108 protein-coding genes and 1 pseudogene (1 of these 109 running past the window's edge) are annotated in these 111,231 nt (G+C 71.6%); 56 read left to right on the top strand and 53 right to left on the bottom strand.

Annotated elements, in window-relative coordinates; all coding sequences use genetic code 11:
• Together JO379_RS33415 and JO379_RS23335 are read right to left on the bottom strand one after the other, a co-directional pair.
• Nucleotides 1–364 carry the 5' portion of a roadblock/LC7 domain-containing protein gene (locus JO379_RS33415; RefSeq protein ID WP_242626247.1) on the bottom strand. It extends 149 nt beyond the left edge of the window, so only the first 364 of its 513 coding nucleotides appear in the window; the start codon lies at nt 362–364; its stop codon lies off the left edge, out of view.
• Entirely contained in the window at nt 361–2,982 is a 2,622-nt protein-coding gene (locus JO379_RS23335; protein ID WP_209516824.1) for a sensor histidine kinase, read from the bottom strand. Before JO379_RS23335 ends, JO379_RS33415 begins: the two co-directional genes overlap by 4 nt.
• Nucleotides 2,983–3,206: 224 nt before the next feature.
• Here JO379_RS23335 and JO379_RS23330 point away from each other — a divergent pair, with 224 nt between their 5' ends.
• Nucleotides 3,207–3,980, top strand: coding sequence for a protein phosphatase 2C domain-containing protein (locus JO379_RS23330; RefSeq protein WP_209516821.1), 774 nt, complete (start codon nt 3,207–3,209; stop codon nt 3,978–3,980).
• 194 nt (nt 3,981–4,174) lie between these two features.
• On the opposite strand, the gene JO379_RS23325 is transcribed toward JO379_RS23330, so the two are convergent.
• The gene (locus JO379_RS23325; protein ID WP_184732606.1) at nt 4,175–4,669 is read right to left on the bottom strand and encodes a MarR family winged helix-turn-helix transcriptional regulator; all 495 of its coding nucleotides are present in this window, start codon (nt 4,667–4,669) and stop codon (nt 4,175–4,177) included.
• Between the two features lie 220 nt (nt 4,670–4,889).
• On the opposite strand from JO379_RS23325, the gene JO379_RS23320 reads away from it, so the two are divergent.
• On the top strand, nt 4,890–5,090 hold the full coding sequence (locus JO379_RS23320) for a hypothetical protein (RefSeq protein ID WP_130879909.1): 201 nt from the start codon (nt 4,890–4,892) through the stop codon (nt 5,088–5,090).
• A 114-nt stretch (nt 5,091–5,204) separates the two neighbouring features.
• Here JO379_RS23320 and JO379_RS23315 read toward each other — a convergent pair whose 3' ends face one another.
• Nucleotides 5,205–8,036 carry a M4 family metallopeptidase gene (locus JO379_RS23315; RefSeq protein WP_245381529.1) on the bottom strand — a complete coding sequence of 944 codons (2,832 nt, stop codon included), beginning with the start codon at nt 8,034–8,036 and terminating at the stop codon, nt 5,205–5,207.
• Between the two features lie 151 nt (nt 8,037–8,187).
• Between JO379_RS23315 and JO379_RS23310 the strand changes: the two genes are divergently transcribed.
• A complete protein-coding gene (locus JO379_RS23310; protein WP_130879907.1) occupies nt 8,188–9,201 on the top strand; it encodes a TrmB family transcriptional regulator in 1,014 nt (337 codons plus the stop codon).
• Between the two features lie 14 nt (nt 9,202–9,215).
• Here JO379_RS23310 and JO379_RS23305 read toward each other — a convergent pair whose 3' ends face one another.
• The 3 genes and pseudogenes from JO379_RS23305 to JO379_RS23295 all read right to left on the bottom strand — a co-directional run bounded on the left by JO379_RS23305 (nt 9,216) and on the right by JO379_RS23295 (nt 12,631).
• Nucleotides 9,216–9,674 carry a (2Fe-2S)-binding protein gene (locus JO379_RS23305; protein ID WP_130879906.1) on the bottom strand — a complete coding sequence of 153 codons (459 nt, stop codon included), beginning with the start codon at nt 9,672–9,674 and terminating at the stop codon, nt 9,216–9,218.
• A gap of 310 nt (nt 9,675–9,984) precedes the next feature.
• Nucleotides 9,985–11,766: pseudogene (locus JO379_RS23300) on the bottom strand (xanthine dehydrogenase family protein molybdopterin-binding subunit); the annotation flags it as partial.
• 295 nt (nt 11,767–12,061) lie between these two features.
• Nucleotides 12,062–12,631 carry a PadR family transcriptional regulator gene (locus JO379_RS23295; protein ID WP_130879904.1) on the bottom strand — a complete coding sequence of 190 codons (570 nt, stop codon included), beginning with the start codon at nt 12,629–12,631 and terminating at the stop codon, nt 12,062–12,064.
• 114 nt (nt 12,632–12,745) lie between these two features.
• Here JO379_RS23295 and JO379_RS23290 point away from each other — a divergent pair, with 114 nt between their 5' ends.
• A complete protein-coding gene (locus JO379_RS23290) occupies nt 12,746–13,189 on the top strand; it encodes a nuclear transport factor 2 family protein (RefSeq protein ID WP_130879903.1) in 444 nt (147 codons plus the stop codon).
• 80 nt (nt 13,190–13,269) lie between these two features.
• Nucleotides 13,270–14,100, top strand: a complete 831-nt coding sequence (locus JO379_RS23285; protein ID WP_130879902.1) for a pentapeptide repeat-containing protein — start codon at nt 13,270–13,272, stop codon at nt 14,098–14,100.
• 104 nt (nt 14,101–14,204) lie between these two features.
• On the opposite strand, the gene lon is transcribed toward JO379_RS23285, so the two are convergent.
• Together lon and JO379_RS23275 are read right to left on the bottom strand one after the other, a co-directional pair.
• Nucleotides 14,205–16,625, bottom strand: coding sequence for an endopeptidase La (gene lon / locus JO379_RS23280; RefSeq protein WP_209516815.1), 2,421 nt, complete (start codon nt 16,623–16,625; stop codon nt 14,205–14,207).
• A gap of 126 nt (nt 16,626–16,751) precedes the next feature.
• Nucleotides 16,752–17,741: a GlxA family transcriptional regulator gene (locus JO379_RS23275; protein ID WP_209516812.1), complete on the bottom strand. Its 990-nt coding sequence runs from the start codon at nt 17,739–17,741 to the stop codon at nt 16,752–16,754.
• A gap of 121 nt (nt 17,742–17,862) precedes the next feature.
• Between JO379_RS23275 and JO379_RS23270 the strand changes: the two genes are divergently transcribed.
• Complete coding sequence (locus tag JO379_RS23270) at nt 17,863–18,729, top strand: NAD(P)-dependent oxidoreductase (protein ID WP_209516809.1); 867 nt, start codon at nt 17,863–17,865, stop codon at nt 18,727–18,729.
• A gap of 245 nt (nt 18,730–18,974) precedes the next feature.
• On the opposite strand, the gene JO379_RS33975 is transcribed toward JO379_RS23270, so the two are convergent.
• Nucleotides 18,975–20,069 (bottom strand): rhomboid-like protein, encoded by a 1,095-nt coding sequence (locus JO379_RS33975; protein WP_209516807.1) that lies wholly within the window; start codon nt 20,067–20,069, stop codon nt 18,975–18,977.
• Nucleotides 20,070–20,280: 211 nt separating this feature from the next.
• Between JO379_RS33975 and JO379_RS23260 the strand changes: the two genes are divergently transcribed.
• From JO379_RS23260 to JO379_RS23240, 5 genes are all read left to right on the top strand, one after another.
• Nucleotides 20,281–21,039 (top strand): spermidine synthase family protein, encoded by a 759-nt coding sequence (locus JO379_RS23260; RefSeq protein WP_209516804.1) that lies wholly within the window; start codon nt 20,281–20,283, stop codon nt 21,037–21,039.
• 76 nt (nt 21,040–21,115) lie between these two features.
• Nucleotides 21,116–21,853, top strand: a complete 738-nt coding sequence (locus tag JO379_RS23255; RefSeq protein ID WP_130879895.1) for a response regulator transcription factor — start codon at nt 21,116–21,118, stop codon at nt 21,851–21,853.
• Entirely contained in the window at nt 21,850–22,947 is a 1,098-nt protein-coding gene (locus JO379_RS23250; RefSeq protein WP_130879894.1) for a sensor histidine kinase, read from the top strand. The genes JO379_RS23255 and JO379_RS23250 overlap by 4 nt, the downstream gene beginning before the upstream one ends.
• A 251-nt stretch (nt 22,948–23,198) precedes the next feature.
• Complete coding sequence (locus JO379_RS23245) at nt 23,199–27,017, top strand: multifunctional oxoglutarate decarboxylase/oxoglutarate dehydrogenase thiamine pyrophosphate-binding subunit/dihydrolipoyllysine-residue succinyltransferase subunit (protein ID WP_209516801.1); 3,819 nt, start codon at nt 23,199–23,201, stop codon at nt 27,015–27,017.
• Nucleotides 27,018–27,207: 190 nt separating this feature from the next.
• Entirely contained in the window at nt 27,208–27,390 is a 183-nt protein-coding gene (locus JO379_RS23240; RefSeq protein ID WP_116213854.1) for a DUF6104 family protein, read from the top strand.
• A 33-nt stretch (nt 27,391–27,423) separates the two neighbouring features.
• Here the strand turns inward: JO379_RS23240 and JO379_RS23235 are convergent, their stop codons facing one another.
• Nucleotides 27,424–28,242, bottom strand: coding sequence for a hypothetical protein (locus tag JO379_RS23235; RefSeq protein ID WP_130879892.1), 819 nt, complete (start codon nt 28,240–28,242; stop codon nt 27,424–27,426).
• A 96-nt stretch (nt 28,243–28,338) separates the two neighbouring features.
• On the opposite strand from JO379_RS23235, the gene JO379_RS23230 reads away from it, so the two are divergent.
• Together JO379_RS23230 and JO379_RS23225 are read left to right on the top strand one after the other, a co-directional pair.
• Nucleotides 28,339–29,220 (top strand): DUF4097 family beta strand repeat-containing protein, encoded by an 882-nt coding sequence (locus JO379_RS23230; protein WP_209516797.1) that lies wholly within the window; start codon nt 28,339–28,341, stop codon nt 29,218–29,220.
• Nucleotides 29,220–30,212, top strand: coding sequence for a PadR family transcriptional regulator (locus JO379_RS23225; protein ID WP_130879890.1), 993 nt, complete (start codon nt 29,220–29,222; stop codon nt 30,210–30,212). The genes JO379_RS23230 and JO379_RS23225 overlap by 1 nt, the downstream gene beginning before the upstream one ends.
• Nucleotides 30,213–30,254: 42 nt before the next feature.
• Here the strand turns inward: JO379_RS23225 and JO379_RS23220 are convergent, their stop codons facing one another.
• The 3 genes from JO379_RS23220 to JO379_RS23210 form a co-directional block, all read right to left on the bottom strand.
• Complete coding sequence (locus JO379_RS23220) at nt 30,255–32,903, bottom strand: type 1 periplasmic-binding domain-containing protein (RefSeq protein ID WP_209516794.1); 2,649 nt, start codon at nt 32,901–32,903, stop codon at nt 30,255–30,257.
• A gap of 176 nt (nt 32,904–33,079) precedes the next feature.
• Entirely contained in the window at nt 33,080–34,501 is a 1,422-nt protein-coding gene (locus tag JO379_RS23215) for a cellulase family glycosylhydrolase (RefSeq protein ID WP_209516792.1), read from the bottom strand.
• A 35-nt stretch (nt 34,502–34,536) separates the two neighbouring features.
• Nucleotides 34,537–35,499 carry a zinc-binding dehydrogenase gene (locus JO379_RS23210; RefSeq protein ID WP_209516789.1) on the bottom strand — a complete coding sequence of 321 codons (963 nt, stop codon included), beginning with the start codon at nt 35,497–35,499 and terminating at the stop codon, nt 34,537–34,539.
• A 208-nt stretch (nt 35,500–35,707) separates the two neighbouring features.
• Between JO379_RS23210 and JO379_RS23205 the strand changes: the two genes are divergently transcribed.
• Together JO379_RS23205 and JO379_RS23200 are read left to right on the top strand one after the other, a co-directional pair.
• Nucleotides 35,708–37,054 (top strand): TolB family protein, encoded by a 1,347-nt coding sequence (locus JO379_RS23205; RefSeq protein WP_209516786.1) that lies wholly within the window; start codon nt 35,708–35,710, stop codon nt 37,052–37,054.
• A 32-nt stretch (nt 37,055–37,086) separates the two neighbouring features.
• Complete coding sequence (locus JO379_RS23200) at nt 37,087–38,427, top strand: TolB family protein (protein ID WP_209516783.1); 1,341 nt, start codon at nt 37,087–37,089, stop codon at nt 38,425–38,427.
• A gap of 294 nt (nt 38,428–38,721) precedes the next feature.
• Here JO379_RS23200 and JO379_RS23195 read toward each other — a convergent pair whose 3' ends face one another.
• Nucleotides 38,722–39,933 carry an NAD(P)-dependent malic enzyme gene (locus JO379_RS23195; RefSeq protein ID WP_130879884.1) on the bottom strand — a complete coding sequence of 404 codons (1,212 nt, stop codon included), beginning with the start codon at nt 39,931–39,933 and terminating at the stop codon, nt 38,722–38,724.
• Nucleotides 39,934–40,519: 586 nt separating this feature from the next.
• On the opposite strand from JO379_RS23195, the gene JO379_RS23190 reads away from it, so the two are divergent.
• From JO379_RS23190 to JO379_RS23180, 3 genes are all read left to right on the top strand, one after another.
• Nucleotides 40,520–41,485: an ABC transporter substrate-binding protein gene (locus tag JO379_RS23190; RefSeq protein ID WP_209516780.1), complete on the top strand. Its 966-nt coding sequence runs from the start codon at nt 40,520–40,522 to the stop codon at nt 41,483–41,485.
• 457 nt (nt 41,486–41,942) lie between these two features.
• Nucleotides 41,943–42,839, top strand: a complete 897-nt coding sequence (locus JO379_RS23185) for an amino acid ABC transporter permease (RefSeq protein WP_130880313.1) — start codon at nt 41,943–41,945, stop codon at nt 42,837–42,839.
• Nucleotides 42,836–43,597, top strand: coding sequence for an amino acid ABC transporter ATP-binding protein (locus tag JO379_RS23180; protein ID WP_130879882.1), 762 nt, complete (start codon nt 42,836–42,838; stop codon nt 43,595–43,597). Before JO379_RS23185 ends, JO379_RS23180 begins: the two co-directional genes overlap by 4 nt.
• Before the next feature lie 81 nt (nt 43,598–43,678).
• Here JO379_RS23180 and JO379_RS23175 read toward each other — a convergent pair whose 3' ends face one another.
• From JO379_RS23175 to JO379_RS23160, 4 genes are all read right to left on the bottom strand, one after another.
• On the bottom strand, nt 43,679–44,020 hold the full coding sequence (locus JO379_RS23175) for a hypothetical protein (RefSeq protein WP_130879881.1): 342 nt from the start codon (nt 44,018–44,020) through the stop codon (nt 43,679–43,681).
• Between the two features lie 31 nt (nt 44,021–44,051).
• Nucleotides 44,052–44,408 carry a hypothetical protein gene (locus JO379_RS23170; RefSeq protein ID WP_209516777.1) on the bottom strand — a complete coding sequence of 119 codons (357 nt, stop codon included), beginning with the start codon at nt 44,406–44,408 and terminating at the stop codon, nt 44,052–44,054.
• Between the two features lie 31 nt (nt 44,409–44,439).
• Complete coding sequence (locus tag JO379_RS23165) at nt 44,440–44,790, bottom strand: hypothetical protein (protein ID WP_130879879.1); 351 nt, start codon at nt 44,788–44,790, stop codon at nt 44,440–44,442.
• A 124-nt stretch (nt 44,791–44,914) separates the two neighbouring features.
• Nucleotides 44,915–45,673 carry a class I SAM-dependent methyltransferase gene (locus JO379_RS23160; RefSeq protein WP_130879878.1) on the bottom strand — a complete coding sequence of 253 codons (759 nt, stop codon included), beginning with the start codon at nt 45,671–45,673 and terminating at the stop codon, nt 44,915–44,917.
• A gap of 102 nt (nt 45,674–45,775) precedes the next feature.
• Here JO379_RS23160 and JO379_RS23155 point away from each other — a divergent pair, with 102 nt between their 5' ends.
• Nucleotides 45,776–46,426 (top strand): CGNR zinc finger domain-containing protein, encoded by a 651-nt coding sequence (locus JO379_RS23155; RefSeq protein WP_209516774.1) that lies wholly within the window; start codon nt 45,776–45,778, stop codon nt 46,424–46,426.
• Here JO379_RS23155 and sodX read toward each other — a convergent pair.
• Complete coding sequence (gene sodX, locus JO379_RS23150) at nt 46,309–46,782, bottom strand: nickel-type superoxide dismutase maturation protease (RefSeq protein WP_207303998.1); 474 nt, start codon at nt 46,780–46,782, stop codon at nt 46,309–46,311. The two genes, JO379_RS23155 and sodX, sit on opposite strands and share 118 nt — an antisense overlap.
• A gap of 142 nt (nt 46,783–46,924) precedes the next feature.
• On the opposite strand from sodX, the gene sodN reads away from it, so the two are divergent.
• Nucleotides 46,925–47,320, top strand: a complete 396-nt coding sequence (gene sodN, locus JO379_RS23145) for a superoxide dismutase, Ni (RefSeq protein WP_130879876.1) — start codon at nt 46,925–46,927, stop codon at nt 47,318–47,320.
• A 140-nt stretch (nt 47,321–47,460) separates the two neighbouring features.
• Nucleotides 47,461–47,934 (top strand): GNAT family N-acetyltransferase, encoded by a 474-nt coding sequence (locus JO379_RS23140; protein WP_209516772.1) that lies wholly within the window; start codon nt 47,461–47,463, stop codon nt 47,932–47,934.
• Between the two features lie 15 nt (nt 47,935–47,949).
• Here JO379_RS23140 and JO379_RS23135 read toward each other — a convergent pair whose 3' ends face one another.
• Entirely contained in the window at nt 47,950–48,747 is a 798-nt protein-coding gene (locus JO379_RS23135; protein ID WP_130879874.1) for a phosphotransferase family protein, read from the bottom strand.
• Between the two features lie 356 nt (nt 48,748–49,103).
• Here JO379_RS23135 and JO379_RS23130 point away from each other — a divergent pair, with 356 nt between their 5' ends.
• Together JO379_RS23130 and JO379_RS23125 are read left to right on the top strand one after the other, a co-directional pair.
• On the top strand, nt 49,104–50,207 hold the full coding sequence (locus tag JO379_RS23130; protein ID WP_209516770.1) for a hypothetical protein: 1,104 nt from the start codon (nt 49,104–49,106) through the stop codon (nt 50,205–50,207).
• Between the two features lie 74 nt (nt 50,208–50,281).
• Nucleotides 50,282–50,953 carry a DUF3592 domain-containing protein gene (locus JO379_RS23125; RefSeq protein ID WP_207303980.1) on the top strand — a complete coding sequence of 224 codons (672 nt, stop codon included), beginning with the start codon at nt 50,282–50,284 and terminating at the stop codon, nt 50,951–50,953.
• An 11-nt stretch (nt 50,954–50,964) separates the two neighbouring features.
• On the opposite strand, the gene JO379_RS23120 is transcribed toward JO379_RS23125, so the two are convergent.
• Nucleotides 50,965–51,861 carry a LysR family transcriptional regulator gene (locus JO379_RS23120; protein ID WP_209516767.1) on the bottom strand — a complete coding sequence of 299 codons (897 nt, stop codon included), beginning with the start codon at nt 51,859–51,861 and terminating at the stop codon, nt 50,965–50,967.
• A gap of 118 nt (nt 51,862–51,979) precedes the next feature.
• Here JO379_RS23120 and JO379_RS23115 point away from each other — a divergent pair, with 118 nt between their 5' ends.
• Both JO379_RS23115 and JO379_RS23110 read left to right on the top strand, forming a co-directional pair.
• Nucleotides 51,980–53,155, top strand: a complete 1,176-nt coding sequence (locus tag JO379_RS23115) for an MFS transporter (protein ID WP_209516764.1) — start codon at nt 51,980–51,982, stop codon at nt 53,153–53,155.
• 124 nt (nt 53,156–53,279) lie between these two features.
• Nucleotides 53,280–53,720, top strand: coding sequence for an ATP-binding protein (locus JO379_RS23110; RefSeq protein ID WP_245381526.1), 441 nt, complete (start codon nt 53,280–53,282; stop codon nt 53,718–53,720).
• Nucleotides 53,721–53,815: 95 nt separating this feature from the next.
• Here the strand turns inward: JO379_RS23110 and JO379_RS23105 are convergent, their stop codons facing one another.
• Nucleotides 53,816–54,682 carry an RNA polymerase sigma factor SigF gene (locus JO379_RS23105; protein WP_130880311.1) on the bottom strand — a complete coding sequence of 289 codons (867 nt, stop codon included), beginning with the start codon at nt 54,680–54,682 and terminating at the stop codon, nt 53,816–53,818.
• Nucleotides 54,683–54,968: 286 nt separating this feature from the next.
• Here JO379_RS23105 and JO379_RS23100 point away from each other — a divergent pair, with 286 nt between their 5' ends.
• Nucleotides 54,969–55,616, top strand: a complete 648-nt coding sequence (locus JO379_RS23100) for an HAD family acid phosphatase (protein WP_209516758.1) — start codon at nt 54,969–54,971, stop codon at nt 55,614–55,616.
• An 80-nt stretch (nt 55,617–55,696) separates the two neighbouring features.
• Here the strand turns inward: JO379_RS23100 and JO379_RS23095 are convergent, their stop codons facing one another.
• Entirely contained in the window at nt 55,697–55,960 is a 264-nt protein-coding gene (locus JO379_RS23095; RefSeq protein ID WP_130879868.1) for a GlsB/YeaQ/YmgE family stress response membrane protein, read from the bottom strand.
• Nucleotides 55,961–56,189: 229 nt separating this feature from the next.
• Between JO379_RS23095 and JO379_RS23090 the strand changes: the two genes are divergently transcribed.
• A complete protein-coding gene (locus tag JO379_RS23090; protein ID WP_242626292.1) occupies nt 56,190–56,525 on the top strand; it encodes an ArsR/SmtB family transcription factor in 336 nt (111 codons plus the stop codon).
• On the top strand, nt 56,509–59,163 hold the full coding sequence (gene mgtA / locus JO379_RS23085) for a magnesium-translocating P-type ATPase (RefSeq protein ID WP_307842112.1): 2,655 nt from the start codon (nt 56,509–56,511) through the stop codon (nt 59,161–59,163). Before JO379_RS23090 ends, mgtA begins: the two co-directional genes overlap by 17 nt.
• Nucleotides 59,164–59,366: 203 nt before the next feature.
• Here the strand turns inward: mgtA and JO379_RS23080 are convergent, their stop codons facing one another.
• Both JO379_RS23080 and JO379_RS23075 read right to left on the bottom strand, forming a co-directional pair.
• Nucleotides 59,367–60,716 (bottom strand): hypothetical protein, encoded by a 1,350-nt coding sequence (locus tag JO379_RS23080; protein ID WP_209516752.1) that lies wholly within the window; start codon nt 60,714–60,716, stop codon nt 59,367–59,369.
• A 212-nt stretch (nt 60,717–60,928) separates the two neighbouring features.
• A complete protein-coding gene (locus JO379_RS23075; RefSeq protein WP_209516749.1) occupies nt 60,929–62,410 on the bottom strand; it encodes an LCP family protein in 1,482 nt (493 codons plus the stop codon).
• 159 nt (nt 62,411–62,569) lie between these two features.
• Between JO379_RS23075 and tatA the strand changes: the two genes are divergently transcribed.
• From tatA to JO379_RS23060, 3 genes are all read left to right on the top strand, one after another.
• The gene (gene tatA / locus JO379_RS23070; protein WP_130880310.1) at nt 62,570–62,800 is read left to right on the top strand and encodes a Sec-independent protein translocase subunit TatA; all 231 of its coding nucleotides are present in this window, start codon (nt 62,570–62,572) and stop codon (nt 62,798–62,800) included.
• A gap of 96 nt (nt 62,801–62,896) precedes the next feature.
• Nucleotides 62,897–64,273: an alkaline phosphatase gene (locus JO379_RS23065; RefSeq protein ID WP_130879863.1), complete on the top strand. Its 1,377-nt coding sequence runs from the start codon at nt 62,897–62,899 to the stop codon at nt 64,271–64,273.
• Between the two features lie 185 nt (nt 64,274–64,458).
• The gene (locus JO379_RS23060) at nt 64,459–65,397 is read left to right on the top strand and encodes a beta-ketoacyl-ACP synthase III (protein WP_130879862.1); all 939 of its coding nucleotides are present in this window, start codon (nt 64,459–64,461) and stop codon (nt 65,395–65,397) included.
• A gap of 93 nt (nt 65,398–65,490) precedes the next feature.
• Here JO379_RS23060 and JO379_RS23055 read toward each other — a convergent pair whose 3' ends face one another.
• On the bottom strand, nt 65,491–65,712 hold the full coding sequence (locus tag JO379_RS23055) for a hypothetical protein (protein ID WP_209516746.1): 222 nt from the start codon (nt 65,710–65,712) through the stop codon (nt 65,491–65,493).
• A 75-nt stretch (nt 65,713–65,787) separates the two neighbouring features.
• Complete coding sequence (locus JO379_RS23050; protein WP_130879860.1) at nt 65,788–66,699, bottom strand: glutaminase; 912 nt, start codon at nt 66,697–66,699, stop codon at nt 65,788–65,790.
• A 201-nt stretch (nt 66,700–66,900) separates the two neighbouring features.
• On the opposite strand from JO379_RS23050, the gene JO379_RS23045 reads away from it, so the two are divergent.
• Nucleotides 66,901–67,491: a peptidoglycan recognition protein family protein gene (locus tag JO379_RS23045; RefSeq protein WP_130879859.1), complete on the top strand. Its 591-nt coding sequence runs from the start codon at nt 66,901–66,903 to the stop codon at nt 67,489–67,491.
• 23 nt (nt 67,492–67,514) lie between these two features.
• Nucleotides 67,515–68,444 (top strand): 1-aminocyclopropane-1-carboxylate deaminase/D-cysteine desulfhydrase, encoded by a 930-nt coding sequence (locus JO379_RS23040; protein ID WP_209516743.1) that lies wholly within the window; start codon nt 67,515–67,517, stop codon nt 68,442–68,444.
• Nucleotides 68,445–68,489: 45 nt separating this feature from the next.
• On the opposite strand, the gene JO379_RS23035 is transcribed toward JO379_RS23040, so the two are convergent.
• Entirely contained in the window at nt 68,490–70,085 is a 1,596-nt protein-coding gene (locus JO379_RS23035) for a Na+/H+ antiporter (protein ID WP_130879858.1), read from the bottom strand.
• Between the two features lie 134 nt (nt 70,086–70,219).
• Between JO379_RS23035 and JO379_RS23030 the strand changes: the two genes are divergently transcribed.
• From JO379_RS23030 to JO379_RS23015, 4 genes are all read left to right on the top strand, one after another.
• Nucleotides 70,220–70,480: a UBP-type zinc finger domain-containing protein gene (locus JO379_RS23030; RefSeq protein ID WP_130879857.1), complete on the top strand. Its 261-nt coding sequence runs from the start codon at nt 70,220–70,222 to the stop codon at nt 70,478–70,480.
• 114 nt (nt 70,481–70,594) lie between these two features.
• The gene (locus JO379_RS23025; protein ID WP_209516739.1) at nt 70,595–71,140 is read left to right on the top strand and encodes a GNAT family N-acetyltransferase; all 546 of its coding nucleotides are present in this window, start codon (nt 70,595–70,597) and stop codon (nt 71,138–71,140) included.
• 199 nt (nt 71,141–71,339) lie between these two features.
• Nucleotides 71,340–71,753, top strand: coding sequence for an ATP-binding protein (locus JO379_RS23020; protein ID WP_030366270.1), 414 nt, complete (start codon nt 71,340–71,342; stop codon nt 71,751–71,753).
• A 16-nt stretch (nt 71,754–71,769) separates the two neighbouring features.
• On the top strand, nt 71,770–72,681 hold the full coding sequence (locus tag JO379_RS23015; RefSeq protein ID WP_242626244.1) for an RNA polymerase sigma factor SigF: 912 nt from the start codon (nt 71,770–71,772) through the stop codon (nt 72,679–72,681).
• An 83-nt stretch (nt 72,682–72,764) separates the two neighbouring features.
• On the opposite strand, the gene JO379_RS23010 is transcribed toward JO379_RS23015, so the two are convergent.
• The gene (locus JO379_RS23010; protein WP_307842111.1) at nt 72,765–73,274 is read right to left on the bottom strand and encodes a hypothetical protein; all 510 of its coding nucleotides are present in this window, start codon (nt 73,272–73,274) and stop codon (nt 72,765–72,767) included.
• Nucleotides 73,275–73,402: 128 nt separating this feature from the next.
• Between JO379_RS23010 and JO379_RS23005 the strand changes: the two genes are divergently transcribed.
• Nucleotides 73,403–74,371: a diacylglycerol/lipid kinase family protein gene (locus tag JO379_RS23005; RefSeq protein ID WP_130879855.1), complete on the top strand. Its 969-nt coding sequence runs from the start codon at nt 73,403–73,405 to the stop codon at nt 74,369–74,371.
• Nucleotides 74,372–74,693: 322 nt separating this feature from the next.
• Nucleotides 74,694–74,951: a WhiB family transcriptional regulator gene (locus tag JO379_RS23000; protein ID WP_004937597.1), complete on the top strand. Its 258-nt coding sequence runs from the start codon at nt 74,694–74,696 to the stop codon at nt 74,949–74,951.
• A gap of 255 nt (nt 74,952–75,206) precedes the next feature.
• On the opposite strand, the gene JO379_RS22995 is transcribed toward JO379_RS23000, so the two are convergent.
• Nucleotides 75,207–76,673, bottom strand: coding sequence for a sensor histidine kinase (locus JO379_RS22995; protein ID WP_209516736.1), 1,467 nt, complete (start codon nt 76,671–76,673; stop codon nt 75,207–75,209).
• Nucleotides 76,674–76,959: 286 nt separating this feature from the next.
• On the opposite strand from JO379_RS22995, the gene JO379_RS22990 reads away from it, so the two are divergent.
• Nucleotides 76,960–77,208 (top strand): hypothetical protein, encoded by a 249-nt coding sequence (locus JO379_RS22990; RefSeq protein WP_207303978.1) that lies wholly within the window; start codon nt 76,960–76,962, stop codon nt 77,206–77,208.
• 114 nt (nt 77,209–77,322) lie between these two features.
• Nucleotides 77,323–78,108: a glucosamine-6-phosphate deaminase gene (gene nagB / locus JO379_RS22985; RefSeq protein WP_130879853.1), complete on the top strand. Its 786-nt coding sequence runs from the start codon at nt 77,323–77,325 to the stop codon at nt 78,106–78,108.
• A gap of 85 nt (nt 78,109–78,193) precedes the next feature.
• Here the strand turns inward: nagB and JO379_RS22980 are convergent, their stop codons facing one another.
• The 5 genes from JO379_RS22980 to JO379_RS22960 form a co-directional block, all read right to left on the bottom strand.
• A complete protein-coding gene (locus JO379_RS22980) occupies nt 78,194–79,678 on the bottom strand; it encodes a glycoside hydrolase family 3 protein (protein WP_130879852.1) in 1,485 nt (494 codons plus the stop codon).
• A gap of 10 nt (nt 79,679–79,688) precedes the next feature.
• On the bottom strand, nt 79,689–80,519 hold the full coding sequence (locus JO379_RS22975) for a carbohydrate ABC transporter permease (RefSeq protein ID WP_130879851.1): 831 nt from the start codon (nt 80,517–80,519) through the stop codon (nt 79,689–79,691).
• The gene (locus tag JO379_RS22970) at nt 80,516–81,493 is read right to left on the bottom strand and encodes a carbohydrate ABC transporter permease (RefSeq protein WP_130879850.1); all 978 of its coding nucleotides are present in this window, start codon (nt 81,491–81,493) and stop codon (nt 80,516–80,518) included. Before JO379_RS22970 ends, JO379_RS22975 begins: the two co-directional genes overlap by 4 nt.
• Before the next feature lie 127 nt (nt 81,494–81,620).
• Nucleotides 81,621–82,892, bottom strand: a complete 1,272-nt coding sequence (locus tag JO379_RS22965; protein ID WP_209516733.1) for an extracellular solute-binding protein — start codon at nt 82,890–82,892, stop codon at nt 81,621–81,623.
• 111 nt (nt 82,893–83,003) lie between these two features.
• The gene (locus JO379_RS22960; RefSeq protein WP_209519050.1) at nt 83,004–83,204 is read right to left on the bottom strand and encodes a hypothetical protein; all 201 of its coding nucleotides are present in this window, start codon (nt 83,202–83,204) and stop codon (nt 83,004–83,006) included.
• Here JO379_RS22960 and JO379_RS22955 point away from each other — a divergent pair.
• From JO379_RS22955 to JO379_RS22920, 8 genes are all read left to right on the top strand, one after another.
• Complete coding sequence (locus JO379_RS22955; RefSeq protein WP_130880306.1) at nt 83,134–83,901, top strand: GntR family transcriptional regulator; 768 nt, start codon at nt 83,134–83,136, stop codon at nt 83,899–83,901. The genes JO379_RS22960 and JO379_RS22955 overlap by 71 nt on opposite strands.
• Nucleotides 83,902–84,090: 189 nt before the next feature.
• Nucleotides 84,091–85,299, top strand: coding sequence for a radical SAM protein (locus tag JO379_RS22950; protein WP_245381525.1), 1,209 nt, complete (start codon nt 84,091–84,093; stop codon nt 85,297–85,299).
• A 97-nt stretch (nt 85,300–85,396) separates the two neighbouring features.
• Entirely contained in the window at nt 85,397–87,559 is a 2,163-nt protein-coding gene (locus JO379_RS22945) for a DegT/DnrJ/EryC1/StrS family aminotransferase (protein WP_209516730.1), read from the top strand.
• Nucleotides 87,556–88,770 carry a hypothetical protein gene (locus JO379_RS22940; RefSeq protein WP_209516727.1) on the top strand — a complete coding sequence of 405 codons (1,215 nt, stop codon included), beginning with the start codon at nt 87,556–87,558 and terminating at the stop codon, nt 88,768–88,770. Before JO379_RS22945 ends, JO379_RS22940 begins: the two co-directional genes overlap by 4 nt.
• Nucleotides 88,767–89,861, top strand: coding sequence for an acyl-CoA synthetase family protein (locus JO379_RS22935; RefSeq protein ID WP_130879845.1), 1,095 nt, complete (start codon nt 88,767–88,769; stop codon nt 89,859–89,861). The genes JO379_RS22940 and JO379_RS22935 overlap by 4 nt, the downstream gene beginning before the upstream one ends.
• Nucleotides 89,862–89,893: 32 nt before the next feature.
• Nucleotides 89,894–90,751, top strand: a complete 858-nt coding sequence (locus tag JO379_RS22930; RefSeq protein ID WP_130879844.1) for a phytanoyl-CoA dioxygenase family protein — start codon at nt 89,894–89,896, stop codon at nt 90,749–90,751.
• Between the two features lie 69 nt (nt 90,752–90,820).
• On the top strand, nt 90,821–92,005 hold the full coding sequence (locus JO379_RS33400) for a glycosyltransferase family 2 protein (RefSeq protein WP_209516725.1): 1,185 nt from the start codon (nt 90,821–90,823) through the stop codon (nt 92,003–92,005).
• Between the two features lie 10 nt (nt 92,006–92,015).
• Complete coding sequence (locus JO379_RS22920; RefSeq protein WP_130879842.1) at nt 92,016–92,783, top strand: nucleotidyltransferase domain-containing protein; 768 nt, start codon at nt 92,016–92,018, stop codon at nt 92,781–92,783.
• Here the strand turns inward: JO379_RS22920 and JO379_RS22915 are convergent.
• Nucleotides 92,770–93,300 (bottom strand): GNAT family N-acetyltransferase, encoded by a 531-nt coding sequence (locus tag JO379_RS22915; protein WP_130880305.1) that lies wholly within the window; start codon nt 93,298–93,300, stop codon nt 92,770–92,772. The genes JO379_RS22920 and JO379_RS22915 overlap by 14 nt on opposite strands.
• A gap of 258 nt (nt 93,301–93,558) precedes the next feature.
• On the opposite strand from JO379_RS22915, the gene JO379_RS22910 reads away from it, so the two are divergent.
• Together JO379_RS22910 and JO379_RS22905 are read left to right on the top strand one after the other, a co-directional pair.
• The gene (locus JO379_RS22910) at nt 93,559–93,882 is read left to right on the top strand and encodes a hypothetical protein (RefSeq protein ID WP_209516722.1); all 324 of its coding nucleotides are present in this window, start codon (nt 93,559–93,561) and stop codon (nt 93,880–93,882) included.
• Nucleotides 93,883–93,941: 59 nt separating this feature from the next.
• Nucleotides 93,942–94,253, top strand: coding sequence for a hypothetical protein (locus JO379_RS22905; protein ID WP_130879840.1), 312 nt, complete (start codon nt 93,942–93,944; stop codon nt 94,251–94,253).
• A gap of 74 nt (nt 94,254–94,327) precedes the next feature.
• Here JO379_RS22905 and JO379_RS22900 read toward each other — a convergent pair whose 3' ends face one another.
• From JO379_RS22900 to JO379_RS22865, 8 genes are all read right to left on the bottom strand, one after another.
• Entirely contained in the window at nt 94,328–94,870 is a 543-nt protein-coding gene (locus JO379_RS22900; protein WP_130879839.1) for a hypothetical protein, read from the bottom strand.
• A 182-nt stretch (nt 94,871–95,052) separates the two neighbouring features.
• On the bottom strand, nt 95,053–95,439 hold the full coding sequence (locus JO379_RS22895; protein ID WP_130879838.1) for a hypothetical protein: 387 nt from the start codon (nt 95,437–95,439) through the stop codon (nt 95,053–95,055).
• Nucleotides 95,436–95,831 carry a hypothetical protein gene (locus JO379_RS22890; protein WP_130879837.1) on the bottom strand — a complete coding sequence of 132 codons (396 nt, stop codon included), beginning with the start codon at nt 95,829–95,831 and terminating at the stop codon, nt 95,436–95,438. The genes JO379_RS22895 and JO379_RS22890 overlap by 4 nt, the downstream gene beginning before the upstream one ends.
• A complete protein-coding gene (locus JO379_RS22885) occupies nt 95,828–96,271 on the bottom strand; it encodes a hypothetical protein (protein ID WP_130879836.1) in 444 nt (147 codons plus the stop codon). The genes JO379_RS22890 and JO379_RS22885 overlap by 4 nt, the downstream gene beginning before the upstream one ends.
• Nucleotides 96,272–96,497: 226 nt before the next feature.
• Nucleotides 96,498–97,637 carry a methyltransferase domain-containing protein gene (locus JO379_RS22880; RefSeq protein ID WP_209516719.1) on the bottom strand — a complete coding sequence of 380 codons (1,140 nt, stop codon included), beginning with the start codon at nt 97,635–97,637 and terminating at the stop codon, nt 96,498–96,500.
• Nucleotides 97,634–97,831 (bottom strand): hypothetical protein, encoded by a 198-nt coding sequence (locus tag JO379_RS22875; protein ID WP_209516717.1) that lies wholly within the window; start codon nt 97,829–97,831, stop codon nt 97,634–97,636. Before JO379_RS22875 ends, JO379_RS22880 begins: the two co-directional genes overlap by 4 nt.
• Nucleotides 97,828–98,232 (bottom strand): DUF6415 family natural product biosynthesis protein, encoded by a 405-nt coding sequence (locus tag JO379_RS22870; RefSeq protein WP_130879834.1) that lies wholly within the window; start codon nt 98,230–98,232, stop codon nt 97,828–97,830. The genes JO379_RS22875 and JO379_RS22870 overlap by 4 nt, the downstream gene beginning before the upstream one ends.
• A complete protein-coding gene (locus JO379_RS22865) occupies nt 98,229–98,480 on the bottom strand; it encodes a hypothetical protein (RefSeq protein ID WP_209519047.1) in 252 nt (83 codons plus the stop codon). The genes JO379_RS22870 and JO379_RS22865 overlap by 4 nt, the downstream gene beginning before the upstream one ends.
• A gap of 581 nt (nt 98,481–99,061) precedes the next feature.
• Here JO379_RS22865 and JO379_RS22860 point away from each other — a divergent pair.
• A complete protein-coding gene (locus tag JO379_RS22860; RefSeq protein ID WP_209516711.1) occupies nt 99,062–100,387 on the top strand; it encodes an NsdA family TPR-like regulatory protein in 1,326 nt (441 codons plus the stop codon).
• Here JO379_RS22860 and JO379_RS22855 read toward each other — a convergent pair.
• Nucleotides 100,384–101,196, bottom strand: coding sequence for an alpha/beta hydrolase (locus JO379_RS22855; protein WP_130879831.1), 813 nt, complete (start codon nt 101,194–101,196; stop codon nt 100,384–100,386). The two genes, JO379_RS22860 and JO379_RS22855, sit on opposite strands and share 4 nt — an antisense overlap.
• Nucleotides 101,197–101,372: 176 nt before the next feature.
• On the bottom strand, nt 101,373–102,128 hold the full coding sequence (locus JO379_RS22850; RefSeq protein ID WP_209516708.1) for a dienelactone hydrolase family protein: 756 nt from the start codon (nt 102,126–102,128) through the stop codon (nt 101,373–101,375).
• A gap of 507 nt (nt 102,129–102,635) precedes the next feature.
• On the opposite strand from JO379_RS22850, the gene JO379_RS22845 reads away from it, so the two are divergent.
• Complete coding sequence (locus tag JO379_RS22845) at nt 102,636–103,781, top strand: serine hydrolase domain-containing protein (RefSeq protein ID WP_207303977.1); 1,146 nt, start codon at nt 102,636–102,638, stop codon at nt 103,779–103,781.
• A gap of 126 nt (nt 103,782–103,907) precedes the next feature.
• Here the strand turns inward: JO379_RS22845 and JO379_RS22840 are convergent, their stop codons facing one another.
• Together JO379_RS22840 and JO379_RS22835 are read right to left on the bottom strand one after the other, a co-directional pair.
• A complete protein-coding gene (locus JO379_RS22840) occupies nt 103,908–104,189 on the bottom strand; it encodes a hypothetical protein (protein ID WP_130879829.1) in 282 nt (93 codons plus the stop codon).
• Nucleotides 104,190–104,280: 91 nt separating this feature from the next.
• Nucleotides 104,281–104,640 carry a hypothetical protein gene (locus JO379_RS22835; protein ID WP_209516705.1) on the bottom strand — a complete coding sequence of 120 codons (360 nt, stop codon included), beginning with the start codon at nt 104,638–104,640 and terminating at the stop codon, nt 104,281–104,283.
• Nucleotides 104,641–105,142: 502 nt separating this feature from the next.
• On the opposite strand from JO379_RS22835, the gene JO379_RS22830 reads away from it, so the two are divergent.
• From JO379_RS22830 to JO379_RS22820, 3 genes are all read left to right on the top strand, one after another.
• Complete coding sequence (locus JO379_RS22830; protein ID WP_209516702.1) at nt 105,143–106,039, top strand: hypothetical protein; 897 nt, start codon at nt 105,143–105,145, stop codon at nt 106,037–106,039.
• Between the two features lie 100 nt (nt 106,040–106,139).
• A complete protein-coding gene (locus JO379_RS22825) occupies nt 106,140–107,144 on the top strand; it encodes an ATP-binding cassette domain-containing protein (protein ID WP_130879826.1) in 1,005 nt (334 codons plus the stop codon).
• Nucleotides 107,141–107,950: an ABC transporter permease gene (locus JO379_RS22820; RefSeq protein ID WP_130879825.1), complete on the top strand. Its 810-nt coding sequence runs from the start codon at nt 107,141–107,143 to the stop codon at nt 107,948–107,950. The genes JO379_RS22825 and JO379_RS22820 overlap by 4 nt, the downstream gene beginning before the upstream one ends.
• Before the next feature lie 14 nt (nt 107,951–107,964).
• On the opposite strand, the gene JO379_RS22815 is transcribed toward JO379_RS22820, so the two are convergent.
• From JO379_RS22815 to JO379_RS22800, 4 genes are read right to left on the bottom strand one after another with little or no spacing between them, the layout of a single operon-like run.
• Nucleotides 107,965–108,795, bottom strand: coding sequence for a serine hydrolase domain-containing protein (locus JO379_RS22815; protein ID WP_242626242.1), 831 nt, complete (start codon nt 108,793–108,795; stop codon nt 107,965–107,967).
• Nucleotides 108,796–108,834: 39 nt separating this feature from the next.
• Entirely contained in the window at nt 108,835–109,971 is a 1,137-nt protein-coding gene (locus JO379_RS22810; protein ID WP_307842110.1) for an HTTM domain-containing protein, read from the bottom strand.
• The gene (locus JO379_RS22805) at nt 109,968–110,579 is read right to left on the bottom strand and encodes a DUF5819 family protein (protein WP_130879824.1); all 612 of its coding nucleotides are present in this window, start codon (nt 110,577–110,579) and stop codon (nt 109,968–109,970) included. Before JO379_RS22805 ends, JO379_RS22810 begins: the two co-directional genes overlap by 4 nt.
• A 23-nt stretch (nt 110,580–110,602) precedes the next feature.
• Nucleotides 110,603–110,944 carry a hypothetical protein gene (locus tag JO379_RS22800; RefSeq protein ID WP_130879823.1) on the bottom strand — a complete coding sequence of 114 codons (342 nt, stop codon included), beginning with the start codon at nt 110,942–110,944 and terminating at the stop codon, nt 110,603–110,605.
• Between the last annotated feature and the right edge of the window lie 287 nt (nt 110,945–111,231).

Below are 111,231 nucleotides of genomic sequence, written 5' to 3'. Positions count from 1 at the left end.
CGCTGATGGTCATGACGAAGAGGCTGCCGCCGTCCATGGCGACCATCGTCTGTTTGACGAAGCCGCCGTCCATCAGGGCCGCCGCGCCCGTCGTCAGGCTGCCGAGGCCGGCCACGATGGTGGCGAGGTCGGCGGTGGATCCCCGTGGGCTCTCCGGCTGTTCGGCTCCGGCGGCGGGGGCCGGCGGGTCGGAGGCGAGCAGCATCAGACCGTCGGAGGAGACGACGGCGACGGACTCGACGCCGGGCACCTCCTCGACGAGGTCGGTCAGCAGCCAATGCAGATTGCGGGCCTCGTTGCTCAGCCCGTAGCCCGTGGGACCGGCGGGGGTAACGGGGGTCGCCCCCCGGGAAAATGCAGTCAACCGCGTGCCTCCTCGACAGTGCCACCCTCGTCCCGCGCCCCCGCTTGGTGTTGATCAGTATCCCGGTCCACCAGCTCGGCTTCCACATCGCGCCGCCCGTCGCGCGCGCCCTGTTGGAACCCGGCGAGCTTGCGCCGCAGCGCCTCCGCGTCCACGCCTTGGCGCACCCGCGGCGCGGGCGGCTTGCGCGGCACCGTCTTCGGTGTCCGCTTGGGCAGGCCCGTGCCGGTGAGGTCCGCCGCCGGTCCGGGCGCCGGGGCCACGGGCGGGGCGGGGGCGGCCGGCGGGGGTGGTGACGGGGCCGGTGGCGGGGGTGGCGGCGGGGCCGCGTGGCGGGCGTGCCGGCCGGTGGCCGTGGGCTGGCCGGGGATGGTCGGCTGGCCGGGGAGCACCGTGGGCTGCTGGCCGGGGATCGCGTTGAGCCGGATGGCCCGCTCGGCGGCCTCGATCAGCGGGTCGGACCGCCGGGGGCCGACCGTGTGCGGTGAACGGGGCGGCAGTTCGTGGGAGTTGGCCTCGGCGATGGAACCGGGGAGGTGCACCGGCGGCGGCGCCGAGGCGCCCGGCACGGGCGGCGCGGCCGCGAAGTCGGTGACGACCGGGGGGCCGTCGGGCAGGAGCGTCCTGGGCAGCACCACGACCGCCGCGACACCGCCCGGCCGCTGGTCGCGCAGCTGGACGCGCACCCCGTGCCGGGCGGCGAGCCGCGCGACCACGTACAGCCCGAGGCCCAGGGCCGGGCGGTCGTGCTGGTCGCCGCCGCCGGGCCGGGGCCCGCGCGGATCCGGGTCGGCCAGCAGGGTGTTGAGCTCTTCGAGGCGCTCGGGGGCCATGCCGATGCCCTCGTCCTGGACGGAGAGCATCAGCTCGCCGCTCTCCAGCAGCCAGCCGGATACCTGCACCGGGACGTCGGGGGGCGAGAACGCCGTGCCGTTCTCCAGGAGCTCGGCGACCAGGTGGCTCACATCGTCCGCGGCGAACCCGGCGAGCTGGGCGCCCGGTGGCAGGGAGTGGATCCGGACCCGTTCGTACCGCTCGATCTCGCTGATGGACGCCCGCAGGACGTCGAGCAGGGGTACCGGCCCGTGGTGTCCGGAGCTGTGCTCGGCGCCGGCGAGGACGAGCAGGTTCTCGCTGTGGCGGCGCATCCGGGTGGCGAGGTGGTCGAGCTTGAAGAGGACTTCCAGGCGGTCGGGGTCCGCCTCGTTGGCCTCCATGGACTCGATGACGCTCAGCTGGCGCTCGACCAGGCCGAGGGTGCGCAGCGACAGGCTGACGAACGTGCCGTGCACCCGGCCGGAGAGCCCGGCGAGCCGCTCGGTGAGGTCCTGGGCCTGGGCGCGCAGCGCGTCCCGCTCCTCGTTGAGGGAGCGGCGGGCGCCGATGAGGCGGGTGCGCTCGGCCTCCAGGGTCGCGATCCGCTCCCGGTCGCCGCCGACGGTCTCGCGGAGCGTGTCGAGGGAGCGGGCGATGTCCGCGAACTCGTCGTCGCGGCGGCGGCCGGTGACCACCGGCTCCTTGGCGGCCGGGTCGGCGGACACGCGCCGGGCGCCCTCCCGCAGCGCGGTGAGCGGCCGGGTCACCGAGCGGGCGGAGCCGAGGCCGAGGCAGAGCGCGAGCAGCAGGCACCCGGCGGCGACGCCGCCGCGCAGCTCCAGGGCCCTGAGGTCGCCGTCGCGCAACTGCCGCGCGGCCGGGATCTGGTCGGCGGCGAGGGAGGTCTCCACATCGCGCATCCGGTCGAGGCGGGCGGTCAGGGCCGTGCGGACGGCGTCCTTGGGCAGGGCCAGGTCCGCGGCGGTGAGCTGCGGGTGGGCGGCGAGCCGGGCGAGGTAGTCATCGGCGGCGGTGATCTGCGGGCCGGTGACCGTGTCGCGGAAGGTGTCGCGGACGGTGGCGGGGGCGCGGTCGGTGAAGTCGGCGCGCGCGGCCCGCTCGCGGAGCTCCGCCCGCTGGGCGGCGGCGCCGAGCGCGGGCGGTTTGCCGCCCGTGGCGAGCGCGGCGAGCAGCAGGCCGCGCGTGGCGGCGGCCTCGTCGACGGCGCGGCCCAGCGGCACCAGGGCCGCCCGGGGGGCACTTGAGGGGGCCACGACCCCGCCCGGGCCGGGCAGCCGCTCGGCGAGGGTGCCGGGGACGCCGTGCAGGGCCCGGATGGCGTCGCTGTAGGCGGTGAAGGCGGCCTTGGCGTCGCCGGGTCCGGACAGCGCCCGGCGGCGCACCTCGGGGAGCGCGTCGAGCCGGTCGCGCACGGCGGCGGGGACGGCGGCGCGGACGGCGGGGAGCTGCCGGTCGACGCGGTCGCGCAGCTCGTCGGTGAGGCCGGACCCGGTGGTGTCGGAGCGCCCGCCGGCCACATAGAGCACCATGGCGTCGCGCTCGTCCGCGAGGGAGTGCGCGAGGGCCACCACGTCGCCGCCCGCCTCCGCGAGGCCGACGAGCCGCCGGGAGTCGGTGAGGTCGCGGGTGGCGTCGACGATCCCTAAGGCACTCGCCCCGAGGACCGTGAGGGCCACGGCCGCGAGGGAGGCGACCAGCCGGTTACGTACGTGAGCGGTGCCGTCCGGCACCGCCGTGGTCTGCTGTTCGCGCTTCCCGCCCCGAAGCCGCTTCTTCCGCACCGGTGCTCACAATCTTCTCTCGCCGGTCCCACCCCTGGTACTCATTTGACCTTTTCAGCACCTCTGTAGGGCAGGTGCGCTTCGCCTGCCCGGCCACTCGAAGGAGTGAATGTCGGTGGGAAGTTGAACCTCCCGCAAGGGCGGCACGCTTGAAGAACGGCCGGACCGGCAGGGAGGATGCGCGCCCACGGCCGCTGATTTCGCCCGTCCGGCACACTGGCCGCATGCGCATCGAACTCGCCACCGAGCCGGGCGACCCCCGGCGCCCCAACGAGGACTTCGCGTCCGTCGCCCTGCCCGCCTCCGGCCGGGGCGGCGCGCTGGTGCTGCTGGACGGGGTGACACCGCCACCGGCCGGCGGGGACGGCTGCGTGCACGGCGTGCCGTGGTTCACGGCCCGCCTGGGCACCGCCCTGCTGGAACTGTCCGTCACCCGCCGGGAACTGACGCTCCGGCAGTGCCTGGCGGAGGCGGTCACCCGGACCGCCGACGCCCATCGCGGGACCTGCGACCTGGCCCACCCCCGCACCCCGCAGGCGACGGTCGTCGCGGCCCGCTGGGACGACGAGGGGGTGGAGCATCTGGTGCTGTCCGACTCGGTCCTGCTCATCGAGGACCCGGCCGGGGAGGTGACGGCCGTGCTGGACGACCGCATCGACCGGCTGTGCGTCCTGGGGCCGGTGACGGACGACCTGCGCAACGCCGAGGGCGGGTTCTTCACGGCCGCCGCCGACCCGGACATCGTCGCCCGCGCGGTCACGGGGATCACCGCGCGGGCGGACGTACGGGCGCTGGCGGCGCTCAGCGACGGCGCGACGCGCTGGGTGGAGGTCTTCCGGGAGGGCGACTGGGCCGACTGCTTCGGCATCCTGCGCAAGGAGGGGCCGCAGGGGCTGATCGACCGGGTGCGGCTGGCGGAGCGGGCCGACCCCGAGGGCGTGGCCTTCCGGCGCGGGAAGCGGCACGACGACGCGGCGGTGCTCTACGCCGAGCCGTAGCGGTCTGTCCTGCGGACTGCGGGCCGTCTGTGCCGCCTGCGGCGGCGGGCGCCTCTCGCCTGGCCGGCGGATCCTCGGCGCCGGCCCGTCTTTGCCGCCTGCGGCGGCGGGCGCCCTGCGGGCGCGTCCTCAAACGCCGGACGGGCTGGATGTGGCTGAGCTCAGCCACATCCAGCCCGTCCGGCGACACCGTGCTACGACTCCGCGCTCACATTGAGCTGGTGGAGCAGCCGTGCCAGCTCGGCGATCTCGGCGCGGTCCCAGTCGGCGAGCTTGTGCACGTACTGGGCGCGCCGGGCGTTGCGCACGCGGGTGAAGCGGGCGCGGCCCTCCTCGGTGAGCTGGACGAGGGAGGCACGGCCGTCGGCGGGGTCCGGGGCGCGGGTGACGAGGCCCAGGTCGGCGAGGGCGCGCAGCTGGCGGCTCATGGTGGCCTTGCCGACGCCGAAGTAGGCGGCGAGGTCCGTGGCGCGCTGGGTGCCGGCGTCCTCCAGGCGGACGAGCAGGCCGTAGGCCGCCGCCTCCAGGTCGGGGTGGACCGCGCGGGCCATCTCGCCGGAGGAGGCGCGGGCGCGGCGCAGGAAGACGGCCAGCTCACGCTCCAGGGCCAGATACGCCTGGTCCACACCACTGCCGCCGAGGGTGTTCGAGCCGGCGTCCTCGGGGGGTGGAGTACTGATCTGGTGCACGTCAGTGGCCCTCTCCAGCTTTTCAGCCGCTGAAATTTTCACGAATCCACGGTCATCGCCGCAGCTCCGACAGTATTTCGCAGGAATAGACCAACGGAAGCACTGCGGGGGCCTATCCGGAGCGTGGCAGCGCCCGTACTTTTGTTGATGAGTGGCCTAATGGCATGACCACACCAATGGCGCTTCTCTCTCCCCCCACTGAGCCCCACGGAGGCACGCCGTGCCCACCCCCAAGCCCCGCATACCCGGATCCGGCGGCCACCCCTCCGCCTCCTCACCGCTCTCCGCCCTGCTCTACGCCCTGTCACTGCTCTCCGCGCTCGTCCTCCTCGCCGCCTTCCCCGGCACCTCCCTCGCGTCCGCCGGCGACCACGACCGCTGCCACGGCTCGTGCGCCCGGCTCACGCTCGCGGACGGCTGACGCGGCGGCACGCGAGAACGCGGCACGGCGCCTCGCGCCACACCGCGTCCACGCACGCCGGGCCCCCGGCACATCGGCACCGGGGGCCCGGCTCGGTCGGCTATCGGCTCACCGTCAGCCGCAGGCGCCCGCCGGGCGGGTGCGGGTCACCAGGTCGGAGGTGCCGGTGGTGCCGTCGATCCACACCACCTGCTTACCGGCCACGGCCGCCGCCGAGGACTGCTCACCGCGGTTGCAGGAGACGCGGCCCTTGCCCGAGCCGTCCGCCTGGAACTGCCACAGCTTGGGCATCGTCTCGTTGCGGTAGGTCGAGTCGGGCTGCTGCGCGGTGACGGTCACCGCCTCCTGGGAGGCCGTGAGGTCGTAGGGGAAGAGCGCGTCGGCGCCCTTCTCCTTGCTGAGGTCGACGGCGCCCGTGCCGTCGAGGTTCGCGCGGCGCACCGCCATCTGTCCGGCGTCGTCGCCCACCTCGTCCGCCAGCCAGAAGACGTGGCTGCCGTTGACACCGGTCTGGCCGATGGACTCGGGGCTGCCGATCTGGGCCATCAGGGTCCGGGTGCCGCTCGCCAGGTCCAGCACCTCGGTACCGGCCTTGTACGTGTCGCCCTCGGCGTAGACCTTGGCGTAGGCGATCCGGCCGCCGGCCAGTGACGGAAGGCCCGTCGCCAGCTCGGCCCGGCCGCCGTCCACCCAGGTCGGCTCCTTGTCGCCGGCGCGCAGGTAGCCGACGTGGCGGCCCGCGAAGAACTCCATCTTCTCGAAGGCGACCACGCCGCCCTCGACCCGCACTCCGGCGAGGTCGGACTGGCTGGAGTACAGCTTCTTGATCGGGCCGCCCGCGAGCGGCCGCGACAGGATGTCCACGCCGGTGGGTCCGTACGCCGTCCAGACCACGGACTTGCCGTCCGTCGCCGGGTTCACGTGGTAGCGCCCGTCGTTGGGGCTGATCAGCTTGGCGCTGCCCTTGCCGTCGGCACGGCCCGCGTAGACCGAGTACGGCTCGGAGCCGTCGTCGTTGGACTTCGCCGCCGTCCACCAGCCGCCGCCCGCGCCCACGCCCGTGCCCGAGGTGTTGAGCTTGCCCAGCAGCCGGTCGGTGTCGACGCCGAGGGCCAGCTCCCAGTTCGGGACGACGCCGTGCGCGTTGAAGGAGCGCTTGACGACGTTCAGGTCCTTGGTGGAGACCTTGAGCGCCTTGGCGGCGGCGAGCACCGCGTTACGGCCCTCGGTGAAGCCGTCCAGCGGGGTCATGAACTCCGTCAGCGCCTTGTAGACGATCTTGTCGGCGAGGGTCCGGCCGATGTCCTCGCGGATGTCCCACAGGGCGCCCGAGAAGATGGTGGAGTTCAGGTGCACCCCGCCGTTGTCGGTACCGAAGCCGACGCCGAGGAAGTTCTTCGACGTCGTGGCGCCGTCGTTGAGGTCGCGGATGGCGCAGTCGCGCGGCGACTTCGTGCGGCACAGGTTCTCGCCGAGCAGCCCGGCGGCCGGGTCGTCCATGGCCATGCCGGAGGCGTCCACGTCGAGGGCGTTGCCGAAGTAGTCGGCGACCGCCTCGTTGAGGGCGCCGGACTGGCCCGCGTAGACGAGGTTGGCGGAGTTCTCGACGACGCCGTGCGTCATCTCGTGGCCGACGACGTCCAGGTCGGCGGAGAGCGTCCTGTATTCGTCGTCGCCGCCGCCGTACACCATCTTGGTGCCGTCCCAGAAGGCGTTGACGTATGCGTCGCCGAAGTAGGTGACGCCGACCAGCGAGTTGATGGTCATGCCGCGGCCGTCGAGGCTGTCGCGGCCGTGCACCTTCTTGTAATAGTCGTAGACCTTGCCCGCTGCCCAGTGCGCGTCGACCGCGCCGGCCTGGGTGGCCTCCTTGCCGAAGGTCGGGGTCTCGGAGCCGAACTCCTTGATGCCCGAGGGCCAGCGGCCGGACACCTCACCGACGTCCTTGCCGCGCGCGTCCCAGGTGGAGAGGGTGTTCTTGCTGCCGCCCGCCATCCGGAAGGGGTCGCGCATGATGTATTGGTTGCGCGCCTTGTCCTGGGTCAGGCCCAGCTCGACGGCGGTGCCGTCGTAGCGGATGCCGGAGCCCGTCACGCCGGGGTCGGCGGCGCCGTCGCCGGGACCGGCCTCGGCGCCGGCCGGCCGGCTCGTGGTTCCGCTGCCGGCCGCCGACTTGGGGGAGCCGAACGTCTTGATGCCGCTGTACTCCAGGACCGGGAAGCCGGCCTTGGCGTCGATGTAGACCTCGCGCAGCACCGGCTCGCCCGTGCCGGGGTGCGTGCCGCGCACGGTGATGTGGTGGGTGAGCACACCGGGGCCCCTGGGCACGACGACCAGCCCGCGCGCGGTGCCGGTCAGGGGTGCGGCCGCCGCGGCGCCCTTCTTCGGGGCGTCCTTCGTGGCCAGCTTCTTCCCGCCGAGCCTGGCGGCGGTCGCGGAGACCGCCCGCCGGACGGCCAGCTCCTCGCCGATCTCGGCCTCCGTGCCGACCTTCAGGCCGGTGAAGTACTTGCCGGAGGTGCCGGTGACGACGCGCTTGCCGTCCTTCTTCTCCATCCGCACGACGTACTGGCCGCCCAGGACGTCGACACCGCGGTGCTTCTGCTGCAGCCGTACGGTCTCCCCCGCGCCGCTGTTCAGCGTCTGTACGGGCTTGAGGTCGCGGCGCGGGTCGGCGATGCGGTAGCGGCTCTCCTTGTCGGCGAGGTGTCCGCGCGCGGCGTCCGCGGCGCTGCCCGTCGACTTCACCGCCTCCCGGATGCCGTCCACCAGTGCCGGGGTCGCGGTGTCCGTCCCCGGGATCACATCCGCCGGGCTCTGGCCGGGTGCCGCCGCGTGGGCGGGCACCGCGGTGACGACGAGCGCGGCAGCACCGAGCAGCGCCGCCGCGCCCGATATTCCGCTTTTGATGCTCGGTCTTCCTGAACGTGCTCTGGGCTTACGCAAGGATTTCCCTCCGTACGTGCCTGACCGCCGGGACATCTCCGGGCAGCGCCATGCAACTGGGTGGGGCGCGAACTCATCAATGGGGCCGGGGGGTTCAGTAGTGAACATGCACACTTGTGTGCGTTCCAGACCCGGGGTAACAATCACTCACATGATCGAGGGGGCGGAACTGCACGCCCTTGGCCTGGGGGAGGCCGAGGAGCGGGTCTATGAGGCGCTGTTGAGCGACCGGGCGCCGGACGCGGCGGCACTGGCGGATGAACTCGGCATGCCGTATGGGGAGTTGGAGGCGGCCCTGGTCCTCCTGCGGGACCACGGCTTCACCCTGCCCGGCCCGCCGCCGGGCCCGGGGGGCGCACGGCCGCTGCCCCGGCCGGTGGCGCCGGCCGCCGCCATTCGCACGCTGATCCACCGGAGGCAGGCGGAGCTGCATCTGAAATCGGCCGAACTGGAGCGATTACGCCTGTCGGCCGACCACATCGCGGGGCGGCTCGGCGCCGGCAGCACGGCCGTCGGGGGCGGCGTGGAGGCCGTCTGCGGCGCGGAGGCCATCGCCGAGCGCACCGCGTATCTGCTGGCCTCGGCCGAGCGCGAGGTCGTCGTCCTGGACCGCCCGCCCTGTCCGGGTGGCACGGCGACGGACCCGCTGTTCGAGACCCTCGTCGAGGCGCTGCCCGCCCGGGGGGTCGGGGTCCGCATGGCCGTCCGGCGCGACGGCCTCGACGCCGACCGGCTGCGGATCCTGACGGCCCTGGCCGGGCGCGGGGTGCGGGTGCGCACCGCCACCGAGGTCCCCACCCGGCTGATCGCCGTCGACGGCCGGGTGACCCTGCTGCCGCCCGCCGACACCACCGACCCGGCGGCCTCCGCCCTGGTCATCGGGGAGACCCTGCTGCGCGACGCGCTGCTCCCCCTCTTCGAGACGGTCTGGGACCGGGCGGTCCCCCTGGGCTGCACCGGCGGTGACGGCCGGGTCTCGGAGCACCGCAGGGAGCTGCTCGGGCTGCTCGCCGCGGGCCTGAAGGACGAGGCCATAGCCCGTCGGCTGGGTGTCCACGTCCACACCGCCCGGCGCCGCATCAGCGGGCTGCTGGACGCGCTGGGCGCGGACACCCGCTTCCAGGCGGGCGCGCAGGCCACCCTGCGGGGATGGCTGGAGCGCTGACCGCCCCGCGCGGGTCAGCGCATCTTCGCCGCCGCGCTGTGGATGGCCTCGCGGATGCGGAAGTACGTGCCGCAGCGGCAGACGTTGGCGATGGCGTCGATGTCGGCGTCCGTCGGGTTCTTCGTCCGCTTCAGCAGGGCGACGGCGGCCATGATCTGGCCCGGCTGGCAGTAGCCGCACTGGGCGACGTCCTGCTCCAGCCACGCCTCCTGGACGGGGTGCAGGGTGTCGCCGTCGGCGAGGCCCTCGATGGTGGTGACGTCACGGCCCGCGGCCTCGGAGACGGGTACGACGCACGGTCTGACGGCCTCGCCGTCCAGATGGCTGGTGCAGGCCTTGCAGACGTCGATCCCGCACCCGTACTTGGGCCCGCGGATGCCGAGCAGGTCGCGCAGGGCCCACAGCAGGGGCAGGTCGTCGGGGGCGTCGACGGTGACGGACCGGCCGTTGACGGTGAAGGTGTGGGAGGGCATGGAAGCTCCTGGGTTCTGGCTCCGGCCCGCGCCGGGCCCGGTGGTCGCTCGTGCCGGGGAACCGCCGGACGGGTCCTAGCGGGGGAACGGGGTGAAGTCGACGTCGAAGTTGACCGGAAAGCGCCGCGGGCGGGTGCCCGTGGCCCGGGCGTAGGCGTTGGCGATCGCGCCGACGGCGGCCGGCAACCCCGAGCTCTCCCGCGCCGCCCGGTTCCCCCGTGGCGGGCATGATGAAGATCCGGACGTCCGGTGGGGAGTCCTTCTGGCGCGCGTAGTGGAACTGCGAGTAACTGCCCTCCAGCGGCAGCCCCTCGTCGATGTGCAGCCCCGCCCGCAGCGTGGTGGAGATGGCGTCCGTCAGCCCGCCGAGCAGCTGGGCCTCCAGCCCGCGCGGATTGATCGGCCGCCCCACATCGGCCGCGATCACGGCCTTGGTGACGCGCGGCTTCCCGGGGTCGCGCGCGTCGATCTCGACCAGACAGGCCGTGCGGGACTTGTACTCCTCGTGGAAGCCGATCCCCTGCGCGTGCCCGGCCGGCATCGGCCGTCCCCACTCGCCCTCGCGTGCGACCTTGTCGAGCACGGCGCGCTGCGCCGGGTTCTTCAGGCACGCGCGGCGGAACTCGACCGGGTCCTTCCCCAGCTTCGCGGCCAGTTCGTCGACGAGGATCTCCTCGGCCCCCCGGGTGTTCGCCGAGTACACCGACCGCCAGGAGGCGGTGGGCATCTTCAGCGGCACTTCGGTCAGGTGCTGGGTGGTGACACCGAAGTGGTAGGGACATTTGACCGTGGTGTGGAAGAGGGTCTGCGCGAAGGCGGCGTTGCCGAGGCCGCCGGGCAGCTTCGTGGCGGTCGCGGTGAGGATCTCGCCGAGGCCGTGCCGGAAGTCGGTCTCGACGGCGGCCACCCGGTGGTCGAAGCTCAGCACCTTGCCGAGCGCGTAGGTGGCCCGGATCCGGTGGTGGGTGGCGGGCCGCATCCGGCCGTGCCGCATGTCGTCGACGCGGGACCACATCAGCCGCACCGGGCGTCCGCTGCGCCGGGACACCCGGGCGGCCTCCAGTGCCGCGTCGAAGAACAGCCGCCGGCCGAAGGAGCCGCCCGCCTGCACCACGTGGACGGTGACCTTGTCGACGGGCAGCCCGAGTTCCTTCGCGATGGTCTGCTGGGCGATGATCGGCCCCTTGAGCCCGGACCAGACCGTCGCCCGGTCGGCGTGGACGTCCGCGACCGCGGAGTTGGTCTCCAGTGGTGCGTGACTGGCGAACGCGAAGTCGAACTCGGCGTCGATGTGCCGGGTCAGCGGCGGCAGGTCCACCAGGGGTGCGGCCGCGGACCTCAGCCGGGCGCGGATGTCGTCGTCGGAGAGGCCGTCGACGGTGCCCGGCCCCCAGGCGACGTCGAGCTTGTTCTTCGCGTCGAGCGCCTGCCCGAAGGTCTCGGCGACGACGGCCACGCCGGTGGGAACGGTGACGACGTCGAGCACGCCGGGCATGGCCCGGACGGCGGCCTCGTTCCGCACGGACTGCACGGTGCCGCCCAGGGTGGGCGGTCTGCGCACCATGCAGGGCTTGGCGCCGGGGACGTCGAGGTCCAGGGTGTACCGCTGCTGGCCGGTGACCATGGCCCGGGCGTCGATGCGGGAGGTGGGGGTGCCGACGAGGGTGTGCGCGGACTCCGGTTTGGGTGCGGCGGTGATCGCGCCGAGGTCGCGGGCGGCGGCCTCGACCGCGAGGGAACCGTACGGGGCGCTGCGCCCGTCCGGCGCCACGACGGCGCCGTCCCGGGTGCGCAGCCCGCTCGCCGCGATCCCCCACCGCTCGGCGGCCGCCCGCACCAGCCGCGCCCGGGCCGCGGCGGCGGTGTGCCGGACCGGGCCGTACAGCGAGCGGATGGCGTTGGAGCCCCCGGTGAACTGGCCGAACAGCAACTCCGGCCGCGCGTCCTCCAGTCGGATGTCGATCCGGTCGACGGCCGTGTCCAGTTCCTCGGCCACCAGCATCGCCACGGCCGTCGTCAGCCCCTGTCCGACCTCTTCGCGGGGCAGCCGGAAGGAGACGCGGCCGTCCTCGCCGACGGTCAGCACCAGCATGTGGGCGGTGGGGGCGCCGGCGAGGATCAGGATGTCCCCGAGGTCGACGAGGTCGGCGGGCGCCGGAAGGCTGGGTACGGGCGTGCCGGCCGGGGCGGCTGCTGCCGCTCCCGCCGTGCCGAGGCCGGTGGCCACGGCGAGGGTGGGCGCCGCGACGAGGTAGGTGAGAAAGCCGCGCCTGCTGGGTTCCGCCATGAGAGCTCCGTCCCGCCCGGCCCGCCGCCGGTGCCGGACCCTCCGAAGATCATTACCGGCGGGTAGGGCGAGGACAAGGGGCGACCCGGCCAGACATCGCTCACCGCTCGGCGGCCACCGCCTGCCGCTCCCGCAGGACGCCCGCGACCCGCAGGCACCAGTCGCGGTTCTCGCGCTCGAAGGCGAGGCCGCGCAGACACGTCAGATACGGGCCGATCCGCTCGCCGCGGAGGAGGAATTCCGCCTCGTCCGCCTCGCCGCGCATCTGCCGCAGCAGCTCGCCGAAGAGCTCGGTCTTGGCCGCGGCGACGGCCGCCCGCTCCTCCAGCTGCGCGATCACCGCCGGGGTGCCGACGCGGTCGGCGGCCCGGACCTTGACGAGCAGGTCGTCGCGAATGAACGAGGGCTTCGACGCGGCGGCGGCGAACCGCTCCAGCTCGGCGGAGCCGGCGTCGGTGACCCGGAACAGCCGCTTGGTGGGCCGGGTCTCCTGGACCACCTCCCTGCCCGTGACCAGCCCTTCCTTCTCCAGCTTGGTCAGCTCGGCGTAGAGCTGCTGGGGCAGCGCGTGCCAGAAGTTCGCGACGCCGACGTCGAAGGCCTTGGCCAGCTGGTATCCGCTGTGCTCGCCGTCCAGCAGCGCCGCCAGCACGGCATGTCGCAAAGCCATCGGTTCGACCCCTTCCCCTGCGCGCTCCGGGACCGCAGGATATCTATTCAAGAAAGTGACTAGTCAGATTCTTGAGTATCCCTGAGGTATCCCTGCCTGGGAGAAGGAGCAGTCATGCGGATCGCCGAACGTTTCCGTACCGCCGTGGAGAAGCGTGATCTCGCCGGGATGGAGGGGCTGTTCACCGAGGATGTCCGCTTCTACAGCCCGGTGAAGTTCACCCCGTTCGAGGGCCGGCCCATGGTGCTGGGCCTGCTCGGCGTTCTGCTGCGCACGTTCGAGGACTTCCGCTACGTCGGCCGCTTCGAGGGCGCGGCGGAGACCAGCACGGACGGCGACGAGGCCGCGTCGGAGATCCTGCTCTTCCGGGCCACGGTGGACGGGAAGCAGATCCACGGCATCGACATGCTGCAGTTCGACGAGGAGGGCCGGATCAAGGAATTCACCGTGATGGTCCGCCCGCAGTCCGCGGTGCAGGCGCTGGGGCGGGCGGTGTTCGCGGGCCTGGTGGCGGACGGTCTGGTCCCGGCCCCGGCCGCCGCTTCGGCGGAGGGCTAGGGCCTGAGGGAGAATGGGGGCCGTACCCAGAGCGTGGCGGAAAGTCGCCGTGCTCGTGTCGCCAGTGGAGATCAGAGACCTTGCCGAAGCAGGACGCCCCCTCCCCCGCCCCGGACCGCGCCGATCTGCAGGCGGACTGCGGAAGCTGCTTCGGGCTGTGCTGCGTCGCGCTGCCCTTCGCGGCCTCGGCGGACTTCGCGGTGAACAAGGACGCGGGCAAGCCGTGCTCGAACCTCAAGAAGGACTTCACCTGCGGCATCCACACGCGGCTCCGCGAGCGGGGCTTCTCCGGCTGCACCGTCTTCGACTGCTTCGGCGCGGGCCAGAAGGTCTCCCAGGTCACCTTCCTCGGCCGGAACTGGCGGGAGGCCCCTGAATCGGCCCGGCAGATGTTCGACGTCTTCCCCGTCATGCGGCAGCTCCACGAGCTGCTGTGGTACCTGACGGAGGCCCTGTCGATGCCGGCCGCCCGCTCCCTGCACGGCGACCTCCGCCGCGCCCTGGACGACACCGACCGCCTCACGCGCGGCAGCGCGGAGGAGCTGGTGGCGGTGGACGTGGCGGAGGTCCGGCACGGCGTGAACACCCTGCTGCTGCGCACCAGCGAACTCGTACGGGCCGGCGTCCCCGGCCGTAAGAAGAACCACCGGGGGGCCGACCTCATCGGTGCCCGGCTGGGCGGCGCCAACCTCCGCGGTGCCACGCTCCGGGGCGCCTACCTCATCGCGGCCGACCTCAAGAAGGCCGACCTGCGGTCGGCGGACCTGATCGGCGCGGACTTCCGCGACGCCGACCTGTCCGGCGCGGACCTGACCGACAGCCTCTTCCTCACCCAGGCCCAGCTCAACGCGGCCAAGGGCTCCCCCACGACGAAGCTGCCGCCGGCGCTGAACCGTCCGGCGCACTGGTAGGCGCCGCCCGGTCGGATACCCGGTCGGATCAGGGAAGCTCCGGCCGCGTTTGGGGTGTGGCCCGGCTCCATCCCCCGAGGAGCCGGGCCACACCCTCACCACCCCTACGCCGCGGCCACGACCTCCGGCGTCCGGTTCAACGACGTCGCCGCCGTCGCCGGCTCGAGGGCCAGGTCCAGGACCTGGCGGACGTCCGAGACCGGGTGGACGTCGAGCTTGGCGAGGACCTCCGCCGGGACGTCGTCCAGGTCGGCCTCGTTCCGCTTCGGGATGATCACCGTGGTCACCCCCGCCCGGTGCGCGGCCAGCAGCTTCTGCTTGACGCCGCCGATGGGCAGCACGCGGCCCGTCAGTGAGACCTCGCCCGTCATGGCGACGTCCGGGCGGACCCGGCGGCCGGAGAGCAGGGAGGCCAGGGCCGTCGTCATCGTGATGCCCGCGCTCGGGCCGTCCTTGGGGACCGCGCCCGCGGGGACGTGGAGGTGGACGCCGCGCTCCTTGAAGTCACCGACGGGCAGTTCCAGTTCGGCGCCGTGGGAGCGGAGGAAGGACAGGGCGATCTGCGCGGACTCCTTCATCACGTCGCCCAGCTGACCGGTCAGGGTCAGGCCCGCCGCGCCCGTTTCCGGGTCGGCCAGGGACGCCTCCACGAACAGCACGTCGCCGCCCGCGCCGGTCACCGCGAGGCCCGTCGCCACGCCGGGTACGGACGTGCGGCGTTCGGCCGGGTCCTGGGCGGACTCGGGCGTGTGGTGCGGGCGGCCGATCAGGGCGCGCAGATCGTCCGCGCCCAGGGTCAGCGGCAGTTCCCGCTCGCCCAGTTCGTGCTGGGCCGCGACCTTGCGCAGCAGCCGGGCGACCGAGCGCTCCAGGGTGCGCACGCCCGCCTCACGGGTGTACTCGCCCGCGAGCTTGCGCAGGGCGTCGTCCGCCAGCACGACCTCGCCGGGCTCCAGGCCCGCGCGCTCCAGCTGCCGGGGCAGCAGGTGGTCACGGGCGATGGTGACCTTCTCGTCCTCGGTGTAGCCGTCCAGCCGGACCAGTTCCATGCGGTCGAGCAGCGCCTCGGGGATCGCCTCCAGGACGTTCGCCGTCGCCAGGAACACCACGTCCGACAGGTCCAGCTCGACCTCCAGGTAGTGGTCCCGGAAGGTGTGGTTCTGTGCCGGGTCCAGGACCTCCAGGAGGGCCGCCGCCGGGTCGCCGCGGTAGTCGGAGCCGACCTTGTCGATCTCGTCGAGCAGCACGACCGGGTTCATCGAACCGGCCTCCTTGACCGCCCGCACGATCCGGCCGGGCAGCGCGCCCACGTAGGTGCGGCGGTGGCCGCGGATCTCCGCCTCGTCGCGTACGCCGCCGAGGGCGACGCGCACGAACTTGCGGCCCATGGCCCGGGCGACCGATTCTCCGAGGGAGGTCTTTCCGACACCCGGCGGGCCGACGAGCGCGAGCACCGCGCCCCCGCGCCGCCCGCCGACCACGCCGAGTCCCCGGTCGGCGCGCCGCTTGCGCACCGCCAGGTATTCGGTGATCCGCTCCTTCACGTCCGCGAGGCCCGCGTGGTCGGCGTCGAGCACGGCCTTGGCGCCGGCGATGTCGTAGGCGTCTTCCGTGCGCTCGTTCCAGGGGAGTTCGAGCACCGTGTCGAGCCAGGTGCGGATCCAGCTGCCCTCGGGGCTCTGGTCGGAGGCGCGCTCCAGCTTGTCGACCTCCTTGAGGGCCGCCTCGCGGACCGTCGTAGGCAGGTCGGCGGCCTCGACGCGGTCGCGGTAGTCGTCGGACTCGTTCTCCGGGTCGCCGTTGAGCTCGGCCAGCTCCTTGCGGACGGCGTCCAGCTGGCGGCGGAGCAGGAACTCGCGCTGCTGCTTGTCGACGCCCTCCTGGACGTCCTTGGCGATGGACTCGGCGACGTCCTGCTCGGCGAGGTGGTCGCTGAGCCAGCCGACGGCGAGCTTCAGCCGGGCCACCGGGTCGGCGGTCTCCAGCAGCTCGACGCGCTGGGCGACGGTGAGGAAGGGGGAGTAGCCGGAGTTGTCGGCGAGCTGGGCGACGTCGTCGATCTGCTGGACGCGGTCCACGACCTGCCAGGCGCCGCGCTTGCGGAGCCAGCTGGTGGCCAGCGCCTTGTACTCCTTCATCAGCTCGGTGACCGCGCCGGGCAGCGGGTCGGGGGTGATCTCCTCGATCTGGGTGCCTTCGATCCACAGGGCGGCCCCGGGCCCGGTCGTGCCGGCTCCGACGCGGACGCGGCGGACACCGCGGATGAGCGCGCCGGGGTCGCCGTCGGAGAGCCGGCCGACCTGCTCGACGGTGCCGAGCGTGCCGACGCCCGCGTACGTCCCCTCGACGCGGGGCACAAGCAGCACCCGCGGCTTGTTGTCGCCGGTGGCGGCGGCCTGGGCGGCCTCCACCGCGGCCCGTACCTCGGTATCGGTCAGATCGAGCGGCACCACCATGCCGGGCAGCACCACCTCGTCGTCGAGCGGCAGCACGGGCAGGGTGAGCGGTGTGGACGTCGAAGCCATGATCTCCCCTTCGGCAGGCAAGTTGAGTTATACCGACTCAATGCTTCTGATGCCGATGGTGTTCCCCGGGCGTCCTGGGTTTCTGTTCGCTCTGAGCGATCATCTGCGGAAGCTCCCAGGAGAGGCTCACGCCGACGCCGGGAAGGCCCGCCGGTAGTCCGTCGGCGTGACGCCGAAGTGCAGGGTGAAGTGGCGGCGCAGATTGGCCCCGGTGCCCAGCCCGCTCAGCTCGCTGATCCGCTCGACCGGCAGCCCGGTCGACTCCAGCAGCGACTGGGCGCGGGCGAGCCGCTGGGTGAGCAGCCATTGCAGTGGGGTGGTGCCGGTGGCGGCCTGGAGGCGGCGGAAGAAGGTCCGGGGGCTCATCCCGGCGCGCCGGGCCAGGTCGTCGACGGTCAGCGGCCGGTCCAGGTGCGCGGTGGCCCACTGGAGCACGGCCGCGAGGCCCTCGTCGTCGGCGGCGGGGACGGAGAGGTCGACGTACTGCGCCTGGCCGCCGGGCCGGTGCGCGGGGACGACCAGACGGCGGGCCAGCTGGTTGGCGACGTGCGCGCCGAGGTCGCGGCGGACCAGGTGCAGGCACAGGTCGAGCCCGGCGGTGACCCCGGCGCTGGTGAGGACGTCGCCGTCGTCCACATAGAGAACCGAGTCGTCGACGTCGACCTTCGGGTACCGGCGCGCCAGTTCCTCGGTGTGCAGCCAGTGGGCGGTGGCGCGGCGGCCGTCGAGGATCCCGGCGGCGGCGAGCGCGAAGGCGCCGGCGCACAGGGACACCATGCGGGCGCCGCCGTCGGCGGCCCGGCGCAGCGCGGTGAGGAGTTCCGGGGGGAGCTCGCGGCCGCCGTCGACGCAGGCCTCCGGCACCGAGGGGACGATCACGGTGTCCGCGCCGGCCAGCGCGTCCAGCCCGTGCGGGGTGCGCAGCGCGAAGCCGCCCCCGCCGGTCGCGGCCTGCGCCGAGTCCCCTCCGGCCGAGCAGAGCCGCAGGTCGTACCAGGGGTCGGCCAGGTCGTGGTGCGGGATGCCGAAGACCGTGCAGACGACCCCCAGTTCGTACAGGTCCCAGAAGGGGACATCGTCGTCGATCACGGCCACGGCCACGGAACCAGCGCTCATGCCCGGCAGCGTATGGCAGGAATTTTTCGACAGCCGTCAGTTCTGCCACTGTCCGGGCCCGGCGGGCGGTGCGAGCGTGGTCTCACTTGATCGACTTCTGCGACACACGGGGAGAAACAGCATGAGTGTGACCGTTCTCGGCCTGGGTTCGATGGGCACGGCGCTGGCCGACGCCTTTCTGAAGGCCGGTCACCCGACCACCGTCTGGAACCGCTCGGCCGCCAGGGCCGACGCCCTCGTCGCACGGGGAGCCGTCCGCGCGGAGTCGGTGCGCGACGCGGTCACCGCGAGCGAGCTCGTCGTGATCTGCGTGACGACCTACGACGACGTCCACGCCGTCCTCGGCCCCGTCGCGCACGACCTCGCGGGCCGCACCCTCGTCAACCTCACCTCCGGCACGCCCGAGCAGGCCCGGGCCGGGGCCGCGTGGGCGGCGGAGCACGGTGCCGGCTACCTCGACGGGGCGATCATGACGACCCCGCCGGGCATCGGGAGCGCGGAGTTCATGCTGCTCTACAGCGGCTCGCCGACCGCGTTCGCCGCGCACCGGACGACGCTGGCGAGCCTGGGCGACCCCCTGGACCTCGGCGCGGACCCGGGCCTCGCCTCGCTCTACGACACGGCCCTGCTCGGCCTGATGTGGTCGACGCTCAGCGGCTGGCTGCACGGCACGGCGCTGACCGGCTCCGAGCAGGTGCCGGCGCGGGACTTCACGCCGGTGGCGACCCGCTGGCTGACCGCCGTCACCGGGTTCATGAGCACGTACGCGCCGCAGATCGACGCCGGTCACTACCCGGGGGACGACGCCACCTTGGACGTCCATCTCGCGTCGATGGACCACCTCGTCCACGCGAGCGAGGCGGGCGGCCTGGACGTCGGGCTGCCGCTGCTGCTCAAGGCGTTCGTCGCCCGGGCCGTCGCCGCGGGCCACGGCGGCGACAGCTTCGCGCGTCTGGTCGAGGTCGTCCGCGACGGGGGCCGGGCATGAGGGCGCCGGAGACCACCGCGGCGTGGGCCGCTCTCGTCGTCGAGGCGGCCGAGGAGTGCACCGCCGTCCTGGAGGAGGGTGCGGCGAAGGACTGGTCCGTGCCCGCCGGGGACCTGGACTGGTCCTGTCACGCGACGCTCGACCATCTGGCGCTCGGCCTCGTCGGCTACGCGGGGCTGCTCACCGCGCAGCCGGCCGACCGCTACATCGCGCTCTTCGCCTCGCTGGACCCGAAGGCCCCGGTCTCAGCGCGCCTGGAGGGCATCCGCATCGCGGCGGCGCTGCTCGCCGGCACCGTCCGGGGTGCGGGGGCGGGGGACCGCGCCTGGCACCCGTGGGGGCACTCGGACGGGCCCGGCTTCGCCGCCATGGGCGTGGTGGAGACCGTCGTCCACACCCATGACGTGGCGCGGGGCCTCGGGCTCGGCTGGAGCCCGCCCGACGGGCTCTGCGCGCCCGCCGTCCGGCGGCTCTTCCCCGGCGCCCCGGAAGGCCATGCCCCCGGCCGCACCCTCCTGTGGTGCACGGGCCGGGACGTACTGCCGGGGCAGCCACGGCGGGAACAGTGGCAGTGGGACGGCACGGTCCGCTGAGAGCGCGGCACCCCGACCGGCACCCCGACCGGCACCAGCGCTCCTCTGCCCGGCCGCGTCGCGGACCAGCGGCAGGCAGGCCAGCCCGGTCAGCAGGGCGATGGGGTGCCCCCAACTGGCGAGGGGGTCGACGAGTTCGATCAGGTCCTGGGCGCACATCGCCCCCGCCACACCGAGCAGGGGCCACTTCCACCTCGGCCGCAGCAGCCCGGACAGCGCGCCGATGCACGCCATCAGCCCGAAGCTGATGCCGTAGTCCAGGCGGTGCATCGAGGCCGCGGGCAGCCGGCCGACGGCGACGGCGCCCGCCACCGGAAGCTCGGTCGCGAGCGTGGCCAGCACATGGCCGAGCAGGAAGACCCCGGCGGCACGCGCCCCGCCGACCCGCCGCTCCAGCGCGGTGACGACGAGCAGGAAGGCCACGCCGTAGAACGAATAGATGCCGCCCGCGATCCACAGGGCGCTGGCCACGAGGACGAACAGCGGCTGTTCGACGAGGTGCGCCGCGTCGGTGCTGGACTCGCGGAGCAGCCGGTCGACCGTCGCCGGGTCACCGAAGTCCGTGTACAGGGCGGTGCTGAGCAGGATCGCGCCGTAGCCGAAGGTGAACGGCGTGCCGGCGGGGGTGGGCAGCAGCCGTGCGAGGCGGCGGAGCCGGGACGGCTGCCGGGACGGCTGGGGCGGCGCACCGCCGCTCGCGGTCCGCGCGCCGATGGCCGAATCATCGGCGGGATCCACCACGGTCACTCGGCCAAGCCCCTTTCCACCGGGCTCTCCTGGGTATGCGCGGCGGCCGTGCGGCAGGCCCCTCGGAAAAGGCCGCGCATCGGTCGCCCCAAGAACACTAAGGTGCGCCGTGGCCCGCCGGATCCCGTCCGGCAGTGACCCCTGTCACCCCTGTCAACCGCATACCCGCGCACTGCGTCCGCCGAGCATCACCGCCCTCCCGGAGGCCCGCATGACCGTCCCGTACGTCCGGTATGACCACGACACCGAGGCCGCGCCCGTCACCGTCGAGCGCCGCGAGGGACCGTACGGCGAGGTGGTGCTCAGACGGCGCGGCGGCGGGGACGGGGCGGCCGGCGCGGTCTACGAGATCATCGCCAACGGCTGCTTCCTGATGGACACCTCCGACGGCCGTTCCGAGCGGCTGCTGGTCGACGCCGCGCTCGCCGCCCTGCCCGCCGACCGCCCGGACCCCGCGGTCCTGATCGGCGGGCTCGGGGTGGGTTTCTCGCTCGCGCACGCGGCCGCCGAGCCGCGCTGGGGGCGCGTCACGGTCGTCGAGCGGGAGGGCGCGGTCATCGACTGGCACCGCACCGGCCCGTTCGCCGCGATCTCCGCCGGCGCCCTCGCCGACCCGCGTACGGAGCTCCTCCACACCGACCTCGTCACCCACCTCCGCACCACCGACGATGGGGGCACCTCCCACGCCCTTAAGGCTGTGGGGGAGTACGACGCGCTGTGCCTCGACATCGACAACGGCCCCGGCTGGACCGTCACGGAGGACAACGGCGGTCTCTACTCCCCCACCGGTCTCGCGGCCTGCCGGGCGCGGCTGACACCCGGCGGGGTGCTCGCCGTCTGGTCCGCGCAGCCCTCCGCGGAATTCGAGAAAGCCCTCCGGAATGCCGGGTTCGATCGGGTTGGAACCGAAGAGATCACCGTTGCCCGGGGCGTCCCCGACGTCGTTCACCTCGGGGTCAAGGCCGCGTAGCCGTCCGCCGTCACCTGCCCGTACCCTGCTTGCCACAGTCGCAACGAGGCACGGGAAGACGCTAGGGGCGGGGCGCATGGAGCACACACACATCGGCCCGAGCGGCACCACAGCCTCCGCCGGGGCACAGCGGCGGGTCCTGGTCGTCGAGGACGACCGGACGATCGTCGACGCGATCGCGGCCCGGCTGCGGGCCGAGGGATTTCAGGTACGGACCGCCGGCGACGGCCCGGCGGCGGTCGACGCCGCCGAGGCCTGGCAGCCGGATCTGCTGGTGCTGGACGTCATGCTGCCGGGCTTCGACGGCCTGGAGGTCTGCCGCCGGGTCCAGGCACAGCGGCCGGTGCCGGTGCTGATGCTCACGGCCCGGGACGACGAGACCGACATGCTGGTCGGGCTGGGCGTGGGCGCCGACGACTACATGACCAAGCCGTTCTCGATGCGCGAGCTGGCGGCGCGGGTGCACGTCCTGCTGCGGCGGGTGGAGCGGGCCGCGCTCGCCGCGCACACCCCGCGCAGCGGCATCCTGCGCCTGGGCGAGCTGGAGATCGACCACGCACAGCGAAGAGTGCGCGTACGGGGCACCGACGTGCACCTGACGCCCACGGAGTTCGACCTGCTGGTCTGTCTGGCCAACACCCCGCGCGCGGTCCTCTCCCGCGAGCAGCTGCTCGCCGAGGTGTGGGACTGGGCCGACGCCTCCGGCACCCGGACCGTGGACAGCCACATCAAGGCGCTGCGCCGGAAGATCGGGGCGGAGCGGATCCGCACCGTCCACGGCGTCGGGTACGCGCTGGAGACCCCGGCGGCATGACCGGCCCCCGAGTCGGCGACGGCCGTCGGCCCGGCCTGTGGAGCCGCGTCTGGGCGGCGCTGCGTCCGCTGGACCCCTACCGGTCGGTGAAGGCGGCGCTGGGCGCGCTCGTCATCGGCTCGGTGGTCATCACGACCTTCCTGGTCTTCGTCGCGATCCACTCGGCCACCGAGCTGCGGGTCATCACCATCTTCTCGATCATCGCCTCGCTGCTGATAACCCAGTTCGTGGCGCACGGGCTGACCGCGCCGCTGGACGAGATGACCGAGGTCACCCGGTCGATGGCGCACGGTGACTACACCCGGCGGGTCGGCGGCGGGCGGCGGGACGAGTTCGGGGACCTGGCCAAGGCCTTCAACCGGATGGCGGCCGACCTGGAGGCGGTCGACACCCACCGCAAGGAGCTGGTCGCCAACGTCTCGCACGAGCTGCGCACCCCGATCGCGGGGCTGCGGGCGGTGCTGGAGAACGTGGTGGACGGGGTCTCGGCCGCCGATCCGGAGACGATGCGCACCGCGCTGCGGCAGACGGAGCGGCTGGGGCGGCTGGTGGAGCAGCTGCTGGACCTGTCCCGGCTGGACAACGGCGTGGTGCCGCTGCACGCGCGGCGCTTCGAGGTCTGGCCGTATCTGGCGGGGGTGCTGAAGGAGGCCAGCATGGCGGCCGGCTCCGGTGCCTCGCCGCGCGCCCGCAAGGACGTGCATCTGCATCTGGACGTCCAGCCTCCCGAGCTGACCGCGCACGCGGACGCCGAGCGGCTGCACCAGGTGGTGGCCAATCTGGTCGACAACGCCGTCAAGCACAGCCCCCGGCACGGCCGGGTCACGGTCCGCGCCCGCCGGGGCGAGGGGCCGCAGTCGCTGGACCTGGAGGTCGTGGACGAGGGTCCGGGCATCCCCGAGTCCGAGCGGCACCGGGTCTTCGAGCGCTTCAACCGGGGCAGCTCCGGCCAGCAGGGCCCGGACAGCGACGGGGGCACGGGCCTGGGCCTGGCCATCGCCCGCTGGGCGGTCGATCTGCACGGCGGCAGCATCGGCGTGGCCGAATCACCACGCGGTTGCCGCATCCGGGTCACTCTTCCGGGCGGACCTTGAGAAGCGACTTGACGTAGGGTCGGTGGTGGAAGCACACATTCAGCGGAATGTGGGCAGGACTCGGCGAACCTGGAAGCCTGCGGGAGAAGCGGAACCCCGTCTGCTTCCCGCCATGCCATGCCCCGAAACCCGTCGATGAATGTGACTTAGGCGACGACTGGCCGGGGTGGCCTGCATAGAGTGCCCTGACAGGCGTAGCCTTTATTCCCGCTGTCCATCACCTTGTGAAGCGGAAGAGGGCGGTTGCCGCCGTGTCGCCACAGTCCCCCAACACCTCGAGCGTCTCGACCGACCAAGACGGGCAGGGCAAGAGCCCTGCCGACGTCTTCGGTCCCAATGAGTGGCTCGTCGACGAGATCTACCAGCAGTACCTCCAGGACCCGAACTCGGTCGACCGAGCCTGGTGGGACTTCTTCGCCGACTACAAGCCCGGGAAGGACACGGGGTCGGCAGCCGCCGCCCCGCCCGCCCCCCCGGGTGCCGCGCCCGCCACACCGGCTGCCCCGCAGGGCAAGCCCGCCGCCGCTGCCCCGGCAGCGCCTGCCGTGCCTGCCGCGCCTGCTCCGCAGGCCGCCAAGCCCGCCCAGGCCGCTCCGGCACCGGCTGCCCAGCCGGCTCCGGCGAAGCCCGCCGCGCAGGCCCCCGCCAAGGCGGCGCCTGCGAAGGCTCCTACGTCCGAGGCCCCCGCGGCCGAGGCTCCGCAGGGCCCCGAGTTCGTGACGCTGCGCGGTCCGTCCGCCGCGGTCGCCAAGAACATGAACGCCTCGCTGGAGCTGCCGACGGCCACGTCCGTCCGCGCCGTCCCGGTGAAGCTGCTGTTCGACAACCGCATCGTCATCAACAACCACCTCAAGCGCGCCCGGGGCGGGAAGGTCTCCTTCACCCACCTCATCGGCTTCGCGATGGTGCAGGCCCTCAAGGCCATGCCGTCGATGAACTACTCCTTCGCGGAGAAGGACGGCAAGCCGACCCTGGTCAAGCCGGCGCACGTCAACCTCGGCCTCGCCATCGACCTGGTGAAGCCGAACGGGGACCGCCAGCTGGTCGTCGCGGCCATCAAGAAGGCCGAGACGCTCAACTTCTTCGAGTTCTGGCAGGCCTACGAGGACATCGTCCGCCGGGCCCGCGTCGGCAAGCTGACGATGGACGACTTCACCGGGGTCACCGCCTCGCTGACGAACCCCGGCGGCATCGGCACCGTGCACTCCGTGCCGCGTCTGATGCCCGGCCAGGGCCTCATCCTCGGCGTCGGCGCGATGGACTACCCCGCCGAGTTCCAGGGCACCTCCCAGGACGCCCTGAACAAGCTGGGCATCTCCAAGGTCATGACCCTGACCTCGACGTACGACCACCGCGTGATCCAGGGCGCCGCCTCCGGCGAGTTCCTGCGCGTCATGAGCCAGCTGCTGCTCGGCGAGGGTGACTTCTACGACGAGATCTTCGAGGCGCTGCGGATCCCCTACGAGCCGGTCCGCTGGCTGCGCGACATCGACGTCTCCCACGACGACGACGTCACCAAGGCCGCCCGGGTCTTCGAGCTGATCCACTCCTACCGGGTCCGCGGTCACGTCATGGCCGACACCGACCCGCTGGAGTACCGCCAGCGCAAGCACCCCGACCTCGACATCACCGAGCACGGCCTCACCCTGTGGGACCTGGAGCGCGAGTTCGCGGTCGGCGGCTTCGCCGGCAAGGCGATGATGAAGCTGCGCGACATCCTCGGCGTGCTGCGCGACTCGTACTGCCGCACCACCGGCATCGAGTTCATGCACATCCAGGACCCCAAGCAGCGCAAGTGGATCCAGGATCGGGTCGAGCGCGGCCACTCCAAGCCCGAGCGCGAGGAGCAGCTGCGCATCCTGCGCCGGCTGAACGCGGCGGAGGCCTTCGAGACCTTCCTGCAGACGAAGTACGTCGGCCAGAAGCGGTTCTCGCTGGAGGGCGGCGAGTCCGTCATCCCGCTGCTCGACGCCGTGCTCGACTCGGCCGCCGAGTCGCGCCTGGACGAGGTCGTCATCGGCATGGCCCACCGCGGCCGGCTGAACGTGCTGGCCAACATCGTCGGCAAGTCGTACGCGCAGATCTTCCGCGAGTTCGAGGGCAACCTCGACCCGAAGTCGATGCACGGCTCCGGCGACGTGAAGTACCACCTGGGCGCCGAGGGCACCTTCACGGGTCTCGACGGCGAGCAGATCCAGGTCTCGCTGGCCGCCAACCCGTCCCACCTGGAGACCGTCGACCCGGTCGTCGAGGGCATCGCCCGCGCCAAGCAGGACGTCATCAACAAGGGCGGCACGGACTTCACGGTCCTGCCCGTCCAGCTGCACGGCGACGCGGCCTTCGCGGGCCAGGGCGTCGTGGCCGAGACGCTCAACATGTCGCAGCTGCGCGGCTACCGCACCGGCGGCACCGTGCACATCGTGATCAACAACCAGGTCGGCTTCACCGCCGCCCCGGAGTCCTCGCGCTCGTCGATGTACTGCACCGACGTCGCCCGGATGATCGAAGCGCCGATCTTCCATGTGAACGGTGACGACCCGGAGGCCGTGGTCCGCGTCGCGCGGCTCGCCTTCGAGTTCCGTCAGGCGTTCAACAAGGACGTCGTCATCGATCTGATCTGCTACCGCCGCCGGGGTCACAACGAGGCCGACAACCCCTCGTTCACCCAGCCGCTGATGTACGACCTGATCGACAAGAAGCGCTCGGTGCGCAAGCTCTACACCGAGTCCCTCATCGGTCGCGGCGACATCACCCTGGAAGAGGCCGAGCAGGCCCTGCAGGACTACCAGGGTCAGCTGGAGAAGGTCTTCACCGAGGTCCGCGAGGCGACGTCCGCGCCGACCGCCGCCGAGGTCCCGGCCGCGCAGGCCGAGTTCCCGGTCCCGGTGAACACCGCGATCTCCCAGGAGATCGTCAAGCGGATCGCCGAGTCGCAGGTCAACCTGCCCGAGCACGTCACCGTGCACCCGCGACTGCTGCCGCAGCTGCAGCGCCGCGCGGCCAGCGTCGAGGACGGCACGATCGACTGGGCCATGGGCGAGACCCTCGCCTTCGGCTCGCTGCTGATGGAGGGCACCCCGGTCCGGCTCGCCGGCCAGGACTCCCGCCGCGGCACGTTCGGCCAGCGTCACGCGGTGCTCGTCGACCGGGAGACCGGCGAGGACTACACCCCGCTGATGTACCTCTCCGAGGACCAGGCCCGTTACAACGTCTACGACTCGCTGCTCAGCGAGTACGCGGCGATGGGCTTCGAGTACGGCTACTCGCTGGCCCGCCCGGAGTCCCTGGTGCTGTGGGAGGCCCAGTTCGGTGACTTCGTCAACGGCGCCCAGAGCATCGTCGACGAGTTCATCTCCTCCTCCGAGCAGAAGTGGGGCCAGACCTCCGGCGTCACGCTGCTGCTGCCGCACGGCTACGAGGGCCAGGGCCCGGACCACTCCTCGGCCCGTGTCGAGCGCTTCCTCCAGCTCTGCGCGCAGAACAACATGACGGTCGCGATGCCGACCCTGCCGTCGAACTACTTCCACCTGCTGCGCTGGCAGGTCCACAACCCGCACCACAAGCCGCTCATCGTCTTCACCCCGAAGTCGATGCTGCGCCTGAAGGCCGCGGCGTCGTCGGCGGACGAGTTCACCAGCGGCAGCTTCCGCCCGGTCATCGGTGACGACACGGTCGCCACCGAGGACGTCCGCAAGGTCGTCTTCTGCTCCGGCAAGGTCTACTACGACCTCGTCGCCGAGCGGACCAAGCGCGGTGCGAACGACACGGCCATCATCCGCATCGAGCGGCTGTACCCGCTGGCGGGTGCCGAGCTCCAGGCGGAGATCGCCAAGTACTCGGGCGCGGAGAAGTTCGTGTGGGCCCAGGAGGAGCCGGCGAACCAGGGTGCCTGGCCCTTCATCGCGCTCAACCTGATCGACCACCTGGACCTGGCCGTCGGCGCCGACATCCCGGCCCGGGAGCGACTGCGGCGGGTCTCCCGCTCGCACTCCTCCTCCCCGGCGGTCGGCTCGGCCAAGCGCCACCAGGCGGAGCAGGCAGCCCTGGTCGCCGAGGTCTTCGACATCTGACCTCGACCGGCCCCAGGGTGACGGACACCGGGCCCCCACCGCCGACCGACGGCGGTGGGGGCCCGGTCCTGTTTCCGAACCTCCCGGTCGCGCCGGCGCCGCGAGGTCCTGGCCGAGGCCGCCGGGCGTGCGCCGCCTATTCTGGGCGGGACCGTTCGCCCACCCCTGACCATCACTGACGGAGATCACGTTGTACTTCACGGACCGCGGCATCGAGGAGCTGGAGAACCGGCGGGGCGAGGAGGAGGTCTCCCTCGGCTGGGTGGCCGAGCGCCTGCGTGAGTTCGTCGACCTCAACCCGGACTTCGAGGTGCCGGTGGAGCGCCTGGCGACCTGGCTGGCCCGCCTGGACGACGAGGACGACGACCTGTAGAACCACCGGGGCTCCGCCCCGGGTGATGAACGGTTACATCCGCTCGCGCCAGCGGTCGTAGGCCAGCGTCAGCACACCGTCCGCCGCCAGCGCCCACCCCGCCGCCGCCCAGCCCCGGCGACCGGCGCGGCGGGCGCAGAGCGCCACCGAGACACCCGCCGCTATTTCCACCGCGCCCCGGGCCCTGGCCTTGGGGCCGCGCGACCACGCGCCCAGCGCGCCCCGTTCGGACTCGTCGAGCCCGGTCCGCAGGGCCTCCCGCCAGCCCGGCCATTCGACGGTCTCGGTGGCCGGCAGCGCCGCGGCCGCCTCGCGCAGTTCGTCCGCGTCCGTGCCCGGCGCGAGGCCCGTCCCGAGGTGGAGGCCCGCGCGGGCGAGCACCGCCACCAGACCCAGCACCCGGGCAGGGGCGTCGATGTCCGTGTCCGGCGCGGTGAGCCGGTCGAGCGCCGCCCCGTCGAGCACGGGGTCGAGGCCGAGCCGGGCCCGCAGGGCCGTCATGGCCTCCTCCGCGCCGGGCGACTGGGTGCCGTCCGTGTGCCAGGTGTGCGACACCGGACGGCGGAAGCCCGCCACCACCACGAAGCCCGCTGCGGCGCCGTCCCACCACAGGCCCACGACCGGCCACGACTCGGTGACGGTCAGCGCGTGCGCCCAGTCGGCCGTCAGTACGGACAACTCCTCCTCGTCCCGCCAGGAGTCCGCGCCGGGGACGAGCACGCTCCATTCCTCGCCCGCCGGGGCGAGGAGCACGGGCATGCCGAGGAACTGGGCGGAGGAGCGGACACGGTCGGGCTCGGCCCGGCAGAGCAACAGGACCCCTGCCGCCGGACGGTGATCGGTAGCTGACATGCGTCAACGCTATGCCACCCGGGTGACACTTGACTTCCCCAATCCGCGATATATCGTGTTTGGCAATACACGCGATATGTTGCGAGGAGGCCCGGGATGCCGGATGGGTCAGACCGAACGGATCAGTCGCACTGGTCACTCTCCGCCCCACGGACGCTCACCTTCGAGGAGCCGGTCACGGCCCTGAACGTGCGGCTCGTGGGCGGCACGGTCAACGTCGTCGGCGCCGGCAGCGGCCCCGCCCGGCTGGAGCTGTCCGAGATCGACGGCCGGCCACTCGTCGTCGGCCTCCACGAGGGCACCCTCACCGTCGGCTACGAGGACCTGCCGTGGCAGAACTTCCTCACGTGGTTCGACCGCCGGGAGTGGGACCGCACCGCCACCGTCACCCTGACCGTCCCCGCCGCCACCCGGGTCGAGGTCGGTGTCGTCACCGCGAGCGCCGTCGTCTCCGGGATCTCCGGCCGGACGGACGTCCGGGGCGTGGGCGGCGACACCACGCTCGTCGGGCTGACCGGGGCCGTGCGGGCCGACACCGTCACCGGGCGCCTGGAGGCCCAGTCCCTCGGCGGCGATCTGCGCTTCCACTCCGTCTCCGGCGATCTCACGCTCGTCGACGGCTCCGGCGGCACCGTCAAGGCCGAATCGGTCAGCGGTGACGTGATGGTCGACCTCTCCCCCACCGCCCAGTGTCCGGACCTCGACATCACCAGCGTCTCCGGCGAGGTCGCCGTCCGGCTGCCGCACCCCGTCGACGCGGAGGTGGACGCGGGCACCGCGAGCGGCAAGGTCTCCTGCGCCTTCGAGGACCTGCGGATCAGCAGCCAGTGGGGCGCCCGGAAGATCACCGGCCGGCTCGGCACCGGGCACGGCAAGCTCAAGGTCACCACCGTCTCGGGCTCGGTCGCGCTGCTGCGCAGGCCCGCGGACCCGGGCAGCGGCCCCGCCGACGTCCCCGCTCAGGGAAAGGTCCTCTGATGCCTCCCGTCTTCGCCCACGGCCGACTGCGCCTGTACCTCCTCAAGCTGCTCGACGAGGCGCCCCGCCACGGCTACGAGGTCATCCGGCAGTTGGAGGAGCGCTTCCAGGGCCTGTACGCGCCGTCCGCCGGCACGGTCTATCCGCGGCTGGCCAAGCTGGAGGCCGAGGGCCTCGTCACCCACACCACCGAGGGCGGCCGCAAGGTCTACTCCCTCACCGACGCCGGCCGCGCCGAGCTCGCCGACCGCCGGGGCGAGCTCGCCGAGCTGGAGCTGGAGATCCGCGAGTCCGTCTCGGCGCTCGCCGCCGACATCCGCGAGGACGTCCGCGGCGCCGCCGGTGATCTGCGGCGCGAGATGCGTGAGGCCGCGCTCCGGGCCCGTACGGACGCCCCCGGGGCGGCCGACGGCCAGGCCACCGACTACTTCGCGGGGGCGAAGGAGGAGTTCCGGCGCGCCAAGGAGGAGTGGCGGGAGCAGGCCCGCCGGGCGAAGGAGGAGGCCCGCCGGGCCCGCCAGGACGCCCAGCAGGCCCGTCACCAGGCCCAGCAGGCCCAGGACCGCACCCGCGAGGAGGTGCGGCGCGTCAAGGAGCGCGTGGAGGAGCAGGTGCGCGAGCACCTGCGGCACGGGGACTGGCCGACGGGCCTGGTCGAGGGCGTCAACGCGCTCGCCAAGGAGCTCGGCGCCCTCGCCGGCCAGGGCCGGGCGCACCGCGGTCCGGACGTCGCGCCCGACGTCACCGCGGAGCGGGAGGACGGGCCCGGCCGACAGGAGCAGCCCGCGTGGGCCTCGGCCGACGACGCCCTCTCCAAGGACCCCGCCCGCGACCTCGACCGGCTGCTCGACCGCTTCCGTGACGACGTCCGTGACGCGGCCCGCGACCACGGCGTGACCCCCGGGCAGCTCGCCTCCGCCCGCCGGCACCTGGCGACGGCGGCCGCGCACATCGACGCGCTGCTGAAGCCGGGGCCCCGGCCCGGGGAATGAGCCGCGCGCCGGCCCGTACGCGTACGGGCCGGCGCCGGTGTCCTACTCGTCCCGCACACAGGGGAACGCGCCGCCCGGCCCCCAGGAGGTCCGTTCGTCCTGGCTGGCCCGGAACCCGCACTCCAGCGCCACTTCCGGGCCCGAAGCGGTGTCGTGCAGCATCAACAGCCGCTTGTTCACCGGGACTTTGCCGTTGCGGTCGAAGGCCAGCACGCCGGTGGCGCCGCGCTTGCCGTCCGGGCCGCCGACGCCCCGCACCAGGGACTGCTGCACCGTACCCAGCCCGAACGGCGCCGAACCCGCGTCCTGACGGGCCGAGTTGACGGCGGAGCCCAGCAGCCGCAGCGCATCCCAGGCGAGCGGGGCGTGGCCGTCGTTGCCCCACAGATCGTCCGCACCGTAGGCCTTGCGGTACTGGTCGCGGAAGCGGTCGCCCATGACATTGGGCGAATGGCTCCGGGGCAGCGCGTGCGCCGCGTAGTACAGCCGCACCCGGGGGTGCAGGGCGCTGGGGTGCTGCGCGTCGACGACCGCGTTGGTGATGTCGTTGCCGCCGACGACCGTCAGCCGGCCGTCGCACCGCGTGCCGCTCGCGAATTCCTCCAGGAACGCGCTGAATTCGGTCGGCCGGGCCGCCCAGTACACCACCGTGCGCGGGTCCTCCTGGATGCGCTCGCAGACCCTGATCGCCACCTCGGCCAGCGTGCTCGCCGACTCGACCCGGTCGCCCGACGCGGGCGGAACGGGCTCCCGGCCGGGCTCCGCGGTGTACCGGATCGTCCGCGCGCCCGGGAACTCCGCCATGAACAGCTCGCTCAGATTGGCGCTGTAGCTGTCCGTGGGGTCCGCGACCACGACCGCCGAGCGGGCGGGCGCACACGTCCCGGCCGAGGTCTCCACGATGTTGCCGCGCCGGGCGAGGTCCGCGGCGATCCGGGCCTCGCGCCGGTTGTCGGGCGCGACCTGCCGGTACATGCCGTGCTGCTGCATCTCCAGCGCGGTCGCCGTGGTGCCGATCACGGGCAGTCCGGCGTCGCCGAGGATGTCCCGGGCGGTCATGGTGTCGGCGCGGCTCTGCCCGAGGCCGACCACGCCCATGATCTCCTGCTCGCCCTTGCGCTCGGCCATTTCCCGCACGAGTTCCCCGGCCACCTTGGGGGCGTTCGAGAAGCGCGGGCCCGCGTCGAGGACCCGCACCCGGAGCCACACCTTGCGGTGCACGTCCTTGGCGGCCTCGCTGTTGAGCTGTTCCTGTGCGAGGGCGATGCCGCGCAGCTCGGGGATGGCACCGCTGTACAGGCCGTCGTTCCAGTTGTCGACGGTCACCGGGATGCCGAGGTAGACGACCGTCCGGATGACCGTGTCGGCTCGCTTGGCGGCCTTTTCCGCCTGTTTGTTCTGCTCGTCGATGGCCTCCCGCGCCCGTGCGTACAGCTCCTTGGGGTTCTCCTGGGGGAGCCGGCCCGGCGCGGCCGACTCCGGCATGCTCACCGAGGCGCCGAGACAGCGGTCGCTGGCCGGGTCGACGAAGTGCGCCACCGTCAGGTAGGCCAGCAGCGACAGCGTGGTGACCCCGGCGACCGCCATGAGAGACGCTTCCGCCCGCGGGGCCAGATCGGAGTGCACCCGGCCGGGCTGGATCTCCGGGTAGCCGCGCAGCCGGCCCTCGGCCTCCTGGTCGGGCTCCCCGGTCAGCGGTTCCACGCCCACGACGACCGACCGCCCGCGCCCCCGGCCGGGGCTCCTGGCCCAGGAGTCGATCGTGGTCGTCGCCATGGCGAGGCTCTGCGGGATGTCCGGACCGGCTTGGCCCACCGCCAGCAGGACGACGGCGGTGCTGCCGGTCTGCTCGACCGCCTGCGGGAAGCCGCGCACCACGCTTTCGGTGACCGAGCCGGGGGCGCCCTCGCGCGGGAAGACGAGGACGAAGCGGCTGCGCCGGCGCCTGGTCCAAGGGGAGAGCCGGGGGCCGCGAGCCGCCGCCTCCAGGTCGTCGAGCAGCGCGCACAGCAGGGCGTCCTCCGGCTGCGCGACGACCGCTTCGTGGTGGCGGAAGAAGTCGCCGCGACCCGAGGGAACCCGGGCCCAGCGGCGGAACCAGCCGCCCTTGCGCATCATGCGGCGCCCCGCGCGGAAGCCGTACAGCCGGCGCGGCAGCAGCCCGAACAGCGGGTGCCGGGCCCAGTGCCAGATCCAGGCCGCGAGGTTACCCGGCGTCTGGTCGCGGCCGCCGATCGCGTGCAGGGCCTTGAGGACGTGGGAGTCCTTGCGGCGCTCCGCGAAGCACTGGTCGCGCAGGTCCCGGGCCCGCACCGCCGCTTGGTCCTCCAGGGAGGAGGCGGCCGCGAAGGCGCGCATGAGCCGGTAGCGCGGCAGCCGCAGCCGGCCGAAACCGCCGGGCCGGTTGTCGCGCAGACCGTCCTCGATCTGTTCGAAGACGTCCCGGGTGCGCTGCCGGTCGCCGCGCGGCCGGGACTCCTGGATCCGGGCGTACGGGACGAGCGCCCGGCCGCGGACCCGCAGCCGCAGGCACTCTCCCTCCGCGATCTGCTCGGCCTCGTCGCCCCGGCCCTGCTGGACGAGGACGATCCTGGCGGAGGGCCCGCGGCGCCCGGGTGGTACCAGGACGAGTTCTTCGAGCGCGGTGACGAAGTCCCCCACAGCGGGGACAGGTGGAATCGATGAGGACATGGCTTCACCCCCGTACGGCCCGTCGCCGGGCCGCCACAGTCCTTGAGCACACCGATGTACGACTACGTGCACGACTACGCGTGCGATGACGCTTGTATGACTACGTCGATTGACGGGGCGCTCGCCCCGAGCCTTCCATCATCCTCAGCGCCGGGGCGCAGCGCCACCACACCGGCTCACTCCGCTTCGCGTCCTGCCGTGACCACCACGGAGACCGGCGCGCCGTCGCGTGGCGCGCCGTGCACGCGCACGGTGCCGCGCTCCCCCGGCGGGATGTCCCGGGTCCGGGCGGTGGCCGGGCCGGTCACGGCGATGTGCCAGCCGCGCGGGGCGGGCGGCAGGGACAGTTCGGTGGTGCCCGGCCGCTGCGGCAGGTAGGTCAGGCGGTAGACCAGGGCGGCCGGTTCGTAGGACTCGGCGGTGACGGTGCCGGCGACGGCGGGGGCGTACGGGCGGGCCGTGCGCTCCTTGTTCGTACGGAAGCGGCCTTCGGAGTCCAGGGCGCAGTAGCCGCCGCCGTAGCACCAGGTGTAGCCGGCCCAGCCGGAGGTGTAGCGGGCGAGTGAGGCGAGGGCCTCGTCGTAGAAACGGCCCATGTTGGGCAGGGAGTTGTTCAGCGGGCCCCATTCGCCGACGACGACGGGGACGCGCCGCTCGCGGGGGTAGCGGGTCACGGCCGCCTCGTAGTTCTCGATCCACTGCGCGGCCGGGTCGTAGTCCCGCCCCGCCTCCATGGCGGCGTTGTAGAAGTGCGGGGCGTAGACGACCTTGGGGTCGGCCACCCGGCCGAGGCCGGTCGGTACGCCCTCGCCGACGATGGGGGTCGGCTCGACGAACAGCCAGTGCCGGCGGTCGACCTGCCGGATGGCGGCGGCGATCCGGTTGTACATGGGGGTGATCTGCTCGGCCTCGATCCGGCGGGCGGCGGCCGGCAGGTCCTCGCCGGGACGGAGCCTGCCCATCGGCTCGTTGATGAGGTCGTAGCCGAGCACGGCCGGGTGGTGGGCGAGGCGCCCGGCGAGCACCCGCCACATCCGGGCCTGGGCGCGGCGCAGGTCCGCGTCCTCGTAGAGGTGCTCGAAGGCGGCCTGCACGGCGGGTTCGAAGTACTCGGCGAACCAGTCGTCGGGGTGGGGCCTGTAGGGCAGCCCGTCGGTGCGGGTGGCCCACTCGGGGATGCCGCGGTGGCTGCCGAAGGCGGGGCCGAAGACGTCCTGGTGGGCGTCGATCACGACCCGGACGCGGTGGGTGTGCGCCCAGTCCAGGACCCGCTCGATCTTCGCGAGGTAGCGCTCGCTGTAGTGGCCGCGGCGGGGTTCCAGGTCGTCCCAGAAGACCAGCAGCCGCGCGGTGTTGAAGCCCCGCGCGGCCAGGTCGCGGAAGTGCCGCTCGGTGATGTCGGACAGGGCCGAGGCGCCGCGGTGGTTCTTGTCCTCGACGTTCCAGCCGCGCAGGGTGAGCACCCGGCCGCGCTCGTCGGTCAGCTTCGGGATGTCGGCCTGGCGGGCCACGGCGGGCGCGGGGGCCGTCGTGGTGAGAATCGCGGTGAGAGCGGTGACAGCGGTGAGAGCGATGAGTCGATCGCCGGGCTTGCGCATGACCCTCCGGAGGATTCCGGACGGCCCGGGCAGCCCTAGACCGTCAGCACGATCTTTCCGAACACGTCTCCGTCGGACATCTTCTCGAACCCTTCCCGCGCCCGGTCAAGGGGCAGGACGGAGTCGATGACGGGCCGCACGCCCGTCGCGGCGCAGAAGGACAGCAGGTCGGCCAGCTCGTCCTTGGTGCCCATCGTCGAGCCGACGACTTTCAGCTCCAGGAAGAAGATGCGGTTGAGCTCGGCGGCCTTGGGGTTCGGCCCGCTGGTCGCGCCGGAGATGACGAGCGTGCCGCCGGGCCTCAGGGACTTGACCGAGTGCGACCAGGTGGCGGCGCCGACGGTCTCGATGACGGCGTCCACGCGCCGCGGCAGCCGGGCCCCCGGCTCGAATGCCTCCTCGGCGCCCAGCTCCACGGCCCGCTCGCGCTTGGCCGCGTCGCGGCTGGTGGCGAAGACCCGCAGCCCGGCCGCCGCGCCCAGCGCGATGGCGGCGGTGGCGACGCCGCCCCCGGCGCCCTGCACGAGGACGCTCTGGCCGGGTCGCACCCCGGCGTTGGTGAACAGCATCCGGTAGGCGGTCAGCCAGGCGGTGGGCAGACAGGCGGCCTCCTCGAAGGACAGCTCCTTCGGCTTGGGCAGCACGTTCCACGTGGGCACGGCGACCCGCTCGGCGAAGGTGCCCTGATAGCGCTCGGTGAGGATGGAGCGCTGCTCGTCCGGCCCCACGCCGTGGCCGCTCTGGCCGATGACGGAGTGGAGGACGACCTCGTTGCCGTCCTCGTCGGTCCCGGCGGCGTCGCAGCCGAGGATCATCGGCAGCGACTCCTCGCCGAGCCCCACGCCCCGCAGCGACCACAGGTCGTGGTGGTTGAGCGAGGCGGCCTTGACGTTGACGGTCGTCCAGCCCGGACGGGGTCCGGGCGCGGGGCGCTCCCCCAACTCCAGGCCGTTCAGCGGCTGGTCACGGTCGATGCGGGCGGCATAGGCGGCGAACATGATCCGAACCTAGCCCCGGGGTGTCCCGGGCGGAACCACGCGGCGGTGTGACACGCGCCGCGTCCCTCGCGCACCGTCCACGGCCCCCTCACACAACGACCGTATCCGCGGCCGAGTGCGGCCGTTCCGCGTTGACCCCGGGGCGGGTGGGGGGATTGGCTTCGCAGGTCCGTACATATGCCGTACGGGCTTTCGCGAGGGGGGAACCATGCGTCATCTCAGACGTACCGCCGTACTGGCGGCGATATTAGGCACCTGCGCCACGGCTCTGCCCGTGGCGCAGGCCGCGACCGCCGGGGAGGGGCGGCGGGCTACGGGCGCCGAGCGGGTGAGCGTGACCGCCGCCGGCGAGCAGGCGGACGGCGAGTCCTACGGGCCCGTGATCAGCGGCGACGGGCGCTTCGTCGCCTTCGCGTCCTGGGCGGCCAACCTGGCGCCCGGCGGCAAGGCCGAGTCCCAGGTCCATGTGCGGAACCGGTCGACCGGCAAGCTCCAGCAGGTCAGCGTCACCACGGACGGCACCCCGGCCGACGGCGCGTCGGGCGCCCCGTCGATCAGCGCCACCGGGCGGTACGTCGCCTTCGAATCGTTCGCGCGGAACCTGGCCCCCGGCGGGAATCCGGACCCGGGGTCCGACGTGTACGTCCGTGACCTGTGGACCGGACGCACCGAGCTGGTGACCGCTGACAAGCCGTCGACGCGCGGATCGTCCTCCGCACCGGCCATCAGCGCCGACGGCCGCTACGTCGCCTTCGCCTCGACCCGTGACGACCTGGTCCCCGGGGACACCAATCTGCGCTCGGACGTCTTCGTCCGGGACCGCTGGAAGGGCACCACCAAGCGGGTCAGTGTCCGCAACGACGGCACCCAGGTGCGGCTCGCCTCCGTCCAGCCGGTGATCAGCGCCGACGGCAGCAAGGTCGGCTTCCGCGGCAGGGAGCTGACGGACGTCCCCGAGCCGCCGTCCGAGCCGGCGGGGAGCGGCTTCCGGCCGCCGTCGTCCAACGAGTTCTACGTCCACGACCAGCGCACCGGGCGGCTCGAACCGGCGGCCCACGACCGCGACGGCCGGCCCGTGGCGGTCGGCGGCTTCCACCTCAGCCCCGACGGGCGGCACGCGCTCTTCACCAGCCGCTCGGCCACGGTCGTGGAGGGCGACACCAACAACCGCGCCGACGCCTTCGTCAAGGACCTGCGCACCGGCGTCACCCGGCGCGTCAGCCTGGCCCACGACGGCGCACAGACCGACGGCCACACCTACGGCGACCCCGTCATGAGCGCCGACGGCCGACGGGTCTTCTTCGTCTCCACCGCCACCAACCTGGTACCCGGCGACACCAACGAGGGCGTCGCCGACGTCTTCGTCCGCGATCTGCGCACCGGCGCCGTCGAACGGCTCAACGTGGCGGCCGACGGCTCCCAGGACAACGGCGGCGTGGTCACCGTCGCCGTCGACCTCCCGGGCCGCACCGCCGTCTTCGAGAGCTCCGGCGACAACCTCGTCCCCGGCGACACCAACAAGGTGACCGACGTCTTCCTGCGGCGTGTGAAGTGACGCCGTCCGCAGCGCCCCGGAAGGAGCAGACCATGGACTGTCTCAGACGCGCCACCGTGGTGGCGGCGATCGTGGGCACCTGCGCCACGGCCCTGCCGGCCGCCACGGCGGCGGCCGCTGGCCCGCCGGCCCGGCCGCACACCGAGCGGGTGAGCGTCGCCGCCGACGGCACCCAGGCGGACGAGGAGTCGCTCACCGGCGGCGTCAGCGCCGACGGCCGCTTCGCCGTCTTCGAGTCCCGGGCGAGCACCCTGGTGCCGGGCACGACGCCGGGCAGCCGCCATGTGTACGTCAAGGACCTGCGCAAGGGCGGGATCGAGCTGGTGGACGTCGCGAGCGACGGCACCCCGGCCACCGCCCCGTCCTACAACGCCTCGATCAGCGGGAACGGGCGGTACGTCGTCTTCTCGTCGGAGGCCGCGAACCTCGCCCCGGGCCAGAACCCCCCGGGCGGGCTCGATGTCTTCGTCCGCGACCGCAGGACCGGCCGCACCGAGGTCCTGGTCAGGAACGACGCGCAGGTGCGCGCCACCAACTACGACCCGTCCGTCAGCGCCGACGGCCGCTACGTCGCCTTCGCCTCCAGCCGCGACGACCTCGTCCCCGGCGACACCAACGAGGTGACGGACATCTTCGTCAAGGACCGCCGGAAGGGCACCGTCAAGCGGGTCAGCGTCGCCACCGACGGCACCCAGGCGGACGCCTTCTCCACCCAGCCGGTGATCAGCGCGGACGGCAGCCGCGTCGGCTTCAAGAGCGCCGCCCACAACCTGTACCCCGCACCGCAGCCTCCCGAGCTGCGCCGGCCGCACCCGCGGGCCCGCGCCTTCTACACGCACGACCTGCGGACCGGGCGCACCCACCTGGCCGCCCACGCGGCGGACGGCGGGACCGTGGCGGTCATCGGCGGCATCGGCCTCAGCCCCGACGGGCGGTACGCGCTGTACTCGTCGATCTCGTCCTCCATCGTGCCGGACGACACCAACCGGGCCACGGACGCGTTCATCAAGGACTTGCGCACGGGCACCACGCGGCGGATCTCTCTCGCCCCCGGCGGCGTCCAGGCCAACGGCAGCTCGAACGACGGCGCGGTCATGAGCGCCGACAACCGGAGGGTGTACTTCACCTCGGCGGCGAGCAATCTGGTGTCCGGGGACACGGGCGGCCACGAGGACGTGTTCGTCCGCGACCTGCTGACCGGCACGGTCGAACGCCTCAATGTGGCGCCCGACGGCGCCGAGGACACCGCGGGCGCGAGCGGCGTCTCGGTCGACCGCACCGGCCGGACGGTGCTCTTCGGCAGCCGCGGCGACAATCTGGTCACCGGCGACACGAATCGTCTCCACGACGTGTTCGTACGCCGTCTGAAGTGACGCGAGCGCCCGACGCGCGCGGGCCGTCTTGCCGCCTGCGGCGGCGGGCGCCCTGCGGGCGCGTCCTCAAACGCCGGACGGGCTTGAATCGAGCCGTCCGGCGATCGAGGACACCTCCGCGGAGACCCCGGCTGCGGGCCGTCTTGCCACCTGCGGCGGCGAGCGCCCTGCGGGCGCGTCCTCAAAAACGCCGGACGGGCTTGATGTGGCTGAGCTCAGCCAAAACAGCCCGTCCGGCGATTGAGGACACCGCCGCGCAGCGGAGGTGCACCCGCCAAAACCGCCGGCAAGGCGCTAGCGGCGCGCCACACCCTCCGCGCGCGCGGCGGCCGCGACGGCGGCCGTCACCGCGGGGGCGACCCGCTCGTCGAACGGCGACGGGATGACGCACTCGGCGCTCAGCTCGTCGGCCACCACCGCGGCCAGCGCCTCGGCGGCCGCGAGCTTCATGCCCTCGGTGATCCGCGAGGCGCGGACCTGGAGGGCGCCCGCGAAGATGCCGGGGAAGGCGAGCACGTTGTTGATCTGGTTCGGGTAGTCGCTGCGGCCGGTCGCGACGACGGCCGCGTACTTGTGGGCGACGTCCGGGTGGATCTCCGGGGTCGGGTTGGCCATGGCGAAGATCAGCGCGTTCTTCGCCATCCTCGCGACCGCCTCCTCCGGGACCGTACCGCCGGAGACGCCGATGAAGACGTCCGCACCGTCCAGCGCGGCCGCGAGCGTCCCGGAGCGGCCCGCCTTGTTGGTGAAGCCCGCGAGCTCCCGCTTGACGTCGGTGAGGTCGTCGCGGTCCTGCGAGACGACGCCCTTGCGGTCGCAGACGGCGACGTCGCCGATGCCCGCCTCGACCAGGATCCTGGCGATGGCGACGCCGGCCGCGCCCGCGCCGGAGATGACGGCGCGCAGCTGGCCGAGCGCACGGTCGGTGACCCGCGCGGCGTTGCGCAGGGCGGCGAGCGTGACGACGGCGGTGCCGTGCTGGTCGTCGTGGAAGACGGGGATGTCCAGCCGCTCCTGGAGCTTGCGCTCGACCTCGAAGCAGCGCGGCGCGGAGATGTCCTCCAGGTTGACGCCGCCGAAGGAGGGCGCGAGCCGGACGACGGTCTCGACGATCTCGTCGACCTCCCGGCAGTCGAGCGCGATCGGCACCGCGTCCACGCCGCCGAACTGCTTGAAGAGGATCGCCTTGCCCTCCATCACGGGCAGGGACGCCTCCGGCCCGATGTCGCCCAGCCCGAGCACCGCGCTGCCGTCGGTGACGACGGCCACGACCTGGGACTTCCAGGTGTAGTCGTGGACGAGCTCGGGGTGCTCCGCGATCGCGCTGCACACCTTGGCGACGCCCGGCGTGTAGGCCAGGGACAGATCGTCCTTGTCACGCACCGGGACGGTCGACACGACCGCCATTTTGCCGCCTCGGTGCAGCGCGAAGGCCGGATCGAAGAACTCGTCCCGAGTCTCGTCCGTGCTCTTGTCGCTGGGAGGATTCACGATCTCCGCTGCCACTTTCTTGACCCCTTTGTCGAATTGCAGTCGAGGGTAGCCGCCCCTGGTTTTGAGGGCGGGTCGGGCATCACGTCCGTACCGGTCCGGCGGATGGGCCGCACGGGCGGTGTCGCGCGGGGGGTGGTGCCGCGCGAGGGATACGGACGCCGGGCACGCGCACCGCGCACGCGCCCTGAGCCCCGGGTGAGGGGTGTAACTGGCTTTTCTATCAAATGAGCGCTACGGCCGACGAGTGAGATCCGCCGCTGTGTGCCACGGCACGCACACCTGTCGGCGAAAACCGTGTCAACTGGTGCCGGAAGTCCACGGAGTGAGACAAGCGGTGCGTGATGTGCGTCTCACGCCTGTCTCCGACCAAAGGGGAACACGGTCGTCCACTCGTAAGAACACCCCGGTACCGCACGTCGATCACCCGTTATCCGATTTTGACCTGGCTAGCCCCCCGAACGGTGCAGTCCAGATGGCAAGATGCCCCAACCGCACGAGGTCGCGACACCCGCTGTCGTGTGCTTGTCGATCTCGGCGTCGATCCCATGTGACCAGCGAGAACATTCGGCTATCCCCTCACCCGCAGGAGGAACCAGCAATGACCGCAAGCTCCATCCATCGCCCGGCTGCCGCCAGGAGTCGTTTGGCCGCCGCCGGCGCGATCGCGGTCGCCGGCGCTCTCCTGCTGACCGGTTGTGGCGATCAGCGGAACAAGTCGACCGTCGGCGGCGACCAGACCGTCAAGGGCTCCTCGGCCCCCCTCTTCGCGAAGCTGCCGAAGAACATCCAGGACGCCGGGGTCATCAAGGTCGGCTCCGACATCGCCTACCCGCCGGTGGAATTCAAGAAGGACGGCAAGGTCGTCGGTCTCGACCCCGACATCGCCGCCGCGCTGGGCAAGGAACTCGGGGTGAAGTTCGAGTTCAACAACGGCACCTTCGACTCGCTGCTGATCGGTATGCGCTCCAAGCGCTACGACATCGCGATGTCCGCGATGACCGACTCCAAGGACCGGCAGAACGGCATCGACTCCAAGACCGGCAAGAAGATCAGTGAGGGCGTCGACTTCGTCGACTACTTCACCGCCGGTGTCTCGATCTACACCAAGAAGGGCGACACCAAGGGCATCGAGTCCTGGGACGACCTCTGCGGCAAGAAGATCGCGGTCCAGCGTGGCACTGTCTCGAACGACCTGGCCAAGTCCGAGTCCGAGAAGTGCGAGAAGGACGACAAGGACGCCATCGAGATCGAGGCCTTCGACACCGACCTGGAGGCGCAGACCCGTCTCAAGGCCGGTGGCGTCGACGCCGTCTCCAGCGACTTCCCCGTCGCCGCCTACGCGGTGAAGACCTCCGGCGGCGGCAAGGACTTCGAGACGGTCGGCGAGCAGGTCGAGGCCGCTCCGTACGGCATCGCCGTCTCCAAGGACAACACGCAGCTGCGGGACGCCCTCCGGGCGGCCCTCGAAGCGATCATCAAGAACGGTGCGTACGAGAAGGTCATCAAGACCTGGGGCGTCGAAGCCGGCGCCGTCAAGGAAGCCAAGATCAACGGCGGTTCCTGACCTCTTGCCCTCCCCTCGTACGGCACGCTGAAAGGCCATACCCGTGACTGCTTCTTCCGATAAGCCAGAGCCCGACAAGCCCGGTCCGGACACCCCCGAGCCGGAGAACAAGGACGCCGCCGAGACCGCCGCGAAGCCCGCCGACGAGTCGGGCGACGCGAAGGCGGCCGACAAGGCCGCCGACAAGCCCGCCGACGCGGCTGCCGAAACGCCCGCCGACGAGACGCCTGCCGACAAGAAGCCTGCCGACGCGGCTTCCGACGACAAGGCTTCCGACGACAAGGCCGGCGACAAGAAGGCAGCCGACGAGAAGGCAGCCGAGGCGAAGGCCGACGCCAAGCCGTCGCTCGACAAGAAGAGCGGCGACGACGCGAAGGCCTCCGCCGGCAAGCGGACCGCCGCCGACACCCCGCCGCCCGGCAAGGGCAAGGGCACGGCCAAGACGGCCGCCGCGGCGATGCCGGAGGCCATCAAGGCCATCCCCGTCCGGCACTACGGCCGCTGGGTCTCCGCCGTCCTCGTGCTCGGTCTGCTGGCGCTGCTGGTGAACGCCTTCGCCACGGCGAACGTGAACTACAGCGCGATCCCCGACTACCTCTTCAATTCGACGGTCGTCGAGGGCCTCGGCAAGACGGTCCTGATCTCCGTGCTCGCGATGGTGCTGGGCCTCGTGCTCGGCATCCTGCTGGCCGTGATGCGGCTGTCGAAGAACCCGGTGACGTCGTCCGTCTCCTGGGCCTACATCTGGTTCTTCCGGGGCACCCCGGTCTACGTCCAGCTGCTGCTGTGGTTCAACCTCGCGCTGATCTTCCCGTACATCAATCTCGGTTTCATCTACCGGGACGAGATGAGCGACTTCATGACCCCGTTCATGGCCGCGCTGCTCGGCCTGGGGCTCAATGAGGCCGCGTACATGTCGGAGATCGTCCGTGCGGGCATCCAGTCGGTCGACGAGGGCCAGACCGAGGCCTCGCACGCGCTGGGCATGAACCAGGGCAAGACGCTGCGCCGCATCGTGCTGCCGCAGGCGATGCGGGTGATCGTGCCGCCGACCGGCAACGAGTTCATCAACATGCTCAAGACCTCGTCGCTGGCGGCGAGCGCGGCCCAGTACCTGGAGCTGCTGCGGTCCACCTCGGACATCGGCCAGACCACCGGCGCCACCGTGGAGATGCTCTTCCTCGCGGCCACCTGGTACCTGATCCTGACCAGCGTCTTCAGCGTCGGCCAGTACTACCTCGAGCGGCACTACGCCCGTGGCTCGCTGCGCAGCCTGCCGCTCACCCCGTGGCAGAAGGTCAAGAAGAACCTGGCCACCTTCAGCCACCGTTCCCCGGAAGGTATGAGCGCATGAACGCGATGGTGAAGGCCGAGGGCGTCCACAAGTCCTTCGGCGCCGCTCACATCCTCAAGGGCATCGACCTCGAGGTCGCCCCGCGTGAGGTGTTCTGCCTGATCGGCCCGTCCGGCTCCGGCAAGTCCACCTTCCTGCGGTGCATCAACCACCTGGAGAAGATCAACGCGGGTCGGCTGTCCGTCGACGGCGAGCTGGTCGGCTACCGCCAGAAGGGTGACAAGCTCTACGAGCTCAAGGACAGCGAGGTCGCCCTGAAGCGGCGGGACATCGGCATGGTGTTCCAGCGCTTCAACCTCTTCCCGCACATGACCGCGCTGGCCAACGTCATGGAAGCCCCCATGCAGGTCAAGGGGGTCTCCAAGTCGGTGGCCCGGGAGCGGGCGCTGAAGCTGCTGGACCGGGTGGGCCTCGCCGACAAGGCGGGCAACTACCCCTCCCAGCTCTCCGGCGGCCAGCAGCAGCGCGTGGCGATCGCCCGCGCGCTGGCCATGGAGCCGAAGCTGATGCTCTTCGACGAGCCGACCTCCGCGCTCGACCCGGAGCTGGTCGGTGACGTCCTGGACGTCATGCGGGGTCTGGCCGAGGACGGCATGACGATGATCGTCGTCACGCACGAGATGGGCTTCGCCCGCGAGGTCGGCGACGCGCTGGTCTTCATGGACAACGGCGTGGTGGTCGAGTCCGGCCACCCGCGCGACGTCCTGACCAACCCGCAGCACGACCGGACGAAGTCGTTCCTGTCGAAGGTGCTCTGACGGATCACCGCAATACGCACAGCGCGGGGGTACGGGCCGGGAAAGGCTCGTACCCCCGCGCTGTTCGGTGCCGGGGGCGGGTCAGTCCGTGTGGATGTGCACCACGGTCTTGGCGGAACCGAAGGTCGTCCCCTTGGTGAAGTTCACCTTGGTGCCGTCGTCGTAGATGACATAGCCGGAGTGGTCACCGGCCCTGCCGAAGATCGACGACGTCACATTGACGTCCAGGTCACCGGAGCCCTTGAAGCAGGCCCGCGGCCATATCGATACAAAGGCCTGGAACTGCAGCTGGCCGGCGCCCGAGGCGCACTCGACCGCCTTGAGGGGCGTGGTGGTGGCGTTCGCCGGAGCGATCGCGAGGGCCACGCCCGAAGCCGCGGCGAGCGCCACGGCGGCCGCCTTGGCCGACTTGAGGAAACGCATGGGTCGTCCTTCTCTCAGTGGTGGGCCGGGCTCAGTCGGTGTGGATGTGCACCGCGTTCTTCGAGCCGGTCTCGGTGGGCCGGAAGACGGCGCCCTTGGTGAACGACACCTTGCTGCCGTCCGCGAAGACCACATAGCCGGAGTGGTCACCGGCCCGCATGTAGAAGATGTAGTTCACGTTGATGTCCAGGTCCCCGGAACCCTTGAAACAGCCCATGGGCCACGGCTGGACGAAGCCTTCGAACTGGAACTGGGTGGTGTTCTCGCGGTCACACGTGACCGGCGCCAGCGGCGTGGTGGCGGCGTTCGCCGGAGCGGACGCGAGGGCCGCACCCGAAGCCGCGGCGAGCGCCACGGCGGCCAGCTTGGCCGACTTGACGAAACGCATGGGTCCTCCTTCTCTCAATCGTGGGCCGGGCTCAGTTGGTGTGGATGTGCACCACGGTCTTCCAGTCCGGGACGGTGATGTTCCCGCCACTGGTGAAGGACGACTTGGTGCCGTCCGCGAAGACGACGTAGCCGGAGTGGCTGCCGGCCCTGCCGTACATCGCGTTCTTGATCTCGACGTCCAGGTCACCGGAGCCCTTGTAACAGGCCAGGGGGAACATCGAGATGAAGCCCTCGAACTGAAGCTGAGTGGCGTCGGAACGGTTGCACGTGACCGACGTCAGCGACGTGGTGGCGGCGTTCGCCGGGGCGATCGCGAGCGCCGCACCCGAAGCCGCGGCGAGCGCCACGGCGGCCAGCTTGGCCGACTTGACGAAACGCATGGGTATCTCCTTTTCACAAAGGTGAGGAACCCGCTCATCGTCGGCGGCCGCTCGCTCGCGACACCACTCGGATTGCAGCTAACTGCCAGGAGAGAGAAGGAGGTTGACCTTTTCGGGCGCCGGGCTACTTGAGCGCGAGCACCATGGCATCGGAGGGCGAGCGCCACACCGTGCGGGCCTCCGCGAACCCGGCTTCGCGCAGGGTCGCCGCGTGCCAGTCGGCGGAGGGCGTCTCGCCTTCGGCGTGCTCGCCGTAGATCTCGAACCGCTCGGCGGTGGGCCCGGCCAGCACCGGATCGGCGGCGGCCAGCTCCCACCAGGCACGCCAGTCGAGGGCGCCCTCGGCCTTGGCGCGGTCCATGCGGGCGTGCCGCTGGGCGCGGTCGGCGGCGTTGATCCGGGGCGTCGCCTCGTCCGGCATGTGGTCGGCGTTGAGGAAGACGCCGCCCTCGCGGACGAGCCCGGCGAGCTGTCCGTACAGCGCGCGCAGTGGTTCGACGTGGAGCCAGTGCAGGGCGGTGGCGGTCAGGACGGCGTCGTAGGAGTCGTACGGCAGCTTGGCGGTCCAGGCGGGGTCGGTGAGGTCGGCGGTCACGAACGTCACGCGCGGCTCGTCGGCGAAGGTGCCGCGGGCGATGGCGAGCAGGGCGGGGTCGAGGTCGACGCCGACGGAGACGGCCTTGGGGAAGCGCTCCAGCAGCCGGCCGGAGATCGAGCCCGTGCCGCAGGCGAGGTCCAGCACCCGCGCCTCGGCCCCGGCGAAGGCCTCGACCATGTCGAGCATGACGCGGAACCGCTCCTCGCGGTCCGGGAGGTACCACTCCTGCTGGCGGTCCCAGCTGGTCTGCCAGGCGTTCCAGTCCGTGTTGGGCGTCTCGGTCATGGTGGTGCCTCCCACGCGCGCAGTCCTGTAATACCCTCGGTACTGAACCGACCATTACTGATCGACACCAGCGACCATAGACCGCCCCCGTAAGGACCACAAGTGGAACTGGCCTATTACTCGGACTATGCCGTGCGGCTGGTCAACAGCGAGGAGCCGACGCGCGGCACCGACGCGCTCACCTCCGTCGAGGCCGTGCGGGAGCTGTTCGGCGCGGGCGCCCAGGGCGCGCGGCGCGCGACCGACAGCGACGTCACCCGGCTGCGATCGGTCCGGGCCCGGCTGCGCTCGGTGTTCGAGGCGGCGTCCGAGGGCGACGAGGTGCGGGCCGTGGACCTGCTCAACGCGCTGCTGATGGAGTTCCCGGTCAGCCCCCAGGTGTCGGGCCACGAGTTCCGCGACGAGGACGGCCGTCCCAAGTGGCACATGCACATCGCCGACCACGCGGTGAACGCCGGCGCGTCCTACACCGCGACCGCCTGCATGGGCCTCGCCGTGCACCTCACGGAGTACGGGGTCGACCGCCTCGGCATCTGCCAGGCGAGCCCCTGCCGCAACGCCTACCTCGACACCTCCACCAACCGCTCGCGCCGCTACTGCTCCGACCGCTGCGCCACCCGCGCCAACGTCGCCGCCTACCGCGCCCGCAAGCGCCGCGAGAGCCAGGAAGCCGTGCGCCCGGAGGACGGCTCGGCCGTCAGCGGCCGCACGGCCGAGGCGATCCAGGACAGCAGCGCGACCGCCGACCGCTGACCCGCCCCGGGCGGCCGCCGCAGCCGCAGCCGGGCGCGGGCCACCACGAACTCGTCCGGCACGGTGCCGAACTCCCGGCTGTCGTTCTCCACCAGCGGGTTGTCCCCCACCACCCACCACCCGCCGGCCCGCCGCTCGACCGCGCGCTTGACGATCAGCAGATCCTGCCGGAACGGGTGCCGCAGCACCACCACGTCACCCGGCCGGACGGTCGCCCCGTACTGGACGAGGATCTGGTCCCCGGGGTTCAGCGTCGGCACCATCGACGGGTTGTAGACCTCGGCGAGCCCGATCCGCAGCAGTCCCCGACGCTCGCGCTCCAGCTCCTGACCGCGCTCGTCCACCTGCTCCTGCACCACGGCACCTCCCGGTCCGATCCGCCACCGGTCCCAGACTGTCACCGGTCTTTTGTCCTAAGCCCCCCGGGGCACCCGAGAAAAGCCTTCCCACACCGAGTAATCTCGCACCTGAGAAGACGATCACGAGGAAGGACAGCACATGCTTTCCCGCCTGTTCGCCCCCAAGGTGAAGGTCAGCGCCCACTGCGACCTCCCCTGCGGCGTGTACGACCCTGCCCAGGCCCGCATCGAGGCCGAGTCGGTCAAGGCAGTCCAGGAGAAGTACCTGGCCAACGAGGACGCGCACTTCCGCGCCCGCGCCACGGTCATCAAGGAGCAGCGCGCGGAGCTGGCCAAGCACCACGTCTCGGTGCTCTGGAGCGACTACTTCAAGCCCCCGCACTTCGAGAAGTACCCCCAGCTCCACCAGCTGGTCAACGACACCCTGAAGGCCCTGAGCACCGCCAAGGCCTCGACGGACCCGAAGACCGGTGAGAAGGCGCTGGAGCTCATCGCGGAGATCGACAAGATCTTCTGGGAGACGAAGAAGGCGTGACGTGGGCCTAGGCCCACTATTTGTCCGCACCCGGCCCGCGGGGGCTCCTGCTTCGGAGCCCCCGACGGTCCGGGTGCGGTCGTTTTCCGGCGCGGAAATCGGTTTGCCCCACCGTGCCGGCAAGAGCAAAGCTCGCCCCCATGACCGCAGATTTCCTCGTGCGTCCGGCCCGGCCGGCCGATGCCCGGACCTTGGCCGAGCTGCGTTGGACGTTCAAGCAGGAGGACTACGAGGGCCGACCGCCGGCTCCTGCCCGGCACCTGGAAGAGGCCGAGCACTGGATCCGCGACCGGATCGGCGACGGCCGCTGGTTGGCCTGGGTCACGGAGACCGACGGCGAAATCTGCGGTCACGTCTTCCTCTGTCTGGTGGAGCGGATGCCGGAGCCCTACGAGGACAACAATCCGGTCGGCTATGTCACGAACTTCTTCGTCATGCCGTCACAACGGAACAAAGGAGCGGGCTCGGCGCTCCTTGAGGCGCTGAAGCAGCACTCACGCGGCGCGGGCCTCGAAGGCCTGATCGTCTGGCCGTCGGAGCGCAGCACCCCGCTCTATCAGCGGTCCGGTTTCCAGCCTTCGGAGGAACTGCTGGAACTCGCACTCGACACCTGATGGGATCCACTTTCGTCACACCATGGTGAGCAGCGCGGCGAATCGGGCGTTGCTCGGGCGCGCCGCGGCCAGGCCGACGACGGTCTCCCACTGGCGGCAGTTCGCCGAGACGAACGCCGCCACGGCTCGGGGATCCGCCGAGGTCCAGCAGTCAAAACGGGCGGCCCATTTCCGGACGTCATCGGGGACGCAGTCGGCTTCGAGCAGCCGTACGGCCGTGTAGGCGACGTCCACCCAGGCGGGGCCGAGTGCGGGCGTCGCCCAGTCGACGAGATACGCCCGGTCGTCGGTGACCATGAGGTTGTGCGGGTGGGTGTCCGTGTGCAGGAGCGTCTCACCGTGCAGGAGGCGGAGTTCCCCGTGGCCGAGGAACCGCGTCCAACGGTCGGCGAACCTCGGTACGGCGGCGTCTCGCGGGGCGCGGACGGTCTGGGCCGTACGGAGTATCTCCGCGACCAGCGGCAGGTCGGCCGACCCGGGTGACAGATCCGCGTGCCGCCCCTCGACGTGCTCGAACCCGAGCAACTCCCAGCCGTCGGCCGCGATCCGCCAGCGGAGCCGGGGGCCGACGCCGAGGACGTACGGGTTGACCGCCGCTTCCCACCGCTGCGCGGCGCACGCCTCGGCGTCGCACAAGGGTGCGCCCTTCACGAACGTCGAACCCCGGGCCGTGGTCAGGCTGGTGGCCGTGGCGCAGTTGAGGCCGTGCGGGACGGTGCCCACGGCGACGACGGGCCCGGTGCGGGCTTCGACGGCGGCGCGGAGGGGACGGGGGAGGTCGTTCCAGTGAGTGCGGGGAGTGCGGGGTGTCATGACCTTTCCCCTGCTGGGTGGGGACTGCCCGCCCCCACCCACGGCCGGCCGGGCTACTGCGGTGTTCCGCACTTACGGCAGCGCGTCGCGCCGCTCCATTCGACCCAGTCGTGATCGCAATCGTCGCTCATGGCGCCCTCCTCGCATTCCGGTGATCGAGTGAAGGATCATCCGACGTCCTTGCACTGGGGAAAGCGGCTCGCTCGGGCTGCGTCGGCGACCAGGAGGTTCAGCCGTTCGACCGAGTTGGCGGCCCGGTCCCGGGCGCGATGGGAGCACATCAGCGCTCTGTGTGATGATGCGGACGCGTCCCCAGGGGAGCGGGTCGCGGACTACTGAACACCAGGGGGTTGGGGATGGGCGCGGGTACCGAGCCGGACGGTTCGTCCAGGTCCGACGAGGAGTGGGAGCGGTTCCTGCGCGAGTCGGTCGCGGGTGCCGCCGACGCGCCCAAGGAGCCGTCGGCGCGGGCCCGCATCGTGGCGAAGCGGCTGCGCGCGGAGCCCGACCGCGCCCCGGAGGGCTGGCGCAGCTATACGCCCGCGCGGCCCAAGCGGCGCACGGGTTGGTACGTGGTCGGGCTGCTGGCCTCGCTGGTGCTGCTGGTGGTGGCGCTCGTGCCGGGGCGGATAGTGGACCTGTTCGCCGGTGACGACCCTGACTCCCCGTCGTCGGCGGCCGAGACCGCCCGCCCGGCCCAGGCGCCCCCGGCGGGGGCGGCCCAACGCCCCACCAAGGACCAACCGTTCCGTGGCTCCCCGGCGGCGAGCTGGGTGAGCGGAGCGGCGGGGATCACCGTGCCGAAGGCCGGGGCGGTCGGCTGGATGAGCGCGGCCGAGGTCGAGCGGGCCCTCGCCCGCAGCCGGGACTTCCTTGTCGCGTCCGGCCTGGACCGCGAGGTGCTGCGGGGCGAGCGCCCCGAGAAGGCGATCGCACTGATCAACCCGCACCAGACGGACGTCCAGGACCTTCTGAAAACCGCTTTTCGGACCCCGAGCGAGAAGAACGACCCCCTCCTCCTCTTCAGCCGCTTCCAGCCCTCCCGCACCCAACTGGTCGGCGACGTGGTGAAGACCCGGGGCCGGCTCACCTACCGGGAGGGCGAGCGCGGCGCGCTCCAGGTGACCGCCGACGTCACCTTCGTCTACCCGGTCACCCGCGCGGATGCCGACGGCGACGACGACGAGATCGTGCGCACGATCGTCCGGCGCGAGCTGGTCCTGAGCTGGGACGACCCCGACAAGGTGATCACGGAGCCGGGCACGTTCTCGATCGTCTCGAACAAGTACGACATGACCAACGGCGGCTGCGGCGCCCCCACGGGCTACTTCACCCCGCCCTTCGGCACGGACCGCCGGGCGGACGAGGCCGGCACGGAGGTCGACCCGTACGACCGCAGCACGCCGGTCGGGCGTGACGAGTCCTCCGGGGAGGAGTGCCGGAGAGCGACGCGGTCCTAGCATGCCTAACCATTAGCTCCCAAAGGCCGTCCCCCTGTTGGATGTAGGCATACATCCACACAATCGGGGGACTCATGTTCGATGTCTTCGCCCTGGCGCTGCCCAGTCTGCTGGCCGCCGGCGGTATCGCGGCGATGATCTGGGCGGTCGTCCGGTTACGGCGGCTCAGATCCGCCTGGCGCAGCGGGCTCACCGCCGACGCCGTCTGTCTGCGTTCGTACGCGACCACGCGGACCCGGCGGAACGGCATGCACCGCAGCAGCACCACCACGCTGACGCACCTCTACGAGTTCAGCACTCCCGAGGGGCAGACGCTGCGCTTCGAGGAGTCGGGTGGGCCGTCGTCGGTCGTCCCCGGGGACACGGTCCCCGTGCGCTACCCGGCCGGGCGGCCCGACCGGGCGACCGCGATTCCGCCCGGTGACACGAAGACGCTGGTGGGCATCGGCGTACTGCTCGCCTTCCTCACCGTCTTCATCACCGCTTGCGTGGGGTTCGGCATCTTCTACCTGACCGTCTTCGGCGGTTTGAAGGACAAGGCCAAGGACGTCATCGAACGGTCGGAGGACGGGGTGAACGCCCCCGCCCACAGCCCCAGCGCCCCCGCTCTGCCCACCGGCCCGCCGGAAGACTTTCCCACCGGGCCGCCGGACGGCTTCCCCACCGGGCCGCCGGACGGCTTCCCGACCGGCCCGCCCAAGGGCTTCCCGACCGATCTGCCCACCGGCTTCCCCGACGAGCGATAGTCAGTCAGCGGTCACCGCGCCTCCGCGGCAGCGGCCACCGCGGCGGCGAAGGCCCGCAGCCGGGCCGTGTCCGCGTCGCGGCGGCGGACGAGGCCGAGAGCCGAGTCCGGCAGGCCGGTGACGGGCACGAAGGTGATGTCGCCCCGGCCGTGGTAGTCGGCCGTCGGCCGGCACAGCAGCATTCCGCCACGGTTCGCCGCGACCTGCGTCAGGCCCTCCTGGAGCGTGGTCACCAGCGGGCCCCGGGGTACGGGCCGCCCGCCGGGCGTCACCGCCGGGGCCTGGGCCTCGCGCCAGTAGCCGGGCGCGGTGCCGGCGGGGGCGACGAGGGGGCAGTCGGCGAGGTCCTCGGCGGACAGCGAGGAGCGGTCGGCGAAGGGATGGCGTACCGACACGGCGAGGGTCTGCCGCTGCCGGGAGAAGACCGGGCCGAGCGCGAGGCCCGGCTCCCGCACGGGCAACAGCACGATGGCGGTGTCGACCTCGCCCCGGTGGACCGCGCCGAACGGGTCGGACAGCGGGATCTCCGTAATGTCGACCGCACACCCCGGGTGGTCCCGCTGGAAGGCGTCGATGGCCGCCATGACCCGGCCGTCGGCCGTGCCCTGGAAACCGACCCTCAGCCGGCCCGCCACCCCGCGCGCGGCTTCGCGGGCCTCCTCGACCGTGCCCTTGAGCGCGTCGTAGGCGGGCCGCAGCCCGGCGAGGAAGCTCTCGCCGAGCGGGGTGAGGGCGACCCGGCGGCTGGTGCGCTCGAACAGGCGCGCGCCGATACGGGTCTCCAGCGCCCGCAACAGCTGACTGACCCGGCTCTGCGTCAGATACAGCCGCTCGCCGGTGCGGCCGAAGTGCAACTCCTCGGCGAGCACCAGGAAGCACTCCAGCTCCCGCAATTCCACGCGTCCCACTCCCCCGGCCGTCATCCCCGAGCCCTGATCGATATGAGCCCTGATCGATGAGCCCTGCTCATGGAAGCGTGAGACATCCGGCGTTGTTCCCGGGGGCGCGGCTGCCGAGGCTGGGCACATGTCGAAGATCAACGAATCCGCGGGTGGCTGGCCCGCCGTCACGGCGGTCGCCGCCGCCACGTTCTCGGTCGTCACGACCGAGATGCTGCCGGTCGGACTGCTCACCCCGATCGGGGCCGACCTCGGTGTCTCGGCCGGTACGGCCGGGCTCACGATGACGGTTCCCGGGCTGGTGGCCGCGGTGGCCGCGCCCCTGGTCACGGCGGCGGCGGGGCGCTGGGACCGGCGGTGGGTGCTGGTCGCCCTGATGGGGCTGCTGGCGGCGGCGAATCTGCTGTCGGCGTGCGCGACGGACATCACGGTGCTGGTGGCGCTGCGGGTTCTGGTGGGGGTCTGCATCGGCGGCGTCTGGGCCGTCGCGGCGGGGCTGGCGGTACGGCTCGTACCGGAGGGGTCCGTCGGGCCCGCCACCTCACTGATCTTCAGCGGGATCGCGGTGGCGTCGGTGCTGGGCGTACCGGCCGGCACGCTGACCGGCGAACTCGGCGGCTGGCGGGCCTCCTTCGCCGTCATGGGGGCCGTGTCGCTGGCCGTCGCGGCCGCGCTCGCCGTGACGCTGCCGCCGCTGCCCGCCGAACGGGCGGCCCGGCTCGGGGACGTCCCGGAACTGCTGCGGCACGCGCGCGTGCGGGTCGGGCTGCTCGTCATCCTGCTGCTGGTGACCGGGCACTTCGCGGGTTACACCTTCGTGCGGCCCGTGCTGGAGCGGGTGCCGGGGACCGACGCCGGGCTGATCACCGCGTTGCTGCTGGCGTACGGAGTGGCGGGCGTGGCCGGGAACTTCCTCGCCGGGGCGGCGGTCGTACGCGGCCCCCGCACGGTCCTGGTGGTGATCTGCGCGGCACTGGGTCTGGTGATGCCGGCGGTGACGGTCGCCGGAGGCGGTCCGGTGGGGGCGGCCGTGCTGATGGTCGTGTGGGGGCTGGCCTACGGAGGGGTGTCGGTCAGCACACAGAGCTGGCTGCTGGCGGCGGCGCCCGGAGCGCGGGAGACGGCCTCGGCGCTGTTCGTCGCGGTGTTCAACGTGGCGATCTCGCTGGGGGCGCTGCTGGGCGGCCGGGCCGTGGACACGGTCTCGCTGTCCGGCGCGCTGTGGCTGGGCGGCCTGCTGGCGGCGGGGGCGCTGGTGACGGCGGCCGCGACGCGGGCGGCGCGGCCTGCCGTACGGGTGTGAGGTGCCCCGTACGGGTGTGAGGTGGCCGTCACACGTACGGGCGGTGGACGGCCCGCGCCGGCGCGCGGTAATGAGCCGCTGATCGCTGGGTATGCGTCGGGGTGGACCGAGAAGGAGCCGCCAGATGGTTGTCATCGAATCCCCCGAGGGGGACGCCGCCGGGGCCCGCCACGCGACGGCGGAGTTCCTGGCCCGGCACTGCCCGTGGGCCGACCTCGAGGCCGTCGTGCTCGTCGTCTCCGAGCTGGTCGCCAACGCCATCCGGCACACGGACGGCTGGTGGCGGCTGTGCGTACGGGCCGCCAGAGGGCTCCTCGTGGTGGAGATCGCCGACGCCAGCCCCCGGCCGCCGGAGCCGCGCGCGCCGAGCCTCACCGGCGGCGGTGGGTTGGGCTGGCACATGGTGCAGCGGCTGGCCACCCGGGTGGAGGTGGACCAGCGCCCGGAGGGCAAGACGGTGCGGGCCACATGGCTGCGGCCCGCACCGTCCATGCCGACACCGACAGGGCCGTCGGCTGATGCTGACAGGACGCTGACAGGAGTACGGACAGGAGTACGAGGCTGACAGGAGTACGAGGAGGCGGCTGACGGGCGGCCCGGCCGGTCCCCGCACCGTCAGCCGGTCCCCGCGCCGTCAGCCGAAGCCGTTCCCCCCGATCGCTACACCCGCCCCAGCAGTCCCGCCCGTAGCTTCGTCAGAATGCGGGCCAGCAGCCGCGACACGTGCATCTGCGAGATACCCAGCTCCGCGCCGATCTCCGACTGCGTCATCTCGCCGCCGAAGCGCATGCGCAGGATCTCCCGGTCGCGCTCGCTCAGATTGGCGATCAGCGGCTTGAGCGCGTGCACGTTCTCCACGCCCTCCAGGGCAGGGTCCAGCTCGCCGAGCCGGTCGGCGTAGGTGGCGCCGGCCTGTTCGGAGCCCTCGTCGACGGGGGCGTCGATCGACCCGGCGGTGTAGCCGTTGCTCGCGACGATCCCCTCTATGACCTCTTCCTGGCTCAGCCCGAGGTATTCGGCGAGCTCGGCGGCGGTCGGGGTGTGATCGAGGCTCTGGGAGAGTTCTCCGGTGGCCTTGGCGAGGTCGACGCGCAGTTCCTGAAGACGGCGGGGCACGTGCACGGACCAGCTCGTGTCCCGGAAGTGACGCTTGATCTCGCCCACGATGTAGGGGACGGCGAAGGTGGTGAACTCCACCTCGCGCGCCAGGTCGAAGCGGTCGATCGCCTTGATCAGTCCTATGGTGCCGACCTGGACGATGTCCTCCATCTGGTCGCCCCGGCTGCGGAAGCGCGACGCCGCGAAGCGCACGAGCGAGAGATTGATTTCGATCAGGGTGTTCCGCGCGTACTGGTATTCGTGCGTGCCCTCTTCGAGCTCCTGGAGCCGGTCGAAGAAGATCTTCGACAGATCTCGGGCGTCGCGCGGGGCCACAGTGGTCGCGTCCTCGATATACGGCAGCCCCCCGACCGCTTCTTCGGACCGCTGCGTAGCAGCCGCAGAAAGCTCTGTCGCAGATGCCGTGATGGTCACGTCGTCCTCCCCGGGTCCGTGTATTGGCTCAGGTCCGCCTACCCGACCCCAACGCGAGCATGCCTGCCTGTTTCGCCGGAGGCGGAATTAGCGGAATGGGAGGATTCGCCAGGGAAGTTGAGGGGCCGTCGGGAAGGTGGACGCCGGGCGGGACGAACGGGTTGGGCGAGACGAGCAGAGGCAGGAAGAGGTCAGAGGGACAGGAGAGGGAGGCCAACTGTTACCCGCCGGTCAGTTCGCCTTTCCCTGCCGGCCACTGCCGAACGTGAACATGCCACGCATGACCGCAACGATCCGGGCCCGCCGCGCCGCCGTCACCACGGCCGTCACCACCCTGGCCCTGGGCGCGACTCTCGCCTCCGCCCCCGCCCAGGCCGCCGCCACGAGCAGCTCCGAGAACACCGCGCGGACCTCCGGCACCGCCGGGCTCAAGGGCGTCGACTACGACACCTGGCAGCGTGATGTGAAGGCCGTCATCGACGAGGCGCGCCCCTACGTCACCGAGCGCACCCGCGACCCGCGCGGCCGGAAGCAGGCCGTCGTCCTCGACATCGACAACAGCTCGCTGGAGACCGACTTCCACTGGACGACCTTCCCCACCCCGGCCATCCGGTCGGTCCTGGAGCTGGTCCGGTACGCGCACGAGCGCGGCGCCGCCGTCTTCTTCGTCACCGCGCGGCCCGGCATCCTCGAGTCCGTCACCGCCTACAACCTCCGCGCGGTGGGCTACCCGGTCAGCGGGGTGTACGTACGCCACTTCCCGGACCTCTTCCAGGGCGTGAGCACGTACAAGACCGCGAAGCGGGCGGAGATCGAGGCGAAGGGGTACACGATCATCGCCAACATCGGGAACAACACCACCGATCTGGTGGGCGGTCACGCGGAGCGGACCTTCAAGCTGCCCGACTACGACGGCAAGCTGTCCTGAGCCCCGCCGGTGCCGGGCGCGGCGGACGCGGCGGCGGGGGCCGAGCTCAGGACAGCACGGGGAGCGCCGATCAGTAGAGGTCAGGCACGGGACTTGCTGCGGTCCAGGGCGTATACGCCCAGCGCGGCCAGAGCGATCTGGATGAGCCACTTGATCCAGTCCACGCCCTTGGTGTCGCCCACGCCCAGCAGGTGGGCGAGGTAGGCACCGACGAAGGCGGCGACGATGCCGACGGCGATCGTCCACAGCACTCCGATGTTCTGCCGTCCCGGGACCGCCAGACGGCCCAGGACGCCGATGATGATGCCGATCACAATCGCACTGATAACGCCTGAGATTTCCACGACTTCCCCTTTGCAGCCGGTTTCCTCGTGTTAGGTCTGCCCAGCCGCGACGGGCGCATGTCAGCACGTTGTCCCCGGTCGGGGTGCCTAGACTGGTCCTTCCCGGGCGCGGTGATGCCCGAGAGGGACGGGAGATCGGACAGTGGCCGCAGGCGCCGGAAGCTTCGAGAGCTTCGAAGGGGGCTTCGACGACCCGTCGGTCGATCCGTCGGGCGATCCGTCGCCGGAGGTGCTGGCCGAGGCCGCCGCCGCGTTCGGGCTGCTCGCGTCCTCCGCCCGGCTGCACCTGGTCTGGGCGCTGGCCCAGGGCGAGAGCGATGTGAGCGGGCTCGCCGAGCGGGTGGGCGGCGCGCTGCCCGCCATCAGCCAGCACCTGGCGAAGCTGAAGCTCGCGGGGCTGGTGCGGTCCCGGCGCGAGGGGCGCCGTGTGGTGTACCTCGTGGACGACCCGCATGTGGTGACGATCGTCCGGCTCATGGTCGGCCAGCTCGCCGACCGCAGGGCCGAGGGCGCCGGTACGCACCCCGGTGCCCGGGCCGGGCGCCTTCGTGGCCTGGGCGCCTGAGGCCCGTACGGCGGCCGTGCGCGGCGCGGACGGCACGACGCTCGAAGTGCTGCGCGCGCTGGAGAGCGGGCCGCGCGGGCTGGTGGAGGAAGAGGCCGAGGAGCGGCTCGTCCGGCACGGCGAGAACACCTTTCCCGGGCGCCGCCCGGACTCCTGGCCGCGCCGTTTCGCCCGCAGCCCCCGTGATCCCTTCACCGCCGTCCTCCTCGTCCTCGGGCTGGTCTCGGCGGCCGTGGCGGCGTGGGGTACGGCCTGCGTCATCGCCGTCCTGGTCCTGGTCAGCTGTGTGCTGCGCACCACGGGCGAGCACCGCGCCGACCGCAGTGCGGCCGCGCTCCGCGACCTCCTCGCCACCACGGCGACCGTCCGCCGCCGCGCCACGGCCGCCTCGCCGCCGCTGACCCGCGAACTGCCCGTCGACCAGCTCGTACCGGGCGATGTCGTCCTCCTCGCCCCGGGCGATGTGGTCCCCGCCGACCTGCGCCTGCTGCGCACCACGGCCCTCACCGTGCACGAGGCCACCCTGACGGGCGAGTCGGCGCCGGTGGAGAAGTTCGTGGACGCCGACGGGCCGGGGGACGGCGGGTCCCCCGTGCTCCCGCTCGGCCACCCGCACCTCTGCTTCCAGGGCAGCAGCGTCGTCTCCGGTAACGGCAGCGGTGTGGTCGTCGCCACCGGGGCCCGCACCGTGCTGTCCGGTGCCCTGCCGCGCGCCGGCGGGCGGTCCCGGCCGCCGAGCCCGTTCGACCGCTCGGTGAACGGCATCGCGTGGACGCTCATCCGCTTCACGCTGCTCACCGCGCCGCTCGTGCTGATCGTGAGCGCCCTGCTGCGCGGGCGGGGGCTGGAGACGCTGCCGTTCGCCGTGGCGGTGGCGGTGGGGCTGACGCCCGAGATGCTGCCGGTCGTCGTGACGACCGCGCTGGCGCGCGGTGCCGCGCTGCTCGCGCGCGACGGGGAGGTGATCGTCAGACGGCTGCCCGCGCTGCACGACCTCGGCGCGGTCGACGTGCTGTGCGTCGACAAGACCGGGACCCTCACCGAGGATCGGCCCGTCCTCGCGCTCTGCGAGGGCCCGGACGGCCGCGCGAACCCCGAAGTGCTGCGTTGGGCCGCCGTCAACGCCCTGTGGACCCTGCACCTTTCCGAGCTGCCCGTGCCCGATGCCCTGGACGAGGCGATCCTCGACGCGGCCGAGGAGGCGGCCGGGGAGGGCGCGCCAGGCGGCGGCTTCGAGGAGTTCGAGGGCCTCGAAGCCCTGCCCTGCGGGCCCGGCCGGCGGCTGTCGACCGCTGTCGTGCGCCCGCCGGGCGATCCCCGTTTCGCCCTGGCGGCCCGCCACACGCTCGTCGTCAAGGGCGCGCCCGAGGACGTCCTGGACCGCTGTGCCCAGGCGGGCGGTGCGGAACTGGGCGCCGACGGGCGGGAGCGGCTCGCCCGCCGCGCCGGGGAGCTGGCCGCCGGGGGGCTGCGCGTGCTCGCCGTCGCCCGCGCCACGCGCCCGGCCCGTACCCGCCCGTACACCCCGGCCGACGAACGGGACCTGGACTTCGTCGGCTTCGTCGCGCTGAGCGACGCGCCCGCGCCCACCGCCGCCGAGGCGCTCGCCGTCCTCGCCCGCCACGGGGTGGACGTGAAGGTCCTCACCGGGGACCACCCGGGCACCGCCGCCCGCGTCTGCCGTGAGCTGGGCCTGGCCCCGGGCGAGGTGGTCACCGGGGAGCGGATCGACGCCCTGGCCGATGCGGAGCTGGCCCGCCTCGCCGCGCGCACCACCGTCTTCGCGCGGTGCGCGCCCGAGCACAAGGCCCGGGTCGTCCGGGCGCTACGGGCCGCCGGCCACACCACCGGCTTCCTCGGTGACGGGGTCAACGACCTGGCCGCGACGGTCGCCGCCGACGTGGGGATCTGCCCGCGCGACGGGGTGGACGTGGTGCGGGAGGCCGCCGATGTGGTGCTGGCGTCGAAGGACCTCACGGCCCTCGACCGGGCGATCGTCGCCGGGCGGCGCAGCACCGGCAATATCGCCGCCTATCTGCGGATCGCCCTGTCGTCCAACGTCGGCAATGTCATCGCGATGCTGGTGGCCGGGCTGCTGCTGCCGTTCCTGCCGATGCTCCCGGCGCAGGTGCTGGTGCAGAACCTGTGCTTCGACGCCGCGCAGCTGGCGCTCGCCTTCGACCGGCCCGCGCCGGGCGCCCATCTGCGCCCGGCACTGCTGCGGCCGCGTGCGCTGCTGCGCTTCGTGACGGGCTTCGGGCTGCTCAACGCGGTCGCGGACCTGGCCACGTTCGGGGTGCTGGCGCTGGCCCTGCGGTCGATGGGGCCAGAGGAGGGGCAGTTTGCGTTCCACGCGGGCTGGTTCACGGAGAACTTGCTGACGCAGGCGCTGGTGATGCTGCTGTTGCGGTCGGGCCGGCACGCGGCCGAGGGCGGCCGCGTGCCGGGCCCGATCCGGCTGGCGACGGCGGCGCTGGCAGTGGTCGGCCTGCTGCTGCCCCTGTCCCCGCTGGGCCCGCCGCTGTCCATGACACCGCTGCCGCCGCTGTATTACGGGCTGTTGGCGCTGGTGCTGGTGGTGTACGGGTTGCTTTTGGCGGCTGCGCGGGCGCGCCAATCAAGCCCGTCCGGCGTTTGAGGACGCGCCCGCAGGGCGCCCACCGCCGCAGGCGGTCAGACGGCTCGCAGCCGATCCTCAATGCGTCGATACCTGCGGGCTGTGGCGGGCGCACCACCGCTGCGCGGCGGTGTCCACAATCGCCGGACGGGCTGGTTGTGGCTGAGCTCAGCCACAACCAGCCCGTCCGGCAAAACGCGCCCGCTGACAGACCCGACCGGAGGTCAGAAGTCGCCGCCGCCGAAGCCGCCTCCGTCCCCGAAGCCACCGCCGCCACCGTCCCCGAAACCACCACTGAAGTCGTCCGGGTTGTAGTCCGAGCCGGTGTAGTCGCCGCCTTCCGGCCCGCCGCCGCCCTCGCCGGAGGACGCGTACGCGGGGCCGCTCATCATGCTGCCGAGCATCGTGCCCATGAGCAGGCCCGGCAGCAGTCCGCCGCCGAAGTATCCGCCCGCCCAGGGGGCGTAGGCGGGGCCCGCGTTCCAGTACGGCTGGGGGCCGTTCGCGGTCTGGACCGTGCGGGACATCGGTTCCTCGCCGTCGGCGAGCCGGGCCGCGTCGGCGGCGCACGCCGGTACGGTCCGGGTCGCGCCGCCCGGGGGCGCCCACTCGACGTCGGAGACGGACGGGCCGTGGCGCGGGTCGAAGAAGCAGGGCATGCGGCGTTCGGGCAGCGGGGCGCCGGTGCGGCGCGCGGCGAGGGTGGCCAGGGCGAAGCGGCCGTTGTCCAGGGACTCGGTGACGCCCTTGACGTCCTGCGGTTTCTCCGCCGCCGCCATCTTCGACTTGGCGTCCTCGTACGCGTCGAGGGCCCGCTCGTAGTCGGCGCGCATCGCGTCGTCGGCACCGGTCTCGCCGGGGGAGAAGTCGAGCCGGTCCAGTTCCTCGCCGAAGGCGGTGATGTCCTCGTCGACCACGACGCGCAGGGCGTCGAGCTCCGCGCGCTCGCGGGCCTCCCTCCGCTTCTTGTTCCGCCGGTAGAGGGCGTACGCGCCCGCGCCGCCGGCGACGACGACCGCGCCGCCCGTGATCAGCCCGCCCGTGTCGACGCCGTCGGATCCGGCGCCCCAGGCGTCGGGCGCGTGGCCCCTGGCCACCCGGTCGGCCTGGTCGACGAAGCCGTTCAGCATGGTCGCGGTGTCACCGCCGGACCGCTGGACGGATCCGACGAGGTTGGTGACGGCGTTGCCGGACATCACCGAACGGTCGGCCTTGGCGCTGAAGGCCTTGTCACCGAGGTGGACGGCGTAGACGCCGGCGATGCCGACCTTGGTCCGCAGGTCCTGGATGACGGTGGCCCGGGGGAAGTCCGCGTTGTCCGGCAGGACCGCGACGAAGACCGGCTTGTCCGCGTCCTTGATCTTCTTCGCCAGTGCATCGGCGTCGGCCGCCGGGAGCTGCGCGGACACCCGGGGGTCGACATAGACCGGGCTCTTCTTCAGGGCCTCCGCCACGGTGTCCACTCCCGTGGCGGCGTGCACCGCCGGGGCGAAGAGTCCCGTACCGGCCAACGCGAGGAGGGCGACGAGCAGGGCCAGCAGCGGCCTGGGCAGCGCCCGTGGGGTGGCGGACATGGCGGTTCTCCTCGGACGAGAGAGCGGAGCACGGGAGAGACGGGCTGTACGGCAATTACTCACTGGCACTCATCACGTACGGATCGGACACACTTCTACGGATCGGGCACACTTCGCATAGGCGTCGGCTCACTCAGCGTCTACCACGAAAACGGATCAAACGGGCGCTCTGTTCCCCCCGGGCCTCCGGCCCGCGTATGCCCCCGCCGCCGTCAGCCATACGAGAGGTTGGCGCACGGGTCGTCGTCGGCCGACCGCGCGGTACCGGCGACGTCGGAGGGCACCGGGCCGGGCGCCGCCCCGGCGGGGGCCGCCGCGACGGCGGGCGGTCCGCTGGGCGCTGCGGCGAAGTCGTGCCCGACGGTGACCGAGAGGCCCTTGAGGGACGTCCCCCGGAGGAACGCGCCGGGGAAGAGCCGGGCCAGGTCCCGCGCGTGCCCGGCCTCGCCCGGGCCGAACTCGATCACGGTGACGCGCTGGTCCCGGGCGCGGGCGGTGGAGGTGTCGGCGACGGTGAAGCCGTGCTCCTTGAGCGAGGCGGCCGCGCGGGCGGCGAGGCCGTCGACGGTGGTGCCGTTGGCGACGGAGACACTGGCGCCCCCGCCCGAGACCGGCTGCGAGGGGGACGGCCCCGGCGCCCCGGACTTGCCGCCCGCCTGCTTCTTCTCCGCGTCCTTGCCGTCGAGCGTGCGGTCGGCCCGCAGCGAGGCCCACAGCGCGTCGGCCTCGGGCTGGACGAGGGCGACGCGGTTGCCCGCGTAGCGCCAGGGCACGGTGATGAACTTGGTGTCGTGCAGGTCGATCTTCTTCAGCGACATCGCGAAGGAGAGCAGTTTGTCGGCCGAGCCGAGCCCGGGGTCGACGGTCATCGACTTGGTGGCCGCGTCCGCCAGCGGCAGCAGCGTGCCGGGGCTGAAGCCCTGGGACCGCACCTTCTTGATCATGGCGGCGACGAACGCCTGCTGCCGCTGGATGCGGCCGATGTCGGAGCCGTCGCCGATGCCGTGCCGCACCCGCACGTAGTCCAGCGCCTTCTGCCCGGAGACGCTCTGCGAGCCCTTGTGGAAGAGCAGTTCGCCGCGGGCGCCGCGGTTCGGATTGAGGTCGCCCTCGTAGACGTCCTTCGGCACGCACACCTGGACGCCGCCGACCGCGGAGGTCATCGCGGAGAATCCCTCGAAGTCGACGACGACGGTGTGGTCCACGCGCAGCCCGGTGAGTTTCTCGACGGTGTTCTGGGTGCAGGCGGGGTTGCCCTTGGCCGACTCCCCCACGGAGAAGGCGGAGTTGAACATCGCGTTGGTACGGGGCGCCGTCCAACTGCCGTCGGGCAGCTTGCACGGCGGGATGTCCACCAGGGTGTCGCGGGGGATGGAGACGGCGACGGCGTGCTCGCGGTCGCCGTAGACGTGCAGCAGGAACGCCGTGTCCGAGCGGCCCACGTCGCCCTCCCCGCCGCCGAGCCCGCTGTTGCCGCCGGAGCGCGAGTCCGAGCCGATGACGAGCACGTTCTGCCCGGACGCGCCGGCGCCGGGCCGGTCGCGGGCCAGGCCGTCGGCGTCGAACACGTCGATGTTGCCGTTCAGCCGGACGTAGAGCCACCCGACACCCGCGGCCAGCAGTACCAGGAACGCCACCCCCACGGAGGTGACCCTCCGCGTCCGGTGCGTCGGCTTGCCTCGGGTGCCCGTCATATCCGTGCCCTCATCCACTCCCCCGGTCCGTACTGGTTCACCGAGCTAGACGGCCCACCGGGCCTTTTGGTTGTCCAGTTGCGCAATCTAGCAAGTATGGTGAGGGCGGATTCTCTGCATATCTCCGTCCATATGACGCACAAGGAAGGCGGGCCGCCGATGCTGCGCAACGCCCTGGAGCCCTGGCACATACTCGTCGTCGTCCTCGCGGTGGTGGTCCTGTTCGGCTCCAAGAAGCTGCCGGACACCGCCCGCGCGCTCGGCAAGTCCATGCGCATCCTCAAGAGCGAGGCCAGGGCGATGCGGTCCGATGGGGCCGAGACCCCCGGAACCGATGCGTCCGGTGAGCCCGCCGCCGCCCCCGGGAGCCCCGCCGACAGCCGCCGGTGATCTTCACTTCACCTGGGCGTCCCCTCCGGTACACCCGCCCCTGGTGAGCTTCCTTCCGCCGGGCAGTCCCGCCCGGCGCAGCTAGGAGGAAAAACCATGGGTTCTCGTCCGTACCGGCGCCGTCTCGCCTGGAGCGCCGCCGCACTGCTCGTCGCCGGTGTCGCGGTGCCGGCCACCGCCGCCGCCGGGCCGGACGACACGTCGGACACCCGGTCGCCGATCGCCGCCCAGAGCGGCAAGCAGAAGGCCAAGAACGTCATCCTGCTCATCGGTGACGGCATGGGCGACTCGGAGATCACCCTGGCCCGTGACTACACCGTGGGCGCGGCCGGCCGACTGAACATGGACAAGTTCCCGATGACCGGCACGTACACCACGTACTCCGTCGACAAGAACGGCAAGCCGGACTACGTCACCGACTCCGCGGCCAGCGGCACCGGCTGGGCGACCGGGCAGAAGACCGTCAACGGCCGGATATCCAAGACGCCCGGCACGGACAAGCCCATGACGACGATCCTGGAGCTGGCCCAGCGCAACGGCCTCGCCACCGGCAGCGTCACCACCGCCGAGCTGACCGACGCCACCCCCGCGGTCCTCGCCTCGCACGCCACCGACCGCAGCTGCGCGGGTCCGGCCGACATGAAGGCGTGCCCGAACGACACGATCGCCAAGGGCGGCCCGGGCTCGATCGCCGAGCAGAGCGTGAACCACAAGGTGGACGTGCTGCTGGGCGGCGGCAAGGCCCGCTTCGACCAGAAGATCACCGAGGGCCGCCACAAGGGGCTGACGGTCACCGAGCAGGCCAAGAAGCTCGGCTACCAGGTCGTCACCGACGACAAGGGCCTGAAGAACGCCCGCGCCGGCAAGCCCGTCCTCGGTCTCTTCGCCCCCGGCAACGTCCCCGTCGAGTGGACCGGCAAGGCCGCCGCCCGGGGTGGAACCGAGCCGCAGCGCTGTGTGACGAACAACCCCGAGCGCAAGGCCGGTACGCCGAGCCTGGACGAGCAGACCCGCAAGGCGCTCCAGCTGCTGGAGGCCAAGCAGAGCGGCAAGGGCAAGAAGCCCGGCTTCTTCCTCCAGGTCGAGGGCGCCTCGATCGACAAGCGTGACCATGCCGCCGACCCCTGCGGCCAGATCGGCGAGACCGCGGCCCTCGACCGCGCGGTGAAGGTCGCCCGCGCGTACGCCGCGAAGCACCCCGACACCCTGGTCGTCACCACCGCCGACCACGGTCACACCAGCCAGATCGTGCCGCTGGAGGCCACCCCGCCCGGGCTGTCCTCCACCCTCGTCACCAACGAGGGGCAGCAGCTCAAGGTGAACTACTCGACCAACACCCCGGGCGAGGCGCAGGAGCACACCGGCACCCAGGTCCGCATCGCGGCCCAGGGCCCGCAGGCCCACCGTGTCCTCGGCGTCACCGACCAGACCCAGCTCTTCGGCACCATCCGCACGGCGCTCTCGCTGCGCTGACACCGTCCGGTAACGGTTCGCACAACGATCCGGACACCACCGCAGGGCCCGGCCGCATACACGGCCGGGCCCTGCCGGTTGTGCCAGTTATCTCGTCAGAACATTGGCGGATCACACACCCGTCGGCAACGCTCCAGCGTCAAGACTGTGTCATCCGTACTACCGTCGCTCGCGCAGGAGGACCGATGACCGGGTCACGCGTACTCGCCCTCGGCCACTACCAGCCCGCCAGGGTGCTGACCAACGACGACCTGGCCGCCATGGTCGACACCAGCGACGAATGGATCCGCTCCCGCGTCGGCATCCGCACCCGCCGGATCGCCGAGCCCGACGAGAGCGTCGCCTCGATGGCCGCCGAGGCCGCGGCCAAGGCCCTCGCGAACAGCGGTCTCGACGCCGCGGACATCGACCTGGTGCTCGTCGCCACCTGCACCGCCGTGGACCGCAGCCCGAACACGGCCGCCCGCGTCGCCGCCCGGCTGGGACTCGCCGCGCCCGCCGTCATGGACATCAACGTCGTCTGCGCCGGCTTCCCGCACGCCCTGGCCACCGCCGACCACGCCATCCGCGCCGGGTCCGCGGTCAACGCCCTGGTCGTCGGGGTCGAGAAGTTCACCGACGTGGCGGACTGGACCGACCGCACCACCTGCGTCCTGGTCGGCGACGGCGCGGGCGCGGCCGTGGTGACCGCCGCCGCGGAGCCGGGCATCGGCCCGGTGGTCTGGGGCTCGGTGCCCGAGATGGGGCACGCCGTCCGGATCGAGGGCACGCCCTCCCGGTTCGCCCAGGAGGGCCAGTCCGTCTACCGCTGGGCCACGACGCAGCTGCCGCCGATCGCCCGGAAGGTGTGCGAGCGGGCCGGGGTCGCGCCGGAGGAGCTGGCGGCGGTGGTCCTGCACCAGGCCAATCTGCGGATCATCGAGCCGGTCGCGCGGAAGATCGGCGCGGTCAACGCGGTGATCGCCACCGATGTGACCGAGTCCGGCAACACCTCGGCCGCGAGCATCCCGCTCGCCCTGTCCAAGCTGGTGGAGCGCGGCGAGATCACCTCGGGCGCGCCCGTCCTGCTGTTCGGCTTCGGCGGCAACCTGTCGTACGCCGGTCAGGTCATCCGCTGCCCGTAGCGGCCACATTGAGCCCGTCCGGCGTTTGAGGACGCGCCCGAAGGGCGCTACCGCCGCAGGCGGCAAGGACCGCTTGCAGCCGAAACCGGACGGCTAAGGCGTCTCGCGCAGGAACAGCGCCCCGCAGGAATGGCACAGCGGCAGCCCGGACGTACCCCAGTCGTCGGCCGACCGGGTGGCCGAGCCGGGTTCCAGCTCGCGCCCGCACATGGCGGTCGTGCCCTCCTGCCGGACCATGTGCCAGGCCTTGACCTCGGCGTCCGGGTCCCGCGGGGTGCTTCCGTCCTTGTACTCGGCACGCAGCTCGTGCTCCATGGCGACACCACCTCCGGGATCAACGATGGAGTACCGGCGGGTACCCCGCCAGCCCGTCTGCCCCCGCCGGCCCCCTCAGAACACCGACCATCCGGTCAACGTAGTGAAGTGGTCCAGCGCCGCCACGCCCGCGACCGAATTGCCGCGGGTGTCGAGGCCGGGGCTCCAGACGCACAGCGTGCAGCGGCCCGGTATCACCGCGATGATGCCGCCGCCCACGCCGCTCTTGCCGGGCAGGCCCACGCGGTAGGCGAAGTCGCCGGCCGCGTCGTACGTCCCGCAGGTGAGCATGACGGCGTTGACCTGCTTGGCCTCCCGGCGCGGCAGCAGCCGCGTGCCGTCGGCGCGCAGCCCGTGCCGGGCCAGGAAGCCGCCCGCCAGGGCGAGGTCGCGGCAGCTCATCTCGATGGAGCACTGCCAGAAGTAGTGCTCCAGAACAGCCGGCACGGGGTTGTCGAGGTTGCCGTAGCTGGCCATGAAGTGCGCGAGGGCCGCGTTGCGGTCGCCGTGCTCGGACTCGGACGCGGCGACGGACGGGTCGAAGGAGACGGACGGGTTGCCGCTCTCCGCACGCAGGAACTCCAGCAGCGTCGTGCTGGCGTCCCCGGTCAGCGTCTGGAGCCGGTCGGTGACGACGAGGGCGCCCGCGTTGATGAACGGATTGCGCGGAATACCGTTCTCGTATTCGAGCTGCACCAGGGAGTTGAACGGGTTTCCGGACGGTTCCGTGCCGACCCGCTCCCAGATCTTCTCGCCACCCTCGGCCAGCACGAGCGCCAGGCCGAACGCCTTGGAGATGGACTGCACCGAGAACGGCCGCTCCCAGTCCCCCACGCCGTGGACACCGCCGTCGACGTCGGCGACGGCCATCCCGAAGTGACCGGTGTCCACCCCCGCCAGGGCCGGAATGTAATCGGCCACCTGCCCGCGGCCGACCAACGGGCGCGCGAAGTCGGCGACCTCTTCGAGTACGGCCTGGTAGTCCACTGCTGCGCGCCTTCTGTTCCGGTCGTCCCCGGACGGGTCCGTTTCGGCCCCGCCCCGTACCGACAACACGCTTTTCAGCCTGAGGCCGGATCGGCTCGCACGATATCCGAACGCCCGGCCCAGCTGCGAACTTTTGGGTACAAGGGGGTCATTCAGTCGTGCGCGGTCGGCGTACGTCATAAACACGGCAAGGAGGCGGTCATGGCCTCACCCATGTCCGCGGGAACGTTTCTCAGAACACTCAGAACGGAAGGCGTGCGCGTCATAGAGGTCGACGGCTGGCGCACCCACAACCGCGCCGGTCACGGCGCCTGGGGGCCGGTCCACGGGGTAATGATCCACCACACGGCCACCACCGGTACCACCAAGAGCGTGAAGCTGTGCTGGAACGGCCACGCGGATCTGCCCGGCCCGCTCTGCCACGGCGTCATCGCCGACGACGGCACGGTCCATCTCGTCGGCCATGGCCGCACCAACCACGCCGGGCGGGGTGACGGTGACGTGCTGCGGGCCGTGATCGCCGAGAAACGGCTGCCGCCGGTCCGTGCGGCCGACACCGACGGCAATGTCCACTTCTACGGCTTCGAGTGCGTGAACCTCGGCGACGGGCGGGACACCTGGCCCGAGGAGCAGCTGGAGGGCATCGAGCGGGCGGCGGCCGCGATCTGCCGGCACCACGGGTGGACCGAGCGGTCCGTGATCGGCCACAAGGAGTGGCGGCTCGGCAAGATCGACCCCAAGGGCTTCTCGATGGACGCGATGCGGGCCCGGATCCGCGACCGGCTCAAGTAGCCGCCCGAGGTGACAATGGGGGTGTGACCAGCGACCTCCCCCGTGGCCCCGCCGCACTCGCCGCCCTGGACCCACGGCTGCCGTCCCCGCTCGAAGAGCTGCGGGACGAGCGGTTCGCCCGTCGCGGGCTGCGGCTGCTGCTCAAGCGGGACGACCTGATACACCCCGAGCTGCCGGGCAACAAGTGGCGGAAGCTGGAGCCGAACCTGGCCGCCGCCGCGTCCGGACGGCACACGCTGTTCACGTTCGGCGGCGCGTACTCCAACCATCTGAGGGCCACCGCGGCCGCCGGCCGCCTCCTCGGCCTCGCCACCGTCGGCGTCGTCCGCGGCGACGAGCTGGCGGACCGTCCGCTCAACCCGTCCCTCGCGCGCTGCGCGGCGGACGGGATGCGGCTGCTGTTCGTCGACCGCGCCACGTACCGCCGGAAGGCGGAGCCCGAGGTACTCGCCCGGGTGACGGCACGGGCGGGGCTGACCGCCGACGACTGCCTCGTCGTCCCCGAGGGCGGCAGCAACGCCGCGGCCGCACGCGGCTGTGCCGGGCTCGGCCACGAGCTGCGGGGCGTCGCGGACGTCGTCGGGGTCGCCTGCGGCACGGGCGGCACCCTCGCCGGTCTCGCCGCCGGGCTGGCCGAGGGACAGCGGGCCATCGGCTTCCCCGTACTCAAGGGCGGCTTCCTCGAAGCGGAGGTCGAGCGGCTCCAGACCGAGGCCTTCGGTGCCCGCCGGGGCGCCTGGCACCTGGACGACCGCTTCCACGGCGGCGGCTACGCGAAAACCACCCCCGAGCTGACCGCCTTCGCCGACGACTTCACCACCCGCCACGGCCTCCCCCTGGAACGGCTGTACGTGGCGAAGGCCCTGCACGGCCTGACGACCCTGGCGGAGGAGGGCGCGTTCGCCCGGGGCATGACGGTGGCGGCGGTAGTAACGGGAGCACCGGCGACCTGACCCCGTCCGGCGTTTGAGGACCTGGGCCCGGGGCGGAGCCCCGCCTCACCCCTCCCGATAAGCCGCGGCCTCCTCCAGATCCAGCCGCCGCAAAAGCGTACGCAGCATCTCGTCATCGATCCGCCGAGCGTCCCGCAGCGCCACGAACACCTCCCGCTCCGCGTCGATCATCTCCCGCGCCAGTCGCCGGTACGTGTCGTCCGCCGACTCCCCCGTCGCCTCGTCGACCGCACCGAGCCGTTCCCACACCGCGTTCCGGCGCCGCTCCAGCACCGCGCGAAGGCGGTCGGCGAGCGGGGACGGCAGCGCGTTGCCGCCTTCGGCGAGGAGTTCGTCGAGGCGGCGCTCGGCGGCCTGGGAGGCCTCGCTCTGGGCCTGGGCCTCCGCGAGCGTCTCGGCGCTCGTATCGCGGGCGGGCAGCCGCAGCCGGCGGATGAGCGGGGGCAGGGTGAGGCCCTGGACGACGAGGGTGCCGATGACGGTGGTGAAGGTGAGGAAGAGGACGAGGTTGCGGGCCGGGAAGGGCTCCCCGCTGTGCGTGGTCACGGGGATCGAGAAGGCGATGGCGAGGGAGACGACGCCGCGCATCCCGGCCCAGCCGACGACGAGCGCGCCCTGCCACGTCGTGTCGGTCTCCCGCGCACGGATCCGGGTGGACAGCGCGCGCGGCAGGAACGTGGCGGGGTAGACCCACACGAAGCGGGCGGCCACGACGGTGACGAAGACGACGGAGGCGTACCAGACGGCGGCCTCCCGGAAGCTGTACTCCCCGAGCCCGCGCAGCACCACGGGCAGTTGGAGCCCGATCAGCGCGAAGACCGCGGACTCCAGCACGAAGGCCACCATCCGCCACACGGCGGCCTCCTGGAGCCGGGTGGCGAAGTCGACCTGCCAGGAGTGGTGCCCGAGATAGAGGGCGACGACCACGACGGCGAGCACCCCGGACGCCTCGACCTCCTCGGCGGCGGCGTAGGCGGCGAAGGGGATGAGCAGCGACAGGGTGTTCTGCAGCAGCGGCTCGCGCAGCCGTCTGCGCAGCCAGTGCAGCGGCACCATGAGGACCAGGCCGACGCCGATGCCGCCGACCGAGGCGACGGCGAACTCCCGGATGCCCTCGCCCCAGGTCGTGCCCACGCCGACGGCGGCGGCGAGCGCGACCTTGTAGGCGGTGATCGCGGTGGCGTCGTTCACCAGGGACTCGCCCTGGAGGATCGTGGTGATCCGCGAGGGCAGCCCGAGACGGCGGGCGATGGCGGTGGCGGCGACCGCGTCGGGCGGGGCGACGATCGCGCCGAGCACCAGGGCCGCGGGCAGCGGCAGGCCGGGGACCACCAGATACGCCACATAGCCGACGACGAGGGTCGCGAAGAGGACGTAGCCGACGGAGAGCAGGGCGACGGGCCGCAGATTGGCGCGGAGGTCCAGGTAGGAGCTCTCGAGCGCGGCGGTGTGCAGCAGGGGCGGCAGCAGCAGCGGCAGCACGATCTCCGGGTCGAGGGTGTAGTCCGGCACGCCCGGGACGTACGAGGCGACGAGCCCGGCGGCGACGAGCAGCAGCGGGGCGGGCACGGGGGTGCGACGAGCCGCGCCGGCGATGGCGGTCCCACCCGCGACGAGCATCAGCAGTGGCATTACGTCCATCGGTCCCCGCCCGTCTCCATACGTGCCTCCCGCGCCGTCCGTCGCGTCGCCACCATCTGTCACCGTCCGTCAACGGCAGCCGAGGGCCGACGGCCGTTCGATGATCGTCGGCAGGGCGATCTAACCTGGCAATCATGAGCGAGTGCCCGCACGTTCCCGAGCTGCCGCGCCCCGAGCCGGCACCGCTGCACACCACCTGCCCGGAGTGCGAGGCCGCGGGCAGCCACCCCGTGCAGCTGCGGCTGTGCCTGGAGTGCGGACACGTGGGCTGCTGCGACTCCTCGCCGTACCGACACGCCACCGGGCATTTCACGGAGACCGGGCACGCGGTCATGCGCAGCTTCGAGCCGGGGCAGAGCTGGCGCTGGTGCTACGTGGACCTGCGGATCGTCTGACGGCGGCCGCCAGTTGTCCCCGACGGGCCCTGCTACGCGCTCCCACCGGGCCCCGCGCAGGCTCCGCGCCCCCGTTCCGGGGAGGCTGTCGGTCCGGCCCGCTAGCATGCACCCATGATCCGACCTGCGACGCCCGCCGACGTTCCCCTCATCCATGCGATGATCCGCGAACTCGCCGAGCACGAACGGGCGCTGGAGGACGCGAAGGCGACCGAGCAGCAGTTGCGCGAAGCCCTGTTCGGGGCGGACCCCGCCGTCTTCGCACTGATAGCGGAGAGTGACGAATCCTCGGCCGACGGCACGATCGCCGCCGGGGAGCCGGTCGGCTTCGCCCTCTGGTTCCGTAACTTCTCCACCTGGACGGGTACGCACGGTATCTATCTCGAAGACCTCTACGTCCGCCCGCAGGCGCGCGGCGGCGGGCACGGCAAGGCGCTCCTCGCGACCCTCGCCAGGATCTGCGTGGACCGCGGCTACCAGCGTTTCGAGTGGTCAGTGCTGGACTGGAACGAACCCTCGATCGCCTTCTACAAGTCGCTCGGCGCGGAGCCGATGGACGAGTGGACGGTGCAACGCATGTCCGGAGAACCGCTCCGCACCCTTGCGGGGTTCGCGCAGAGTGACGAAAATCCCAACAAGGCGACTTCTCTTTCGATTTGAGACCGCACGCCCCTACCCACTGTCCGTACTCATGGGTTTACCATGAGTGACAGTCGTGGGGCTGCGGCACGGAACCTCGGATCGCGATAGCGTCGCATCCGAACCATGTGCCGCGCCGGACCGCCCCGCCCCTCGCCCGAGAGGCGCGCGACCGGCGCTCGTAACAGCTCAAGAAGCTTGTGCCACCTTGGAGGTGAGGGTGTCCCCAATCGCAGGCGAGCCCGGGACCCAGGACTTCGTGGAAGTCCGGCTGCCCGCTGCGGGTGCCTACCTGTCGGTGCTGCGGACGGCGACAGCCGGCCTCGCAGCCCGCTTGGACTTCACCCTCGACGAGATCGAGGACTTGCGCATCGCGGTGGACGAGGCGTGCGCGATCCTTCTGCAACAGGCCGTTCCCGGCTCTGTTCTCAGCTGCGTCTTCCGCCTGGTCGGCGACGCGCTCCGGGTGACCGTCTCGGCACCCACCACCGACGGCCGCGCGCCCGAGCGCGACACCTTCGCCTGGACGGTGCTCTCCGCGCTGGCCGGCGAGGTCGACTCGACCGTCGCCGACGACCGTACGGTCAGCATCAGCCTGCACAAGAAGCGCGGCGCCGGCCCCGGACAGCCGTGACGGAAGAGGGGGCTCCGTGAGTACTGCATCGTCGCGGGGAGTGCGCACCCCGGCCATCCCGCAGCAACCCGCCCGGCCGCATCCCTCGGATGCGGAGCCGGAGCGGGCGAGCGACCCACCAGAGCGGGCGGACCACATGGACCAGCATCAGCAGTGGCACCAGCACTCCCCTGCTCAGGACCGCAGCGGTGCCCGTGCCCTGTTCATCGAGCTGCGGGCGCTCCCGGACGGCTCGCCCGAGCGGGCCGAGCTGCGCAATCACCTCGTGCGGATGCATCTGCCGCTGGTGGAGCACCTGGCGCGGCGGTTCCGCAATCGTGGCGAGCCGCTCGACGACCTGACCCAGGTCGCCACGATCGGCCTGATCAAGTCGGTGGACCGCTTCGACCCGGACCGCGGGGTGGAGTTCTCGACCTACGCGACCCCCACGGTCGTCGGTGAGATCAAGCGGCACTTCCGGGACAAGGGCTGGGCGGTGCGGGTGCCGCGCCGGCTCCAGGAGCTGCGGCTGGCCCTGACCACCGCCACGGCCGAGCTGTCCCAGCGGCACGGTCGCGCGCCCACGGTCCACGAGCTGGCCGAGCACCTCGGGATCTCCGAGGAGGAGGTGCTGGAGGGGCTGGAGTCGGCGAACGCCTACAGCACGCTCTCCCTGGACGTGCCCGACACGGACGACGAGTCGCCGGCCGTCGCGGACACCCTGGGCGCCGAGGACGAGGCGCTGGAGGGCGTCGAGTACCGCGAGTCGCTCAAGCCGCTGCTGGAGGACCTGCCGCCGCGCGAGAAGAAGATCCTGCTGCTGCGCTTCTTCGGCAATATGACCCAGTCGCAGATCGCCCAGGAGGTCGGCATCTCCCAGATGCACGTCTCCCGGCTGCTGGCCCGCACCCTCGCCCAGCTGCGCGACCGACTGCTCATCGAGGAGTAGCCCGAGGAGCGAGCGGACCCAGGGGAGCGCATCGCCCCGGGGCCCCATCGGAGTGCGCCGACCGAGGAACGGCCGGCATCAGCTCACGTCTCGCGCGGGCCGATGCCGAGCGCCTCGGTCGCCGTCGGGTTCACCACGAGCCCCAGGGCGGCCACGGCGACGAGCGCGAGCACCACGGCGCCGGCGATCAGCAGGCCGCCGCCGTTGAACAGCGTCCACGCGACGGGCATCGCCATGATCTGCGTGATCATCGCGGGCCCGCGGCTCCAGCGCCGCCGCAGCCACAGTCCGCGCGCGGCCGCCAGCGGCAGTGCGGCCAGCGCGAGCACGGTCAGTCCGCCCGTCACCGCCTGCCGCATGCTGTCCGGCTTGTCCGTCAGCACCAGGACCAGCAGCGTCACCCCGCAGACGACGAGCGCCACCCCTTCCAGGGCCGTGAGCACCGCCGCCGCCGTCAGCCTGCGCGGCCGGGGGCCGGTGGGCTCGGGGGCCGTGCGGGACGGGCGGGAAGGCACCGCGGCACCCTTGGCCGCCGGCTTGCTCGCGCGGGTGGTTTTCGGGGCGCCCTTGGGCGCTGACTGCTTGCTGCTCACCCATGCAGGGTAGCCCCGCCGCCCCGGAACGGGCGGCGGACCGGGAGGGCACAGGAGAGGGGACGGGAGAGGGGACAGGACCGGGGCTGGGACCGAGGCTGTACCGACAGGTAGGTAGGCTGGCGGTCATGCGTGCGCTTCTCGTGGTCAATCCGTCGGCCACCACCACCAGTGCCCGTACCCGTGATGTCCTGGCACACGCGCTCGCCAGCGACCTCAAGCTGGAGGTCGCCACCACCGAGTACCGGGGCCATGCCCGCGATCTGGCGCGCCGGGCGGCGGAGGACGGCAACACCGGGCTGGTCGTCGCCCTCGGCGGCGACGGCACGGTCAACGAGGTGGTCAACGGTCTGCTGCACGCGGGCCCCGACCCGGAGCACCTGCCCCGGCTGGCCGTGGTTCCCGGCGGCTCCACCAATGTCTTCGCCCGCGCCCTGGGCCTGCCCAATGACGTCGTCGAGGCGACCGGGGCGCTGCTGGACGCGTTGCGGGAGGGGACCGAGCGGACGGTCGGTCTGGGCCTCGCGGCGGGTACGCCGGGAACCGATGACGAAGCCGTGCCGCCCCGCTGGTTCACCTTCTGCGCGGGCTTCGGCTTCGACGCGGGGGTCGTCGGCCGGGTGGAGCAGCAGCGGGAGCGCGGCAAGCGTTCGACGCACGCGCTCTATGTACGCCAAGTGATGCGGCAATTCCTCGGCGAAGCGCACCGCAGACGGGGCACGATCACCCTCGAACGGCCTGGCGAGGAGCCACTCGCGAATCTCGTCATGTCGATAATCTGCAACACCGCGCCGTGGACCTATCTGGGCAACCGGCCGGTCTACGCATCGCCGCGGGCGTCCTTCGACACCGCCCTTGACGTGCTGGGATTCACCAAGCTGTCGACCGCGACGGCCGGCCGCCACGTCACTCAGCTGCTGACGTCGACTCCGGAGCGTGGCCCCCAGGGCAAACACGCTGTGTCATTGCATGACCAGACCGCGTTCACCTTGCATTCGCAGGCCCCACTGCCCTTCCAGATGGACGGTGACCACCTCGGACTGCGTACGAGCGTGACGTTCACAGGCGTACGCCGTGCACTGCGTGTGATTGTGTGAGTGGTAGGGCCTAAAGTCCTTCCACTCGAACGTTTAGACTGGGCTCCACCCCCTGGAAGTACGGCTGTGACCTAGCCGACACCGAGGAATCAAAAAAAACTTTCCAGAAGGGGTTGTATCCGCAGCCGAGGTTTGCGAGTCTCTTCATGGCGATCGGGACGGCCGCTCATTCGGCCTCCTTCGAAAGCCCGAACCCCCTCCTCATTTACCTGGACCGCACCAGTCTTCCGACTGGGCGTCGGCCCTTCCCTTGCGGGGGGATTCGTGAAAGCGTTCACATTCACAAGCAACGTAGCCGCAATTACGAGGAGATGGAGCAGCCATGGACTGGCGTCACAACGCCGTTTGCCGCGAGGAAGACCCGGAGCTCTTCTTCCCCATCGGCAACACCGGTCCTGCGCTGCTGCAGATCGAGGAAGCCAAGGCCGTCTGCCGCCGCTGCCCCGTCATGGAGCAGTGCCTGCAGTGGGCGCTCGAGTCCGGCCAGGACTCCGGCGTCTGGGGTGGCCTCAGCGAGGATGAGCGCCGGGCGATGAAGCGCCGCGCCGCTCGCAACCGGGCGCGTAACGCTACCGCCTGACGATGCCCCTCGGCTCCCGAGCCGCAGCGCGCAGTACCCCCCATATGCGCTAAGCAATAAAGCTTTGAGCCCCGGACCTGGATCAGGTCCGGGGCTCAGTGCGTTGCCGGCTCCGCCGGAGGTCCGCCGGGCGCCGAGCCGCTGTGGATACCGCCCGCGACGGCGAGCAGCCCAAGCGGGGGCGCCACAGCCGGCCGCGAGGCCATTCGGCTCCGCCGGGGGTTCGCGTGATCCTCTTCGGAACCCCCGGCGTTCCTACTTCTCCGCCCGTACCGGGATATCCAGCACCACCCGCGTGCCCTGCCCGGAAGCGGGCACCATGTCGAACGTACCGCCCAACTCCCCCTCGACCAGGGTCCGTACGATCTGCAGGCCCAGATTGCCCGCGCGCTGCGGGTCGAAGCCCTCGGGCAGCCCCCGGCCGTCGTCCTGCACGGAGATCAGCAGACGGGCATCGGTCCGGCCGCCGCCGCGCACGGCGGTGATCTCCACCGTGCCCCGCTCCCCCGGTCCGAAGCCGTGCTCCATGGCGTTCTGCAACAACTCGGTCAGAACCATCGACAACGGCGTCGCGACCTCGGCGTCGAGTATTCCGAAGCGGCCCGTGCGGCGGGCGGTGACCCGGCCCGGGGAGATCTCGGCGACCATCGCCAGCACCCGGTCGGCGATCTCGTCGAATTCGACGCGCTCGTCCAGATTCTGCGAGAGCGTCTCGTGCACGATCGCGATGGAGCCGACCCGCCGGACCGCCTCCTCCAGCGCCTCGCGCCCCTCGGGCGAGCCGATCCGGCGGGCCTGCAGGCGCAGCAGGGCGGCGACGGTCTGGAGATTGTTCTTGACCCGGTGGTGGATCTCCCGGATCGTCGCGTCCTTCGTGATCAACTCGCGTTCGCGGCGACGCAGTTCCGTGACATCGCGCAGCAGCACGAGCGAACCGATGTGGTTTCCCTTGGGTTTGAGGGGAATGGCCCGCAGATGGATCACTCCGTCGTCGCCCTCGACCTCGAACTCGCGCGGCGCCCAGCCGCTGGCGAGCTTGGCCAGACCCTCGTCGACCGGGCCGCGTGAGGGCGCCAACTGAGCGGTGGTATCGCCCAGATGATGCCCCACGAGGTCGGCGGCGAGGCCGAGGCGGTGGTAGGCGGAGAGGGCGTTGGGGCTGGCGTACTGGACGACACCGTCGGCATCGAGCCTGATCAGACCGTCGCCGGCGCGCGGTGAGGCGTCCATGTCGACTTGTTGCCCCGGGAAGGGGAAGGCACCGTTGGCGATCATCTGGGCGAGGTCGGAGGCGCTCTGGAGGTAGGTGAGCTCCAGCCGGCTCGGCGTCCGCACGGTGAGCAGGTTCGTATTGCGGGCGATGACGCCGAGCACTCTGCCGTCCCGGCGGACCGGGATGGACTCGACGCGGACCGGGACCTCCTCCCGCCACTCCGGGTCACCCTCGCGCACGATCCGGCCCTCGTCGAGGGCGGCGTCGAGCATGGGGCGGCGGCCGCGCGGCACCAGGTGGCCGACCATGTCGTCCTGGTAGGAGGTGGGGCCGGTGTTCGGCCGCATCTGGGCGACGGACACATAGCGGGTGCCGTCGAGGGTGGGGACCCACAGGACGAGGTCGGCGAAGGAGAGGTCGGAGAGCAGCTGCCACTCCGAGACCAGCAGATGCAGCCACTCGAGGTCGGAGCCGTCGAGGGCGGTGTGCTGGCGTACGAGGTCGTTCATGGAGGGCACGGTGTGAGCCTACCGGCGGCGGCATCCGGCCTCGCTGCTCGATGTGCACCACCGCTGCGCGGCGGCGCCCTCAATCGCCGGACGGGCTGGTTTCGGCTGAGCTCAGCCACATCCAGCCCGTCCGGCGTTCGAGGACGCGCCCGCAGGGCGGCCCGCCGCCGCAGGCGGCATGGACCCCAGCCGTCCACGGCCACGCCGAACGTCCGCCGCAGCCCGTCGGCGCCCGCTTCGGTCATGCTCGGGGCGGTGGACGCCGTCGTGCCCTGTGAGGACGTCCATGGCCGCGATCATCGAGTCGGCCCCGGCGGACGGCGCGGGCGTGGCCTCGGCGGTCTTCAACGTCTCCCGCCAGGTGGGCAGCGCCGTCGGCGTCGCCCTCTTCGGCACCCTCGTCGCCACCTCCGACCACCTCACCGACGGCCTCCATCTCTCCGCGGCCCTGGCCGCCGCAGCCTTCCTGACCGGCGGATTCCTCGCCGTCGGCGCCCGGCGCAGGGCCGCTGCCGCGGGCGGCGCCACCGCGTGACCCCCGGGCCCGGAGCGGCCGCGCCGCCCGGCCGCACACCTACCTTGCCCGTCTCGCCCGCTCTGCTAGATTGGTCTATACCACCAGCCCATTCTCCAGATCGGCAGGCCCAGCGTGGAAGTTGTCATCGTCCAGGACGCCAAGGCAGGCGGCGAACTCATCGCGGAGGCCATGGCCTCCCTGCTGAGCCGCAAGCCCGACGCTCTGCTCGGCGTGGCCACCGGCTCGACCCCGCTGCCCATCTACGAGGCGCTGGCCGCCAAGGTCCGGTCCGGGGCCGTGGACGCCTCGCGCGCCCGCGTCTGCCAGCTCGACGAGTACGTCGGGCTGCCCGCCGACCACCCCGAGTCCTACCGGTCGGTCGTGCTGCGCCAGGTCGTCGAGCCGCTCGGGCTGACCGAGGCGTCGTTCATGGGTCCCGACGGCACCGCCGAGGACGTCCAGGCGGCCTGCGAGGCGTACGACCGCGCGCTGCCGGAGGCCGGCGGTGTGGACCTCCAGTTGCTCGGCATCGGCACCGACGGGCACATCGGCTTCAACGAGCCGTGCTCCTCGCTCGCCTCGCGCACCCGGATCAAGACGCTGACGGAGCAGACCCGCGTCGACAACGCGCGGTTCTTCGACGGCGACATCGACCAGGTGCCGCACCACGTCATCACCCAGGGCATCGGCACCATCCTGGAGGCCCGCCACCTGGTGCTGCTCGCCACGGGCGAGGGCAAGGCCGACGCCGTGGCGCAGACGGTCGAGGGACCGGTCTCCGCGCTGGTACCCGCCTCGGCGCTCCAGCTGCACCCGCACGCGACCGTCGTCGTCGACGAGGCCGCGGCGTCCAAACTGAAGCTGGCGGACTACTTCCGCCACACCTACGCGAACAAGCCGGCCTGGCAGGGGCTGTAACCGGGGCTCCGCCCCGGACCCCGGTCCTCGAACGCCGGACGGGCTTGTTTTCCCTGCCCGTCCGGCGTTTGGCGTGAGCCGAGTTCTAAACCCCCGCGATGATCTCCGCGGCAGCCAGCCCACACACCCGCGCCGCACCATGCGTCGCGATATGCAGCGCACCCCGCGCCGGGCCCTGGTTCAGCCCCATCTCCACCACGATCGTCTCCGGCCGCGCGGCGACCAGCGCACTCAGCGCCTCCGCCATCCACGGGTGCCGGTGCGCGTCACGCACCACCGCGACGATCCGGCGGCCCCCCGCCGCCCGCAGCACCTCCTCGATGCCGGCCGCGTCACGCCCGTACGTACCCGTCTCCGTGCCCGGCAGCAGCCGGGCCAGCTCGGCGGCCACGCCCCACGGCGTCTCGTCGCCGACGGCGATGTTCGCGACGGGGGTGAAGGCGGCGACGTACGCGGGCCCGGTGATCGGCTCGTACGGGCCCGTCGCGGTCACGCGCACGGCGCGCCGGGCGGCCGTCAGCCCCACCCCGGGGGCGGATCCGGTCCCCTCCTGTTCCGCACCCGCCCCCGAGGTCCAGCGCGCCAGGGCGCGCACCCGCGCGGCGGCGTCGGCGAGCCGCTCCTCCGGCAGCTCACCGGACCGCACGGCCAGCACGAGCGCGTCGCGCAGCCGCAGCACGGTGTCCTCGTCGGCCAGCCCGCCGCCGACGCAGATCGCGTCGGCGCCCGCGGCGATGGCCATGACGCTGCCGCGTTCGATGCCGTACGTACCGGAGATGGCGCGCATCTCCATGCCGTCGGTGACGATGAGCCCGTCGAAGCCGAGTCCGCCCTCGGTGGCCGGTCCACGCAGCAGGCCGTGCAGGGCGGCCGGGCTGAGCGTGGCGGGCAGCGCGGCGTCCAGAGCGGGGAGCAGGATGTGCGCGCTCATCACGGCCTTGGTCCCGGCGGCGACGGCCGCCCGGAAGGGCACCAGCTCGCGGGCGTACAGCGTGGTGAGGTCCGCGTCGATGCGCGGCATGTCGTGGTGCGAGTCGACGGCGGTGTCGCCGTGGCCGGGGAAGTGCTTGGCACAGGCGGCGACCCCGGCCGCCTGCATGCCCTCGATGTAGGCGGCGGTGTGCCGGGCGACCAGGGCGGGATCGGCGCCGAAGGACCGTACGCCGATGACCGGGTTGTCCGGGTCGGAGTTGACGTCCGCGGAGGGCGCCCAGTTGAGGTTGACCCCGCATGCGGCGAGCCGGCGGCCCAGTTCGTGGGCGACGGCCCGGGTCAGCCGGATGTCGTCGACCGCGCCGAGCGCGAGGTTGCCGGGGAAGGAGGAACCCGTACGGACCTCCAGGCGGGTGACGTCGCCGCCTTCCTCGTCGATGGCGACGAGCACGTCCGCCCGCTCGGCGCGCAGCTGTGCGGTGAGCGCGGCGAGCTGCTCGGGCGAGGCGATGTTGCGGCCGAAGAGGCCGACGGAGGCGAGCCCTTCGCCGAGCCGGCGCAGCAGCCAGTCGGGGGCCGTGGTACCGGTGAAGCCGGGCTGGAGGACCGTGAGGGCGTCACGGGTGAGCGTGTCCATGGAAGTAGTGCTAGCCCTTCACTGCGCCGGACGTGAGGCCGCCGACCGCCTTGCGCTGGAGGATGACGAAGAGGATCAGGATCGGGACGGCGAAGAGCGAGGAGGCGGCCATCGTGGCGCCCCAGTCGTCGCCGAAGGTGGTGCGGAAGCCGGTGAGCCAGACGGGCAGTGTCTGGGCCGCGTCGTCCTTGTTGAGGATCAGGACCATCGGGAACTCGTTCCAGACGGTGATGAAGCCGAACAGCGAGGTGGCCATCAGGCCCGGTGCCAGCAGCGGGAAGATGACCCGCACGAAGGCCTGGGTGCGGGTGCACCCGTCGACCATCGCGGACTCCTCCAGCTCCTTGGGCACGGCGGCGACGTAACCGCGCAGCGTCAGGACGGTGAAGGGCAGCACCATGACCGTGTAGATGGCGGCGAGCGGCACGAGGCTGTTCAGCATCTCCGCGTCGCGCACGATCATGTAGTACGCGATGACCATGACCTCCCAGGGGGCCATCTGGGCCATCATCATCACCAGGATGAAGCTCTTGCGGCCCTTGAAGCGCATGCGGGCGACGGCGAACGACGCGAGCAGCGCGATCACCAGCGACAGCCCGACCGCGATCAGGGTGACGGCGAAGGAGTTGCCGACGAAGGTCCAGAAGCCGTCGGCGTTCACGGCCGTCTTGAAGTGTTCGAAGGTCGGGCTGGCCGGGAACCAGACCGGGTCGTCGGCGACGATGTCCTTGTTGGCCTTGAAGGCCGTCGTGAACATCCAGTAGACGGGGAACGCGAAGCCGATGAAGAGGACGACCGCCGCCGCCCCCGGCCAGACGCGACCGAGCAGCGAACGCCTCACAGCTCGTCCTCCTCTTGCTTCAGAACCAGGCGCAGGTAGTACGCCGTGAGGGCCAGCAGGATCACGATGGTGAGGATGGAGATCGCGGCACCCATCCCGAAGTGCTGGTTGCCCATGCCCTCGACGAAGGCGTAGACGGGCAGCGTCTCGGTGAGCCGGTCGGGGCCGCCCTCGCTGATCGCGAAGACCTGGGTGAACGCCTTGAAGACCCAGATGACCTCGAGGAACGTCGTCGCGAGGAAGAAGGGCTTGAGGAAGGGGAAGGTCACCGAGGTGAACTGTTTCCAGGGGCCGGCGCCGTCGAGCGAGGCCGCCTCGTACAGCTCCTTGGGGATGGTGGTCGTCGCCGCGTAGAGGTTGATCGCCACGAAGGGTATGGACTGCCAGACGATCAGCGTGGTGATGACGAAGAAGGTGGAGAACTGGCCGCTGGTCCAGTTGAAGTCGGCCATCGCGTGCCAGCCGAGCGCGTCCAGGACGTGGTTGACGACGCCGAAGCGCTGGTCGAAGAGCCACTGGAAGACGGTGGTGGCGGCGACGACGGGCATCGCCCAGGCGAGGACGAGACCGAGCAGGAGCAGCACCCGCAGCTTGGTGCCCAGTCGGGCGAGCAGCAGGCCGATCAGACAGCCGAGCGTCATGATCAGGACGACGTTGGCGCCGGTGAAGACGACCGAGCGGCCGGTGACCCGCCAGAAGTCGGCGCTGCCGAGGACCTCCTGGTAGTTCTCGACGCCGTTCCACTCGGTGATGTGCTGGATGAGCTGGCGCGGGTTGAGGTTCTGGAACGACAGCATGCCGTTCTTCACCAGCGTCCACCCGAGGAGCAGCACCGTCACGGCGGCGGCGGGGAGGATCAGGAGGTACGGCACGCTCTTCGCGGCCCGCTCCTGACTGCGGCGGGGCGGCGGGGCACCGCCCTTGCTGATCCGGGGCGCGGGCTCGGCCGCCGCCTCTTTGAGCTGCGCTGACATCGTCGTCCGCCTTCTCCCCTGTCAAACGGTGTTGCGTGTCTTACGTAGGTGCGTCTTGTGCAGGCCCGGTGGTGCGCGGTGGGACGGGGGCCCGGCGTCGGCCGGCCCCCGTCATCAACCGATCAGGTCAGTTCTTCTGGCTGAGGCGCTTGTTCATGTCGGCCTCGACCTGCTTGGCGGCGTCCTCCGGCGACTTTCCGTTCAGGACGGCCGTCATATAGGCCTTGATCGGGTTCGGCGCGTTCTCCACCTGGGCCCACTCGGGGATCAGCGGGGTGGTGCCACCGCTCTTGGCCGCGGGGGCGGCGGCTTCGGCGGCCGCGTTGCCCTTCACGTTCGAGAGCAGGGATTCCTTGTTCGGGATCGAGCCGACCTCCTTGGCCAGCGCACCCTCGTTCTTGTCGGACAGCGCGATCTTGAGGAATTCCTTGGCGAGTTCCTGCTTCTTGCTGCCCGCGGAGATCGCGAGGTTGGAGCCGCCGAGGAAGACGCCCTCGGGCTTGTCGGCCTTCTCACCGGGGATGGTGAAGTAGCCGATCTCCTTCTCGATGGCCGGGTTCGCCTTGATGGCGGTAGCGGCCTCCCAGCCCATTCCGATGAACGCGCCGGTCTTGCCCTTGGCGAAGATGTCGGCCTGCTGCGGGGTGGCCTCGTCCTTGTCCTTGGGGGCCTTGCTGAAGGCCTGGTACTGCTTGTAGATCTCCATGGCCTTGGTGACCTTGGGGTCGGCAAGGTTGGAGACGTACTTCTTGCCGTCCTTCTTCACCAGGTCCGCGCCGGTGCCGATGGTGAGGCCGTCGAAGAAGTACCAGTTCTGCCCGGGCAGGTAGAGCGGCTCGGCGTCGCCCTTCTTCTCGATGGCCTCCAGGGCCTTGAAGAAGTCGGCGCGCGTCTTCGGGACGTCCTTGATGCCCGCGTCGGCCCAGATCTTCTTGTTGTAGATCACGACACGGTTGGCGGCGTACCAGGGCGCCGCGTACTGCTTGCCCTCGAAGACGGACGGCTTGTTGAGGGACTCGGTCCAGTCCGCGCCGATCTCCTTCTTGAGATCGGCGAGGTCCTGCAGACCACCGGTCTGGGCGTAGGAGGGCGTCTGGGTGTTGCCGATCTCGACGACGTCGGGCGGGCTGGACTCGGAGAGGGCCGTGGTCAGCTTCTGCTGGATGCCGTCCCACTTCTGGACCTTGATGTCGAGCTTGGCCCCGGTCTTCTGTTCGAACTCGGCCTGTACCGACTTCGTCCACGCAGGCGGATTCGAGCCATCCATGAACCAGACGGTCAGGCTCTTGCCCTGGGAACCGCCGGCACCCGACTCCTTGTCACCGTCGCTGGACCCGCAGGCCGCAACACTCACCAACATGGCCGCGACACCCGTCGCCGCTATGAGCCCACGCTTCACAGCACTCTCCTCAAGGACCGAATGTGGTCTTTAATGGTTTAGACCAGTGCCCGCAGCTTGGCCTAGACCTTTTGGGGTGTCAAGGGTGTATAAGAGTCGCTGTCGGCTCCGTTACCGGACCGACACCTCGAGGTCGACCTGGGCGTCTCCGGGCTCCTCGGGCTCTGCCCGTGCCACGATGTGACCGCGATTTACGGAGGAGCCGGTGACGGCAGCAGGATCGGAGTCGGGAAGGCGCACCATGGTGACCGAGGGCGGTACGGCGGAGAGCGGCAACGCCGCGGGGAGCGGGCGGACGGCGCGCGTTCCCAAGTACTACCGCCTTAAACGGCATTTGCTGGAAATGACCGAAACCATGCCTCCCGGCACCCCGGTGCCGCCGGAGCGGACGCTGGCGGCGGAGTTCGACACATCCCGGACGACGGTGCGCCAGGCGCTCCAGGAGCTGGTCGTGGAGGGCCGTCTGGAGCGCATCCAGGGCAAGGGCACGTTCGTCGCGAAACCCAAGGTCTCCCAGGCGCTGCAACTGACCTCCTACACGGAGGACATGCGGGCCCAGGGCCTGGAGCCCACCTCGCAGCTCCTCGACGTCGGCTACGTCACCGCCGACGACCGGCTCGCCGCCCTGCTCGACATCGCGGCGGGCGGGCGCGTCCTGCGCATCGAGCGGCTGCGGCTGGCCAGTGGTGAGCCGATGGCGATCGAGACGACCCATTTGTCGGCGAAGCGGTTTCCGGCGCTGCGCCGGAGCCTGGTGAAGTACACCTCCCTCTACACGGCGCTGGCCGAGGTCTACGACGTCCGCCTCGCCGAGGCCGAGGAGACCATCGAGACCTCCCTGGCCACCCCACGCGAGGCGGGTCTGCTGGGCACGGACGTGGGCCTGCCGATGCTGATGCTCTCCCGGCATTCACTGGACGCCCAGGGCGCTCCGGTGGAATGGGTCCGGTCGGTGTACCGGGGGGACCGGTACAAGTTCGTGGCGAGGTTGCAGCGGCCGGCGGAGTAGGAGGCCGCCCCGGCGGCCTGCCCCCGAAAAGCACGGCACACACCGAACTGCCCCCTCCTCCCAGGAGGGGGCATTCGTGTTTTTCCGTCCGGGTCCGGCCCGGGTCTAGACCTATTGACGCCCCCGACGCGGACTCATAGTGTCGCCACGCCGAACCTCTGGCCTTGCGAGAGCTGCGAGAGGAACACCATGAACGACACCGCAGGCGTGCGGAGTTATGACGCAGCCGCCCCCACCAACAACCGCCCCGGACTGCCCGTGGTCAATCTCGACCGGGCGCACTCCCCGCAAAAAGTCCTCGCCCACGGCGACCTGCTGCGCCGATTCGTGGACGGCGAGGAGATCCGGCCCGTCCATATGCGCATCGGCATCATGGGCGCGTGCAATATGCGCTGCAACTTCTGTAACTTCCACTCCCCCAATGAAGAGCAGTTCTACGACCTTTTCTCCTTCAAGGACTCCATCCCGACGGAGCAGGCCGTCTCCCTCATGCGCCAGTTCGCCGCCAACGACGGCCGCGCGGTGACGTTCTGCGGCAGCGGTGAGTGCACCATCCATCCGGGTTATTCCGCCATCTGCGACGCCGGGCACGAGGCGGGGCTGCGCATCGGTCTGATCACCAATGGCTCCCGGCTCGGCAGGCCGGCCCTGGCGGAGTGCGTGGCGTCCACCCACACCTGGGTGCGGATCGGGCTCAACGCGGGCACCGAGGCCACCTTCGACGAGATCACCCGCGACCGTGAGCACACCTTCACGTCCTTCCTGCGGAACGTGAGCCGGCTGCGGGAGTCGGCCATCGACCCGGACTTCCGGATCGGCTTCAACTACGTGATCACCGAGCGGAACCACCGGGAGATCCTGGCCGCCGCCCGCGTGGCCCGGGAGGCCGGGGCGCACTACGTACGGTTCGAGCCGGAGTTCTACAGCGCGCTCGGGCACGAGACGATCGAGGCGGTCATGGCCGAGGTCGCCGGAGCGCTGACCGAGGCGGCGGCGCTGGCGGACGACGGCTTCGAGGTGTCGGTCCCGAAGCTCGACCGGGGGCCGATGGACCAGGTGGAGGCCGTCGAGGGCGACTTCGACCGCTGCCACTACAGCCGCTTCGTGACCGCCGTCGGCGCCGACGGGCATCTCTACCCGTGCCCCCAGGTGCACCTCAACAGCCGCTACCGCATCGGCGATGTGATCGGGACCAGCTATGCCGAGGTGCTGGAGGGCGGCCCACGGGCCGAGTGGGAGGCCTCCAACCCGCTGCGGACGGACCTGTGCAAGTCCTGCTTCTACCGCCCGCAGAACGAGCTGCTCGAACTGCTGCGGCGCGGCCGGATCCGGCTGGACGACGCGCTCGCCTCGTACGCGGTCGAGGTGCCCAGCACCCTGCACGCCGACTTCGTCTGACACCTGACGGAGCCGGGACCGGCCCACTGCCCCGCCCATCACCCCGGCAGAGCGCCCCTACCGCCGACGGCGTACCTCCTCCACCGCGAAGGGCTCCATGCAGATCCATCGTTTGCGTCAACTTCTCTCCGTGGAGCGGGCACTGGGGCCCGCCCCCGGCAAGGCGGCCGGGCCGGACGGGTTCACCGCGTGGTCCCGGCGCGTCCACGACGTCGTGGACCGGCTGGCGCGCGCCGAGCGCGGGCCGGTCGCGGCGACGAGCGAGCGGCCGCCCGAGACGGCGGACGGGCTGGTGCGGGAGAGGCTGCTGTTCGACAGCCCGGCCCGGGGCCGGTTCCGGGCCACCGCGCTGGCCCCCGCCGGGAGCGGGCCGCTGCCCGCCGTCCTCGTCGTCGGGGGCAAGAACGCCCGGCTCGACCAGCTGACCGGCGAGGAGCCGCCCGACCACCCGGACCGCAACGTCGCCGAGCACCTGGCGCGCTCCGGCTTCCTCACCCTCGCCGTCGACCACGGCATCGACGGGGGCCTCGACCCGGACCGGCTCGCCGGGCGGGACGAGGGGACGGTCCTCGCGCACGCCTTCGCGCTGCGCGGCCATTCGCTGCTGGGCGCCCTGCTCGGTGACGCGACCGCCGCCCTCGACTGGTTGCGCGCCCACCCCCGGGCCGCACCCGGGCGGACCGGGATCTTCGGCCACAGCCTCGGCGGGGCCGTCGCCCTGCACACGGCCCTCCTGACCGACAGGCCGGACGGGCCGCACGGGCCGCACGGGCCGACGCCCGTCTGCGTGGCCGGACACCTCGGCAGCTACCCCGCGCTCTTCGCCCGGCTGCTGACCGGCTTCGAGGGGGCGGTGCTGCCGGGCATCCTCGAATACGCCGACCTGCCCGAACTGCTCGGCGCCCTGGCCCCCGCCCCGCTCCAGCTGCAGTACGGGCTGCGGGACCCCTACCTCGACCCCGCCGACGCCCGCGAGGCCGCCCGTACGGTCCGCCGCGCGTACACCGCCGCCGGCGCGGCGGAGCTGCTGGAGGTGCTGGAGCTCGACATGGGCCACGGCACCGACCGGGAGCGGGCGGCCGCGTTCTTCACCCGGGCCCTCGCCACGCCCACCGCGCCCACCGCGCCCGCCCTCGCCCCGGTGCCCGCGCAGCGCGTGCGCTTCACGGCGGAGGAGCGGCGGACGATCGGTGACCGGGTGGACGACGCCCTGGCCTGCGGGGTGCTCACGCAGGGGCCGCAGGTGGCCCGGTTCGAGGCGCTGGCCCGCACCTGGACCGACGGCCGGGATACGGTCGCCCTCTCCTCCGGCACCGCCGCCCTGGAGATCGCGCTGCGCATCCTGGACGTCGCGGGCCGTACCGTCCTCGTCCCCGTCAACACGTTCTTCGCCACCGCCGCCGCTGCCGTCCGCGCGGGCGCGCGGGTGGGCTTCGTGGACCTGGAGCTCGACGGGCTCGGCATGGACCCGGACGCCCTGCGGGCGGCGCTCGCGGCGGACGGTCCGGTCGCCGCCGTCGTGCCGGTCCATATCGGCGGTGTCGTCTCGCCCGCCCTCGAACCGCTCCTGGAGGAGTGCCGGGCGCGCGGCATCCCCGTTCTGGAGGACGCCGCGCACGCGTTCGGCAGCACGCTGAACGGGCGGGCGGCCGGGGCCTTCGGGCGTTTCGGCGCGTTCTCCTTCTTCCCCACGAAGGTGGCCACCAGTGCCGAGGGCGGTCTGCTGACCGGCGCCGGGCCCGACGACCTGGAGAGCGCGCGGCGCTGGCGCGACCACGGCAAGAGCGCCCCGGGCTCCACCCTGCACGACCGGCCCGGCGGCAACTGGCGGCTGAGCGAACTGCACGCGGCCGTCGGCGCGGTGGACCTGGAGCGCTTCGCCCCCGCCCTCGCCGCCCGCCGGGCACTGGCCGCCCGTTACGACGAACTCCTGGTCGGCGTCCCGGGGTTACGCCCGTACATCCCGCCCAAGGCGTCGGAGAGCAACTTCTACAAATACCTCGTCCATCTGGACGGTCCCGTGGGCCGGGGGCGGCTCAAGGCGCGGCTGCGGGAGCGGCACGGTGTCGCGCTCGCGGGCGAGGTGTACGACACGCTGCTCTGCGACCAGCCGTTCTTCCGCGAGCGCGGCGCCGGGGCGGCGGCCTTCCCGCGAGCGCGCTGGTTCGCCGAACGGCACGTCGCCCTGCCGCTCTACCCCACACTGACGGAGGCCGAGCAGATCAGGGTGGCGGCCGCGCTGCGGAGCGAGCTGTCGTGACCGCGCGCCCGGCATTACTGCCCGCCTTCCGCCGGGCCGCCTGGCACACCTCGGCGGACACGCTCCGGCTGCCGGGCCCGCCCGCCGAACTGGCCCTGGTACCCGAGGTGGTGGCGGCGTCCGACCGGCGCTGGTGGGAGGCGCAAGCCCTCGCGCACGGCGATGCGGAGTTCCGTCCCGCCGACCGGCGGAAACTGCTGGCCGAGGCCCTGGACCTGTTCACGGACGGCACCGTGACCATCGGCGATTCCCTCGTCCAGAGCCCGGCGGAGTTCCGCGCGGCGATATGGGCGACGGCGGGCGTCCCGGCCGCGCTCGTGGACCGCTGGTGCGGGCTGCTGCGCGAGGCGGTACCCGAGACGTTGCCCGGGGCCGGAGTGCCGGGCGGCGGGGTGCCGGACGGCGCCCTGTCCCTGGTGTCGCTGCCGGGCAACACCTTCTCCTGCCTGGAGTCGGTGCTGTCCGAGGCGGCCCGCAGCGCGGCGGTCTGGGTGCGCCCCAGCCGCCGCGAACCCTGGTCCGCCGCCCGTCTCGTGGCAGCCCTGCTGGCGGTCGGCTGGCCCGCCTGGCGACTCGGCCTCTACCCGTCGGAGCGGCGGACGCTGCGCGGCCTCGTGCGGCTCACGGATCGTCAGATCGTCTACGGGGGCGCCGGTCCGGCGGCTTCCGTGCGCGGCGCGCCGCAGCTGACCGTGCACGGCCCGGGGCGCGGCTGCGCGCTCGTACCGCCGGGGATGGGCACGTCCGAAGCCGTGGCGTGGCTGCTGCCGCTGGTCGCGGGTGACGGGGGCCGGTTCTGCTCCAATGTCCGCACGGTCGTGTGCCCGGGGCCGGGGGCGGACGCGCTGGCCACCGCCCTGGCCGAGGCGCTCGACGTCCTCCCCACCGATCCCGCCGCCCCCTGGCCGCTGACCGCCTGCCGCACGCCCGGCGAGGCCGAGCGGGCGGCCTGGGGCGTACGGGAGCGGCTGCGCCCCGGTGACCGGCTGCTGACCCGGCGCCCGCCGACGGCCCGTACCGGCGGCACCGGCTCCGACGTCTACGCCCTGCCCGCCCTCGCGCTGCTGGCCTCCGCCGACCCCGGCCACCCGCTCGTCGGTCATGAGGTGCCCTTCCCGTTCGCGGCCGTGGTGAGCGCCTCGCCCGCCGGGGCCGAGGCGATCGCCGCCGGGTCGCTGTTCGTCCACAGGCTCCCGGAGGGACCGGCATGACCACCGACCTCTTCGCGACGATGTGCGAGCGCGTGCCCGAGCTGCGGACCGGGCTCGACGCGTGGACGCGGCGGATGATGCGCTGGCACTTCTCCCCCGCGACCGGCTCGCCGTTCTGGGTGTCCCGCCGTTCCGGCCTGGGCTTCGATCCGCTCACCGATGTCGACGGGTTCGCCGCTCTCGCGCTCTTCGGCCTGTTCGACAAGGCGGAGCTGAGGGCCGCGCGCGCCCGGGAGCTGCTGCCGCGCGGGTACCGGGACCGCCCGTTCCGCGTCTTCGAGACCGGTGGCACGACCGGTCCGCCCTGCCGGATCGTCAACGTCTCCCGGCTCGCGTACGACGTGGTGATGTACCGCGCGATGCTGGAGGCCCGGGGCGTGGCGGGCGGCGACATCCTCGCGATGACGCCCGCCGGGCCGCACGCGTACGGGCATTTCGTGGAGGGGCTCGCCGACAGCTGGCGCGGGGCCGTCCTCGCCATCGACTTCGACCCCCGGTGGGTGAAGGCGGAGATCAGGGCGCACGGCGAGGCCGACGCGTACACCGACCACCTCGTGGCGCAGACGGAGGCGCTGCTGACCGCCGAGCGGCCCACTCTGCTCTTCACCACCGCGCGGCTGCTGCTCGCCCTCGCCATGCGGCTGCCGAAGCCGATCGACGCGTACGGGCTGCGGGCGGTCTGCACGGGCGGTACGTCCTGCACGGCGGCGGAGGCGCGGTACCTGCGCCAGGAGCAGCTGCGGGGCGTGCAGTGGATCGACACCTACGGCAACACGCTGGTCGGGCACGCGCTCCAGGCGGACGGGCCGGAGCCGGGGAGCCACTCGTACCACCTGCCGCCGCCGTTCGCCGTGCTGACGGTCGTCGACCCCGACGACCCGTGGCGTGAGGTGGCTGTCGGCGAGCGCGGCCGGGTGCGGGTGACGACGCTGCTGGAGGACCTGTTCCTGCCGAACCTGCTGGAGCGGGACAGCGCGGTCAGGACCGGCCCCCACCCGTGGTTCCCGTGGGACGGCGTCGCGGCCGTCCGCCCCTGGACGCCGGGGGCGGACGGAGAAGACCCGGAGGGCGCCGTCGAAGGCGTCTATTGATCGAAGGCGTCCACTGAACGGGGAGAAACATCATGACGACGCTGTCCTCGAACGGCCTTCCGCTCACGTTCGACGAGGAGCTGTTCACGCCGCTGCGGGACAGCACGGAGCTGCGCTCCCGGCCGGCCTCGTTACGGGCCCGGCTGCGCGCGGACGGCTGTCTGTATCTGCGCGGGGTGCTGGCGCGGGAGGACGTACTGCGGTTGCGCGAGGCGTACTTCGCGTCCTGCGATCCGGTGCTGCTCGCGCCGGGGACGACGCACCGCGAGGGGATCTTCTCCGGCCGGGTGCCGCCGGGGCTGCCCGCGCACGGTGTCCCCGGCCATCCGGCGCACGCGTTCGTCCGCTCCGAAACGTTTCACCGCTTCCTGGCCGATCCGGCGCCGGCCGCGCTCGCAGAGTCGCTGCTGTGCGGCCCGGTCCAGATGCTCCCCCGCCGGATCCTGCGCCACTTCCACCGGGGCTCGCGCCTCGCCTCCCGCGCCCATGTGGACCGCGACTACATGGACCGGGGCTCGGACCGGGTGCTGACCCTGTGGATACCGGTGGGCGACTGCCCACCCGCCACCGGCGGCCTGGTCTATCTGGAGGGTTCCCACACGCTGCCGCCCGCCGCGTACGCGCCGCTGCGGTCGGCGGGCGACCGCCCCGGCGACCATCGGCCGATCAGCCACGACCTGGCCTCGACGGCCCGTGCGCTGGGCCGCCGTTGGATGTGGGCGGACTACGCGGCGGGGGACGTCATGGTCCATCTGCCGCACATCATCCACGCCTCCCTGGACACGACGACGGACGCGATGCGGCTGTCGGTGGACGCCCGGTTCGTGCGGCGCGGCGACACGCCTGATCCGCGCTGGCTGCGGGCATGGTCGGGGGACGACGGGGCGTGAAGCGTGAAGGGGACCGACTGACGTCGTCGTCCTCCTGAACACACGGGACATTATCGAAGGAGTTCGTACGTGCCGAGCAGGACCCTTGCCGAGCGACTGACGGCCTACGCCGTGCTGGCCCACGACCCGGCGGTCCCGGGGATCGCCGCCGACTACTGGGAGCTGAGCGAGCCGCACTACCGGGCGGTGGACGCGCTGCTCTCCGGCTTCCTGGCGGCCCGGCCGGAGGCGGCGCAGCCGTACAAGGACCTGGTCGCCGACCCGACCGCGCTCGCGCCGCAGCTGGAGCTGCGGCGGCGCCTCGCCCGGTCGCTGGCGGCGGACGACGGCGAGGAGCGGGCCCGGCTCGCGGCGGCGGTCGAGGAGGCGGACCGGCACATCTGGATCGACTACCAGGTGGGGGAAGGTGGCGAGGCGGCCCCGGCCGAGACGGCAGCGGCGGGCCCGGGGACGGCCTCCGGACCCGCCGTGGTCCACATCGTCATCCCCTTCCGGGACCGCGACGCGGGCGGCCTGCGCACCCGTAATCTCCTGGCCTGTCTGCGCGCCCTCGCCGACCAGGGCCCGGGCCCCGCGCACCACGTCACGGTGGTCGAGACCGACGACCGGCCGCGCTCGCGCGCCCGGCTGGAGCCGCTCGTGGACCGTTACGTCTTCGCGGAGAACCCGGGGCTGTTCAACAAGTCGTGGGCGGTGAACGTCGGTGCCCGCACCGTCCCGGACTCTGTCCCCTACCTGTGCGTCCTGGACGCCGACATCCTGGTGGACCGCTCCTTCGTCCGCCGCAACGTCGACCGGATCGCCACCGGCGCCCACGGCACGCATCTGCCGTTCCGCTGGTCGCTGTCCCTGGACGAGCCGTCCAGCCTGCGGGCCATCCACGCCCGTACGGCCGCCGGCCTGCCGGACGTCCCGGAGAGCACGCTGCGCGGCCTGCTGCTGCGGGAACCGCCGGGCGGCTGCGTCTGGGTCCGTACCGAGGTCTTCCACGGTGTCGGCGGCTTCGACGAGCGCTACGAGGGCTGGGGCGGCGAGGACGACGACGTCATCGCCCGTCTCACGGCCGCCGCCGGGGTCGTCCGCTTCGAGGACCCGCTGCTGCACCTGAACCATCCACGCCCCCGGATGACACGGGACGGCCTGCCGTTCAACGCCCATATCGAGCCGCTGAGCTGGACGGCGGAGGCGGGTTACGGGGACCCGTCGGCGTTCGCCCGCCGAAAAGATCTGCACCCCGACGGCCGCCCCGCCTAGGCTCCGGCCCATGCACGCACATGACGACGATGCCTTCCTCGCCCATGTCACGCAGCGACTCGCGGCACTGCCGTGTGTGCACGCGGTCGCGCTGGGCGGCTCGCGGGCCACGGGGACGCACGGACCGGACAGCGACTGGGACTTCGCCGTCTACTACCGGGGCGCGTTCGATCCCCAGGACGTGCGCGCCCTCGGCTGGCCGGGTGAGGTCTCCGGGATCGGCGGGTGGGGCGGCGGGGTGTTCAACGGCGGTGCCTGGCTGCACGTCGACGGGCGGCGCATCGACGTGCACTACCGGGACCTGGACGACGTCGAGCATCACCTCGCCGAGGCCCGGGAGGGCCGTTTCCGCGTCGAGCGGCTGCTGTGCCACCTGGCGGGCATCCCGACCTACATCGTCCTCGCGGAGCTGGCCGCCAATCAGGTGCTCCACGGGGAGCTGCCGCGCCCCGCGTACCCCGAGGCCCTGCGGCGGCAGGCCCCGGAGCGCTGGTGGGGCGACGCCCGGCTGACCCTCGCCTACGCCCGGACCGCCCACGCCGAACGGGGCCGTCTCGCCGACACCGCCGGGGCCATCGCCACCGCCGCCTGCCAGGCGGCGCACGCGGTGCTGGCGGCGAAGGGCGAGTGGGTCACCAATGAGAAGACGCTGGTGGAACGGGCGGGGCTGCGCGGCATCGACCGCGTGCTCAGCGGCCTGTCGCCTCGGCCGGAGGCTCTGACCGGGGCGGTCGACCAGGCGGAGGCATTGCTGGAGGCGGCCGTCAGGGCTTCCTGAGCCGGTAGAGGACGTTCGGGCGCAGCGGCCCTTCGGGGAAGTCGGGGTCGTCGAAGTCGTCGGCGGGGTCCCGGGTCATGCCGATCCGGGCCATCACCGCCTGGGAGCGGACATTGGTGGCGGTCGTCACCGCCAGGATCTCGGCGAGCCCGACCGTCTCGAAGCCGAAGGCCAGGACGGCCCGGGCAGCCTCGGTGGCGTAGCCGTGCCCCCAGGCGGAGCGGGCGAGCCGCCAGCCGATCTCCACTCCGGTGAACGGCAGGTCGTCGTCCACGTCGTCGAGACCGGCGAAGCCGATGAACTCACCGGTGGCGGTCACCTCGACGGCCCACCACCCGTAGCCGCGCTCGGCGAAGTCGGCCTGGAAGGCCGCCACCGAGGCATCGCTCTGCTCCCGCGTGAGCGGCTCACCCAGGAACTCGCGGACCTCGGGATCGGCGTTCATGGCCGCCCACGGGGCGAGGTCGGCGTCCCGCCAGGGGCGGAGGGTGAGGCGCTCGGTGCGTAGTTCGGTCATGCGGCGTTCAGTCATGCGGCGTTCAGTCATGCGGCCAAGGAGACGTGAGCGGTGGCCGGAACGTCCACCGGATTTCGGGGCGGCGCCGGCGGCCCTGGCCGGTCTTCAGAGTCAGGAATGGCCGGTTCTCCGATAGTGGGACGGATCGGACTCCGGTGGGATGTGTCCCATACGGGGGTTCGACATGGACCCCTGGCATGTGCGCTGCCGTTTGGTGACCGTCTTCAGTGACCGTCGAAGCGACTATCGAGGAGTCCCGTGGGCCGCTCGTCCGCGTTACGTCTGCGTTCCACCGCCGTGGCCCTTGCCGCCTCGGCGTGCCTCTTCGGAGGTGTCACATCAGCCCAGGCGGCCCCGACCGGCCCGGCCCAGGAGCTCGTCGCGCCTGAGGTGAGGACGTTCACCGGCAGCGGGACCGGCACTTCGCCGTCCCAGGCGGTGGACGGCGCGGTCCGGATCGCCTACACGTTCGCCCAGTCGGCGGGCTGGCAGGCGAACCAGTGCCACGTCCGCGCGACCGACGTCAGGTCGGTCGGCGGTGGGGTGTACGCGGCGGTCGCCAGCTTGTTCTGCCAGCGCTGACTAGCACGTTTCCGCATTTCCAGGATTTCCAGGGTTTTCATCAAAAGGGGGATACCGACATGACCTCGATGCTCATCCGGGGTGGGGCCGCCGTCGTTCTCGCGGGCCTCGCCGTGCTCGCGCCGACCGCCGCGTACGCCGACGCGAGCGTGCGCGCCGACGCCGCCACCGTGCAGGAGACGCGGGCGTTCACGGGCTTCGCGTACGAGAACAGCCCCAAGGAAGCGAAGCGGGAAGCCGAGAAGAGAGCCCGCCAGAACGCGCTGATCAGCGGGTTCCTCAATGAGCAGTGTGTGCTGCTCTACGCCAACTCGACTCGGCTGGCACCGGGTTACTACGCGGGCGACGCCGCGATCAGCTGCACCCGCTGAGTCGCTGAACCTCCCGCTGAACCTCCCGCTGAGGCGAACCCGTGCCCGCCTCAGCGGGAGGTGCCACGCCCTGGCTAAAGCCAGCTGACGCGGGCGTCGGTGACCGGCTCGTCGCCGGCCGGCCGCCTGCCGAGCTCACCGGCCCGTACCCCGTCCAGCAGTCGGCGGACGGCGTCCACGATCTCCGGGGCGGCACGCCGGAGATCGGCCGCGTCCGTCGCCCCGACCTCGTCGCGGGCCGCACCCGCCGTCTCCAGCACGCCGTCGAGGTCGCAGAGCCGCTCGGCCAACCACCCAAGGGGATCGGCGGACAGCTTCTCGTCGAAGACCCGCGCGCCGGGCTCCCAGCCCTGGAACCGGGGGTGGTGATGTGTCCGGTCGAAGCTCCCGACCGGCCCGGCCACCGACTCCAGCAGGTCCACCCGCCACAGCGGGCGGTCGATCTCGATGGGCCGCGCGGAGTACATCGACCCCTTCAGGGTCCCGCTCTCGACGTGCCGCAGCTCCAGGCGTACGCCGCGCTCGGCGCCCTCCTGCCCGGGCTCCGGGTCGGGATCGACGAAGTAGAGGTCGCTCACCACTACCCCGACCCGCTCAAAGCCGTATGCGTAGAACACGAGACCGTCCTCACGTTCGGTAGGGAAGCCGCATGGCCGGACCCGACCGTTCGCGCGGGACGCGCTGACTCAAGTGGCGCTGCTACGGGCCCTGTTCACGGCTTTCGTACACCAACGGTAGCGCCGACAGGCGTGGTCGGGGCCGAGACCGCCACGCCTGCCCTGCCCCTACCCCTCCCCCCTCAGCACACCGACGGGTTGTCGCAGTCGAACCTCACCGCGTGTGCGGTCGGCTGGAAGCCCGGCGTGTTCCAGGGGGTCCCTCGTCCGCTGCTCTTCTCCGCGGACGCGACTTCCTGCCGGCAGTCCGTGGCCGAGACGAACGTGGCGAAGATGTGTGCCTTCTTGTTGGTGACATTGGTGCCGTTCGTGCTGCCCTGGTCCGGCAGCTTGATGCATTTCCCGGCCGGTGGATTGACCATGCGGTGGCCGCGGCCGTCGGCGGTGGTGAACAGGAACTCGCCCTGGGCGATTTCGGCAGGGACCGCGTAGGTGGAGGTCACTCCCGAGGTCACGGCGATCAGTGCGGCGGCGGGCAGGGCGAACAGGACGCTCATGCGAGGGGTCACGGGACCGCCTTCCGGTGCGCGGTCAGGTCCTGCGTGATCTCGATCTGCGTGCGGCACGTGGGGCTCGGGTTGATGTTGCCGGTGTGCAGCACTTCGCGGCTGCCGATGAACGCGCTGGCCGCGAACTGGCGGACGTCCGAGCAAGCGCCCAGGTTGAAGGTGGCCGTTGCCCCGGAGGTGACGCGGCGCTGGGTCATCAGGCGGATGGTCGGATCGCTGTGCCGGGCGACGGCCAGGTTGACCTCGTCGAGGGTGAGGCGGGAGTGATTGATCACGTCAACCACGTAGTTCGGCTCGGCCGGGGTCGGCTGGGCCCCGGCGGACGGTGCGGCCGTGAAGGAAGCCGCCAGGAGGAGCAGGGCCGCGCAGACCGCCCTCACCGCGCGCCTCACCGCAGGGCTCGTTCCGCTTGTACGCCCGCCGCCCTGTCCCTGATGGTCACGACGTCGTCGCAGCCCACCGGGTCCGCCTCGACGTCACCGGTGGTGAACAGGCGCTGGCCCCCGACGATGCCGCTGACCGCGTACTGCTTCACGTCGGAGCACGGCCCCAGGTCGAAGTTGACCACGCTGGACGCCGGGACGTTGTACTGGTGGAGGATCTGCGTGACCGGTGTGCTGTGCCGGGTGAAGGCCACGGCGATCTCATCGAACGCCTGACTGGAGAAGTTGTCGACCTCGACCTGGTAGTTCGGCGCCAGGCGCATCACGGCGTCCGGTGCCGTCGATCCTCTGGCACCGGCCGCCGCGTGCCCGGCTCCTGGTGTCACGGCCAAGGCCAGCAGACACGCTGCTGCCGCGGCCGCCGCCCGGCCGACGTATGAGAGACGCATGAGCATTTCCCCCTCCTGTAGCACAGCGATGTGCCTCCCCCAGCCGTTCTGACGGCTGACGGCGCGGCGCTTCGACTCCCCAGCCGGCGGCCGCCCTCATACGGTGGTGGCGGGACTCCAGGAGGTCAACGAGAAGCCGGAAGGTTCACCCTGGCGGGTGGATACATCAGATAAGCCGGATATGCGACTGGCTCTTCTCGGGGCACGCGTGGCATTCCGCCGGAGTTCAGGTGACGAGCCAGGAGGGGCCATCACTGCGTCCGGCCCATAGGCGTTCCTCGTCGGGCCGTACGGTCACGCCCAGGTCGGTCAGGTCCGGCTCACCGGCCTCCTGCCACGCGGTCACTGCCGCCTCGGCTTCGCCGAGAAGGCGGCGCGGCCCCCATTGCCGGCCTTGCCCGGTGGGCTTCCATGCGGCCCATGAGGAGGCGTCACGGCTTTGGAACCACCAGGTCTCACCGAACCGGATGTGCACCCCGGGCACGAGGACGTGGAAGAGCAGCTCGGCGCCGAGGGCCTCTCCGAGTACCGACAGGTCCACGGTGGTACTGAGTCTCTCGGCGCCGGACATGGTGGCGTCGATGACCGGGCGGACGTCCACCACGTCGCGGCCGCGTTGTCCCCGCAGGGGTATGAACGCCATGGCGTCCGCGATCGGCCCGGACGCCGACTCGCCGTCGTTGGCGACGACCAAGCGCACCAGGGCGAGCCCCCGGTAGGGGGTGACGATCACACCGCCGGGGGCCGTCTGCTCGATCCATGCCCAAGGGATGCGCATCGCCGAGGCGGTGCTGAGGACCCAGGAGTACGGTGCGCCGGGGGGCCACCCGTGCTCACCGTCGCCGACGACCGTCTGCACGTCGCCGTACCCGGCCGTGTCGAGAGCGCGGCGGGCGTCGGCGGCAAGCCGGTGGTCCACCTCGACCGTAATCACGTTGCGGGCGCCGACACGTTCGGCGAGCAGGGCCGAGTCGTAGCCGCTTCCGGTGCCGATGTGCAGCCCCCTCCGGCCGGGCTGCGGATCGAGATGGGAGAGCTGGCGCACGACGACCCGCAGCGAGGACAGGGACGACGACAGGCGCCCCACCGCAGCCTGCCCGCCGGTGGCGTCACCGTCGTCGAACTGCGTGATCAGCGCGCGGTCGTGGGTGTAGACCGCGCGCCCCCACGCCTCGGGGTCCGTAGCCCGGCTGACGACCGGGTACGTCCCGTCCTCCTCCCTGATGCAGAACCGCGAGGGTGCGAACATCTCGCGGGGGACGGCCTCGAACGCATCGCGGACCCAGGGGGCGCCGAACTGCCGGTCGACGGCGAGGGCCTCGGCGCAGTTGTGGCGCAGCGTCGCGTAGTCGCGGGTGGTGGTCATCGGCGGTGGGGTGCGTCGCCGTCGGCGGTGGAGGGGTCGGTGGGGTCGCTGGGGCGGCCGAAATCGTCGTCGGGGTTCCAGGCGCGGTCGTCGTCGTCCGGTTCCTGCTGCTGGTCGTCCTTGCGTCCCATGGCGACCATCTCCTTCGTGATGATGGAGCAGGTTTCAGTGAGCGCAGCGCGGCCCTCGCTCATGTGGTCGCTCCACCCTGGCTGTTGTCGCTCACCAGGCCGAGGAGCATCTGGCAGCTGCGGGCCATCTCCTGGCACCACACGTGCGCGGCGTCCACATCGGTCCCGGCGTCGGGACAGTCGGCATGGGTGAGCCGGTAGCGCACGTGCGTCAGCCCGTGCCCGGCGAGGCCCGGCCCCCGCGACGAGCGCCGCGTGCCGTGGGCCTCGGCGGCATACGGCAGCAGGACTTGCGCGTACTCGGCCAGCCGCTGCGCCGTAGTGGTGACCAAGGCCGGGTCGAGGCGGTCACCCACAGGCAGAGGCGCGAGTGCGGCTTCAATGGCCTGCCGCACGCGGTCGACGTCGAGTTCGCTCCTCGCAGCCGAGGTCGCGCCGGCCGACGGGTTGTTCGTCGCGTTCACCGGGCCTCCTCGCTCCTGGCGTCGGCTGCCGCGTCGAGGACCTGGGCGAGCCGGGCAGCGACCTCCGCCCGGCAACCGCCGAGTTCGACGAAGCGCCGGTGGTCCACCGGCTCGGAGCTGCGCAGCGACGGGATGACCAGACCGTGCCGCGCGAGCGCCGCCCGCAGATCCGCGGCCGCCGCGTCGCTGGCGTCGAGCGCGGCGTGCCGCTGCTTCCAATACTTCTTGGCCGCCTCGGTTCTGATCACGGTCGCCCTTTCGTGATTGGAGGTGAGATGGTGCAGGCGGTCGGCGGCACCAGGTGGGAGTCGAGATCAGACATGGGGAGTTCCTCCAGGAAGAGGGCGGGGTGCCTTAGCGAAGGCACTCGTCGAACGGATGGTCGGGTGCGGGCCGAAGCGGGCCATCGGCAGTGAACTCGCGGCCGCCGCGCTCCGGGCGCAGGTAGATCTCCCCGGATTCACGGTCAAAGCTCCATGGGTTGCCCACATGCGTCACCACGGCGACACCGCCGTCGACGAGGACACGGGTGCCGCGGTCCACCCATGCGGGCGGAGCTGAGGACGTCCTGGCGGACGGACGGCTCACCGTGCCTCACCGCCGGGCGGCATGGTGGTGCGCCTCGGTCCGGCCGGGCTGTTGCCCCTCCATACGCAGGTCACTGCGTTTTCCTCTCGTCGCGGGTGTGCCGGGCCCAAGGCCCTGGCCTCGCAGCCCAGTGCATCGCGGCGCCGAGAACGGGACGAGGTCATATCGCAGGACACATCGCACAGCGTCGCGTCCGGGAGTACCGTCTGATCTCTCCACACACCGGCCGCCGGGGGTACCCATGTCCCAACACCCGGGCAACACCCTGTTCGTCACCGCCCGCTTGGAGCGCGGGTGGCATTCGCAGGCCGATGTTGCCGCCGCGTACGAGTCTCACGCCGCCGCGCTGGGCGAGTCGGTGAGCATCACGGTGCGCCAGGTACGAAGGTGGGAATCATCGACGCCGGGCTGGCCCAACAAGGTCGCCCGCCGCATCCTGCGGTCGATGTTCGACGTCCCGCTGGAAGCCCTGGGCTTCGTCCCCCTGCGTCCCGCCGAAAACCAGCTCGCCCGCGCAACGTCCGACGCCCGCTCTGGCCGGAGCCGCAAGGAGGATTCGGTGCGCCGACGCACATTTCTCGGTGGCGCCCTGGCCGGTGCCGCCCCATTCCTCGACGCAACCGCGCTTGAACATCTGGCCGCCGCTGTCACCCGTGCCCGCCGCTACGCCGACCAGCACCTCGTCGCCCACCTGAGAGCTGCCCTTGACGAAGCTGCCCGCACAGACGGCCGTACCGGCCCCCGACAGGCCCTACCAGGCGCCGTGAGCATTCTCGGTGCCATCGACGAGATCGCCCGCGACGCCTCTCCCACCATCCGCCGCGAACTTCTCGGTGTCGGGGCCCGGGCAGCAGAGTTCACCGCGTGGCTCTACCGGGATGCCGGCGCCCCGCCGCACGCCACGACCTTCTTCCACGATCGGGCCATCGAGTGGGCCACCCTCAGCGGCGACGGCCCCATGCACGCCTACGTGTTGCTACGCAAAGCCCAGGCCACCGAGCGGGACGACGCGGCCCGCATGCGCGACCTCGCCCACGCCGCCGTCCACGGGCCCTGGACGCTGCCCCCACGGGCTCGGGCTGAGGCCCTGCAACAAGAAGCCCGCGCCATGGCGCTCACCGGCACCGTCCCCGACCTGGTCGCCCGCACCCTTGACCAGGCCCACGACGCCCTAGCCGACGCCGAGCCATCAGGGCCGGCGACCTGTACCGGGCCCCTGTGTGCCGGCTACAACACCGACCGTCTCATGGCCCAAAGCGCCATCTGCCATCGCGAAGCCGGACAACCGGAACGTGCCGTCACCCTCCTACGCCAGCACCTCCAGCGAGGCGCCTTCGCACCGCGCGACAGGGCATTCTTCACCGCCCACCTCGCCGGAGCACTCGCCGCCGCCGGCGAACCCGACGAAGCCGCCACCACCGGCCTGTCCGCTCTCCAGCTCGCCGCCGCCCCACACTTCGGACAGGCTCTCGGCGAACTCCGTCGCACCGTCACCGAGCTGCGGCCCTACGCCCGCCGCTCCGCCGTACGGGAGCTGCGCCAGGCACTGACTGCCCTGCCCGGCTAACCGGCGAGGAAGCGGCTGACGCGCTCGATGACCTCGGCCTGCCACGCCTGCGACTGCGGGTGCAGGTACCGCGGGTCCTCGTGCACGGCGAACCCATGCTGCGCACCGTCGAGTTCCATGAGCTCAGCCGGACCGCTGAACAGCGGCAGGTAGCGGCGGGAGGACTCCACCGGCACAAACGTGTCCTTCGTCCCATGCGCCACCAGAACCGGGGCCCGGACGGCCGCCACAAACGTCTCCGGGTCGAGATAGGCAACCTCGTTCAGCAGCGCGCGGCCCAGCTCGAACGGGCTCCGCTCGGTGAACCCCTGCTCCTCCAACGCCTTCGCCGCCTCAGCCGAGAGGTAGTCCTCGGTGACGTACGGACGGCTGGTGATGTACCGCTCGCGGTAGTCGATCCGCGGGTTCAACAGCACCAAGCGCTCGACGTCCTGCGGCCGGTGCCCGGCGTGCAGCGCGGCCGCGCCACCCGAGAAGGACGCCGCAATGACGTGCACGGGCCGGTCGAGACCGCTCTCCACGCGAAGGTGATCGCCCGCGGCGCGAATGTCGTTGGCGACACCCGCGATGGTGATCTCCTCCGGACGGCCGGCACTGGCTCCGTGGGCGCGGAGATCGAAGCGCAGGCACCGGATACCGGCTCCAGCCAGACCCGTGGCAAGCCGGGCAAAGAAACCGCCCTCCTCACGTGTCACACCAGCACCATGAACCAGTACCGCCAGCCCTTTGACGACCCCAGAGGGGGCCGACACCGTGCCTTCCAGCGCGGTGCCGTCGAGCGATCGGAACGCCGTCTCCAGCTCAGCCACAGCCACTCTCCAGAGGGTAGTGAAACCACCGTCACAGCGCAGGACAGTCCGCAGAGACGAAACGGGAAACAGGCAGCCCTGATGGGCGATGCCGCCACCACAGACCAGCCATCGTGGGCCCACCACTCCACGCGAAGGGCCAGGCGAAGAAGCCGGCCCGGCTTGGCTGGAGTTCTTCACCCCCGCCAAGCTGGCCGGTCTCGAAGATGCCGGGTGAAGAACCGGGCCGCGGCGTCCCCCGCGAACTGCGGGACGCCGGTGTGCCCGCCCATATTGGCCTCCAGCGTCTTCTCCTGGGAGCCGAAGGCGTCAAACAGATCCAGGGCCGGCTGCCGGTCGTTCCCTTCGTCGTCCCACTGCAGCAAAACGTGCAGGGGAACGGTGGCCCGGCGGGCCTCCTCGAACGTGGCGCGAGGCACGAAACTCCCGGCGAAGAGAACGGCGGCCACGATGCGCGGCTCGACCACCGCCAGCCGGACACCGATGGAGATCACTCCCCCCGAGTACCCGACAGGGCCGCCGATCTCGGGCAGCGACAGCAGGGCGTCCAGGGCGGCCTGCCATTCCGGGACCGCCTTGTCGACCAGCGGGAGGACGAGGGCGTCGACGATCTCGTCGCTGACCGGCTCACCGGCCTCCATCGCCCGGCGCAGGTCGGCGCGGGCCTGGTCGACGGCGGTCCACCGGGGCCGGTCGCCGCTTCCGGGGAGCTCGATGGTGGCCGTGGCGAAGCCCTCCGCCGCGCAGTGCCGGGCCCGGGCCACCAGGCGGGGGTACATCTTGCGCAGCCCGAGTGGAGGGTGGCCGAGCAGGATCAGCGGCGACGGTGCGGATGTGGATGCGGGTGTCCACAGGATGCCGGGGATCTCGCCGAGGGTGAATTCGCGTTCGAGGACGCCGTCGTCGAGGTGCTGTTCAGAAGTGAATTGCATGGTCGTGCCTTTCGGGAGGGCTCAGAGACGGCGCTCCCGGACGACGACCTACCGCCCGACCGTGACCCCGGAGGGGAGCACCCATGTCGATACTGCGTTCACGGGTACCACCTCCTCAATCTCTCGCACGGCTTCCAAAAACGTAGCAGTGGTCGCCCTCGTCCCCCAAGCGGGTTTTGCGCATTCTCCGCGGCCGGACCCATGGTGCCCAAGTCGCCAATCGGCGCAGAAGCAGGACTGGTCCGGGGTGGGGGCCTAACACTCCAGCCGTAGATCGTGGTCTTGCTGGTCGGGGCCGGCCGGGGGGAGTCTCAGCAGTCGGGGGGTATCCCCCGGCGCCGCCCTGAGGACAGCGCATCAGTACGTCGGGGGAAAGCCGGATGGAGCGATCCCTCCTCAGCTGGTGGGATGGTCGCCGACCGCCGGCTCCGGAGGCGACACCGTCGCGGGGTCACAGCCTGAGCGGTCCCTGAACGTGCGCGCAACCTGAACAGAGAAGGGGTCGTCATGCATGGGTTAAGAAGGCGTCGGCGAGATCTGGTCGTCCTGACCAGCCTGGCTACAGCGGTCCTCGCCGCATCGACCGCGTCCACGGCGGCGGCGAAGCCCCGGCCGGCCCATCCGCTCCAACGGCAGGTGGAGGCGATCCACGACTCCGGGGCCGTCGGTGTGCACGCCGAGGTGACATCACCGGGCGCACGCGACAGCGCGTACGCCGGGACGGCCGCGATGAACACAAGGAGACCCATGCCGCGGGACGGCAGGTTCCGGATCGGCAGTGCCACCAAGACCTTCACCGCCACGGTTGTGCTGCAACTCGTCGGCGAGGGGCGAATGTCCCTGGAGGACACCGTCGAGCAGTGGCTGCCGGGAGTGGTCCGGGGCAACGGCAACAACGGCAGCCAGATCACCGTGCGGCAGCTGTTGCAGCACACCAGCGGCATCCCTGATGTCAGGCCGGAGATATCCGCGTTGAACAGCGCGGACGGCTATCGGGCCGAGCGGTTCCGCACGTACACCCCCGAGGAGCTGGTGGGGCTGGCGATGCGGCAAAAGTCCTCCCCGGGCGCCGGCTGGTCGTACTCCAACACCAACTACATCCTTGCCGCGATGATCATCCCCAAGGTCACCGGCCGGAGTTGGGCACGGGAGGTGAAGGACCGGATCATCCGCCCCCTCGAGCTGAGGGACACCAGTACGCCCGGCGTCTTCCCGTTCATCCTGGGCCCGCACGCCCACGGCTACGCCGCGTTCGGCACCGACACCGATATCGACGTCACGAAGCTCAATTCGAGTATGGCCGTCGGCTCCGGCTCGATCATCAGCACCGCGCATGATCTGAACCAGTTCTACGCCGCGCTGCTCGGCGGCCGTCTGCTGGCTCCGGCGCAGCTCGACGAGATGACGACCACCATGCCCGCGCTGCCCGAGCTGGGCATGAGGTATGGACTCGGTCTTGCCGAGATCCCGTTGCCCTGTGGCGGCAGCTACTTCGGCCACCGGGGCGAACTCCTCGGCTACGTCACCTGGGGCGGCGCCACCCGAGACGGGGCCCGGACCGCCGTGGTGTACGCCACCAGTGACGGCGGCCAGGACACCCAGCAGGCCATGATCAAGCTCGTGGGTCAAGAACTGTGCCGAACCCGCTCCTAGCACTCCAGCCGTAGACATTGATTCTGCCGGTGGACCCGCCGTCTACTTCATCTACGCGGGAGGGCGCGGGCACGCGGCGGTGGATCGTCACCCCGCCTTCGAGACGCTCTCAGGGCATCGATGGCGTCACCGGACATAGAGGCTGGTGCCAGGCATGGCGACCACCTCTTCGCCTGGAATGACCACGCCGATCTGCATTCCCTCACAGCGGTCGTCGTCAAAGAGGATAACGATCTCGTCCGTGTCGTTTCTGACCTCTCCCGGGAATCCCACCTGGTAACAACCGCTGGGGTTGGCATACATGGCGTCATTGATGATCAGCGCTCCGCAGGCCGCCCGCGCGGTACCTCCGATGCCGAGCAATCCTGCTGCCAGCAGGGCGACGAATGGCGTGGCGTGGCGTCGCATGCGGTTCCTCCCGGGAACGCGTTCCGAAGCCCTCCCGGGAATCCCGGCGGGAGCGAGAGGGCTTCGGGTTGTGTTGCAAGCCCGATAGCGTTTACCGGACTTCGTAGAGGATCGTGTAGTGGGCGTCGTCCCCTGTGAAGGCTTGGACCCGCTGTCCCAGGCCCGCCTCGGACGACCTGACGATGATTCCGCCGAGGTGGTCGTCCGCGTCCGGCGAGTCCTCATCGAAGAGGTCGACTGTCGCCTGACCGAAGAAGGTTCTGAAGACGCCGATCTCCCTGGACTCGCCGTCGTTGATGCTCGTCGGTCCGAAGATTCTGGAACCATTGAAGTTAAGGTACGCTTCGTCGGCGCCAGTACTGTCCTCCGTGGTCTGACACGAGAGCGTCAGAAGAAATACTGTGGCCACTTGACCTCCTCGGTTCGGACTGAACGTCAGCACCACGCGCATGGCGCTGATTTTCTGTCAGCCCACGATGGCCGGGCGCAGTCGGGGGTCTTCGCTCTACGCCTGTACCGCACAGACTAAAGCGATTTCCCTCCATTTGAATATTGGCTTAACCTCCAAGCTTTTTCACCGGATGACCGACGGACGATTATTCGGATTATTATCCGACCAGTCGACCCTCGAATTCTGGATATTGCCGAAGCGCGGCGGCAGAGTTCGCCGCGTAACCAGCACGACGCTTCCGCTCAAGGCCGCGCGACAGCCCCCCGAGCGCCGTCGGCAACAACGTCGCCGGAGTTCCCGTCACCAGCCGGACCACGGGCGCCCGGTTCCTCGCAAACCGCCTCGACGAGTAGGCCACTACCAGAAAGTGCCAACTCGCACGAATCCACACGGGAGTTCAGCATCCCTGCGCTACGGTGGCGAAACCAAGGCGGCCCCCGGCGGTGCTACCAACACCGGCCGAGGGCCTACACCCACGAGGACTTACACAAGGAGTCCCAGGATGCTTCGGCATGTTATCGCCCCTGAGCGTTTCTTCACGCAGGTATCGAACGAGATCATCCGCCACCCGCGCCTGTCGGCGAACGCCGTACGGCTGCTGATCTGGCAGCTGTCCCTCCCGGCCAGTGTGGACGCACCCCTGTGCGAGGCGGGGAAGGCCGCGGGGATCACGAAGGGCGCCTTCACCCGCGCGAAGCGGGAACTGAAGGCCGAGGGCTACGTCCACGAGTGGCGGCTCCAGGTCGAGCGCGGCAAGTGGAGGACCACCCAGCTCGTCTCGCCCGTGGTCCTCACGGACACCGAAGCAGTGGCGGTGCGGGACGGATTCCCGCAGGTCACACCGACTGCCCCGAAACCGGCCACCGGCGAACCGACAGACCGGTCCATCGGCCGTCACCCAACAAACACAGAGGGAAAGAAAGACAACCCTCCCTCCCAGCCCTCCCAGCCCTCCCAGCCTTCCCACGTCCCCACCCCGCTCATCGAGCGAGGAGGCCTCATCCTCGCCTCCCTCTCCCACCAGGAACACCGGCTGCGCTTCACCGGCCGCGACATCCAACAACTCGCCGCCCTCGCAGGCGAATGGCTCCTGCGCGGCGCCACAGCCAAAGACCTCCGCGAAGCCCTCACCGACGGCCTACCCGACCGCATCCACTCCCCCGCAGCCCTCGCCCACAACCGCCTCACGCGCAAAATGCCCGAACCCCCGCCCTTCACAGCCCCTACCCCCGCCCCGCAGCCCCTGCGTACCTGTACAGGCACCTGCGACCGCGTCTTCCGGCCCGTCGCGGACGAGACCAAATGCCGCGACTGCCGCCAGGACGACGCACAGGCCTCGTACACACAGAACCTGAGCCGGAGCAACGGCCAAGACCCCCGCCAGGCCCGCTGGGCCTAAAGCTCAGGCCCAAGCTCGCCGCGCGGAATGTCAGTGGTGTGGGTCACAGTAGGGGGAGACGTGGGCGCACGCGGCGGCCGCGGCATCAAGGGGACGTCCGATGGAATTCGCGATCCAGGCGGAAGGCCTGGCGAAGAGCTTCAAGGAGACCCACGCCCTGGCCGGCGTGGATCTCGCCGCTCGTACCGGTACCGTGCTCGGCCTGCTGGGTCCCAACGGCGCGGGCAAGACCACCGCGGTGCGCATCTTCGCGACGCTGCTCACGCCCGACAGCGGGTGGGCGCGCGTCGGCGGCCACGACGTCGTCCGGGAAGCAGGACTGGTCAGAGCCATGATCGGGCTGACCGGGCAGTACGCCGCGGTCGATGAGAAGCTGACCGGCACCGAGAATCTGCTGATGATCGGCCGACTGCTCGGCATGGGCCGGACCGAGGCCCGGGCCCGGGCCGGAGAGCTGCTGGAGCGGTTCCATCTGGAGGACGCGGCGGGCCGCGCCGCCAAGACGTACTCCGGCGGCATGCGGCGGCGCCTTGACCTCGCGGCGAGCCTCGTGGGCCGACCGCAGATCCTCTTCCTCGACGAGCCGACCACCGGACTTGACCCGCACAGCAGGGGCGAGCTGTGGGACATGCTGCGCGGTCTGGTCGCGGAGGGTGTGACGGCCCTGCTCACCACGCAGTATCTGAACGAGGCCGATCAGCTCGCCGACGAGATCGTCGTGATCGACAAGGGCCGGGTGATCGCCGAAGGCACGCCCGACCAGCTGAAGTCGCAGGTCGGCGGGCAGGTGCTGCAACTGCGGCCGGTGCACTCGGCGGATCTGGCCAAGGCCCATGCACTGGTCAGGGAGGCGGCGGGGCGCGCCAGGATCGAGGGCGAGGAGATCACCGCCCCGGTCAACGACCTGGAGCTGCTGCCGTCCGTGGTCCGCCGCCTGGACCAGGCGGCGATCCCGGTCGGCGAGCTGACCTTGCGCCGCTCCTCCCTCGACGAGGTGTTCCTCGTCCTGACCGGCCACCGCGCCGAGCCGCAGCAGCCGGACGAGCCGGACAAGGGTGCCCCGGACGTGGGCGACGAGCAGGAAAAGGTGAGGACCCCGTCATGACCGCCGCGACCGTCACCGCCCCCGTGGGCAAGAAGGGCAACGTACGGCCGCTGGCCGCGCTCCGGCAGACCGGCACGATGGCGTGGCGCAGCCTGGTGTCCGTCAAGCACAATCCGCTGGAGCTCGTCGACTACAGCGTCACGCCGATCATGTTCGTCTTCCTCTTCACGTACGTCTTCGGCGGGCAGATGGCCGGGACGCCGAAGGCGTACCTCCAGTACGCCCTCTCGGGGATCATCGTCCAGAACACGCTCTTCATGAGCATGTACACCGCGATGTCGCTGAACACGGACCTCACGAAGGGCGTCTTCGACCGGCTGCGCAGCCTTCCGATAGCCCGCTCGGCGCCCCTGTTCGGCCGGATCGCGGCGGACCTCGCCAAGCAGCTCTGGGCGATGCTGCTGATGATCGGGCTGGGCGCCGCGCTGGGGTTCCGGATCACCGGCGGCCTCGGCGGATTCCTGGGCGCCACGCTGATGTTGATGATCTTCGCCGCGGCGGTGGCGTGGACCGCGGTGCTGATCGGCATGCTGGCGGGCGACGTCGAGAAGGTGCAGGTCTTCGCGTTCGTGCTGATCTTCCCGCTCACCTTCACCAGCAGCGCGTTCGTCCGCGTCGACACCATGCCGGGATGGTTGCAGGCGTGGGTGAACGTGAACCCGGTGACCCATCTGTCCGACGCCTTCCGCGGTCTGCTGCTCGGTGGCGAGGTGGCCGAGCCGGTGCTGTGGTCCCTGCTGTGGGCGGCGGGCATCTCGGCGGTCTTCATACCGCTGGCCATGCGCTCGTACCGCTCACGTACGTAGGGACCCACACTGGTTCAGTCCCGTGGGAGCTGCGCGAGCATCTGGGCCCCCAGCTTGTCCGTCCGGTCCGGGGAGCCGCCGAGCCGGTGGAGCAGCAGCCACCTGCCGTCGGGCAGCACACCGGTGAAGACCGAGGCGCCCTCGGTCGCGCCGTTGTGCCAGACGAGCCGGCCGGTGGTCTGCCAGGAGGGCGCCGGCGGGCCGAGCTCGCGGTCGACGACCAGTTTTCTGACCACCTCGGCGGCGGCACGGGGGGTGGCCCACATCCCCCCGGCAGGCATGATCGCCGTGTCCACGGTCCACGGCCGCCGCTGCCGCCCGAGGAGTCCGGTGGCGTGCAGACGCCTCCCCGCGGGCGGATCGACCGTGACGTCCTGGACGTTGAGGGGGCCGAGGACGTACTCCTGGATCAGCTCGGCACAGGGTTTCCGCGCGGCGGCCGACAGCGCCGCGCCGAGTACCGCGTATCCGAGGTTGGAGTATTCCTCCGCCTGCCCGACGGGGGTGGTGGTGAGCTGATCGAGGCGTCGCAGATGTGCGTGGAGGGCGGCGTCGTCGAAGGACAGATAGGGGTCCTTGCGGGGCAGCCCGGTGGGTTGCGCGGGCAGACCGGAGGTGTGGTCCGCCAGGTGCCGCAGGGTGATGCCCGTGCCCGGGGGGACATCGAGCCAGCGCTCCAACGGGTCGCCCGCGTCGAGCACTCCGGCATGGGACATGCGCATCAGCGCGGTGCCGGTGAGGACTTTGGTGAGGGAGCCGATCTGGACGAAGCGGTCCGGATCGTGACCGTGGACGGCACGTGGGGGGCCGGCGCTGCTGAGGACACACATCGGCGTGCGGAACAAGGTCGGACGTCCTTTCGGGAACGGTGTGCCGTCACACCTCTACCGTGACGGCTCGGCGGCGGCGACCTCGCCCGTCGGCGCCGTAGGTGCGGTCGATGCCGTAGAGAGCCGGTCGGCGGGCTCGGGAGCATTCTCCGTGCTCACGGCGGCATTTGCCCCGCCGGGAAGCTTTTCCGGCCGTCCTCGGCCCGGCCGGCCCAGTCGCCCCGATCGACCCGATCGACCCGGCCCGCCGGACGACTGGAGCCGACGGAGCAACGCCGCGGTTTTGGTCATGGCGACACCGAGCGCACCGCTCAAGAAGATCAGGTCGCAGGCCACCATGGTCAGGGCGAAGCCCGTCAGCCCCATCAGCACACCGATGGAGACGTGGAAGCCGATCGATGCCATGGCGGCCCAAGGCCGCAGCTGGGGCACGAGGACGCCCAGCGGGAAGTACACCAGGAAGATCGTGGTGGAGTACGTCCCCAGGAACACCAACAGGTCGTTCTCGTAGACCAGGTTGGACACTCCGGGGAGGCTGAATTCGGAGACCCGGAGGACATAGAACAGGGCGGTTCCGTCCTGCCACATCTTCCCCTGCACCTTGTACAGTCCGCTGACCACGTACACCAGGCAGATCTGCATGGCGATGGCGACGACGCCCAGGTTGTGCAGGGGCGCCGACAACGACCGCAGCACCGACGGAACGCGCGGGGCGAGCTTCTTGGCGAGACCGCCGGAAAGGGCGAACCGGTCGTAGCAGCGGGTCAGCAGAAGCATGGGGATCACCAGGTAGGCCAGGTTGTCCCCGCCGTCCAGGAGAACGGGCTGGCGCTGGTAGATCGACCACAGGAAGACCCAGTGGACGGCCAGGCCCAGCCGGCCTCCCAGCCCGAGGGTGACCGCGAGGGCGGCCAGCATTCCCGCGTGGAAGACGAGCTCGAACCACACACCGGAGCTGCTGACCGTATAGAGGCTGAACGTTCCGGCCTCCTGGACCTTGCTCGTGAACTCGCCCCAGGGGAAGACCCCGTCGGGGCCGAACAGATACCTGCGGTCACCGTACTGGCTCGCGTAATACATGAAGCCCACGAACCCCAGGAGGAGCCGGGTACCGCTGACACCGAGCACGCTGATGTGACGGCCGGCCGCACCGTCCACGGCATCGACGAACTTCCTCGCGGCAGCGTTCACAGCAGCGCCCCCGCCTTCAGCCACTTCAGGTCCTGGACGCTGACCTTGTCCTCCGCCTTCGGGTCCCTCCGCTTGGACCAGGGCGGCAGCTCTTGGACGTACACCCGCACCTGGACCTGGTCCGGCTTCCCGCCGCAGACACCGGGCATCTGCGTCAGGGAATACCTGGACAGGAACCGGATGGCTTCCTCCTGCGAGGTCTTCTCGAAGGGCATGAGCGGAAGTTCCTTCTTCTTCTTTTCCTTCTCGGCCTCGCGCAGCCTGGTCAATACCGGGTCACCGCCGTTGATCAGCTGAACGTTGCCGGTGACCAGTCGCGACATGCGGGACGGGAAGAAACGACTGTTCTGGGCCTGCTCGACGTATTTCGTCGTCACGTCGTAGTACTCGGTGGTGGAACCGTCCGCGCACTTGGCCCGGGCCAGGATGCCACGGTTGTCGGCCAGCGGATCCGGGGCGAAAAGCATCCAATTCTGAGTGAAATAGGGATCGAGATAGCCGCTGATCGTCTCGAAGTTCCGCAGCTTCACCGGATTGAGCGGCATCTGGGAGAAGGCGGCCGCAAGGAAATGAAGGCCCAGAAGGGCGGCGCCGACGAGCAGCGCCACCCTCCTGGCTACAAGGTGATCCCTCACTTGTCGAAAACCGTCTCGACGGAGGCCGCGTCGGGGACGTTGGCCGAGCGGACGGTGCCGACGTTGCCCGCCGCCTCCAGGGCCGCGTTGGCAACCGACGGGCAAGCCGCCTTGGCGTGGACGTAACCCTTCTGGGCGGCCTTGCCGACAGCCTTACCGGCCTTGCCGGCGAGCTTGGCCAGGCCCCCGATCGCCTCAGGACCCTTGCCCGAGTCCTGGGCAGTCGCGGTCTCGACGGGCGCCACGGGGGTGGCCGAGGCCTGCGCCGACCCCTGGCTGGTCAGGACGAGGGCGACGCCGCCGAGAGCCACACCTACTGCTGCGATGACCTTCTTCATTGTTTTCTCCTTGGTTACTGCGCCCCATGCGGGATGAAGCGCGGAATTCATGGCAAGAGCCGGAACGAAAAGCGGCAGCACGAGTCCGCAAAAGGGTGGCCGAGCCTGTTCGATGACAGATGGGCACCGGCCGGGAAGAAATGGGGGGTGACGCGGAATTATTCCGTTGCCGCACGCACAATAATCGCCCCCGTTTTACCGCGACCCCCTTGCGGGGCCTCCTTGCGGATTACGTAGGGACAGTTTCATGCGAACGTCCTTGCGTCCACGGTTGAGCAAAGGAAAGG

It is taken from the genome of Streptomyces syringium, from assembly GCF_017876625.1.
In the GTDB taxonomy this organism is placed as follows: domain Bacteria; phylum Actinomycetota; class Actinomycetes; order Streptomycetales; family Streptomycetaceae; genus Streptomyces; species Streptomyces syringius.
This window is presented reverse-complemented; position numbering and strand designations above follow the sequence as displayed.

Excerpts from the sequence above, each read along its gene's own strand:
- JO379_RS23330 (WP_209516821.1), top strand. The coding sequence starts at position 3,207 with ATGCGCATCGAACTCGCCACCGAGCCGGGCGACCCCCGGCGCCCCAAC.
- JO379_RS23310 (WP_130879907.1), top strand. The coding sequence starts at position 8,188 with ATGATCGAGGGGGCGGAACTGCACGCCCTTGGCCTGGGGGAGGCCGAG.
- JO379_RS23305 (WP_130879906.1), bottom strand. The coding sequence starts at position 9,674 with ATGCCCTCCCACACCTTCACCGTCAACGGCCGGTCCGTCACCGTCGAC.
- JO379_RS23295 (WP_130879904.1), bottom strand. The coding sequence starts at position 12,631 with ATGGCTTTGCGACATGCCGTGCTGGCGGCGCTGCTGGACGGCGAGCAC.
- JO379_RS23290 (WP_130879903.1), top strand. The coding sequence starts at position 12,746 with ATGCGGATCGCCGAACGTTTCCGTACCGCCGTGGAGAAGCGTGATCTC.
- lon (WP_209516815.1), bottom strand. The coding sequence starts at position 16,625 with ATGGCTTCGACGTCCACACCGCTCACCCTGCCCGTGCTGCCGCTCGAC.
- JO379_RS23275 (WP_209516812.1), bottom strand. The coding sequence starts at position 17,741 with ATGAGCGCTGGTTCCGTGGCCGTGGCCGTGATCGACGACGATGTCCCC.
- JO379_RS23270 (WP_209516809.1), top strand. The coding sequence starts at position 17,863 with ATGAGTGTGACCGTTCTCGGCCTGGGTTCGATGGGCACGGCGCTGGCC.
- JO379_RS23260 (WP_209516804.1), top strand. The coding sequence starts at position 20,281 with ATGACCGTCCCGTACGTCCGGTATGACCACGACACCGAGGCCGCGCCC.
- JO379_RS23255 (WP_130879895.1), top strand. The coding sequence starts at position 21,116 with ATGGAGCACACACACATCGGCCCGAGCGGCACCACAGCCTCCGCCGGG.
- JO379_RS23250 (WP_130879894.1), top strand. The coding sequence starts at position 21,850 with ATGACCGGCCCCCGAGTCGGCGACGGCCGTCGGCCCGGCCTGTGGAGC.
- JO379_RS23235 (WP_130879892.1), bottom strand. The coding sequence starts at position 28,242 with ATGTCAGCTACCGATCACCGTCCGGCGGCAGGGGTCCTGTTGCTCTGC.
- JO379_RS23230 (WP_209516797.1), top strand. The coding sequence starts at position 28,339 with ATGCCGGATGGGTCAGACCGAACGGATCAGTCGCACTGGTCACTCTCC.
- JO379_RS23225 (WP_130879890.1), top strand. The coding sequence starts at position 29,220 with ATGCCTCCCGTCTTCGCCCACGGCCGACTGCGCCTGTACCTCCTCAAG.
- JO379_RS23220 (WP_209516794.1), bottom strand. The coding sequence starts at position 32,903 with ATGTCCTCATCGATTCCACCTGTCCCCGCTGTGGGGGACTTCGTCACC.
- JO379_RS23215 (WP_209516792.1), bottom strand. The coding sequence starts at position 34,501 with ATGCGCAAGCCCGGCGATCGACTCATCGCTCTCACCGCTGTCACCGCT.
- JO379_RS23210 (WP_209516789.1), bottom strand. The coding sequence starts at position 35,499 with ATGTTCGCCGCCTATGCCGCCCGCATCGACCGTGACCAGCCGCTGAAC.
- JO379_RS23205 (WP_209516786.1), top strand. The coding sequence starts at position 35,708 with ATGCGTCATCTCAGACGTACCGCCGTACTGGCGGCGATATTAGGCACC.
- JO379_RS23200 (WP_209516783.1), top strand. The coding sequence starts at position 37,087 with ATGGACTGTCTCAGACGCGCCACCGTGGTGGCGGCGATCGTGGGCACC.
- JO379_RS23190 (WP_209516780.1), top strand. The coding sequence starts at position 40,520 with ATGACCGCAAGCTCCATCCATCGCCCGGCTGCCGCCAGGAGTCGTTTG.
- JO379_RS23185 (WP_130880313.1), top strand. The coding sequence starts at position 41,943 with ATGCCGGAGGCCATCAAGGCCATCCCCGTCCGGCACTACGGCCGCTGG.
- JO379_RS23180 (WP_130879882.1), top strand. The coding sequence starts at position 42,836 with ATGAACGCGATGGTGAAGGCCGAGGGCGTCCACAAGTCCTTCGGCGCC.
- JO379_RS23175 (WP_130879881.1), bottom strand. The coding sequence starts at position 44,020 with ATGCGTTTCCTCAAGTCGGCCAAGGCGGCCGCCGTGGCGCTCGCCGCG.
- JO379_RS23170 (WP_209516777.1), bottom strand. The coding sequence starts at position 44,408 with ATGCGTTTCGTCAAGTCGGCCAAGCTGGCCGCCGTGGCGCTCGCCGCG.
- JO379_RS23165 (WP_130879879.1), bottom strand. The coding sequence starts at position 44,790 with ATGCGTTTCGTCAAGTCGGCCAAGCTGGCCGCCGTGGCGCTCGCCGCG.
- JO379_RS23160 (WP_130879878.1), bottom strand. The coding sequence starts at position 45,673 with ATGACCGAGACGCCCAACACGGACTGGAACGCCTGGCAGACCAGCTGG.
- sodN (WP_130879876.1), top strand. The coding sequence starts at position 46,925 with ATGCTTTCCCGCCTGTTCGCCCCCAAGGTGAAGGTCAGCGCCCACTGC.
- JO379_RS23140 (WP_209516772.1), top strand. The coding sequence starts at position 47,461 with ATGACCGCAGATTTCCTCGTGCGTCCGGCCCGGCCGGCCGATGCCCGG.
- JO379_RS23135 (WP_130879874.1), bottom strand. The coding sequence starts at position 48,747 with ATGACACCCCGCACTCCCCGCACTCACTGGAACGACCTCCCCCGTCCC.
- JO379_RS23130 (WP_209516770.1), top strand. The coding sequence starts at position 49,104 with ATGGGCGCGGGTACCGAGCCGGACGGTTCGTCCAGGTCCGACGAGGAG.
- JO379_RS23125 (WP_207303980.1), top strand. The coding sequence starts at position 50,282 with ATGTTCGATGTCTTCGCCCTGGCGCTGCCCAGTCTGCTGGCCGCCGGC.
- JO379_RS23115 (WP_209516764.1), top strand. The coding sequence starts at position 51,980 with ATGTCGAAGATCAACGAATCCGCGGGTGGCTGGCCCGCCGTCACGGCG.
- JO379_RS23110 (WP_245381526.1), top strand. The coding sequence starts at position 53,280 with ATGGTTGTCATCGAATCCCCCGAGGGGGACGCCGCCGGGGCCCGCCAC.
- JO379_RS23100 (WP_209516758.1), top strand. The coding sequence starts at position 54,969 with ATGACCGCAACGATCCGGGCCCGCCGCGCCGCCGTCACCACGGCCGTC.
- JO379_RS23080 (WP_209516752.1), bottom strand. The coding sequence starts at position 60,716 with ATGTCCGCCACCCCACGGGCGCTGCCCAGGCCGCTGCTGGCCCTGCTC.
- JO379_RS23075 (WP_209516749.1), bottom strand. The coding sequence starts at position 62,410 with ATGACGGGCACCCGAGGCAAGCCGACGCACCGGACGCGGAGGGTCACC.
- tatA (WP_130880310.1), top strand. The coding sequence starts at position 62,570 with ATGCTGCGCAACGCCCTGGAGCCCTGGCACATACTCGTCGTCGTCCTC.
- JO379_RS23065 (WP_130879863.1), top strand. The coding sequence starts at position 62,897 with ATGGGTTCTCGTCCGTACCGGCGCCGTCTCGCCTGGAGCGCCGCCGCA.
- JO379_RS23060 (WP_130879862.1), top strand. The coding sequence starts at position 64,459 with ATGACCGGGTCACGCGTACTCGCCCTCGGCCACTACCAGCCCGCCAGG.
- JO379_RS23055 (WP_209516746.1), bottom strand. The coding sequence starts at position 65,712 with ATGGAGCACGAGCTGCGTGCCGAGTACAAGGACGGAAGCACCCCGCGG.
- JO379_RS23045 (WP_130879859.1), top strand. The coding sequence starts at position 66,901 with ATGGCCTCACCCATGTCCGCGGGAACGTTTCTCAGAACACTCAGAACG.
- JO379_RS23035 (WP_130879858.1), bottom strand. The coding sequence starts at position 70,085 with ATGGACGTAATGCCACTGCTGATGCTCGTCGCGGGTGGGACCGCCATC.
- JO379_RS23030 (WP_130879857.1), top strand. The coding sequence starts at position 70,220 with ATGAGCGAGTGCCCGCACGTTCCCGAGCTGCCGCGCCCCGAGCCGGCA.
- JO379_RS23025 (WP_209516739.1), top strand. The coding sequence starts at position 70,595 with ATGATCCGACCTGCGACGCCCGCCGACGTTCCCCTCATCCATGCGATG.
- JO379_RS23005 (WP_130879855.1), top strand. The coding sequence starts at position 73,403 with ATGCGTGCGCTTCTCGTGGTCAATCCGTCGGCCACCACCACCAGTGCC.
- JO379_RS23000 (WP_004937597.1), top strand. The coding sequence starts at position 74,694 with ATGGACTGGCGTCACAACGCCGTTTGCCGCGAGGAAGACCCGGAGCTC.
- JO379_RS22995 (WP_209516736.1), bottom strand. The coding sequence starts at position 76,673 with ATGAACGACCTCGTACGCCAGCACACCGCCCTCGACGGCTCCGACCTC.
- JO379_RS22990 (WP_207303978.1), top strand. The coding sequence starts at position 76,960 with ATGGCCGCGATCATCGAGTCGGCCCCGGCGGACGGCGCGGGCGTGGCC.
- JO379_RS22980 (WP_130879852.1), bottom strand. The coding sequence starts at position 79,678 with ATGGACACGCTCACCCGTGACGCCCTCACGGTCCTCCAGCCCGGCTTC.
- JO379_RS22970 (WP_130879850.1), bottom strand. The coding sequence starts at position 81,493 with ATGTCAGCGCAGCTCAAAGAGGCGGCGGCCGAGCCCGCGCCCCGGATC.
- JO379_RS22955 (WP_130880306.1), top strand. The coding sequence starts at position 83,134 with ATGGTGACCGAGGGCGGTACGGCGGAGAGCGGCAACGCCGCGGGGAGC.
- JO379_RS22950 (WP_245381525.1), top strand. The coding sequence starts at position 84,091 with ATGAACGACACCGCAGGCGTGCGGAGTTATGACGCAGCCGCCCCCACC.
- JO379_RS22945 (WP_209516730.1), top strand. The coding sequence starts at position 85,397 with ATGCAGATCCATCGTTTGCGTCAACTTCTCTCCGTGGAGCGGGCACTG.
- JO379_RS22935 (WP_130879845.1), top strand. The coding sequence starts at position 88,767 with ATGACCACCGACCTCTTCGCGACGATGTGCGAGCGCGTGCCCGAGCTG.
- JO379_RS22930 (WP_130879844.1), top strand. The coding sequence starts at position 89,894 with ATGACGACGCTGTCCTCGAACGGCCTTCCGCTCACGTTCGACGAGGAG.
- JO379_RS22920 (WP_130879842.1), top strand. The coding sequence starts at position 92,016 with ATGCACGCACATGACGACGATGCCTTCCTCGCCCATGTCACGCAGCGA.
- JO379_RS22915 (WP_130880305.1), bottom strand. The coding sequence starts at position 93,300 with ATGACCGAACTACGCACCGAGCGCCTCACCCTCCGCCCCTGGCGGGAC.
- JO379_RS22905 (WP_130879840.1), top strand. The coding sequence starts at position 93,942 with ATGACCTCGATGCTCATCCGGGGTGGGGCCGCCGTCGTTCTCGCGGGC.
- JO379_RS22885 (WP_130879836.1), bottom strand. The coding sequence starts at position 96,271 with ATGCGTCTCTCATACGTCGGCCGGGCGGCGGCCGCGGCAGCAGCGTGT.
- JO379_RS22880 (WP_209516719.1), bottom strand. The coding sequence starts at position 97,637 with ATGACCACCACCCGCGACTACGCGACGCTGCGCCACAACTGCGCCGAG.
- JO379_RS22875 (WP_209516717.1), bottom strand. The coding sequence starts at position 97,831 with ATGAGCGAGGGCCGCGCTGCGCTCACTGAAACCTGCTCCATCATCACG.
- JO379_RS22860 (WP_209516711.1), top strand. The coding sequence starts at position 99,062 with ATGTCCCAACACCCGGGCAACACCCTGTTCGTCACCGCCCGCTTGGAG.
- JO379_RS22850 (WP_209516708.1), bottom strand. The coding sequence starts at position 102,128 with ATGCAATTCACTTCTGAACAGCACCTCGACGACGGCGTCCTCGAACGC.
- JO379_RS22845 (WP_207303977.1), top strand. The coding sequence starts at position 102,636 with ATGCATGGGTTAAGAAGGCGTCGGCGAGATCTGGTCGTCCTGACCAGC.
- JO379_RS22840 (WP_130879829.1), bottom strand. The coding sequence starts at position 104,189 with ATGCGACGCCACGCCACGCCATTCGTCGCCCTGCTGGCAGCAGGATTG.
- JO379_RS22835 (WP_209516705.1), bottom strand. The coding sequence starts at position 104,640 with ATGCGCGTGGTGCTGACGTTCAGTCCGAACCGAGGAGGTCAAGTGGCC.
- JO379_RS22830 (WP_209516702.1), top strand. The coding sequence starts at position 105,143 with ATGCTTCGGCATGTTATCGCCCCTGAGCGTTTCTTCACGCAGGTATCG.
- JO379_RS22825 (WP_130879826.1), top strand. The coding sequence starts at position 106,140 with ATGGAATTCGCGATCCAGGCGGAAGGCCTGGCGAAGAGCTTCAAGGAG.
- JO379_RS22820 (WP_130879825.1), top strand. The coding sequence starts at position 107,141 with ATGACCGCCGCGACCGTCACCGCCCCCGTGGGCAAGAAGGGCAACGTA.
- JO379_RS22800 (WP_130879823.1), bottom strand. The coding sequence starts at position 110,944 with ATGAAGAAGGTCATCGCAGCAGTAGGTGTGGCTCTCGGCGGCGTCGCC.